The 114,799-nt window shown below is 67.5% G+C and carries 100 protein-coding genes, 1 tRNA gene and 2 pseudogenes (1 of these 103 cut by a window edge); 55 read left to right on the plus strand and 48 right to left on the minus strand.

All coding sequences use genetic code 11. The features are described 5' to 3' along the window. Positions 1–367: pseudogene (locus tag AC5Y3P_RS13515) on the plus strand (hypothetical protein); the annotation flags it as partial. Between the two features lie 115 nt (positions 368–482). Here AC5Y3P_RS13515 and AC5Y3P_RS13520 read toward each other — a convergent pair. Next, complete coding sequence (locus tag AC5Y3P_RS13520) at positions 483–1,646, minus strand: DUF7802 domain-containing protein (RefSeq protein WP_500046416.1); 1,164 nt, start codon at positions 1,644–1,646, stop codon at positions 483–485. Then, positions 1,639–2,571, minus strand: a complete 933-nt coding sequence (locus tag AC5Y3P_RS13525; protein WP_500046417.1) for a metal-dependent hydrolase — start codon at positions 2,569–2,571, stop codon at positions 1,639–1,641. The genes AC5Y3P_RS13520 and AC5Y3P_RS13525 overlap by 8 nt, the downstream gene beginning before the upstream one ends. A 113-nt stretch (positions 2,572–2,684) precedes the next feature. On the opposite strand from AC5Y3P_RS13525, the gene AC5Y3P_RS13530 reads away from it, so the two are divergent. Next, positions 2,685–3,284 carry a TetR/AcrR family transcriptional regulator gene (locus AC5Y3P_RS13530; protein ID WP_500046418.1) on the plus strand — a complete coding sequence of 200 codons (600 nt, stop codon included), beginning with the start codon at positions 2,685–2,687 and terminating at the stop codon, positions 3,282–3,284. Between the two features lie 8 nt (positions 3,285–3,292). Here AC5Y3P_RS13530 and AC5Y3P_RS13535 read toward each other — a convergent pair whose 3' ends face one another. Continuing rightward, entirely contained in the window at positions 3,293–6,169 is a 2,877-nt protein-coding gene (locus AC5Y3P_RS13535) for an MMPL/RND family transporter (RefSeq protein ID WP_500046419.1), read from the minus strand. Between the two features lie 146 nt (positions 6,170–6,315). Beyond that, on the minus strand, positions 6,316–7,530 hold the full coding sequence (gene ligD, locus AC5Y3P_RS13540; RefSeq protein ID WP_500046420.1) for a non-homologous end-joining DNA ligase: 1,215 nt from the start codon (positions 7,528–7,530) through the stop codon (positions 6,316–6,318). A gap of 55 nt (positions 7,531–7,585) precedes the next feature. Here ligD and fadD2 point away from each other — a divergent pair, with 55 nt between their 5' ends. Further along, positions 7,586–9,274, plus strand: coding sequence for a long-chain-fatty-acid--CoA ligase FadD2 (gene fadD2 / locus AC5Y3P_RS13545; RefSeq protein ID WP_500046421.1), 1,689 nt, complete (start codon positions 7,586–7,588; stop codon positions 9,272–9,274). A 17-nt stretch (positions 9,275–9,291) separates the two neighbouring features. Here fadD2 and AC5Y3P_RS13550 read toward each other — a convergent pair whose 3' ends face one another. From AC5Y3P_RS13550 to AC5Y3P_RS13565, 4 genes are read right to left on the minus strand one after another with little or no spacing between them, the layout of a single operon-like run. Next, positions 9,292–11,475 (minus strand): acyl-CoA dehydrogenase family protein, encoded by a 2,184-nt coding sequence (locus AC5Y3P_RS13550; protein WP_500046422.1) that lies wholly within the window; start codon positions 11,473–11,475, stop codon positions 9,292–9,294. Between the two features lie 25 nt (positions 11,476–11,500). Continuing rightward, positions 11,501–12,457 carry a 2-hydroxyacid dehydrogenase gene (locus AC5Y3P_RS13555; RefSeq protein ID WP_500046528.1) on the minus strand — a complete coding sequence of 319 codons (957 nt, stop codon included), beginning with the start codon at positions 12,455–12,457 and terminating at the stop codon, positions 11,501–11,503. Continuing rightward, entirely contained in the window at positions 12,436–13,524 is a 1,089-nt protein-coding gene (locus AC5Y3P_RS13560; RefSeq protein WP_500046423.1) for an alpha/beta hydrolase family protein, read from the minus strand. The genes AC5Y3P_RS13555 and AC5Y3P_RS13560 overlap by 22 nt, the downstream gene beginning before the upstream one ends. After that, positions 13,525–14,127 (minus strand): TetR/AcrR family transcriptional regulator, encoded by a 603-nt coding sequence (locus tag AC5Y3P_RS13565; protein ID WP_500046424.1) that lies wholly within the window; start codon positions 14,125–14,127, stop codon positions 13,525–13,527. A gap of 47 nt (positions 14,128–14,174) precedes the next feature. On the opposite strand from AC5Y3P_RS13565, the gene AC5Y3P_RS13570 reads away from it, so the two are divergent. Then, on the plus strand, positions 14,175–14,759 hold the full coding sequence (locus AC5Y3P_RS13570; RefSeq protein WP_500046425.1) for a VOC family protein: 585 nt from the start codon (positions 14,175–14,177) through the stop codon (positions 14,757–14,759). On the opposite strand, the pseudogene AC5Y3P_RS13575 reads toward AC5Y3P_RS13570, so the two are convergent. Then, positions 14,642–15,325: pseudogene (locus tag AC5Y3P_RS13575) on the minus strand (TetR/AcrR family transcriptional regulator); the annotation flags it as partial. The gene AC5Y3P_RS13570 and the pseudogene AC5Y3P_RS13575 sit on opposite strands and share 118 nt — an antisense overlap. An 86-nt stretch (positions 15,326–15,411) precedes the next feature. On the opposite strand from AC5Y3P_RS13575, the gene AC5Y3P_RS13580 reads away from it, so the two are divergent. The 12 genes from AC5Y3P_RS13580 to eccE all read left to right on the plus strand — a co-directional run bounded on the left by AC5Y3P_RS13580 (position 15,412) and on the right by eccE (position 31,082). Beyond that, positions 15,412–16,281, plus strand: a complete 870-nt coding sequence (locus tag AC5Y3P_RS13580; protein WP_500046426.1) for an oxygenase MpaB family protein — start codon at positions 15,412–15,414, stop codon at positions 16,279–16,281. A 333-nt stretch (positions 16,282–16,614) separates the two neighbouring features. Beyond that, positions 16,615–18,468, plus strand: coding sequence for a type VII secretion AAA-ATPase EccA (gene eccA, locus AC5Y3P_RS13585; protein ID WP_500046427.1), 1,854 nt, complete (start codon positions 16,615–16,617; stop codon positions 18,466–18,468). Beyond that, positions 18,465–20,012, plus strand: coding sequence for a type VII secretion protein EccB (gene eccB, locus AC5Y3P_RS13590; protein ID WP_500046428.1), 1,548 nt, complete (start codon positions 18,465–18,467; stop codon positions 20,010–20,012). Before eccA ends, eccB begins: the two co-directional genes overlap by 4 nt. Then, complete coding sequence (gene eccCa, locus AC5Y3P_RS13595) at positions 20,009–23,959, plus strand: type VII secretion protein EccCa (RefSeq protein WP_500046429.1); 3,951 nt, start codon at positions 20,009–20,011, stop codon at positions 23,957–23,959. Before eccB ends, eccCa begins: the two co-directional genes overlap by 4 nt. Next, the gene (locus AC5Y3P_RS13600; protein ID WP_500046430.1) at positions 23,956–24,270 is read left to right on the plus strand and encodes a PE family protein; all 315 of its coding nucleotides are present in this window, start codon (positions 23,956–23,958) and stop codon (positions 24,268–24,270) included. The genes eccCa and AC5Y3P_RS13600 overlap by 4 nt, the downstream gene beginning before the upstream one ends. Continuing rightward, positions 24,270–25,853, plus strand: a complete 1,584-nt coding sequence (locus AC5Y3P_RS13605; RefSeq protein WP_500046431.1) for a PPE family protein — start codon at positions 24,270–24,272, stop codon at positions 25,851–25,853. The genes AC5Y3P_RS13600 and AC5Y3P_RS13605 overlap by 1 nt, the downstream gene beginning before the upstream one ends. Positions 25,854–25,898: 45 nt before the next feature. Beyond that, on the plus strand, positions 25,899–26,192 hold the full coding sequence (locus AC5Y3P_RS13610) for a type VII secretion protein EsxS (RefSeq protein ID WP_500046432.1): 294 nt from the start codon (positions 25,899–25,901) through the stop codon (positions 26,190–26,192). Beyond that, a complete protein-coding gene (locus tag AC5Y3P_RS13615) occupies positions 26,192–26,479 on the plus strand; it encodes a WXG100 family type VII secretion target (protein ID WP_500046433.1) in 288 nt (95 codons plus the stop codon). The genes AC5Y3P_RS13610 and AC5Y3P_RS13615 overlap by 1 nt, the downstream gene beginning before the upstream one ends. Positions 26,480–26,495: 16 nt before the next feature. Then, a complete protein-coding gene (locus AC5Y3P_RS13620) occupies positions 26,496–27,341 on the plus strand; it encodes an ESX secretion-associated protein EspG (protein ID WP_500046434.1) in 846 nt (281 codons plus the stop codon). Between the two features lie 14 nt (positions 27,342–27,355). Next, a complete protein-coding gene (eccD, locus tag AC5Y3P_RS13625; protein WP_500046435.1) occupies positions 27,356–28,771 on the plus strand; it encodes a type VII secretion integral membrane protein EccD in 1,416 nt (471 codons plus the stop codon). Beyond that, the gene (mycP, locus tag AC5Y3P_RS13630; protein WP_500046436.1) at positions 28,768–30,144 is read left to right on the plus strand and encodes a type VII secretion-associated serine protease mycosin; all 1,377 of its coding nucleotides are present in this window, start codon (positions 28,768–28,770) and stop codon (positions 30,142–30,144) included. Before eccD ends, mycP begins: the two co-directional genes overlap by 4 nt. Further along, a complete protein-coding gene (gene eccE, locus AC5Y3P_RS13635; protein WP_500046437.1) occupies positions 30,141–31,082 on the plus strand; it encodes a type VII secretion protein EccE in 942 nt (313 codons plus the stop codon). Before mycP ends, eccE begins: the two co-directional genes overlap by 4 nt. On the opposite strand, the gene AC5Y3P_RS13640 is transcribed toward eccE, so the two are convergent. Together AC5Y3P_RS13640 and AC5Y3P_RS13645 are read right to left on the minus strand one after the other, a co-directional pair. After that, positions 31,072–32,280 (minus strand): alpha/beta hydrolase family protein, encoded by a 1,209-nt coding sequence (locus AC5Y3P_RS13640; protein ID WP_500046438.1) that lies wholly within the window; start codon positions 32,278–32,280, stop codon positions 31,072–31,074. The two genes, eccE and AC5Y3P_RS13640, sit on opposite strands and share 11 nt — an antisense overlap. A gap of 11 nt (positions 32,281–32,291) precedes the next feature. After that, positions 32,292–33,173, minus strand: coding sequence for an amidohydrolase family protein (locus tag AC5Y3P_RS13645; protein ID WP_500046439.1), 882 nt, complete (start codon positions 33,171–33,173; stop codon positions 32,292–32,294). A 27-nt stretch (positions 33,174–33,200) separates the two neighbouring features. On the opposite strand from AC5Y3P_RS13645, the gene AC5Y3P_RS13650 reads away from it, so the two are divergent. The 3 genes from AC5Y3P_RS13650 to AC5Y3P_RS13660 all read left to right on the plus strand — a co-directional run bounded on the left by AC5Y3P_RS13650 (position 33,201) and on the right by AC5Y3P_RS13660 (position 35,996). Then, positions 33,201–33,968, plus strand: a complete 768-nt coding sequence (locus AC5Y3P_RS13650; protein ID WP_500046440.1) for a trans-aconitate 2-methyltransferase — start codon at positions 33,201–33,203, stop codon at positions 33,966–33,968. Positions 33,969–34,046: 78 nt separating this feature from the next. Continuing rightward, positions 34,047–34,691: a phosphatase PAP2 family protein gene (locus tag AC5Y3P_RS13655; protein WP_500046441.1), complete on the plus strand. Its 645-nt coding sequence runs from the start codon at positions 34,047–34,049 to the stop codon at positions 34,689–34,691. A gap of 27 nt (positions 34,692–34,718) precedes the next feature. Continuing rightward, the gene (locus tag AC5Y3P_RS13660; RefSeq protein WP_500046442.1) at positions 34,719–35,996 is read left to right on the plus strand and encodes an exo-beta-N-acetylmuramidase NamZ family protein; all 1,278 of its coding nucleotides are present in this window, start codon (positions 34,719–34,721) and stop codon (positions 35,994–35,996) included. A gap of 12 nt (positions 35,997–36,008) precedes the next feature. Here AC5Y3P_RS13660 and AC5Y3P_RS13665 read toward each other — a convergent pair whose 3' ends face one another. The 4 genes from AC5Y3P_RS13665 to AC5Y3P_RS13680 all read right to left on the minus strand — a co-directional run bounded on the left by AC5Y3P_RS13665 (position 36,009) and on the right by AC5Y3P_RS13680 (position 41,214). After that, positions 36,009–37,499 carry a bifunctional phosphatase PAP2/diacylglycerol kinase family protein gene (locus tag AC5Y3P_RS13665; protein ID WP_500046443.1) on the minus strand — a complete coding sequence of 497 codons (1,491 nt, stop codon included), beginning with the start codon at positions 37,497–37,499 and terminating at the stop codon, positions 36,009–36,011. A gap of 10 nt (positions 37,500–37,509) precedes the next feature. Next, a complete protein-coding gene (locus AC5Y3P_RS13670; protein ID WP_500046444.1) occupies positions 37,510–38,478 on the minus strand; it encodes a hypothetical protein in 969 nt (322 codons plus the stop codon). Between the two features lies 1 nt (position 38,479). Next, positions 38,480–40,579: a DUF5631 domain-containing protein gene (locus AC5Y3P_RS13675; protein WP_500046445.1), complete on the minus strand. Its 2,100-nt coding sequence runs from the start codon at positions 40,577–40,579 to the stop codon at positions 38,480–38,482. Positions 40,580–40,770: 191 nt separating this feature from the next. Next, complete coding sequence (locus AC5Y3P_RS13680; protein ID WP_500046446.1) at positions 40,771–41,214, minus strand: hypothetical protein; 444 nt, start codon at positions 41,212–41,214, stop codon at positions 40,771–40,773. A 252-nt stretch (positions 41,215–41,466) separates the two neighbouring features. On the opposite strand from AC5Y3P_RS13680, the gene AC5Y3P_RS13685 reads away from it, so the two are divergent. Continuing rightward, positions 41,467–42,132 carry a L,D-transpeptidase family protein gene (locus tag AC5Y3P_RS13685; protein WP_500046447.1) on the plus strand — a complete coding sequence of 222 codons (666 nt, stop codon included), beginning with the start codon at positions 41,467–41,469 and terminating at the stop codon, positions 42,130–42,132. 3 nt (positions 42,133–42,135) lie between these two features. Here AC5Y3P_RS13685 and AC5Y3P_RS13690 read toward each other — a convergent pair whose 3' ends face one another. Further along, complete coding sequence (locus tag AC5Y3P_RS13690; RefSeq protein WP_500046448.1) at positions 42,136–42,591, minus strand: nuclear transport factor 2 family protein; 456 nt, start codon at positions 42,589–42,591, stop codon at positions 42,136–42,138. A gap of 8 nt (positions 42,592–42,599) precedes the next feature. Between AC5Y3P_RS13690 and AC5Y3P_RS13695 the strand changes: the two genes are divergently transcribed. Next, positions 42,600–42,734, plus strand: coding sequence for a hypothetical protein (locus AC5Y3P_RS13695; RefSeq protein ID WP_500046449.1), 135 nt, complete (start codon positions 42,600–42,602; stop codon positions 42,732–42,734). A 188-nt stretch (positions 42,735–42,922) separates the two neighbouring features. Here the strand turns inward: AC5Y3P_RS13695 and AC5Y3P_RS13700 are convergent, their stop codons facing one another. Beyond that, positions 42,923–43,546, minus strand: coding sequence for a TetR/AcrR family transcriptional regulator (locus AC5Y3P_RS13700; protein WP_500046450.1), 624 nt, complete (start codon positions 43,544–43,546; stop codon positions 42,923–42,925). A 38-nt stretch (positions 43,547–43,584) separates the two neighbouring features. On the opposite strand from AC5Y3P_RS13700, the gene AC5Y3P_RS13705 reads away from it, so the two are divergent. The 7 genes from AC5Y3P_RS13705 (at position 43,585) to AC5Y3P_RS13735 (ending at position 50,425) form a co-directional block, all read left to right on the plus strand. Next, positions 43,585–44,817: a hypothetical protein gene (locus AC5Y3P_RS13705; protein WP_500046451.1), complete on the plus strand. Its 1,233-nt coding sequence runs from the start codon at positions 43,585–43,587 to the stop codon at positions 44,815–44,817. A 205-nt stretch (positions 44,818–45,022) separates the two neighbouring features. Beyond that, the gene (locus AC5Y3P_RS13710; RefSeq protein WP_500046452.1) at positions 45,023–46,819 is read left to right on the plus strand and encodes an Hsp70 family protein; all 1,797 of its coding nucleotides are present in this window, start codon (positions 45,023–45,025) and stop codon (positions 46,817–46,819) included. Between the two features lie 92 nt (positions 46,820–46,911). Then, a complete protein-coding gene (locus AC5Y3P_RS13715; RefSeq protein WP_500046453.1) occupies positions 46,912–47,292 on the plus strand; it encodes an Rv0313 family protein in 381 nt (126 codons plus the stop codon). Continuing rightward, positions 47,289–47,732, plus strand: coding sequence for a cupin domain-containing protein (locus AC5Y3P_RS13720; protein WP_500046454.1), 444 nt, complete (start codon positions 47,289–47,291; stop codon positions 47,730–47,732). Before AC5Y3P_RS13715 ends, AC5Y3P_RS13720 begins: the two co-directional genes overlap by 4 nt. A 40-nt stretch (positions 47,733–47,772) precedes the next feature. Beyond that, entirely contained in the window at positions 47,773–48,411 is a 639-nt protein-coding gene (locus tag AC5Y3P_RS13725) for a response regulator (RefSeq protein WP_500046455.1), read from the plus strand. Further along, entirely contained in the window at positions 48,408–49,628 is a 1,221-nt protein-coding gene (locus AC5Y3P_RS13730; protein WP_500046456.1) for a sensor histidine kinase, read from the plus strand. Before AC5Y3P_RS13725 ends, AC5Y3P_RS13730 begins: the two co-directional genes overlap by 4 nt. 56 nt (positions 49,629–49,684) lie before the next feature. After that, on the plus strand, positions 49,685–50,425 hold the full coding sequence (locus AC5Y3P_RS13735; protein ID WP_500046457.1) for a GAF and ANTAR domain-containing protein: 741 nt from the start codon (positions 49,685–49,687) through the stop codon (positions 50,423–50,425). Here AC5Y3P_RS13735 and AC5Y3P_RS13740 read toward each other — a convergent pair. Continuing rightward, positions 50,422–50,853 carry an STAS domain-containing protein gene (locus AC5Y3P_RS13740; protein WP_500046458.1) on the minus strand — a complete coding sequence of 144 codons (432 nt, stop codon included), beginning with the start codon at positions 50,851–50,853 and terminating at the stop codon, positions 50,422–50,424. The two genes, AC5Y3P_RS13735 and AC5Y3P_RS13740, sit on opposite strands and share 4 nt — an antisense overlap. Positions 50,854–51,104: 251 nt before the next feature. On the opposite strand from AC5Y3P_RS13740, the gene AC5Y3P_RS13745 reads away from it, so the two are divergent. Next, positions 51,105–51,968: a glycoside hydrolase family 16 protein gene (locus AC5Y3P_RS13745; protein WP_500046529.1), complete on the plus strand. Its 864-nt coding sequence runs from the start codon at positions 51,105–51,107 to the stop codon at positions 51,966–51,968. A gap of 15 nt (positions 51,969–51,983) precedes the next feature. Here AC5Y3P_RS13745 and AC5Y3P_RS13750 read toward each other — a convergent pair whose 3' ends face one another. The 4 genes from AC5Y3P_RS13750 to AC5Y3P_RS13765 form a co-directional block, all read right to left on the minus strand. Further along, complete coding sequence (locus AC5Y3P_RS13750) at positions 51,984–52,664, minus strand: VldE C-terminal domain-containing protein (protein WP_500046459.1); 681 nt, start codon at positions 52,662–52,664, stop codon at positions 51,984–51,986. Positions 52,665–52,778: 114 nt separating this feature from the next. Next, on the minus strand, positions 52,779–53,960 hold the full coding sequence (locus tag AC5Y3P_RS13755) for a zinc-dependent alcohol dehydrogenase (protein WP_500046460.1): 1,182 nt from the start codon (positions 53,958–53,960) through the stop codon (positions 52,779–52,781). Beyond that, positions 53,957–55,048, minus strand: coding sequence for a M42 family metallopeptidase (locus tag AC5Y3P_RS13760; RefSeq protein WP_500046461.1), 1,092 nt, complete (start codon positions 55,046–55,048; stop codon positions 53,957–53,959). Before AC5Y3P_RS13760 ends, AC5Y3P_RS13755 begins: the two co-directional genes overlap by 4 nt. Positions 55,049–55,087: 39 nt before the next feature. Beyond that, on the minus strand, positions 55,088–57,163 hold the full coding sequence (locus tag AC5Y3P_RS13765) for an alkyl/aryl-sulfatase (protein WP_500046462.1): 2,076 nt from the start codon (positions 57,161–57,163) through the stop codon (positions 55,088–55,090). 164 nt (positions 57,164–57,327) lie between these two features. On the opposite strand from AC5Y3P_RS13765, the gene AC5Y3P_RS13770 reads away from it, so the two are divergent. The 4 genes from AC5Y3P_RS13770 to AC5Y3P_RS13785 all read left to right on the plus strand — a co-directional run bounded on the left by AC5Y3P_RS13770 (position 57,328) and on the right by AC5Y3P_RS13785 (position 61,625). Further along, positions 57,328–57,879 (plus strand): YceI family protein, encoded by a 552-nt coding sequence (locus AC5Y3P_RS13770; protein WP_500046463.1) that lies wholly within the window; start codon positions 57,328–57,330, stop codon positions 57,877–57,879. A gap of 130 nt (positions 57,880–58,009) precedes the next feature. Beyond that, complete coding sequence (locus AC5Y3P_RS13775; RefSeq protein ID WP_500046464.1) at positions 58,010–59,038, plus strand: iron ABC transporter substrate-binding protein; 1,029 nt, start codon at positions 58,010–58,012, stop codon at positions 59,036–59,038. 11 nt (positions 59,039–59,049) lie between these two features. Next, positions 59,050–60,591, plus strand: a complete 1,542-nt coding sequence (locus AC5Y3P_RS13780) for an ABC transporter permease (protein ID WP_500046465.1) — start codon at positions 59,050–59,052, stop codon at positions 60,589–60,591. Further along, positions 60,588–61,625 carry an ABC transporter ATP-binding protein gene (locus tag AC5Y3P_RS13785; RefSeq protein WP_500046466.1) on the plus strand — a complete coding sequence of 346 codons (1,038 nt, stop codon included), beginning with the start codon at positions 60,588–60,590 and terminating at the stop codon, positions 61,623–61,625. The genes AC5Y3P_RS13780 and AC5Y3P_RS13785 overlap by 4 nt, the downstream gene beginning before the upstream one ends. Positions 61,626–61,643: 18 nt before the next feature. On the opposite strand, the gene urtE is transcribed toward AC5Y3P_RS13785, so the two are convergent. The 7 genes from urtE to AC5Y3P_RS13820 all read right to left on the minus strand — a co-directional run bounded on the left by urtE (position 61,644) and on the right by AC5Y3P_RS13820 (position 68,452). After that, positions 61,644–62,336, minus strand: coding sequence for an urea ABC transporter ATP-binding subunit UrtE (gene urtE / locus AC5Y3P_RS13790; RefSeq protein WP_500046467.1), 693 nt, complete (start codon positions 62,334–62,336; stop codon positions 61,644–61,646). Then, positions 62,336–63,091 carry an urea ABC transporter ATP-binding protein UrtD gene (gene urtD, locus AC5Y3P_RS13795; protein ID WP_500046530.1) on the minus strand — a complete coding sequence of 252 codons (756 nt, stop codon included), beginning with the start codon at positions 63,089–63,091 and terminating at the stop codon, positions 62,336–62,338. The genes urtE and urtD overlap by 1 nt, the downstream gene beginning before the upstream one ends. A 47-nt stretch (positions 63,092–63,138) precedes the next feature. Further along, positions 63,139–64,326: an urea ABC transporter permease subunit UrtC gene (urtC, locus tag AC5Y3P_RS13800; RefSeq protein ID WP_500046468.1), complete on the minus strand. Its 1,188-nt coding sequence runs from the start codon at positions 64,324–64,326 to the stop codon at positions 63,139–63,141. Then, positions 64,323–65,207, minus strand: coding sequence for an urea ABC transporter permease subunit UrtB (urtB, locus tag AC5Y3P_RS13805; RefSeq protein ID WP_500046469.1), 885 nt, complete (start codon positions 65,205–65,207; stop codon positions 64,323–64,325). The genes urtC and urtB overlap by 4 nt, the downstream gene beginning before the upstream one ends. A 32-nt stretch (positions 65,208–65,239) precedes the next feature. Further along, a complete protein-coding gene (gene urtA, locus AC5Y3P_RS13810) occupies positions 65,240–66,505 on the minus strand; it encodes an urea ABC transporter substrate-binding protein (protein ID WP_500046470.1) in 1,266 nt (421 codons plus the stop codon). A gap of 380 nt (positions 66,506–66,885) precedes the next feature. Beyond that, positions 66,886–67,140, minus strand: coding sequence for a hypothetical protein (locus AC5Y3P_RS13815; protein WP_500046471.1), 255 nt, complete (start codon positions 67,138–67,140; stop codon positions 66,886–66,888). Positions 67,141–67,177: 37 nt separating this feature from the next. Next, positions 67,178–68,452: a phosphotransferase family protein gene (locus AC5Y3P_RS13820; protein ID WP_500046472.1), complete on the minus strand. Its 1,275-nt coding sequence runs from the start codon at positions 68,450–68,452 to the stop codon at positions 67,178–67,180. Between the two features lie 134 nt (positions 68,453–68,586). Here AC5Y3P_RS13820 and AC5Y3P_RS13825 point away from each other — a divergent pair, with 134 nt between their 5' ends. After that, complete coding sequence (locus AC5Y3P_RS13825) at positions 68,587–69,366, plus strand: hypothetical protein (protein WP_500046473.1); 780 nt, start codon at positions 68,587–68,589, stop codon at positions 69,364–69,366. Between the two features lie 98 nt (positions 69,367–69,464). Here the strand turns inward: AC5Y3P_RS13825 and AC5Y3P_RS13830 are convergent, their stop codons facing one another. The 3 genes from AC5Y3P_RS13830 to AC5Y3P_RS13840 all read right to left on the minus strand — a co-directional run bounded on the left by AC5Y3P_RS13830 (position 69,465) and on the right by AC5Y3P_RS13840 (position 70,973). Next, the gene (locus tag AC5Y3P_RS13830) at positions 69,465–70,475 is read right to left on the minus strand and encodes an adenylate/guanylate cyclase domain-containing protein (protein ID WP_500046474.1); all 1,011 of its coding nucleotides are present in this window, start codon (positions 70,473–70,475) and stop codon (positions 69,465–69,467) included. Further along, positions 70,472–70,807 carry an alpha/beta fold hydrolase gene (locus AC5Y3P_RS13835; protein WP_500046475.1) on the minus strand — a complete coding sequence of 112 codons (336 nt, stop codon included), beginning with the start codon at positions 70,805–70,807 and terminating at the stop codon, positions 70,472–70,474. Before AC5Y3P_RS13835 ends, AC5Y3P_RS13830 begins: the two co-directional genes overlap by 4 nt. Positions 70,808–70,899: 92 nt before the next feature. Then, a tRNA-Gly gene (locus AC5Y3P_RS13840) sits at positions 70,900–70,973 on the minus strand. 255 nt (positions 70,974–71,228) lie between these two features. Between AC5Y3P_RS13840 and AC5Y3P_RS13845 the strand changes: the two genes are divergently transcribed. The 8 genes from AC5Y3P_RS13845 (at position 71,229) to AC5Y3P_RS13880 (ending at position 80,778) form a co-directional block, all read left to right on the plus strand. Next, complete coding sequence (locus tag AC5Y3P_RS13845; RefSeq protein WP_500046476.1) at positions 71,229–74,615, plus strand: FHA domain-containing protein; 3,387 nt, start codon at positions 71,229–71,231, stop codon at positions 74,613–74,615. Positions 74,616–74,705: 90 nt separating this feature from the next. Continuing rightward, positions 74,706–75,404 carry an LppX_LprAFG lipoprotein gene (locus tag AC5Y3P_RS13850; RefSeq protein ID WP_500046477.1) on the plus strand — a complete coding sequence of 233 codons (699 nt, stop codon included), beginning with the start codon at positions 74,706–74,708 and terminating at the stop codon, positions 75,402–75,404. A 27-nt stretch (positions 75,405–75,431) separates the two neighbouring features. Next, positions 75,432–75,800: a DUF4189 domain-containing protein gene (locus AC5Y3P_RS13855; protein WP_500046478.1), complete on the plus strand. Its 369-nt coding sequence runs from the start codon at positions 75,432–75,434 to the stop codon at positions 75,798–75,800. A gap of 80 nt (positions 75,801–75,880) precedes the next feature. Continuing rightward, the gene (gene dcd / locus AC5Y3P_RS13860) at positions 75,881–76,453 is read left to right on the plus strand and encodes a dCTP deaminase (RefSeq protein WP_500046479.1); all 573 of its coding nucleotides are present in this window, start codon (positions 75,881–75,883) and stop codon (positions 76,451–76,453) included. Between the two features lie 215 nt (positions 76,454–76,668). Then, positions 76,669–78,282 (plus strand): DUF7159 family protein, encoded by a 1,614-nt coding sequence (locus tag AC5Y3P_RS13865; RefSeq protein ID WP_500046480.1) that lies wholly within the window; start codon positions 76,669–76,671, stop codon positions 78,280–78,282. 83 nt (positions 78,283–78,365) lie between these two features. Beyond that, entirely contained in the window at positions 78,366–79,691 is a 1,326-nt protein-coding gene (locus AC5Y3P_RS13870; RefSeq protein WP_500046481.1) for a UDP-glucose dehydrogenase family protein, read from the plus strand. 4 nt (positions 79,692–79,695) lie between these two features. Then, positions 79,696–80,406 carry a maleylpyruvate isomerase family mycothiol-dependent enzyme gene (locus tag AC5Y3P_RS13875; RefSeq protein ID WP_500046482.1) on the plus strand — a complete coding sequence of 237 codons (711 nt, stop codon included), beginning with the start codon at positions 79,696–79,698 and terminating at the stop codon, positions 80,404–80,406. An 18-nt stretch (positions 80,407–80,424) separates the two neighbouring features. Beyond that, the gene (locus AC5Y3P_RS13880; protein ID WP_500046483.1) at positions 80,425–80,778 is read left to right on the plus strand and encodes a nuclear transport factor 2-like protein; all 354 of its coding nucleotides are present in this window, start codon (positions 80,425–80,427) and stop codon (positions 80,776–80,778) included. On the opposite strand, the gene AC5Y3P_RS13885 is transcribed toward AC5Y3P_RS13880, so the two are convergent. Further along, positions 80,775–81,446: a DUF4190 domain-containing protein gene (locus AC5Y3P_RS13885; protein ID WP_500046484.1), complete on the minus strand. Its 672-nt coding sequence runs from the start codon at positions 81,444–81,446 to the stop codon at positions 80,775–80,777. The two genes, AC5Y3P_RS13880 and AC5Y3P_RS13885, sit on opposite strands and share 4 nt — an antisense overlap. 277 nt (positions 81,447–81,723) lie before the next feature. Between AC5Y3P_RS13885 and rfbA the strand changes: the two genes are divergently transcribed. Next, positions 81,724–82,587 carry a glucose-1-phosphate thymidylyltransferase RfbA gene (gene rfbA, locus AC5Y3P_RS13890; protein ID WP_500046485.1) on the plus strand — a complete coding sequence of 288 codons (864 nt, stop codon included), beginning with the start codon at positions 81,724–81,726 and terminating at the stop codon, positions 82,585–82,587. Positions 82,588–82,676: 89 nt separating this feature from the next. On the opposite strand, the gene AC5Y3P_RS13895 is transcribed toward rfbA, so the two are convergent. Together AC5Y3P_RS13895 and AC5Y3P_RS13900 are read right to left on the minus strand one after the other, a co-directional pair. Continuing rightward, on the minus strand, positions 82,677–83,534 hold the full coding sequence (locus AC5Y3P_RS13895) for an endonuclease domain-containing protein (RefSeq protein WP_500046486.1): 858 nt from the start codon (positions 83,532–83,534) through the stop codon (positions 82,677–82,679). A 98-nt stretch (positions 83,535–83,632) separates the two neighbouring features. Then, on the minus strand, positions 83,633–84,880 hold the full coding sequence (locus tag AC5Y3P_RS13900) for a YibE/F family protein (protein ID WP_500046487.1): 1,248 nt from the start codon (positions 84,878–84,880) through the stop codon (positions 83,633–83,635). Here AC5Y3P_RS13900 and AC5Y3P_RS13905 point away from each other — a divergent pair. Beyond that, positions 84,866–85,465 carry a hypothetical protein gene (locus tag AC5Y3P_RS13905; protein WP_500046488.1) on the plus strand — a complete coding sequence of 200 codons (600 nt, stop codon included), beginning with the start codon at positions 84,866–84,868 and terminating at the stop codon, positions 85,463–85,465. The genes AC5Y3P_RS13900 and AC5Y3P_RS13905 overlap by 15 nt on opposite strands. A gap of 4 nt (positions 85,466–85,469) precedes the next feature. Here AC5Y3P_RS13905 and AC5Y3P_RS13910 read toward each other — a convergent pair whose 3' ends face one another. Further along, positions 85,470–86,735: a pyridoxal phosphate-dependent aminotransferase gene (locus AC5Y3P_RS13910; protein WP_500046489.1), complete on the minus strand. Its 1,266-nt coding sequence runs from the start codon at positions 86,733–86,735 to the stop codon at positions 85,470–85,472. 194 nt (positions 86,736–86,929) lie between these two features. Between AC5Y3P_RS13910 and AC5Y3P_RS13915 the strand changes: the two genes are divergently transcribed. Beyond that, positions 86,930–87,346, plus strand: a complete 417-nt coding sequence (locus AC5Y3P_RS13915; RefSeq protein WP_500046490.1) for a hypothetical protein — start codon at positions 86,930–86,932, stop codon at positions 87,344–87,346. Positions 87,347–87,434: 88 nt separating this feature from the next. Here AC5Y3P_RS13915 and AC5Y3P_RS13920 read toward each other — a convergent pair whose 3' ends face one another. The 3 genes from AC5Y3P_RS13920 to AC5Y3P_RS13930 all read right to left on the minus strand — a co-directional run bounded on the left by AC5Y3P_RS13920 (position 87,435) and on the right by AC5Y3P_RS13930 (position 94,871). Next, the gene (locus AC5Y3P_RS13920; RefSeq protein WP_500046491.1) at positions 87,435–90,365 is read right to left on the minus strand and encodes a (Fe-S)-binding protein; all 2,931 of its coding nucleotides are present in this window, start codon (positions 90,363–90,365) and stop codon (positions 87,435–87,437) included. Between the two features lie 265 nt (positions 90,366–90,630). Then, positions 90,631–93,066 (minus strand): isoniazid response ATPase/transcriptional regulator IniR, encoded by a 2,436-nt coding sequence (gene iniR / locus AC5Y3P_RS13925; RefSeq protein ID WP_500046492.1) that lies wholly within the window; start codon positions 93,064–93,066, stop codon positions 90,631–90,633. Continuing rightward, positions 93,063–94,871, minus strand: coding sequence for an Hsp70 family protein (locus tag AC5Y3P_RS13930; protein WP_500046493.1), 1,809 nt, complete (start codon positions 94,869–94,871; stop codon positions 93,063–93,065). Before AC5Y3P_RS13930 ends, iniR begins: the two co-directional genes overlap by 4 nt. A gap of 285 nt (positions 94,872–95,156) precedes the next feature. Here AC5Y3P_RS13930 and AC5Y3P_RS13935 point away from each other — a divergent pair, with 285 nt between their 5' ends. The 3 genes from AC5Y3P_RS13935 to AC5Y3P_RS13945 all read left to right on the plus strand — a co-directional run bounded on the left by AC5Y3P_RS13935 (position 95,157) and on the right by AC5Y3P_RS13945 (position 98,985). Next, positions 95,157–95,651, plus strand: coding sequence for an Rv0340 family IniB-related protein (locus AC5Y3P_RS13935; RefSeq protein ID WP_500046494.1), 495 nt, complete (start codon positions 95,157–95,159; stop codon positions 95,649–95,651). 295 nt (positions 95,652–95,946) lie between these two features. Beyond that, a complete protein-coding gene (locus tag AC5Y3P_RS13940; RefSeq protein WP_500046495.1) occupies positions 95,947–97,056 on the plus strand; it encodes an IniB N-terminal domain-containing protein in 1,110 nt (369 codons plus the stop codon). Positions 97,057–97,134: 78 nt separating this feature from the next. Next, the gene (locus AC5Y3P_RS13945; RefSeq protein WP_500046496.1) at positions 97,135–98,985 is read left to right on the plus strand and encodes a dynamin family protein; all 1,851 of its coding nucleotides are present in this window, start codon (positions 97,135–97,137) and stop codon (positions 98,983–98,985) included. On the opposite strand, the gene AC5Y3P_RS13950 is transcribed toward AC5Y3P_RS13945, so the two are convergent. After that, positions 98,970–99,416, minus strand: a complete 447-nt coding sequence (locus AC5Y3P_RS13950) for a hypothetical protein (RefSeq protein ID WP_500046497.1) — start codon at positions 99,414–99,416, stop codon at positions 98,970–98,972. The two genes, AC5Y3P_RS13945 and AC5Y3P_RS13950, sit on opposite strands and share 16 nt — an antisense overlap. Positions 99,417–99,475: 59 nt before the next feature. Between AC5Y3P_RS13950 and AC5Y3P_RS13955 the strand changes: the two genes are divergently transcribed. Beyond that, positions 99,476–100,969 carry a dynamin family protein gene (locus AC5Y3P_RS13955; RefSeq protein ID WP_500046498.1) on the plus strand — a complete coding sequence of 498 codons (1,494 nt, stop codon included), beginning with the start codon at positions 99,476–99,478 and terminating at the stop codon, positions 100,967–100,969. Positions 100,970–101,002: 33 nt separating this feature from the next. Here the strand turns inward: AC5Y3P_RS13955 and AC5Y3P_RS13960 are convergent, their stop codons facing one another. After that, the gene (locus tag AC5Y3P_RS13960; protein ID WP_500046499.1) at positions 101,003–101,635 is read right to left on the minus strand and encodes a hypothetical protein; all 633 of its coding nucleotides are present in this window, start codon (positions 101,633–101,635) and stop codon (positions 101,003–101,005) included. 111 nt (positions 101,636–101,746) lie between these two features. Between AC5Y3P_RS13960 and AC5Y3P_RS13965 the strand changes: the two genes are divergently transcribed. Then, on the plus strand, positions 101,747–104,518 hold the full coding sequence (locus tag AC5Y3P_RS13965) for a cation-transporting P-type ATPase (RefSeq protein WP_500046500.1): 2,772 nt from the start codon (positions 101,747–101,749) through the stop codon (positions 104,516–104,518). Here AC5Y3P_RS13965 and AC5Y3P_RS13970 read toward each other — a convergent pair. The 3 genes from AC5Y3P_RS13970 to AC5Y3P_RS13980 all read right to left on the minus strand — a co-directional run bounded on the left by AC5Y3P_RS13970 (position 104,505) and on the right by AC5Y3P_RS13980 (position 106,382). Continuing rightward, on the minus strand, positions 104,505–105,434 hold the full coding sequence (locus AC5Y3P_RS13970; protein WP_500046501.1) for an LLM class F420-dependent oxidoreductase: 930 nt from the start codon (positions 105,432–105,434) through the stop codon (positions 104,505–104,507). The genes AC5Y3P_RS13965 and AC5Y3P_RS13970 overlap by 14 nt on opposite strands. 20 nt (positions 105,435–105,454) lie before the next feature. Continuing rightward, complete coding sequence (locus AC5Y3P_RS13975; RefSeq protein WP_500046502.1) at positions 105,455–106,021, minus strand: hypothetical protein; 567 nt, start codon at positions 106,019–106,021, stop codon at positions 105,455–105,457. A gap of 70 nt (positions 106,022–106,091) precedes the next feature. Next, positions 106,092–106,382 (minus strand): hypothetical protein, encoded by a 291-nt coding sequence (locus tag AC5Y3P_RS13980; RefSeq protein ID WP_500046503.1) that lies wholly within the window; start codon positions 106,380–106,382, stop codon positions 106,092–106,094. Between the two features lie 345 nt (positions 106,383–106,727). Here AC5Y3P_RS13980 and dnaK point away from each other — a divergent pair, with 345 nt between their 5' ends. The 4 genes from dnaK (at position 106,728) to AC5Y3P_RS14000 (ending at position 110,927) form a co-directional block, all read left to right on the plus strand. Continuing rightward, positions 106,728–108,581 carry a molecular chaperone DnaK gene (gene dnaK, locus AC5Y3P_RS13985; protein ID WP_500046504.1) on the plus strand — a complete coding sequence of 618 codons (1,854 nt, stop codon included), beginning with the start codon at positions 106,728–106,730 and terminating at the stop codon, positions 108,579–108,581. Then, positions 108,581–109,216, plus strand: coding sequence for a nucleotide exchange factor GrpE (gene grpE, locus AC5Y3P_RS13990; protein ID WP_500046505.1), 636 nt, complete (start codon positions 108,581–108,583; stop codon positions 109,214–109,216). The genes dnaK and grpE overlap by 1 nt, the downstream gene beginning before the upstream one ends. Before the next feature lie 116 nt (positions 109,217–109,332). Continuing rightward, positions 109,333–110,523, plus strand: a complete 1,191-nt coding sequence (gene dnaJ / locus AC5Y3P_RS13995) for a molecular chaperone DnaJ (protein ID WP_500046506.1) — start codon at positions 109,333–109,335, stop codon at positions 110,521–110,523. A gap of 20 nt (positions 110,524–110,543) precedes the next feature. Further along, positions 110,544–110,927 carry a heat shock protein transcriptional repressor HspR gene (locus AC5Y3P_RS14000; RefSeq protein ID WP_500046507.1) on the plus strand — a complete coding sequence of 128 codons (384 nt, stop codon included), beginning with the start codon at positions 110,544–110,546 and terminating at the stop codon, positions 110,925–110,927. A gap of 86 nt (positions 110,928–111,013) precedes the next feature. Here AC5Y3P_RS14000 and AC5Y3P_RS14005 read toward each other — a convergent pair whose 3' ends face one another. Together AC5Y3P_RS14005 and AC5Y3P_RS14010 are read right to left on the minus strand one after the other, a co-directional pair. After that, positions 111,014–112,177 (minus strand): FAD-binding oxidoreductase, encoded by a 1,164-nt coding sequence (locus tag AC5Y3P_RS14005; RefSeq protein ID WP_500046508.1) that lies wholly within the window; start codon positions 112,175–112,177, stop codon positions 111,014–111,016. Between the two features lie 11 nt (positions 112,178–112,188). Beyond that, a complete protein-coding gene (locus tag AC5Y3P_RS14010; RefSeq protein ID WP_500046509.1) occupies positions 112,189–113,193 on the minus strand; it encodes an ABC transporter permease in 1,005 nt (334 codons plus the stop codon). Between the two features lie 92 nt (positions 113,194–113,285). Here AC5Y3P_RS14010 and AC5Y3P_RS14015 point away from each other — a divergent pair, with 92 nt between their 5' ends. Beyond that, a complete protein-coding gene (locus AC5Y3P_RS14015; protein ID WP_500046510.1) occupies positions 113,286–113,927 on the plus strand; it encodes a TetR/AcrR family transcriptional regulator in 642 nt (213 codons plus the stop codon). Here AC5Y3P_RS14015 and AC5Y3P_RS14020 read toward each other — a convergent pair. Both AC5Y3P_RS14020 and AC5Y3P_RS14025 read right to left on the minus strand, forming a co-directional pair. Continuing rightward, on the minus strand, positions 113,915–114,568 hold the full coding sequence (locus AC5Y3P_RS14020) for a GAP family protein (protein ID WP_500046511.1): 654 nt from the start codon (positions 114,566–114,568) through the stop codon (positions 113,915–113,917). The genes AC5Y3P_RS14015 and AC5Y3P_RS14020 overlap by 13 nt on opposite strands. 17 nt (positions 114,569–114,585) lie before the next feature. Then, positions 114,586–114,799, minus strand: the 3' portion of a protein-coding gene (locus AC5Y3P_RS14025; protein WP_500046512.1) for a hypothetical protein. Its footprint extends 89 nt past the window's final position; 214 of the gene's 303 nt are visible here — the last part of the coding sequence; the start codon falls outside the window, past its right edge; its stop codon occupies positions 114,586–114,588.

Consider the following 114,799-nt stretch of genomic DNA (forward strand, 5'->3'; position numbering starts at 1 on the left):
CTTGCGCACCTTCTGGACCGACTGGACCGATCGCCAACTACCCGACGGCACCATCATCTGGACCACCCCCACCGGCCACCAATACCGAACAATTCCGGGCTGCCGTCTGCCGCTGCCGGACTTCGACACCACCACCCCGGCGCCGACCAACTACCAGGCTCCGCCGACCACCCCCAGCCACGGCGACCGCGGCCTCAGGATGCCCACGCGTCGACGCACCCGCGCCGCCGAAGCCGCCCAACGCCGCAAAACCGAACGCGCCCACAACAACGCCACCCGCAAGAAACGCCAATCACCACCAGCGCCACCGGCACCGCCGCCACCACCGGACTTCACACCCACCAACCCCGAAGACCCACCCTTCTAACCACCCCCAAGGAGGTATCCGAATGGATGCAACGCAGTTCTTGGGCGAGGCTGACACGACCCAACTCGGTGCAGGAAGCGGACGCGGCGTCGCTTTCCTTGCCTTCGGAACAGCGTCAGCTGGCGGGCGCCGCGCTGCGGTCCGGTTCGACAGCAGCCACCGTCGGGCGCGTGGTGTATACCGCAGCCACCGACAGGCCGGCCACCAGGAAGCAGCCGATGGTGTAGATGAGACTGCCGATCGGATCCCCGTTGGCGGTGAACCCGTCGGTGGCAGCGAAGTACGCCGGCAGTGCGGTGAGCCAGAGCACGGCCATCACCACCAAATAGGCTGTGGCGTAACCGAACATCAACGGGTTGGTGTGGTGCGGCTGCTCGGCGGTGGTGTCGGCGTTCGGATTACGCAACCGCCGCCACTGGAGCACCAGGACGGGGATCGCCACCACGGTGAGCAGCAGCAACTCCAGGGCGTAGACCACGCCGCCGACCGTCGTGCTACCGGTAAGTCCGGCTGCCAGCGTGGCAGGCATCGGCAGCACTGCGGTACCGATCGAGGCCAGCACACCGACCACGATGGTGCGCCAGACGATTTGGCCGGCGCTGAACTTCCGACCGGCATCCACATGGCGGCCGATGAAGAACTGCACGCACAGCGCCAACGACATCGGCCACAGCGCGGCGAACACCACGATGCTCGACAGCGGTACCGAGGCGACGAACGGCTGCGCCATCGGGTGGTCCAAAGTCCACTCCCACCACCGCAATTGCGGACCCAGGTGGTCGAAGATCTCGTAGAAGGCGTGGTTGACGAAGCCCACGGCGACCGCGCCCACCAAGGTGCCGTAGCGGCGGAACACACCCAGGCTGCGCACGATCTCGAACGCCACCGTGGCCATCATCGGGTAGATCGCGACGATGTAGAGCGGCAGCCGGCCCCACAGGAACTCCACGGTGAACAGGTTGTGCGCGAACATGGTGTCGACGTGTTCTTCGATGCCGAACGCGGCCGGGAAGTACAGCGGTGGCTCGATGATCAACAGGTAGGCGATCGCGCCGAACCACAGCACCAGGTTGGTCGGATCACCGTGGCGGCGTTGCCGATTGATCGCGTAGATCAGCGCCAGGATCGCGCCGATCACCACGGTCAACTCCAGCACCGGGAGCGTCCAGTTCTCCAATGCGAACGGGCTGCGCACCGAGACCACCCCGCCGATGTCGGCGCAGGTGAACCCCATCCGTTCGGCCAACCCCTCAAAGGTGGAGGCACACAGATCAGACATGGCTCACCGCCGTCGCCTTGGTGTACCAGAGGGTGACGTCGTCGCCGGCGTCGTAGCGATCGAACCATTCACCGGCCAGTGCGGGCAGATTCTCGTGGGTCGGATCGTGGCCGGGGATCTGACTGCGCACCACGCCCGCCAAGGCGGTCAGCATCTCGCGCTTGCTGATGTGTGCGAACGCATTGCTGATCGGGCCGTCGTACGGCGCGTTGGTGAACGGAAGTCGTTGCAGCAGAGCCTTCTTCCGGGCCTGCATGCCGAACATGGCCATGGCGTCGATCTTGCGGTCCTCGAGCGGGACGTGCTTGTTGAAACCTTCGCAGGTGCGGCGCAGCACCTCCCACACGTGAGCGAACACCGACGGCGTCTGCCGCATCCGGTACCACGGGTCGTCGACCACGGCGTCGTAGATGATCAGCGCCGAGCTGCGGTGTTCGACCTCTTCGACGAAGTGCCACAGGAACAACGAGGCCACCCGGTCATCGCCCGGCGCGAACAGGGTGTCGTCGTTGTCGAGCATGAGCTTGAAGACCGGGGTGAAGGTGGCCTCGAGGTCGGCGGTGTAGGCCAGCCGGTACTTCAGCGGCTGGTTGGCGGTCATCTCGTCGAACGCCCCGATCACCTCGTCGAGGGTTTCCTTGAGACCCGGATAGGCCTTGACCAAGCCCTTGGCGTGCTGCCGGTGCGCCATCGAGTGCTGGCCCTCCTGGCGGGTGAAGGCGTGCGCTTCCTCGCGGGCGGCCGGATCGGTGATCAGCGGCAGTGCCTCGGAGATCATCGCGCCGATCATCTTCTCGAACCCGATGGCCAGGAACGACACCGCGTTCGCCATCGAGGAGAACGCCGGGTTGGCCTCATTCCAGAGGAACGGAACCGGGTAGTCGGCGAACGCAAACCGCATCTTGCGGACCTGCAGATCGGTCATCACCAGGCCTTTCGATCAGTAATCATACAAAACTGCTGCAATGTGTATGACCGTATGATGGCAGTGCACAGCCGGGATCGTCAATGCTGCCGGCCCCCACACGGAGGATGCGGATGGCACGGAGGCGTGGGTGGGGTGGGAATCCGCCCGCCAGCGACCAGGAGGCGCGCGAGCGCATCGTGGCGGCAGCCGTCGAGTTGCTCGCCCGAACCGGCACCGAGATCAGCATCGCCGACGTCGCCGCCTCGCTCGGGGTGATCCGCCAGACCGTGTACCGCTACTTCCCGACCGCCGACGAACTGATGCGCGCCGCGGCGATGGCTTCGGTAGACGACTTCCTGGACGGTATGGCGGCGCGGGTCCGCGGCATCGCCGATCCGGCCGACGCGATGACCGAGGCCGTCCTGTACTCGCTGCAAGCCGTCGCTGCTACCCCGCATCTGGGCATCCTGCTGACCGGTCAGCATGCCAGTGCCTCCGAGGTGGCCTCGCTGCAGGCGCAGGACATCGGGATGCGGATGATGTCGCGGTTCGACGTCGACTGGGCCGGCTGCGGCTACGACGACGCCGCCCTGCATGAGTTGGTCGAGTTCACGCTGCGAATCCTGTTGTCGTTCTTCGCCGTTCCCGACGAGCCGCCGCGCACCCCGGATCAGTTGCGCCAGTTCATCCGGCGCTGGCTGGGCAGTGCGATCCTGGCCCAGCCGCGCTAGCCCGGGGGCTACACCTCGGCGGGAGCCGGCGGCTTGGGCCAGGGCTCCGGGACCGGTCGCTGGCGCACCAGTTGCGGCCACCAGAACCACTTGCCCATCAGGGCCGCGATCGACGGCGTCATGAACGAGCGGATCACCAGGGTGTCGAACAGCAGGCCCAGACCGATCGTGGTGCCGACCTGAGCGATCACGATCATCTCGCTGATCGCCATCGACATCATGGTGAACGCGAACACCAGACCCGCTGCGGTGACCACTGATCCGGTGCCGCCCATGGCGCGGATGATGCCGGTGTTCAGCCCGGCGTGGATCTCCTCCTTGAACCTGGCCACCAACAACAGGTTGTAGTCGGCGCCGACGGCAAGCAGGATGATCACCGCCATCGCCATCACCATGAAGTGCAACTCGATGCCGATCAGGTGCTGCCAGATCAACACCGACAAGCCAAATGATGTCCCCAGCGACATCGCGACCGTGCCGACGATCACCGCGGCGGCCATCAGACTCCGGGTGATCAACAGCATGATGATGAAGATCAGCGCGAGCGCCGAGATGCCGGCGATCAGCAGGTCGTAGTTGTTGCCTTCCTGCATGTCCTTGAAGGTCGCCGCGGTTCCGGTCAGATAGATCCTCGACCCTTCCAACGGGGTGCCCTTCATGGCTTCGCTGGCTGCGCGCTTGATCCCGTCGATCTTGGCGATGCCTTCCGGCGTCAGGGGATCACCCTCGTGCGAGATGATGAACCGCACTGCCCGGCCGTCCGGCGAGATGAAGCCCTCCATGCCGCGTTTGAAGTCCTCGTTGTCGAAGATCTCCGGTGGTACGTAGAAGGTGTCGTCGTTCTGCGCCTCGTTGAAGGCTTCGCCCATCGCGGTCTGCCCCTCGGAGGCCGCATTCATCTGATCCTGCAGACCCTTCTGGGTCTGATACATGGTCAGCATCATGGTCTTCATCGTGCGCATGGTCTCGATGGTGGTCGGCATGAGCTTGAGCATCTGCGGCAGCAGCGCGCTGAGCCGATCCATGTCCGGCAGCAGGTCCTGGATCGCGTGGGTCATGGTGTCGACGCCGTCCAGGCCGTCGAAGATGGACCGGATCGCCTGGCACGACGGGATGTTGAAGCAGTGCTTTTCCCAGTACAGGTAATTGCGCAGGGGGCGCATGAAGTCATCGAAATCGGATATGTGATCCCGCAATTCGGCGACTTCGTCGGCCATGTCGTGGGTTTTGGCGACCATCGACTGCATGGTGGTGTTCATCTCGGCCATGAGTTTGAGCATCTTCGTCATGGTCTCGACGTTCTTTTCCATCTCTGCGGCCTGCAGCACCATGTCGTCCATGCGGTCTTCGAGGTACTTGCGGTTCATGTCCTGCATGACGCCTTGCCGGGACAGCATGTAGGGGATGGTGGTGTTCTCCAGCGCGGTGCCCTGCGGACGGGTGATGGATTGCACCCGGCCGACGCCGGGCACCTGGAAGATCTCCTTGGCGATCTTGTTGATCACCAGGAAGTCCGCCGAGTTGCGCAGATCCCGGTCGGTTTCGATCATCAGCAGCTCGGGGTTCATCCGGGCCACGCCGAAATGTTCTTCGGCGACCGCATATCCGGCGTTGGCCGGTAGATCATCGGGCAGGTAGTTGCGGTCGTTGTAGTTGGTGCGGTAGCCGGGCAGGGTCAGCAGCCCGACCAGCGACAGCGCGACGGTGGCCAGCAGCACCGGCGCCGGCCAGCGGACGACCAGCGCGCCGATCTTGCGCCAGAGCCGAATCCGCATGGCGCGTTTGGGTTCCAGGATGTTGCGGAATCGGGTGACCAAACTGACCACTGCCGGGCCCAACGTCAGCGCGGTGAGCACGGCGACCACCATGCCGACCGCCAGCGGTACGCCCAGCGTCTGGAAGTAGGGCAGTCGGGTGAAGCTCAGGCAGAATGTCGCGCCGGCGATGGTCAGACCCGAACCGAGGATCACGTGCACCGTGCCGGCGAACATGTCGTAATAGGCGGTCTCCCGGTCCATGCCTCTGGTTCGGGCTTCCTGATATCGCCCGATCAGGAAGATCGCATAGTCGGTTGACACCGCTATACACAGTGTGACCAGCAACTGGGTGGCGAACGTGGACAGGCCGATGATCTCGTAGTGGCCCAGGAAGGCCACCGCGCCGCGGGCGGCCGAGAGCTCGAGCACCACCATGACCAGCACCACGAGCACCGTGACGATCGAGCGGTAGGTCAGCAGCAGCATGGTGATGATGACGGTGAACGTCGCCATCTCGATCACCTTGGCGCTCCGGTCGCCGGCGATCTGTTGGTCGGCGGCCAGTGCCGAGCCGCCGGTGACGTAGACGTTCAGCCCGTCCGGCGGTTGCAGCCCCTCGATGATCGCTTGGGCGGCTTCCACCGATTCATTGGCCAGCGCTTCGCCCATGTTGCCGGCCAGATACACCTGCACATAGGCGGCGTGCCCGTCGGCGCTCTGGGCGCCCGCGGTGGTCAACGGGTCGCCCCAGAAATCCTGGATGTGCTCGACGTGGTCCTTGTCGGCGCGCAACTGCCTGAGCATCTCGTCGTAGAACAGGTGGTCCTGTTCACCGAGCAGGCGGTCCTCGGTCTCCAGCACGACCATGATCGAGCTGTTCGATTGGAACTCTTCGAAGACGTGCCCGATCCGCGTCATCGCGATCACCGACGGCGCGTAGTCGGGACTCATCGACACCGAGCGGGCTTGGCCGACGGCCTCCAGGGTCGGAATCGCGGTATTGAGGAAGCCGATCAGCAGGACCCACCCGACGATGACCGGGATGGCGAGTCGGCGGATCCAACGGGCCAGTGGCGAGCGCGGGACTTCGGCGGCGGCATCTTCTGCGCGCGCTGCACTGCTGGTCATGGTCATAGGGAATTCACCGCGCCGGACACGAGCACGTCAACGGCGCTTCCTCCTCGGGTGTATTGGCCTGAGCTTAGTCTTACCAAAGTTCGGCGCCGATGTCCGTCCCCGAGTCGGATGCCGGTCCTGAAGTGATCATGCCTGATTCAGCGTCGTCCCTGCCGACCGGAGTATCCCTCCCACGGGGAATAGTCGGCCAGCAACTCCTCCTGTTCGGGACGCAGCTTCGCCGGCACGTGCTGCAGGTTGATCCGGATCCGGTACCAGATCGACGACGGCCCGCGCATCCCGTCGACCAGCACATCGACCGGTTCCAGATGCGCGGCGGCGGCCGGATGCCGACGCTTCCAGGTGTCCAGCGCAGCCATCGCTTCGTCCCGGGTTTCGGTGCGCGCCACTTCGATCAGCGGTGGTCGGTCCCGCTTGGGTGCCTTGGCCGGCGGACCGAGCTCCTCGGCCAATTCGAGCAGCGGGTCCAGCGTGCCGACCGCGTCGTCCATGCCCGCCCACGGATCCCCGACCTCGGCGAACCGGGCCGGCACCGTCGTCGCGGTGAATTCCTCTGGTCGACAATCCGGCACCTCGGCCCAGTGCAGCGGGGTGGACACCCGGGCATCGGGTTTGGCGCGCACCGAATAGGCCGAGGCCACCGTGCGGTCCTTGGCGTTCTGGTTGAAGTCGACGAACACGCCGTGCCGTTCTTCCTTCCACCACCGGCTGGTCGCCAGATCCGGTGCGCGGCGCTCGACTTCGCGCGCCACCGTCTCGGCGGCCAACCGCACCTGCCGGTAATCCCAGTGCGGGGCGATCCGGGAGTAGATGTGGAAGCCGCGTGAACCGGAGGTCTTGGGCCAGGCCGTCAGCCCGTGGTCGGCCAAAACGTCACCGACCACCTGCGCCACTTCGACGATCTGCGGCCAGCCCACGCCGGGCATCGGATCCAGGTCGATGCGCAGTTCATCCGGGTGATCGAGGTCCCCGGAGCGCACCGGGTGCGGGTTGAGATCGATGCAGCCCAGGTTGATCGCCCACACCAGCCCGGCCGCGTCCCGGCACACCGCTTCCTTGGCCGACGTGCCGGAGCGGTACTTCAGTTCGGCGACGTCGACGTAGTCCGGCCGCTTCTCCGGTGCGCGCTTCTGGAAGATCGCCTCGGCGTCGATGCCCTTGACGAACCGCTTCAGGATCATCGGCCGGTCGGTGATGCCGCGCACCGCGCCGTCGGCGACAGCCAGGTAGTACTCGATCAGATCCAGCTTGGTCAGCCCGGGCTCGGGGAACACCACCTTGTCCGGGTTGGTGACGACGACGTCGTGTCCGGCGACTTCCAGCGTCACGGACTTCCGTGCGGAGCTGGCCATACCGTCATCGTAGGTTCTCGGCGTGGGTGAGACCCATCTCACATAGGGTGAGGTCATGTCGAAGCTCACGGATTTGCCTTTGCAGGCGGTGGCCAAGCTCCAGCAGTCCGCCGAAACCTACGCTGCGCGTGGATCGGCCGAACTGCACTACGCCCGCAAGATGTTCGAGGCCGGCGCACTCAAGCTGGACCCCCAGCTTTTCGTCGGGATGCTCGCCGACATCCGCAAATGGGGTGAGGTGGGGATGATCGCCTCGCTCAACGCGCGGCGCACCCCGGACCGCACCGCAATCGTCGACGACGACGGCGAGATCACCTTCGCTGAACTCAACGACGCCGCACACGCGGTCGCCAACGGTTTGCTGGCGATGGGGGTGCGCGGCGGTGACGGGGTGGCGCTGCTGATCCGCAACCACCGCTGGTTTCTGATCGCGCTGTACGGGGCGGCCCGCACCGGGGCCCGGCTGATCCTGCTCAACAGTGAGTTCTCCGGGCCGCAGATCAAGGAGGTCGCCGAGCGCGAAGGCGCCAAGGTGATCATCTACGACGACGAGTACACCGCAGCGGTGTCCGCCGCCGAGCCGCCGCTCGGCAAGCTGCGGGCGCTGGAGACCAACCCGGACAAGCCCGAGCCGTCCGGGTCGACCGACGAGACGTTGGCCGAGCTGATCGCGCGCAGTCGCAAGGATCCGGCGCCCAAGGCCACCAAGCATTCCAAGATCATCATCTTGACCAGTGGCACCACCGGCACACCCAAGGGCGCCAACCGTTCCACGCCGCCGTCGCTGGCGCCGGTCGGCGGGGTGCTCTCGCACGTTCCGTTCAAAGCCGGCGAGGTCACCTCGCTGCCGGCGCCGATGTTCCATGCGCTGGGCTTCCTGCACGCCACCATCGCGATGATGCTCGGCTCCACGCTGGTGCTGCGGCGCCGGTTCAAGCCGGCGACCGTGCTCGAGGACCTGGAGAAGCACAAGGTGACCGCGATCGTGGTGGTGCCGGTGATGCTGTCCCGCATCCTCGATGAGCTGGAGAAGACCGAACCCAAGCCGGACCTGTCCAGTCTGCGGATCGTGTTCGTGTCCGGCTCGCAGCTGGGCGCCGAGCTGGCCAGCCGCGCGATGAACGACCTCGGCCCGGTGATCTACAACCTGTACGGCTCGACCGAGATCGCCTTCGCTTCGATCGCGCGGCCGCAGGACCTGAAGAAGAACCCGGCCACCGTGGGTCCGGTGGTCAAGGGGGTACGGGTCAAGCTGTTCGACGAGAACGGCAAGGAAGTGCCCAAGGGTGAGGTGGGCCGGATCTTCGTCGGCAACACCTTTCCGTTCGAGGGCTACACCGGCGGCGGTGGCAAGCAGATCATCGACGGCCTGATGTCCTCAGGCGACGTCGGCTACTTCGACGAGCACGGTCTGCTCTACGTCAGTGGGCGCGACGACGAGATGATCGTCTGCGGCGGTGAGAACGTCTTCCCGGCCGAGGTCGAAGACCTGATCAGCGGCCATCCCGACGTCGTCGAAGCCACCGCGCTGGGCGTCGAGGACAAGGAATGGGGACACCGACTGCGGGCGTTCGTGGTCAAGGCCGACGGCGCTGACGTCGACGAGGACACCATCAAGACCTACGTCAAGGAGAACCTGGCGCGCTACAAGGTGCCGCGCGAAGTGATCTTCCTCGACGAACTGCCGCGCAACCCCACCGGCAAGGTGCTCAAGCGCGAGCTGCGGGAGAAATTCGGCGACTGAGCCTGGCGGGCAACGGGTTAGGGATCCCGCGGCAGGCCCAGCAGACGCTCGGCGATGATGTTCAACTGCACCTCCGAGGTGCCGCCGTAGATCGTGGTGGCGCGACTGGCCAGCAGGTACTGCGCCCAGGTGCCCTCCGGGGTGGACTCGTCGCCGATCACCGCGTCGGTGCCGAACGAGGAGACCGCGAACTCGGCGTAGCCCTGCCCGGTCTTCATCGACAGCAGCTTGGAGATCGCCGCCGACGGCATCGCATCTCCGCCGGCCAACGTCAGCAGCGTGGAGCGCAGGTTCATCAGCTTGGCGGCATGGCCTTCGGCGATCAGCACACCGGCGTGGTTCTGCTCGATCTGGTCGAACTGCCCGGCGCCCACGAACTCGACGAACTTGTCCAGGCTGGGCAAGAACGGCGGCTCGCTGCTCCCGATCGAAACCCGTTCGGCGGTCAGGGTGTTGCGGCTGACCTCCCAGCCCCGGTCCACCTCGCCGAGCACCAGGTCGTCGGGCACGAAGACGTCGTCGATGAACACGGTGTTGAACATCGCGTTGCCGGTCAGTTCACGCAGCGGTTTGACCTCGACACCGGGCGCCGACATGTCCAGCAGGAAGTAGCTGATGCCATTGTGCTTGGGTGCATCCGGATTGGTGCGGGCCAACAGCGCACCCCACTGCGAGTACTGCGCACCGGTGGTCCAGATCTTCTGGCCGGTGATCCGCCAACCGCCGTCGACCTTGATCGCCTTGGTGGTCAGGCTGGCCAGGTCCGAACCGGCACCCGGTTCGGAGAACAGCTGACACCAGATCAGCTCGCCGCGGAACGTCGGTGGCAGGAACCGCTGCTTCTGCTCGTCGGTGCCGAACGCCACGATCGACGGAATGATCCAGGCCGCAATGCCCATCGCCGGACGCCGCACCCGCCCGGTGCTGAACTCCTGGGCGATCAGGATCTGCTCGATCGGCGTGGCCGCCCGCCCCCACGGCTTGGGCAGATGCGGTTGCACCCAGCCGCCCTCGACGATCGCGGTGATCCGTTCATCGCCGGAAAGCGCCTTCAGCGCAGCCACTTCGGAGCGGATCTCGGCCCGCAGCGCCTCGGTGTCGGGATCCAGGTCGATGTCGATGCTGCGCATCCCGGTCGAGGTGGCGGTGTCCACGACGTGCTGCGGATAGTCGTCTGCGCGCCCGAAACCGGCCGCCACCACCAACGCCCGCCGGTAGTACACGTTGGTGTCGTGCTCCCAGGTGAAGCCGATCCCGCCGTGCACCTGGATGCAGTCCTGCACGCAGTCTTGGGCCGCAACCGGCGCCAGTGTGGCTGCCACCGCCGCGGCGAACTCGGCCTGCGCGGCCTGGTCCGGTCCCTCGTCGATGGCGCGGGCCGCGTCCCAAACCGCCGCGGTGGCGCGTTCGGTGACCGCAATCATGTTGGCGCACTTGTGTTTGACGGCCTGGAACTGCCCGATCGGACGGCCGAACTGCTCGCGGATCTTGGCGTACGCCGCGGCGGTGTCGGTGGCCCACCGCGACACACCCACGGCCTCGGCCGACAGCAGCGTGGACACCAGGGCGCGGGCCCGGCCGCGGCTGAGGTTGGACAGCAGCTGTTCGCTGGAGATCTCCACTGCGTTGGCCCGGACATGCGCCACCGGGCGCAGCGGGTCAACGCTGGGCACCGGCTCGATCTCGAGCTGGTCGGCGGCCAGCACCACCCATTCCTCACCGGATTCGATGGCCACCGGCAACACCAGCACCGAAGCCTGCGCAGCGGCCGGCACCGCGCGTGCCTCCCCGCGGATCACCAGCACCTCGCCCTGCTCGGTGGCGGTCAGCCCGGAATCGATCGCGTAGGCCGCGATGGTCTCCCCGGAAGCCAGGCCGGTCAGTGCCGCGGCGTCCGGGTCGTGCGCGGCGATCAACGCACTGGCGATCGCCGACGGCACGAACGGCCCGGGCACCGCGCCGTAGCCGAATTCGGCCAGCACGATCGCCAATTCGACGATGCCGAAGCCCTGCCCGCCGACTGCCTCGGACAGGTGCACACCGGTCAGTCCCTGTTCGGCGGCGGCCCGCCAGTACGGCGGCGGGTTGGGGATCGGGTTCTCCAGCGCATCGTGCAGCACCTCCGACGGTGCCACCCGGGCCACCAGGGAACGCACCGAGTCGGCCAGGTCGACGTGTTCGGGATTGATCGCGATCGGCATCGTTGCCTGCTCTCAGGTCGAAGGATTAGTTCACGACGAAGTACGGGGGCTGGCCGTCGCGCAGCCGGCGGCAGTTCTGCAGCGCCATGTCCAGATAGCGCTCCAGGGTGTCGACGGTGTACCAGCTGACGTGCGGGGAGAGCAGGACGTTGTCCAGTTTCAGCAACGGATTGTCGGCGGCGACGGGTTCTTCGGCGAACACGTCCAGCCCGGCGGCCGCCAGCTGACCGGACTGCAGCGCGGCCACCAGTGCGTCCTGGTCGACGATGCCGCCCCGGGCGGTGTTGACCAGGATCGCGCCCGGCTTGCACAGCGCGAGCTTGTCGGCGTCGATCAAACCCTCGGTCTCCGCGGTCAGCGGCGCATGGATCGAGATGATGTCGCTGGTCTTGAGCAGGTCGTTGAGCGGCAGCCAGCTGACGCTGTGCTCGTCGCGGCGGGTGGTGGTGTGCACCACCTGGGCGCCGGTGGCCCGCACGATCTGCTCGACCCGCTTGCCGACCGCACCGAACCCGATCAGACCGACCCGGCAGCTGCCCAGATCCCGCACCCGGTCACCCAGGCTGGGATCGGTCGGCCAGCCGTTACCGGCCCGCGTCGCGCGGTCCAGCTCCGGGGCCCGGCGCAACGCGGCCAGCATCAGCATCACCGCTGCCTCGGCCACCGATGCGGCATTGGCGCCCGGGGTGTTGGCCACCGTGATGCCGCGCTTGGCGGCGGTCTCGACGTCGATGGTGTTGACCCCCGAGCCGAGCTTGTGCACCAGCTTGAGCTTGGCGCCGCGCTCGAGGTCTTCCCCGGACAACGGACGCAGCACGTGCCACAGCACATCGGCCTCGGGCAGTTCGCGATAGAACGCCTCGTCGTTGTCTTCCGGGACCCATCGCACGTCCAACCACTCGGATTCGCCGGCGACGATCTCGCGGGCGCGCTCTCCGGGTCGAAAATGGGCCAGGACTCTCAGTGCCGGTGCTCCGGCCATCTCGCCGCTATCCACGCCGCGATGGTATCCGCCTGCTCATCGCGGGCGCCCGGAGTAGTGAAGTAATGGTCGGTGTCGATGCTGACCTGTGTCCGGTCGGGGCTGGCCAGCGCGTCGTGGATGCGTTGCGCATCGGACGGGTAGACGCCGGTGTCGGCCGAGGCGTTGATCACCAGCGCCGGAACTTCGATGCGGGCCAGGTAGGGCTCGGCGCGGGTCTTGGCGGTTCGCAGACTCCACATGCCCAGCCAGTTGCGCAGTGTGGTGGCCGCCGCGATGCCGCGGGTCGAGCGGTTGGCCGCCACCGGTTCTCCGGCGTAGCACAGGTTGGGAATCCGGTTGGTGGGCTCGATCGACGGGTCCACCATGCGCGGGTCGGCCCAGGTGCGCATCACGGTGAACGGGCGATCGGAGAAACCCGCCGCGCGCACCCGGGCCAATTCGGCCTCGGCCCAGTCGGTGATCGCCTCGTTGCGGGCCACCTGCGCGGCGCGGTAGGCCGCGACGAACTCGGCCGAGAACGGCGGTCCGTTGCGCTTGTCGAACAGGTCGAGGTCCGGGTTGGATGCCACCGGGTCGTTCTCGTCGATGACGGCGGCGTCCATCCAGGCGGTCAACACGTCGGGTCGGCCCGGGTGCGCCGCCGAGGCGATGTAGCCGTCGGCGACGGGCAGGCCGGAGTCCGGTTCGGCGGCCTGCGCCTGATAGGCCGCCATCAGCGAGCCGCCGCCGGAGTTACCGAGCAGCACAACGACTTCCGCGCCGGCCACCTCGCGCAGCCAGCGCACCCCGACGCCGATGTCGAGCAGCGCGTGGCGCAGCACGAAGCTGCTCTCGAAGCCGCGGAACCGGGTGTTCCAGCCCAGGAAGCCGATCCCGCGGGCGGCCAGGTACTCGGCGATGTAGTGCTCGGAGAAGTCGATCTGATAGTGCGTGGCGATCATCGCCACGCTCGGTCGCCGGTCGGCGCGCCGGTGGTAGAGCCCCTGGCATGGGTGCCCCCCGGCGCCGGCCCGACCGGCGGTGGGGGAGTCCAATCCGACGAACTCGCGCAGCACTTCAACCATTTAGGGCGCCTCCTTGCTGAAGATGGCTCGGTAGAAGATGTTCGACAGCGTCGCGATGCAGGCCTGGTCGTCGGGATCGGCGTCCGGGCCGGACAGCTGCAGGTAGCAGAATCCGTTGAGCATCGAGACGATCGCCTCGGCCAGCAGGGGCGGATCGTCATCGACGCAGTGGCCGTCGTGTTGGGCCCGGCGCACCATCTCGGTGATGAACCTGATCGGGACGGCGCACAGCTGCGACCAGTGCTGCGCGAAGTCCGCGTTGATCATCGCCAACTGCGAGACGCTGATCATCTCGGCCAGGTTGTGCCGGTAGGCGTACCAGTGCGCGGTGGCCGCCTGGTGGATTCGCTCGCGGTCGGAGAGCCCGTGCTGGACGACGGCTTTGGCGCGTTCGGTGGCCTCGTCGCGGAAGCGCAGCGCCCACTCGCGGACCATCGCTTCTTTGGAGTCGTAGTAGTTGTAGAACGACGCCGGCGACCGGCCGGCTTCGGCGGCGATGTCGGCCACCGTGGCGGCCAAGATGCCCTTGCGGGCGATCACCGCGCGGGCCGCGGCGTCGATCGCGGCCTGGGTGGCCCGGCCCCGTCTGGTCGGTTGCGTCACCGGGCGCCCTCCTTCAACAAACCTGAATCTGATGTTACATTCAGATTATGATCAAGCCGCACAACCCCAACCCCGAGTTCGACCTGGGCGGCATCAACCACGTCGCCCTGGTCTGCGCTGACATGCAGCGCACCGTCGACTTCTATTCCGGTGTGCTGGGCATGCCGCTGATCAAGTCGCTGGATCTGCCCGGCGGCATGGGTCAGCACTTCTTCTTCGACGCCGGCGGCGGGTCGTGCGTGGCGTTCTTCTGGTTCACCGATGCGCCCGACGGCGTACCGGGCATCTCGGCGCCGCAGCACCTGCCCGGGATCGGCGAGATCACCAGCGCCGTGTCGACCATGAACCACCTGGCGTTTCACGTGCCGCAGGAAAAGTTCGACGAGTACCGGCAGAAGCTCAAGGACAAGGGGGTGCGGGTCGGCCCGGTGCTCAATCACGACGACAGCCCCATGCAGGCCAGCCGTGAACTACATCCCGGTGTCTACGTGCGCTCGTTCTACTTCTGCGACCCGGACGGCATCACGCTCGAATTCGCTTGCTGGACCAAGGATTTCGACGACGCGGATACCGCTTCGGTGGCGCCGCGCACAGCCGCGGACCGGAACATGTCCAAGATCGTGGTGAGCTGATCGATCAATCGGTCGGCGGCCGGGACCATGCCGGCCGCCAGCCACGCCGCCAGGGTCTGCCGCACACCGCCGACCACGAACTGCGCGGTGGCGGCGATCTGCTCGGCGTCGTGTTCGCCGGCGTGTAGCACCTCGCGGATGTGTTGGCCGGACAACAGTGCGAACAGCGCGGTCTGCTCGGTGCGCTTGCGCAGCACCGTCGCATTGGACAGTTGATCGCTGAACAGCAGCCGCCCGATTCGGGGATCCGCGGCGATGGTGGTCACCAGGTTGGTGATCCCGGCCCGGTTCTGGGCCTCGGGTGCGGCGGCCGCGACCGCGGCCGCGGTGGTGCCGGCAAGTCGTTCGGTCACCGCGTCGAACACCGCGTCGACCAGGTCGTCTTTGTCCTTGAAGAGCTGGTAGAAGTAGCGGACGGTCAGGCCGGACTTCGCGCAGATGGCGCGCACCGTCAGCTCTTGGGGGTCAATCTGCCCCCCGAGCAACTCGAGTCCTGCGTCCAGGAGACGTCGGCGACGCTGCGCGTGTCGTTCCGACGCGTCCACCCCGCGATACGGGCGAGCCATATCGCTATCTTGTCATCTTGACACCTGTCGAGTGGCTGCGGCAGAATTTAGACAACAATTGTTCTCACTTTACGACAGGTAGATCAATGACGATCAGCGATGTCCGCCCAGCTCCGGCCCGTCGGCGCATCCAGCGCGCGCATTCGGTGCACGACGGCATGATGGGGGTCGTGCTGCTGGCCGCCGCGGCCAACGTGATCATGCAGCTCGGCCTGCCCGGCGTGGGCTACGGCGTGATGGAGAGCCGAGTCGAGAGCGGCCGGGTGGACCGCCACCCGATCAAGCGGGCCCGCACCACGCTGACCTACCTCGCGGTGGCCACCCAGGGCTCCGAAGCGCAGAAGGCCGCCTACCGGCGCGCGGTGAACAAGGCGCACGCCCAGGTGTATTCGACCGAGGACAGCCCGGTGTCCTACAACGCCTTCGACAAGGACCTGCAGCTGTGGGTGGGCGCCTGCCTGTACAAGGGCAGCGTCGACATCCACCGGATCTTCATCGGCGAGATGGACGACGAGACCGCCGACGAGCACTACATCGCGCAGGGCCTGACCAAGGCCACCATGCTGCAGGTGCCCGAGGAGATGTGGCCGGCTGACCGCGCTGCTTTCGAGAAGTACTGGCAGGAGAACCTGGACAAGATCCACATCGATGATGCGGTGCGCGAGTACCTGTATCCGATTGCGGTCAACCGGTTCGGCAAGTTCCGGCTGCCCGGGCCGCTGCAGCGCCGGCACGAGGACTTCTGGCTGCTGGTCACCACCGGTTTCCTGCCGCAGCAGTTCCGCGACGAGATGCGGCTGCCCTGGGACCCGCAGCGCCAGCAGCGCTTCGATCGGCTGATGTCCGCGCTGCGGACTGTCAACAACCTGTTGCCCGGCTTCATCCGGAAGTTCCCGTTCAACGTTCTGCTCAAGGACTTGGACTGGCGACTGCGCACCGGCCGTCCGCTGGTCTGAGCAAACAATCTGAGCATCCGCGGCGGGGGTCGACCGGCGCCCGCGGCGGGGCGAGTTTGGCTGCCCTGCCTACAATTTGCGACGCAGGTCACAGCGGTCAAATTCACAGCTTTCGGTCACCGCGGCCGCCCAGACCGGGTATGACGGGCTGATGAGGCGCAGATCCGCTGGTCAAAAGGGTGACCGAAGCGTTTTCGGGCAGCTGCGGCCCAGCTTCGTAGACCTCGACAGTTAGCTAATGCAATGCTAACTTTCCAGCAGTTAGCTTAGCGAAAACAGGTCGAGGATCAGACAAGGTGGGCGAGCAGTTCTGCTCCGCCTGCGAGGAAGCAGATGAGAAGCGCAGAAAACGGTAGTGAACTCGTCATGCCGCGCACGGGCGTTCGGGGCGTCCGCGTCGATGGCGACGTCGTGAGCCGATTCGCCACGTGCTGTAAGGCACTGGGTCTTTCGGTGTACGACCGGCGCCGCCCCGCAGACCGGGATGCCGCACTGTCCGGGTTCAGCGCCCTGACCCGCGTCGCCCACGAGCAATGCGACGCCTGGATCGGCCTGGCGGCCGCGGGCGACACCTCGCCGCGGGTGCTGGCCGCCGCCGCGGCCACGGTGGACACCCTCGGGGTTCTGCAGCGGGCGATCGAACTCGAAGCGGGCACGCTCGGCTTCAGCTATGACACCGGGCTGTACTTGCAGTTCCGCGCCACCGGACCGGACGACATCCGGCTCGCGAACGCCGCCGCGCTGGCCGCGCAGGGCGAGTTCGCCGAGGCCGACGCCGTCGTCGCCGAGGTGCTGGCGCGGCGTCCGGACTTCAGGGACGCCCGCTGGGTGAGCGCGGCGCTGCACTACCGGGCCCAGCGCTGGTCCGACGTGGTCAAGCTGCTCACCCCGATCGTCAACGACGAGAAGCTCGACGACGTCTTCGCGCACGCCGCGAAGATCGCGCTCGGTACCGCGCTGGCCCGGCTGGGGATGTTCGCGCCCGCGCTGTCCTACCTGGAAGAGCCCGACGGTCCGGTCGCGGTGGCCGTCGTGGACGGCGCGCTGGCCAAGGGCCTGGCGCTGCGCGCGCACGGCAACGACGAGGAAGCTGCCGAGACGCTGCAGGACCTCTATGCCGCCAACCCGGAGAACGCCGAGGTCGAAGAGGCGCTCACCGACCCGACGTTCGGCATCGTGACCACCACCGCGGCGCGCATCGACGCCCGCACCGACCCGTGGGACCCGGAGACCGAACCCAGCGAAGCCGACTTCGTCGACCCGGGCGCGCACGACCGCAAGGCCGCGCTGCTGGCCGAGGCCGAGGTGGAGCTGAGCCAGTTCATCGGTCTCGAAGAGGTCAAGGACCAGGTGGCACGCCTGAAGAGTTCGGTGGCCATGGCGCTGTTGCGTCAGGAACGCGGCCTGGCGGTCGCGCAGCGTTCGCACCACCTGGTGTTCGCCGGGCCACCCGGAACCGGTAAGACCACGATCGCGCGGGTGGTCGCCAAGATCTACTGCGGTCTGGGACTGCTGAAGAAGGAGAACGTCCGCGAGGTGCACCGCGCCGACCTGATCGGCCAGCACATCGGCGAGACCGAAGCCAAGACCAACGCGATCATCGACAGCGCGCTGGACGGCGTGCTGTTCCTGGACGAGGCCTACGCACTGGTGGCCACCGGCGCCAAGAACGACTTCGGTCTGGTGGCCATCGACACGCTGCTGGCCCGGATGGAAAACGACCGCGACCGGCTGGTCGTGATCATCGCCGGCTACCGCGCCGACCTGGACCGCTTCCTGGACACCAACGAAGGTCTGCGTTCGCGGTTCACCCGCAGCATCGACTTCCCGTCCTACACCCCGGGCGAGCTGGTCGAGATCGCCAACACGATGGCCAAGCAGCGCGACAGCATCTTCGAGCAGCAGGCGCTCGACGACCTGAACACGCTGTTCACCCACCTGGCCGCGTCGACGTCTCCGGACGCCAACGGTGTCGACCGCCGCAGCCTGGACATCGCCGGTAACGGTCGTTTCGTGCGTAACACCGTGGAGCGCTCGGAAGAGGAGCGCGAGTACCGCCTGGACCACTCCGAAGCCGCCGGCACCAGTTCGTTCACCGATGAGGAGCTAATGACCATCACGGCCGCAGACGTCAACTACGCGGTGACGCCGCTGCTCAAGGGCCTCGGGTTGACGGTGCCCGCATGAGCCGGAACAGCTACGACGACGATGAGTACGTCGACGACGACCGGCGTTCCTTCGCGTCGCGCACCCCGGTGAACAACAACCCGGACAAGGTCACCTACCGCCGCGCCTTCGTGACCCGGCACCAGGTCACCGGCTGGCGGTTCCTGAACCGCCGGATCGCCTCCGGTGTGGCCATGCACGACACCCGGATGCTGGTCGATCCGCTGCGCAGTCAGTCGCGCGCCGTGGTGGTCGGCGGCTTGATCGTGGTCACCGGATTGCTGGGCTGTCTGATCTTCTCGTTCATCCGCCCCAACGGCAATGTGGGTAACTCCACGGTGCTCGCCGATCGGGACAGCTCCGCGCTGTACGTGCGGGTCAACGACCAACTGCACCCGGTTGCGAACCTGACCTCGGCCCGCCTGATCACCGGCAAGGCCGACAACCCGACCCAGGTGCGCGCCAGCGCGCTCGACGAGTTCCCGCGCGGCAGCCAGGTCGGCATCCCGGGCGCGCCCGAACGGATGGTGCAAAACCCGTCCCGCGACGCGCACTGGACGGTATGTGAAGGCGCCGGACCGACCGCCGGTATCACGGTGGTCGGCGGTCCGATCGCCACCGGTGGTGAGAAGGCGGCCCCGCTGGCCGACGACCAGGCCGTGCTGGTGTCGCTGGGTGCCGGTGAGACGGCTTCGACCTGGCTGCTGTGGAACGGCAAGCGCAGCCCGATCGACCTGGCCGATCAGGCCGTCACCAGTGCGTTGGGCGTGGTCGCCAACACCGCTTCGCCGCGGCCCATCGCGACCGGTTTGTTCAACGCCATCCCGGAGGGTGCGCCGCTGCGTGCCCCGGCGATCCCGAACGAGGGCGCCCCGACGCCGTACCCGCTGTCGGTGGCCGCTCCGATTGGCGCCGTGGCGGTTTCCTACGCATCGGACAACACCTTGCTGCACTACGCCGTGCTCGAGGACGGCCTGCAGCCGATCTCCCCGGTGTTTGCCACGCTGCTGCGCAACACCAATTCGCACGGCTTCGCTCAGCCCCCGCGGCTCGGTGCCGACGAGATCGCCAAGCTGCCGGTGTCCCGCTTCTTGGACACCTCGGCGTTCCCGGATACCCAGATCGAGCTGGCCGACGCCACCTCCGATCCGGTGACCTGCGTGAACTGGACCAAACCGGCCGACGCGGCGGCCAGTTCCTCGCAGCTGCTGTCCGGTTCGGCGCTGCCGATCGCCGAGGACGTCCGCCCGGTCACGCTGGTGGGCGCCGGTCCGGAAAGCGCCACCCGGGTCGCCCTACCGGTCGGCACCGGCTACTTCGCGCAGACGGTCGGTCAGGAGCCGGCGTCGCCGACGGCTGGATCGCTGTTCTGGATCGCCGACACCGGGGTGCGCAACGGCATCGAAGCCGCCAACGCCGACGAACTGGCCAAGACCGTGTCGGCGCTCGGCCTCACCGCGCCCGCGACACCCGTCCCGTGGTCGGTACTGACCTTGTTCACCCCGGGTCCCGCGCTGTCCAAGGCTGACGCGCTGACCGCATACTCCGGGACGGAGAACCGATGAGCCGGTTGATCTTCGAGGCGCGCAAACGGCTGCCTCGACCAGAGGTCCGCAAGGGCACGATCAGCATCGAACCGCCCCCGGAATTGCAGCGGGTGGTCCCGCAGTCGCTGTTGAAGCGCACCCTGCCGTACCTGATCGTGATCCTGATCGTGGGCATCGTGGCGGCGTTGTTCGCTACCGGGATGCGGTTGATCTCACCGCAGATCCTGTTCTTCCCGTTCGTGCTGCTGCTGGCGGCCACCGCGCTCTACCGCGGCAACCCCAACAAGCTGCGCACCGAGGAGATCGACGCCGAACGCGCCGACTACCTGCGCTACCTGTCGGTGGTGCGGGACAACGTCCGCGCGCAGGCCAACGACCAGCGGGCCGCGCTGGAGTGGTCGCACCCGGAGCCGGCGCAGCTGGCCGCGGTGCCCGGCTCCCGCCGGCAGTGGGAGCGCGATCCGCACGATTCGGACTTCCTGGTGCTGCGCGCGGGTATGGACGACGTGCCGTTGGACATTCAACTGCGGGTCAAGGACACCGCCGACGAAGTCGACCTCGAGCCGGTTGCGCACAGCGCGCTGCGCGGTCTGCTGGACGCCCAGCGCACCGTGCGTCAAGCGCCGGTCGGCATCGACTTGGCCAAGGTGGCCCGGCTGACCGTCACCGGTGACGCCGAGCAGGTGCGCGGTGCCGTGCGGGCCTGGATCGCCCAGGCCGTGACGTGGCATGACCCGAGCGTGCTCGGTATCGCGCTGGCCAGCCCGGAACTGGAGTCGCCGGACTGGTCCTGGCTGAAGTGGTTGCCGCACACCGACATCCCGGGCTCCGTTGATGGTGTCGGGCCGGCCCGCTACCTGACCGCCAACGCCGACGAGCTGATCGCCCGGATCGGTCCGGTGCTCGCCGACCGCCCGTTGTTCGACGGGTCCGGTACGGCTGTGCACGGTCAGCGGCATCTGCTGATCGTCGTCGATGACCCGACCTTCGACCTGTCGTCGTCGGTGCTGTCGGAGGGCCTGGCTGGGGTCACGGTGCTGCAGATCACCAGCGCCGCACCGCACCGCGAGCAATATGCGGATCCGGAGCGTCCCGTGCTGCAGGTCGCCGACGGCGCGATCCAGCGTTGGGCCGGAAAGGGTTTCACGCCCTACATCGCCAAGGCAGACACGCTGTCTGCCGACGAGTCCACGCACCTGGCGCGTCAGCTGTCCCGGTGGGATTCCAATCCGACCCACACCGGGCTGCGTTCGGTGGCCACCGGCGGCGCGTCGTTCACCACGCTGCTGGACATCCCCGACGCCACCCAACTCGACGTACCCACGCTGTGGGCTCCGCGCAACCGCGCCGAGGAGCTGCGGGTGCCGATCGGTGTCACCGCCACCGGTGAACCTCTGATCTTCGACCTCAAGGACGAGGCCGAGGGCGGAATGGGTCCGCACGGTCTGATGATCGGCATGACCGGCTCAGGTAAGTCGCAGATGCTGATGTCGATCCTGTTGTCGCTGTTGACGACCCACTCCGCGGACCGGTTGATCGTGATCTACGCCGACTTCAAGGGCGAGGCGGGTGCGGACATCTTCCGCAACTTCCCGCAGGTGGTCGCGGTGATCTCGAACATGGCCGAGAAGAAGTCGATCGCCGAACGCTTCGCCGACACCCTGCGCGGTGAGGTGGCCCGGCGCGAGACGATGCTGCGCGACGCCGGCCGCAAGATCCAGGGCAGCGCGTTCAACTCGGTCACCGAGTACGAGGCCGCGATCGATGCCGGTCACGACCTGCCGCCGATGCCCACCCTGTTCGTGGTGGCCGACGAGTTCACGCTGATGCTCGCCGACCATCCCGAGTACGCCGAACTGTTCGATTACGTTGCCCGCAAGGGGCGTTCGTTCCGGATCCACATCCTGTTCGCATCGCAGACCCTGGACGTCGGCAAGATCAAGGACATCGACAAGAACACCTCTTACCGGATCGGTTTGAAGGTCGCCAGCCCGTCGGTGTCGCGGCAGATCATCGGGGTCGAGGACGCCTATCACATCGAATCCGGCAAGGAGCACAAGGGCGTTGGCTTCCTGGTGCCCGCGCCGGGCGCCGACCCGATCAAGTTCCGCAGCACCTACGTCGACGGGATCTACGATCCGCCGCGCCGTCCGCGCTCGTTCGTGGTGCCGGCCGACCCGCGGCCGCGGCTGTTCACCGCCACCGCGGTGGACGCCGACCAGAACGTGGTGGTGCTCGCCGATGACGACGACACCCCGATCGGTCCGCCGAAGAAGCTGATCGCCACCATTGGGGATCAGCTGGGCAGCTACGGCCCGCGCGCTCCGCAGCTGTGGCTGCCGCCGCTGGACGAGCCGATCCCGCTGGACGACGTGTTGGTCAACACGGGAATCGACGAGGGACAGGGACGTTGGCCGCTCGGTGAGATCGACCGGCCGTTCGAGATGCGCCGCGACACCCTGGTCTTCGATGCCCGCTCGTCGGCAGCCAACGTGCTGATCCACGGTGGCCCCAAGTCCGGTAAGTCCTCTGCGCTGCAGACCTTCGTCCTGTCGGCGGCCGCGCTGCACTCGCCGACCGAGGTGACCTTCTACGGTCTGGACTACGGTGGCGGCAAGCTGGCCGATCTGCAGAATCTGGCGCACGTCGGCAGCGTGGCCACGCCGCTGGAGCCAGAGCGGATCCGGCGCACCTTCAGCGAGCTCGAACAGCTGTTGCTGCGTCGGCAGCAGGCGGGTCGCCAGGAGGGTGGCTACACCGACGGCTACGGCGAGGTGTTCCTGGTCATCGACAACCTGTATGCGTTCAGTCGCGACAACGTCGATGCGTTCAACACCCGAAACCCGTTGCTGAGCAAGGTCACCGAGCTGGCCAACAACGGCCTGTCCTACGGCATCCACGTGGTCATCAGCACGCCGAACTGGCTGGAGGTGCCGCTGGCCATGCGCGACGGGCTCGGCCTGCGGCTCGAGCTGCGGTTGCCGGACGCCCGGGACTCCAACGTGCGACTGGTCGGCGCGCTGCGCCGACCGGCCGAGTCGGTGCCGGTCGATCAGCCGGGTCGCGGCCTGACCATGGCCGCCGAGCACTTCCTGTTCGCGGCGCCGCAGTTGGACCGGATCCCGGAGATCAACGCCAAGTACCCGGGCCAGTCCGCACCACCGGTGCGGTTGCTGCCCACGCAACTGGCGCCAGCCGCGGTTGCCCCGCTGTACTGGGGTGCCGAGCAGGTGGTGATCGGTCAGCGCGAAGAAGACCTGGCGCCGGTGGCGATCGACTTCGCCAACCATCCGCTGCTGATGGCCTTCGGCGACACCAAGGCCGGCAAGACCACGCTGCTGCGGCACATCATCCGCACCGTGCGGGAGAACTCCACACCCGATCAGGTGGCCTTCACGGTGATCGACCGCCGCCTGCATCTGGTGGAGGAACCGTTGTTCCCGGACAACGAGTACACCCCGAACATCGACCGGATCATCCCGGCGATGCTGGGCCTGGCGGCGATCATCGAAGGTCGCCGTCCGCCGAACGGCCTGTCACCGGCCGAGTTGGCATCCTGGAGCTACTCCGGTCACACCCACTACCTGATCATCGACGACGTCGACCAGATCTCGGAGGCCCCGGCCATGTCGGGACCCTATGTGGGACAGCGGCCTTGGACGCCGCTGATCGGATTGCTGTCCCAGGCGGCCGATCTGGGACTGCGGGTCATCGTGACCGGCCGGGCCACCGGTTCCGGCCACAACCTGATGACCAGCCCGTTGCTGCGCAGAATGTCGGATCTGCAGGCGACCTTGCTGATGTTGTCCGGTAACCCTCAGGACGGCGGCAAGATCCGCGGTCATCGCTTCACTCGGCTGCCCGCCGGCCGAGCGGTGTTGCTCGACGACACCGACACCCCGAGTCACATTCAGTTGGTCAATCCGCTGGTCGATTCACAGATCGAAGGAAGGAAACTGCCATGACGCTTCGTGTGCTTCCCGAGGGCCTGGCCGCCACCAGTGCGGCGGTCGAAGCGCTGACCGCGCGGCTGGCCGCTGCGCACGCCAGTGCGGCACCGGCCATCACCGCGGTGGTGCCGCCGGCGGCCGACCCGGTGTCGCTGCAGACCGCGCTGGGCTTCTCGGCGCAAGGTGCCGAGCATTCCGCGATCGCCGCGCAGGGTGTCCAGGAACTCGGCCGCGCCGGGATGGGCGTCGCCGAGTCCGGCACCAGTTACGCCAGCGGTGATGCGCAGGCGGCATCTTCGTACATGATTGCGCGCGGCGGGCGCTGATGACCGCGCCAGTCTGGTTCGCCGCACCGCCCGAGGTGCATTCGGCGCTGCTGTCCGCCGGTCCGGGGCCCGGGTCGCTGTTGGCGGCCGCGGGTGCCTGGAGTGGGCTGAGTGCTGAATACGCTGCGGCCGCAGCCGAACTGACTGCGCTGCAGGGTGAGGTCCAGGCCGGATCCTGGCAGGGGCCGAGCGCCGAGCAGTACGCCGCGGCACATCTGCCCTATCTGGCCTGGCTGATGCAGGCCAGCGCGAACAGCGCGGCCGTCGCGGTCCAGCACGAAGCGGCGGCAGCGGCCTACACCGCGGCGCTCGCGGCCATGCCCACGTTGGCCGAGCTGGCGCTGAACCACACCATCCACGGCGTGCTGCTGGCCACGAACTTCTTTGGCATCAACACCATCCCGATCGCGCTGAACGAAGCCGACTACGTGCGGATGTGGATTCAGGCGGCCACCACGATGGCCACCTACCAGGCGGTCTCGGGTACCGCGCTGGCCGCCACGCCACGCACTTCGCCGGCGCCGTTCGTGCTCACCCCCGGTGTCGGTGAGGCCGGCACCATGGCCGCCAACCTGATGCAGACCAGCGCTCAGGCCCAAGCCGCCGAAACCGGTTCGGCCCTGCAGACGCCGGACTGGTGGAGCGACAACGAACTGGTCAAGGCGCTGGCCGACTACTTCGATCAGGACTCGATGATCGGCGGCGAGCAAGTCGCGCAGCTGATTCGGGATCCGCTCGGCACCATTTCCAACATGCTCACCGGCCCGGAGGGACTGTTCACCAATCCGGGTGCTTTCCTGGGCACTTGGGGCCCCTTCCTGCTCGGCGTCGGCTATCAGGCGTTCTTCCAGCCGGTCGGCTGGGGCACCTGGGGCGCATTGCTCAGTTCGCCGCTGTGGCTGCCGTTGCTGGCTGGTGCGGCGCTGGGCGCGCTCGGGTTCTTGACGCTGCTCCCGCAGGACGCGCCGGCCGACGCTCCTGGCGACGAGGCCGTCCCGGAGCCCGCTCCGGGGATTCGGGCCGACCAGCAGTTCTACGCCCCGCCCGGCGGCGTGCCGGCCGGCACGCCGGTCGGTCCTGGTGCCACTGCCGCCGGCGGTGCGGCCGGCGGTGGCGCGGCAGCCACCGCACCGGCGGCGCCGGCGGCCCCGGTGCTGGCGTACGCCGTGGCCGCGCACGACCCGCCGGAAGGTGTTGGTCCGATCCTGCGCGACACCACCCAGGCGCAGGCGCCGGCCTCGGGCGCCTCGGCGTCGGTGGCCGCGGCCGCGCTGGCCTCGGCCCGGGAGAAGCGTCGGGCTCGGCGCAAGCGCGGCGCCCCGGTGACCGAACGCGCCTACGCCAACGAGTACCTGGACTACGACCCCGAGCGCACCGAGCCGCCGCAGGATGCGCCGCAGCCGTCCACCCTGGCTTCCGGACAAGGCGCCGGGCCGATCGGGTTCTCCGGCACCGCACACAAGGACATCCTGCGCGAAGCAGCGGGTCTGACCACGCTCGACGGGGACGCCTACGGTAACGGGCCGACCACGCCGATGATGCCCTCCGGCTGGGAGGAGGGTGAACCTACTGACCGTGACTAACTCTCGAAATATCGGTCCATCACTACTGATTGGAGAAACAAGAGCATGAGTCTTCTCGACGCTCACATCCCACAGATCGTCGCCTCGGAGTCGGCGTTCGCGGCCAAGACCGGTCTGATGCGCAGCACCATGGCGCAGGCCGAGCAGGCCGCGGTGTCCGCTCAGGCGTTCCACGTCGGTGAGTCCTCGGCAGCGTTCCAGGCGGCCCACCGCCGGTTCGTCGAGGTCGCCGCCAAGGTCAACATGCTGCTGGACATCGCACAGGTGAACCTGGGCGAGGCCGGTGCCACCTACGTCGCGCAGGATGCTGCCGCGGCCGGAACCTACGGAGGTATGTGATGTCTCAGATCATGTACAACTACCCGGCCATGCTGGGTCACTCGGCCGAGATGGCCGGGTACGCCGGTGCGCTGCAGGCCATCGGCACCGACCTCGCCGCCGAGCAGGCCGCGCTGCGGGCCGGCTGGCAGGGTGACTCGGGTATGACCTACCAGGCCTGGCAGAGCCAGTGGAACATCGCCATGGAAGAGCTGGTGCGCGCCTACCGGGCGATGTCGACCACGCACGAGACCAACACCATGTCGATGATGGCTCGGGACCAGGCCGAAGGGGCCAAGTGGGGCTGACCGGCCGGGAGGGTCAGTGGCACCCAACGCGGTAGAGCTGACTGCTGAAGCCGCCTGGTACATCGCGGACTCGGTGGGCGCCGGCACCTTTCCCTGGGTGCTGGCGATCACCCCGCCGTACCGGGACGGCTCGCAGCGGGCGGCGTTCGAGTCGCGGCAGGTCGCCGAACTCACCCGGTTGCAGGTGATGACCGACGGTCGGATCAATCCTGCCGTGCAGAAATGGATTTCGGTCGTCTGCTACCCGGACCGGTGGTTCGATCTCCGCTACGTCGGACCGAACGCGACCAACGGTGACCTGCTGCGCGGCGTGATCGCCAAGCGCGGGGAGAGCACCGTGGTCGCGCTCCGCAACGCGCAACTGATCACCTTCACCGAGATGGACATCGCTGATCCGCACGCCCTGGTTCCCGCGGTCACCGCGGGGTTGTCCGGGCGTGCGCCGGCCCGGTTCGACGAATTCGAACTCCCGGCCAATGTCGGGGCCCGGGCCGACGAACAACTGCGCGCCGGGGCCGACCTGGCCGCGGTGATCGACTACCTCGGTATTCCGGACACTGCACACGCCGTGGTGCATTCGGTCTTCACAGGGCCGCGTACCTACGTCGAGGTAGTCGCGGGCAACCGCGTCAACGGCCGGCCGCAGACCACCGAGGTGGGTGTGGCGGTCATCGATACCACCGAGGGGCGAGTGGTCGTCAGTCCCTCACGTGCCTACGACGGCGAGTGGGTCTCCACCTTCGCGCCGGGCACGCCGTTTGCGATCGCGATCGCAATCGACCACTTGACCGACACGTTGCCGGACGGCCGATGGTTCCCATCGTCCCGGCTGGTTCGTGACTTCACCACCCAAAGAAGCTGAAAGAGAACGAATAGATGACTGAGACCTCCGGGGCGACCGCGGCGACCCCGGTGATGCCGATCGTGCGTGTGGCCATCGTGGCCGACACTCGGCTCACCGAAGTTGCACTGCCGGCCGAGCTGCCACTGCGGGAGATCCTGCCCGCCGTGCAGCGGCTGCTGCCCGTCGACGACAGTGAGTTGGACCCGGCTACCAACCGCCGGCTCAGCCTGGCGCCGGTCGGCGGCGCTCCGTTCTCCCTGGAGGCCAGCCTCAACACCGTCGGCGTGGTCGACGGGGATCTGCTTGCCCTGCAGCCCATCCCGGCGGGGCCCGCTGCGCCCGGCATCGTCGAGGACGTCGCCGACGCCGCCGTACTGTTCTCCGAGGCGCGTAAGCACCCGTGGGGCATCCCGCACATCGAGCGGGGAGCTCGGGCCGCCGCCGCGATCGCGCTGCTGGCCGGTACCGGCTTTGCCGTCGCGCATCGGTTGGCCACCGGTGACCCCGCCGGCCTGTACGCGGTCAGCGCGCTGGCCGCCATCGCCGTGGTCGCCGCGCTGCTGCTGCGGGCGCGGGCCAAGAACTCGGCCACCGAACTCGCGATCGTCGCGCTGGCGCCGATCGCGGCCGCATTCGCGCTGGCCGTGCCGGGTGAACCCGGTGCAGCACAATTGATCCTGGCGGCCGCAGGCGTGACCGCCTGGGGCGCGATCAACATGATCTTGAGCGACCGCGCGCTCGGCTTCTTCACCGCGACCACGGTGGTCGGCGGTGCGCTGCTGACCGCCGGCGCGGTGGCCGCGATCTGGCAGCTGCCGCTGCTGACCTTGGGCTGCGGTCTGATCGTGGCAGCACTGCTGGTCACCGTGCAGGCCCCGCAGCTGTCCGCACTGTGGGCGCGGTTCCCGCTGCCCTCCATCCCCGCGCCGGGTGACCCCACTCCGTCCGCCGCGCCGCTGAGCGTGCTGGAGGATCTGCCGCGTCGGGTCCGGATCAGCGATGCGCACCAAACCGGTTTCGTCGCAGGCGCCGTGGTGTTGTCGGTGCTCGGCTCGCTGGCCATCGTCGGCCCGGATCAGCCGGTCAGCGCGTGGGCCTGGTTCGTCGTGATCGGCACCGCGCTCTCAGCCGTGCTGCGGGCCCGGGTGTGGGACACCGCGGCCTGCAAGGCGTGGCTGTTGGCGCAACCGTTCCTGGTCGCGGTGACCTTGCTGGTGACCTTCGGTGTGCAGGGCCGCTACTGGCTGGCCCTGGGCGCGGTGATCGCGCTGGCGGTGCTGGCCCTGGCCTGGATCATCGTGGCGGCCAACCCGAAGGTGGCCGACCCGGACACCTATTCGCTGCCGATGCGTCGGCTGACCGGATTCTTGGCGCTGGCGGTGGACGCCTCGCTGATCCCGGTGATGGCCTACCTGGTCGGACTGTTCGCCTGGGTCCTCAATCGATGATCCGAACTGGTCTGCGCTCGGCGGTGCTCGCTTCGGCGGCGCTGCTGGCCCTGAGTCCGGCGGCCTGGGCGGTCAACCCGCCTGAGGTCGAGCCCGGCGCCCCGGTCCCGTCCGGCAGCACCGGCGCCGCAGTCCCGATGATGCAGCAGGGCGAATGCACCTTGGCCGGAGTGCTCGAGGGCACCGATCCCGGTGCCGGATCACCCAATCAGCAGATGCTCAATCTGGCTGAGGCATGGCGGTTCTCGCGTGGCGAGGGGCAGACGGTCGCGGTGATCGACACCGGCGTCAAACCTGGACCGAGACTGCCCGAGGTGCAGGCCGGCGGCGACTACGTGGCCGACACGGATGGGCTGACCGACTGCGACGGGCACGGCACACTGGTGGCCGGGATCATCGCCGGACAACCTGGGCCGGACCAGTTCTCCGGTGTGGCCCCGGATGCCCGGCTGCTGTCCATCCGGCAGGTCTCGGCCAAGTTCTCGCCCCGGGTCAGCGGTCAGGACCAAGCCCAGGCCCGCGCGGCCATCGACATCGAGTCGCTGGCCCGCGCGGTGGTGCACGCCGCCGACCTGGGTGCCCGGGTGATCAACATCTCGGTGGTGACCTGTCTGCCCGCAGGCAATGCGGTGGATCAGTCTGCGCTGGGTGCGGCACTGCGTTACGCCGCGGTAGACAAGGACGCGGTGATCATCGCGGCATCCGGAAACGCCGGCCCGGCCGGGCTTTCGGCCGGAACTGTCTGTGAGAACAACCCGATCAACCCGGCTCCCGGTGGGGACGACCCGCGGAATTGGTCGGGTGTGACATCGGTGTCGACGCCGTCGTGGTGGCAGCCCTATGTGCTCTCGGTCGGTTCGTTGACCTCGGCCGGGCAGCCCTCGGAATTCACCATGACCGGCCCGTGGGTGGGTATTGCAGCCCCCGGCGAGAACGTGGTGTCGGTCAGCAACTCCGGTGACGGCGGGCTGGCCAACGGCATTCCCGATGACAAGGGCAAGTGGGCGCGGCTGGACGGCACCAGCTATGCCACCGCCTACGTGTCCGGGGTGGCCGCGCTGGTGCGCAGCCGGTTCCCGGAGCTGACTTCGGCGCAGGTGATCGAGCGGTTGACCGCCACCGCGCACAACGGAGCCCGCGAACCGTCGAACCTGGTCGGCGCCGGCACCGTCGACCCGGTGGCCGCCTTGACCTGGCAGCTGCCGTCGTCGCCGGAGTCGGACACGCCGGCGTCGAGCCAGATCGACCCGCCGGTGGCCGCGTCGCCGCCCGACCACACTCCCCGCAACATCGCGTTCGCCGGTACCGGCGCCTTGGCCTTGGCCGTGGCTGCCGTCGCGTACGCAGTGCATCGTCGAAAGGAACACCAGTGAGGATCGTCTGGCCGGGCACCGGTCGAATCACGTTGGCGGCGTTGGCCATCGTGCCGGCCGCCATGGCCTATCCGTGGCAGACCGTCACCGAGCGGTGGGTGCTGGGCGTCGCCGTCGCAGTGGTGCTGCTGCTGTTCACCTGGTGGAAGGGTCTGCACCTGACCACGATCCTGGGCCGACGACTGGGCCTGTTGAGTAAGGGCCCGCGGCGCAGCAAGCATCAGCTGGTCGAGCATTCGTCGGCCGATGCGCGCACCACGGTGGTGCTGCGCGTGCTGCCCGATTGTGACGGCGACGTACCGCTGCCGCTGCTGGCGTCCCACCTGGATCGCTATGGGCTGCGCGCGGATGCGGTGCGGGTGACCAGTCGAGACACCGCCGCCGGCCGCACCACCTGGCTGGGGCTGACGATCTCGGCGGCCGACAACCTGGCGGCCTTGCAGGCTCGGTCGGCGCGCATCCCGCTGCGCGAGACCGCAGAGGTTGCGCTTCGCCGGCTGGCGGATCATCTGCGCGAAGAGGGTTGGCTGGTCAGCACCGACGCCGATGTGCCGGATCTGCTGGGCCCGGAGGCCAAACAGCGCTGGCGCGCCGTGGCGGACGGATCCTCCGGTCACCTGGCCGCCTACGAGGTGAGTGCCGGGAGCGAGCTGCAGGACACGTTGTCGCAGTTGTGGGCCAACCCAGGCTCGGAGGTGTGGACCGCGTTCGAGATCACCGAGGGTCCCCAGGTCGCGGTGGCCTGCGCCATCCGTACCGACGAGGCGCCGGGCAGTGCCGTGCCGGTCGACGGTTTGGTCTCGCGACGGGGCGTACAGGCTGCCGCGTTGAACGCGTTGCATCCCGCGTCATCGGAACGCCTTGGTGTCACCCCGGTTTCGGGCGTGGATCTGGAATCGGTGCGCTGGCCCTCGATCCGGGTGCCGGTCAGAACATAACCGGCGCCAGGAACTTCGTCATCCGGCGGAGGTACTCGGGCTGACTGACGTGCAGCACGTGGTTGCCCGGGAACCAGTGCAGCGCACAACGATCCCAGTGCTCCCACAGCAGCTCCGCTTGCTGTGGTGGCGCAAGTCGATCACCGAGGCCGGTGATGATCAACCGACGGTCCTTGGCCACCTTGGGTGCGTAGTTCAGCGGGCAGTGGTACGCCGAGGCCTGGCCGGCTGCGTTGCGGTCCACACCGGTCACCGCCCGGCCGAGCTTGACCAGTTCGTTGGCCGGCCACCACTCGTCGAACATGGTTTCCGGGGTGACCACCGGAACGTTGGGGATCACCGCCTGCAAGCGGTCGTCGGCGCAGGCGATCAGCGATGAGGTATAGCCGCCCAACGACATTCCGGTGAGCGCGAACTTCTCCACCCCGGTGGACTCCAGATAGTCCAGGACGGACCGGAAGTCGTGCACGGCCTGGGCCATCGCCTCGGCCATGCCGGCGGCGCCGTTGGCGAAGAACCCGTAGCCGCTGAACGGTGAGAACCGTTCGGCGCGCCGACCGTGGAACGGCAACGTGTAGAGCAGCACGTCGTAGCCGGACTTGTAGAACCAGGGCAGCGAGAAGAACAGCCCGTTCATCAGATACGGCGAACCCAGGAAACCGTGGATCACGCACAGGGTGGGGTGCGGACCGTCGTCGTGCCGCCAATGTTGGGCGTGCACCACGTTGTTGCGGTTCAGGCCGCGCCACAGATTGCGCATCGACGGGTTGACCGCCTCGAAGCTGCTTTGGAACTGGATGTGCTGGGCGTCGCCGTGGGCAACGTAGCGGGCCACCGGATTAGCCGGTTTGGTCGAGACCCGCGGCGGCGCGGTGGGCGCGGGGAACGACTTCGCGGCGTCCTGTTCGACGGCGAGTTCGGTGTAGAAGGCCGCGTTGTCGTGTTCGCGGCGCAATTCCGATCCGCGCAGCAGACCGGTCAGCATGGTGGGCAGCATCGTGGCTCCGACCAATGAGGCGATACCGGTACGTAAGCCGATGTCGGCGATCGCGGAGGTGTCCACGATGGCCCGCTGACGCCAACTCAGCTCGGAACGGTCCGGTAGACCGCGGGCGCCGGCGTCGGCCCCGGGTACGTCCGGCATCGGTAGCGGCGGCTCGATCGGATCGTCGACGGCGATTTCAGGAGTTGGCCCCATGTTTGCCGATGTTAGTGAATCAAGTTGAACAGCCGCGCCGCATTGCGGTAGAAGACGTTGCCCAACCATTGGTCATCAACGCCGTCCAAGTCCGTGACAGCCTGCATGGCCTCGGCATACGAGTACGGGATGTTGGGGAAATCGCTGCCGAACAGGATGCGCTCACCCAGACCGAGGAGTCGATGTTGGTAGTCCCGCGGGAACGGCATGGTGTCCTCGGCGAACTTGGTGAAGGCCATCGTGGTGTCCAGCAGCAGCTGTGGATGCGCATCGCACAGATCCAGGAATTCGACGTATTCCGGCATGCCCATGTGGGCCACCACCAACCGCAACTCCGGATGCCGCTGCAGCAGCGTCGCGATGTGCTCGGGGCCGGTGTAGCGGCCCGGGACCGGACCGGAGCCGCAGTGGATCACCACCGGCGTGCCGGCCCGGGCGATCTGAGCCCAGACACCGTCGAGCAGCGGATGGTTGGGATCGTATTGGCCAACCTGGATGTGCGCCTTGAACACCCGGGTACCGCCCGCGATCGCCGTGGCGACGTAGTCGGGTGCGCTGGGTTCGGGGTAGAACGTTGCGGTGCTCAGGCAGTCCGGCACGTAGCGGGCGAATTGCGCTGCCCATTGGTTGAGCCAGGCGGCCATGTCGGGTTTGTGCGGATAGACCAGTGAGGTGAAGGCGCGTACCCCGAAGCGACGCAGTGTGGTCACCCGCTGTTGTTCATCGGCCCGGTACCGGATCGGCCACTCCCGGCCGATCATCGGGCCCTGATCGTCGAAGTAGCGCCACACCTTGTCCATCACCGACTTCGGCATGAAGTGGGTGTGGACGTCGATGATCCCGGGCAGCTCGAGCTGACGCCAGATCGCCTGGACCCTCTGATATTCATCCATCGGGTCCAAGGATGACAGCATTGCGGCATGTGGAATGCGGATCGGTACCTTGAATTCGCCGACCATCGCGGCCGGCCATTCTTTGACCTGTTGGCGCGGGTGGGTGCTCGGTCGCCGCGCCGGGTCGTCGATCTGGGCTGCGGGCCCGGCAATCTGACCGCCACCTTGGCCCAACGCTGGCCGGACGCCGTGATCGAGGCCATCGACAGTTCGGCGGAGATGGTTGAGGCCGCTCGCGCCCGCGGGGTGGCCGCCGTAGTCGGCGACGTCACCGATTGGACGCCGTCGGCCGACGTCGACGTGCTGGTGTCCAACGCGGTGCTGCAATGGGTTCCGCAGCACCGCGACCTGTTGGTGCGCTGGGCTGAACAGCTGAAGCCGGGGTCCTGGTTGGCATTTCAGGTGCCGGGCAACTTCGATGCGCCGTCGCACCGCGCGATCCGTGCCATCGCGGCTCGGACCGCGTTCGCGGAGGCGTTGCAGGACATCACATTCGGGTCTGCCGAGGTGGTGGATACGCCGGCGCAGTATGCCGAACTGCTGACCATCGCCGGCTGCGAGGTTGACGCCTGGGAAACCACCTATGTGCACGAGCTCAGCGGGGAGCGCCCAGTGCTGAACTGGGTCTTGGGTACTGCGCTTACCGAGGTGCGTGCGCGCCTCGACGAGCCTGACTGGCAGCGGTTCTGCGACGAGTTGGCGCCGCTGCTGGACCAGGCCTATCCGGTGCGCTCAGACGGGCGCACCTTCTTTCCGTTCCGGCGCATCTTCGTGGTCGCCAGGGTGCGGTCCTAACTCATTCGCCCGGTATGCCGGCCGATCGGGTCGGGGTCATCGGCTCGAAGCGGGACGTCGTTGTGATACCTGTGTTGGGTGTCGCGGAGGTCGATCGGGTTGGCGGTGTTGGCGCTGCTCGGCTACGCCGGGTTGTGGCTGGCTTACCTGCAGCAGGCGTCGTGGCTGGTGGCGTTCGACGACTGGTTCCTGCAGCCGTTGGCGCAGTTCGGGCAGGTCCACCCGGGCTGGGTGGCAGGGTGGAACTGGTTTTGCACCATCCTGAGCCCGGGCACGTTCCGGATCGTGGTGTTCGTGGTGATCATCTGGCTGCTCTACCGACGACGACGGCGCATCGCCTGGTTCCTTCTGCTGACCGTGGAACTCAGCGGCGTGCTGACCGAGGTGGCCAAGCTGGCGGCGGATCGACCCCGGCCGGTCACGGCGTTGGTCTACGTGCACGGGTTGTCGTTCCCGTCCGGGCATGCGCTGGGGATCATGGTCTGCGTGTTGGCCGTGCTCACCGTGGTGTTGCCGGTGGTGGCCCGGCGTTGGCATGCGGTGTTGATCGTGCTCGGGGCCGTCGTGGTGCTGGCGATCGGTGTCGGTCGGGTGGTGCTCAACGTGCACCATCCCTCCGACGTCATCGCCGGCTGGGCCCTCGGATACGCGTACTACCTGGTCTGCCTGCCGGTGCTCGGGGTCCGGACCGAAAGACCGGAAGTGCTCGATACAGCCAAGTGAAACTGTCGAGACCGTTAAGGTGCGCGGATGCTGCCTGTTCGTTCCCGATTCACGCCACTGGTTCTCGGCGCGCTCGCAGCGATCACCTTGCTCGCGGCATGTGCGCAGCCGTCAGCGCCCGCTTCGCCGTCCGACACCGTGCCGACCGTGACATCCACCGAGGACGCCGTACGTCCAGGCATCGAGACCTTCCTGGCTGATCTGCCGCCGGCGCTGCGGGGCAAGCGAGTCGGTCTGATCACCAATCACACGGGAATCGACCGGTCAGGCACATCGGACATCGATCTGATCGCGCAGCACGACGAGCTGCAACTTGTGGCACTGCTGGCGCCAGAGCACGGTATTCGAGGCAACCTCGAGGCGGGTGTCCATGTCGACGATGAGGTCGATGAAAAGACCGGCGTGCCGATCTACTCCCTGTACGCCACCGAGGATCGCGCACCGACTCCCGAGATGCTCAACGATGTGGATGTCTTGGTTTACGACCTCCAGGAAGTCGGTGGCCGCACCTGGACGTACGTGTCGACCATGGCGCTGTCCATGCAGGCCGCGGCGCGGAAAGGGATCCCGTTCGTCGTGCTCGACCGGCCGAATCCGATCGGCGGCGAAATAGTCGAGGGCGCCCTACTCGACCCGGCGTTTGCGTCATTTGTCGGTATGTACCCGATCCCGGCACGGCACGGGATGACAGTCGGCGAACTGGCCACCCTGTTCAACCAGCAGTACGGCATCGGGGTGGACCTGATCGTGGCCCGGGCCGAGGGCTGGCATCGTGCGCAGTGGTTCGACGACACTGGTCTGCCCTGGGTGAACCCGTCGCCCAACCTGCGGTCGCTGGCGGCGGTGACGAGCTACCCGGGAACCGTCTACTTCGAGGGCACCAACATCGCGGAGGGTAGGGGCACCGACCGTCCGTTCGAACAGGTCGGCGCGTCGTGGCTGGATGCGCCGCGGGTGGTCGAGGTGATGAACGCCCGGCAACTCCCGGGTGTTCGTTTCGAGGCCACCACCATGTCCGTCGCCGACACCGCCGCCAAGTTTGCTGGACAGACCATCCCCGCTATCGGGTTCGTAGTCACCGACCGGCAACTCTACCGGCCGGTCCGCACGGCGCTGCTGCTCATCGACGCGATCCGCAAGCAGCATCCAGACGACTTCGCCTGGGGTCCGTCGATCGATCTGCTGACCGGATCGGACAAGGTGCGCCTCGCGATCGATGCCGATCGGCTCGGGCCGCTGCTGGCGGAATGGGACCGTGCTGCCGCTGCATTTCGCGAGAGCCGAACAGCCTATTTGCTGTATTAGCCGGTTCGGTGCTCAGCGTCCGGGCCGAAACACCGGAAGTGCTCGATACAGCGACGTGAAACTGACCTTCTCGTACTCGTCGCCGACCTCCCCGTCGCGAGCGATCACGGTCGGCCCGTCGAGGGCGGCGAAGCTGAATTCGGGCACCTGCATCTCGTGGTAAAGCGGGCTGCGTTCGAGCCGACCAAGTGCCAGCGCAGCCAGGATGCGCACCCGGGACAGCCGCCGGCCGGTCTCGAGGATCCGGACGTCGATCAGGCCGTCGTCCATCCTGGTGCGCCGCGACGGGGCGAAACCCGTTGGCAGGTATACCGAATTGCCCAGGAAGAACAGTGACGTCTGCAACGTCTTGTTGTCGTAGCGGATCCGGACCGGGTCGTGGTTACGCAGGGTGTACAGCATCGCGTAGAGGCTGGCGATCGGTTTGCCGAACCGATGTTCCAACTTTTCGCGGCGCTGCACGAACTGCGGGTAGGCACCGATGCTGGCGGTGTTGAGCACCATGTGCGCCTCGTTGAGGCGCACCAAGTCCACCTTGGCGACGCTGCCGCTGCGGATCGCGTCGACGGTGTCGGCGACGGTGGGACAGCCGATGTCCTTGGCGAAGTGGTTGAACGTGCCGGCCGGAAACACTGCCAGCGGCAGACCGGCTTCCAGTGCCACATTGGCGGCCGTGGCGACCGTGCCGTCGCCGCCGCCGACCGCCAGAACCTCGGCGCGCGAGGCGGCTTCGGCCAGCACCGTCTGGGGATCGTCGTCTTCGCCGAGTTCGACGATCTCGGCTCGGGGCAGCGCTGTGCGGACCTCGTCGGCCACGCGCGCACCGGTGCCGCTACCGGAGGCCGGGTTGATCACCAAGACCACACCTGCCCCGTCGGGACGCGCCGGCGTGTCGACCCACAGCGGTTCGGTGCTCGGCAGCGTCGCTTCGGCGATCGGCGGCACCAGCTTGCCGCCAACCACGGCGACCGCCGCGCCGAGGCCCAGGCCGGCGAGCACGTCACCGGGGTAGTGCGCACCGGTGGCCACCCGGGACAGACCCACCAGACCGGCCAACAGTGCCAGCCCGAAACCGAGTGGCGGGCTTTCCAGCCCGACGGCGACGGCGAATGCGGCCGCGCTCGCCGAATGTCCCGACGGCAGCGAACTGGACTTAGGGAACCGGGTGATTTGACGCGGCAGCGGCACCGCCGTGCGGCTGGGGCGCTCCCGCTTCCAGAGGCGCTTGGCCACTTGGTTCGTGATCAGGCTGGAAACGCCCAGCGTCACCACGCCGCGTACCGCGCCGCGTTGCGCTGCGGGGGTGCCGGTGGCCGCCAGTGCTCCCGCGATGGCGAACCAGAGCTTGGAGTGGTCGGCGGCCCGGGTCAGCGGCGGCATTGCGGAGTCGAGCAGAGGTGTCTGCGAGCTGGCGATCGCGTCGAAGATATCGCGATCCAGCGTGCCCAGCCCGCGGGTGATCTGACGCAGTCCGGAGGGGCTCTTCCATGGCGGCTCGAACATGCGCACCACCCTACGTGCGGCGCTCGGGTCCCTGCCCGCCCTCCGGCAGGTCCATCCGCTCGGCCAGCTTGTCGTTGGGTACCACGATCCGCTTGGTCACCACGGATTTGCCGTCGACCTGCTTGGAGACGGTGGGGCCAGCCGGCGGGGTGATGATGCGGCCCTGCACCGGCGCGCCGTTCTTGACCGTGGGCGGCGACACCCGTTTGGTGTCGACCTTCTCGTCCTTGCCGCCGGCTGCGGCACCGCCCATCGCTCCCGGCGGCATCATCGGGTAGCCGCCCATGCCGCCGGTGTATCCGGTGGGCTGGGCCGTCGTCACCGGGGGCGTCGGCACTGATACTCGTCCGGACGTCGGCGTGGTGGAACCGGTCGGGGTGGCGGCCGGGCTCAGCATCGACATCGGTGTCGTGCCGCCCAGGCCTTCGGGTCCGCCACCGCCGCCGACGTCGTCCAGGCCACCCCCGAGTTCGTCGAGGTCGGATCCGAATTCGTCGGCCGCCCAGTCCTCGGGCGCGAATTCCTCTGTCGCGGCGGCAGATTCCATCATGCCCATCCCGGTCTGCATGGCACCCATGCCGGCCTGCATGAGCTGCTGGGGGACCTGGGCGAGCGGCTGGATGACTCCGCCGACAGCGCCGGCGATCGCGCCCGCCAGGCTGCCCGCCATCTGTGGCAGTGATTGGGCCAGTTGCATCATCTGGTCTTGTCCGCCGGCCTCGTTGGCCGTGAACTTCTGCGCGGCGTCAGCGGTCTTGAGTTGGCGTTCGGCGTGCTGACGCAGGACCTCCTTGATGTCTTCGGGGTCACCGGAGTTGGCCGCCGCGATCAGTGCGCTGACCAGTGCATCGGTCGGAGACAGGCCGGCGGTCAGGGCTGGGTCGGGCGTCGGCACCGGCGGCGGTGGGGCTCCTGTTGCGGCCTGGTAGCCGGGAATGTTGACATCGATCGTCCCGCCGTCGCCCTCGACCGGGGGCATGTCAGCGGCCTCCTGTCATGCTCATGTTCAAGGCCTGGAACCACGAGAAGTGATAGTGGAGTTCGGTGCGGCGACCGTTGACCAAAGCCGAAATGGCAGCCAGCAGTTGCCAATTGACCAGAGCGTCAGTCGGTATGGCGTCCGGGTAGCAGGCGAGCACCTCGGTGGCGATCGAGTCGAGGTGCTCATGCAACAGTTCGATCTCGGAATCCAGCACTCCGGTGCCCGCGATCGCGGCCCGAGCCAGGGTGTGCGCGAGCCGGGGCAGACCGTCGCGCCAATTGGTGGCCTGGGTCAATTCCCAGTGGATCTCATCGATGTCGTCGACGCAGCGCGCGCGCAACGACATCCGCACCGGATCGGCGGCGTCGCGCGGGGGCAGGTACTGACCCGGCATCCACGCCGCCGTGCTGACGCAGTCACCGAGCAGGGCTTCCAGGCCGGAGCGACGTCGGGCGGGGCACAAAAGACTGAGTCCGGTGGGGATTTCCACGTGTGGTGGGATCCAGCCCGAGGCCAGGTCCGTGGTCAACAGCGTGATGCCGTCGTCATGCTCGCCGATCACCCAGCGCAGTCGTGGTTCCTGCCGGGCGACGGCGAAGAGCAGGCTCTCCAGGCGGGTGCGAGTTTGCGCCTCTGCGGCCGCAGCTCCGGTCAGCGCTCCGGAAGTTGTTGCCGCAGCACCGGTGTCGACCATGCCGATCGATTGGGGCGCCGGTGTCGACTGACTAGGCGGCGGTTTGATGACCGCTGGCTGGTTGAGTGCCGAACTTGCCGAACCCGCGGATGGGGTCGATGTCGAGGACGCTGCTGAGAGGCTCGGTGCGGCTGCCGCCGGCGCGATCGCTGGTGCTGCCACCGACGTCGCGGGTCGAAGGTCGGCGCCGTAGGCAGGTAGCGGACCGGCCGGTGGTGCCATGGGCGTGGCCATCGATGCGGCCGGAGCCGGTGATGCGGCGAAGTTAGCCGGGGTGCTTTGCATCGGGGTGACCGCGGCGTTAGCGGCCGGTGTGCTGGTGGCGGGTCCTTCGAACAGGTAGCCGCCGGCGGTTGGGACGGTGCTGGCGGACAACGCGCTGGAGGGAACTGGCTGCGGCATTTGGGTGGTGACCGCGTTAAAAGTATTGCCGCTGAAAGTGTTTGCAGTTGCTGACACCGGCCCGCTGGCGTCGAAGCCCGCGTTGAAGCTCTGCGCCAGGTGCTGCGGGCTCAGTGGCGGGGGACCGCCGACCGAGGTGGGCGCGGCCGCGGTGGACTGCGCCACGGCCGAGAGGTTGGGGCTGATCTGTGTGCCGCTCACAGGCGAGAGCGCCGGGGCGGACACGGCCGGGCCTGGTGATGTCGGGATGCCTGGGCCGGATGCGGGGGCGCCGGGGGTGGGGGTGGGTTGAAGGCCAAGAGTCGGCTGCGTCCCGCCGCCAATCAGACTGGTTTTGGCATCCGGCATCCGCATTCCAGGCCCATGCGCGGAATTCGCTGGCGGTTGCGTACTTCCAGCTGGTGCATGCGCAGATGGCATGACGGTTGGATTGGGTGCAACGTCGAGTCCTTCTGGCGGGGACGCCGGGGCCATGTTACCGCCGGCTAGTACATCCCTGCTTTCGACTGCCTCATCAGAACCCAGCGGTCGAACGCTAACTGATCCATCTTGTTTGGCGAGATTGCCACCAAGAAGTGTTGCGACTTGCTCTTGGATCGAATTCCGATCTGGAGCGCTGAATGCACGGTCGAGGTCGACCCCATTGCTTTTCGCGAACTCCCGGGCTGAGTCAGATCGGCCGTCCTCAGTTAGGACGTCTTGAATCGCCTCGAAGATGTTCTCGCAACATTCGGCACCTTTTGCGTTGGCGAGGGTTTGGCATCGCTCCACGACCTCTACGATCTTTGCGATCTTGATGGGTAGTGGCAGCTTCGAATTCTGAGCAATCGAGTCGATCTCAGTGTTTCCCTGATGAGCGATTTCCGTCAGGCTCGAGTAGAGACTGTCGAGGCTGTTTCCAGTCTTCCCATAGGAACGTGATTTCGTCTGGTTCTTGTCCGCTACCGCTTGGGCGTGGGTGATGCCTTCGCGGAAATGAAAGCGTGCGTCGTCTGCGGTCACGCCCTGTTGCGGTGCGAGGGCGCCGGTTACTACGCCTTGCAGCACGCTGCTGAACGTGGTCAGTTTGGTCGAATTCGCCTGGCGGTTGGCGAGTCCGGCGGCGACCGCGGGGCCGGTTGTGGGACTGGGCCACTGCGCACCCACGAGAAGTGCTGAATATTTGCCCGGAGGGAGACTGTTCCCGACGCCGCTCATTCGCAGATCTCAGCGATGCTCTCGGAAGCAGTATCGGCAACGTTGGCGACGCCCTCAAGGTCAGACAATGGGACCTCGCCGAGTTGCCCCAGGGCGATTTCGTTGTACGAGTCTGCGAATGTTTGAACCTCGTCGCCTAGTCGAGGTGACACAGCCGGATGGGCTCGTAGCGTTGCTAGAAGGTGTTCGGCGCCGACGTGCGACGCGAGTCGGATATTGACCGCTACCGCCAATGTGAGCGCTGGGTCACCTTCGCCGCTCCGAGCCGTCGTGGCGACAGCTGCTTTCCGAAACTTCTCGTACGCCTCGCAAACCTTCTTATCCGCATCCGCAGTCTCCTGCGCTGAGAAAGTCACTTCCGCCGGTTCCTCGACCACAGCTTCCGGCATCGGCCGAAACCACGCGGCGACCGCTACGCCGATCGCTGCCACCGCCACCAACAGCGAAAGGTAGGTTGGCCAACGTGCCGGTGGTCGCCTCGGGGCGGGTACCTGCGGCGGCCATGCCTGGGGTGTCGCAGGAGGAATGCCTGGGTAGGGCGAGTCCGACATGGGGTAGATGTTATCGCCGAATCTTGGCACCGCTATTCACCAATGAGCAGACGGTGGAAGCGGCGCGAGGCGAGGCAACCGGTACCCACCGGCAGCCCAACCGTGTCCGAACCTTGACGTCACCACGACACGATGGACCCCGTGCGCCGACTGCTGAGTGCGATGTTTGTTGCTGCCTGCGCGGCGCTGCTGGCGGTGGCTTCGTCCCCGCTCGCCTTCGCCGCGCCGACGCCCTGGTTCGTCAACAACGTCGGCAACGCCACCCAGGTCCTCTCCGTCGTCGGCACCGGCGGCTCCGACGCCAAGATGGACGTCTGGCAGCGCACGACGGCCGGCTGGCAGCCGATCGGTGCGGGAATCCCGGTCAAAATCGGCTCCAAGGGCATGTCGCCAGACCACTTCGACGGCTCGATGATGACGCCGATGGGCGTGTACACCCTGGACTTCGCCTTCGGTACCGAGCCCAACCCGGGCGGCGGGCTGCAGTACGTCCAGGTCACCCCGGACCACTGGTGGGACGGTGACATGAAGAGCCCCACCTACAACACCATGCAAGTATGCAAGAAGGAGCAGTGCCCGTTCAGTACCTCGTTGTCCGACGGCACCGAGAACTTGCACATCCCGCAGTACGCACACGCGGTGGTGATGGGCGTCAACAAGGAACGCATTCCGGGCAAGGGCGGCGCGTTCTTCGTGCACACCACCGACGGTGGGCCGACCGCCGGTTGCGTGGCCCTCGACGACGGCACCCTGGTCAAGATCATGCAGTGGCTACGCCCCGGTGCAGTGATCGCGATCGCCAAGTAGCACTCAGCCCAGTGCGGCGCCCGGGGTCAGGTTGAAGTTCAAGCCCTGCAACGACATCGTCGCCTCGTAGGTGCGTTCGTAGCCCGTCGCGCAGATCTTCCAGCCGTCGGCGGTGCGCCGGTACCGATCCTGATAGAAGGCCGCGCCGATCAACATGAAGTCGAAGTCGGCCACGATCACCCGATCCTGCAGGTACCAGACACCGGTTGCCTCATCTCCGTCGACCGTGATCTCCGGATGGGTCACGCGATGCTCGGAGATGACATTCGCCGGCAACGAGGTACGCATGAACTCCACCAGCGAGTCGCGATCGGTGAAATGGTGCGCCTCGCCGACCGAGGACCCGTAGTCGCCGACGACGTCCTCGGTCAGGGTCGCGGCGAACTCGTCCCACTTCTTGGTGTCCAGTGCCCGCAGGTAGCGGTACTTGACCTGTTCGATGTCGTCTCGATCGCTCATATCTGTCATTGCAACACACGCCACCTGAAGTCACCGCTGCCCGGCATCGCGCCGGACACACCGGTGTTCGTGAAGTCAACTACGACATCTCCGCGGTGGTCGGCAAGCTCGAGCGGTCCAAGGAGCCGACGGACACCGCGTAGCGTTCGTGAACCGTGAATTGTGTACGCATCGCCCGAGTGGCGGCGTACACAATTGACGGTTCACGCGCGGGCTGGGCCCGGCGGGGGCGCGAGCACGTGCGGGCTGGGCCCGAACGGGGGCGCGAGCATGTGCGGCTGGGTCCGACGGGGGCGCAAGCACACAGCCGGCCCGACGGCAACAGCACGGCTCAGCGCTGCGCCCCGGCACGGCTCTGCACGTAATGCGTGGCCATCTCGACCAGTGTGGCCCGCTCCTGCTGCCACGACAGTGAGGTGCCCATGATCATCCCGGCCAACACCATGCCGCGCAGCGCGGCCCAAATCACCTCGGCGACCTGAAGATCGGCGGGATCCTCGGAGATCAGCCGACCCAACGCAGTGATCGCATCGTTCATCTCTAGTAGATGCCGATTCCAGGAATCGCCGAGACTGCCGCGGGTGGCCTGCAAGATTTCGAACGCAGCCATCGAAGTAGGGCTCGAATAGCAGTCCCAGGCGATGTCTACGACGGTCTCGATGCGCCGGCGCAGTGGCAGTTCGCGCACGTCGGCGGCCGACAGGCTGTTCACCAGTCGCGCGACACCGTCGTCGACGACGGCCATCAACAGACCGTTGCGGTCGCCGAAGTGGTACTGGATGACGCCCCAGGTCACGCCGGCGCGTTCGGCGACGTGCTTGGCAGTGGCCGCCGGGAAGCCCTCTTCGATGATGCAGCGCACCGTCTCGTCGATGATCTTGGCGCGGGTGTCATCCCCGCGCTTGCGTGGCGCGGTGGTGCGCCGGGTCGGCGACGCCGGAGTCCCATTTGTCATTGTTGACTTTATAACATTGTCGACTTTATGTTGGAAGTGTGACTCCAGCCCAAAGTCGCTACGCGTCGCTGACCCGCGACCAACTCGCCACGCTGCTACCGGAACTGCTGCTCATCGGTCAGCTCATCGACCGCTCCGGAATGGCTTGGTGCATCAGCAATTTCGGTCGCGAAGAGATGCTGCAGATCGCCATCGAGGAATGGGCCGGCGCCAGCCCGATCTACACCAAACGCATGCAGCGCGCGCTGAAGTTCGAAGGCGACGACGTGCCCACCATCTTCAAGGGCATGCAGCTCGACATCGGCGCCCCGCCGCAGTTCATGGATTTCCGTTACACCGTGCACGATCGCTGGCACGGCGAATTCCACCTGGACCACTGCGGCGCCCTGCTCGACGTCGAACCGATGGGCGAGGACTACGTGCACGGCATGTGCCACGACATCGAGGACCCCACGTTCGACGCCACCGCGGTGGCCACCAATCCGCGCACCCAGATCCGGCCCATCCACCGGCCGCCGCGCAGCCCGGCCGATCGGCATCCGCACTGCGCATGGACGGTGATCATCGACGAGTCCTATCCCGCGGTCAGCGGATTGCCGCCGCTGGCGGTGATCGAGAAGACCATCGCCGCAGGCTGGGAACTCGACCCCATCGACGAATCCGACGAGGGCCAGTCCGACTACAGCGGACCGTTGGTGAGCGACTTCGACTTCCCGGCCTACTCGAAGTCGGCCTTGGTCCGCATGGCCGACGAGATCTGCCTGCAGATGCATCTGCTGTACTTGTCGTTCGCGCTGGCGGTGCGAACCCGCGCCACCGACGAAAGCCAGGCCCGCGACATCTGCACCAAACAGCTGATCGGCCTGGCCGGGATCGCTGCCGAGCGGATCAACAAGGCGCTGCACCTCGGCAGCGGGCCCGAGGGCGTGCTGCGCACCGCTGAGCTGCATCCGCTGTTCAACCCGGCCGGCTACATCGAGGCGGAGTTTGCCGACGGGCGCGTGCACGTGCACCGCGCCCCGGTGCACGACGACGACGCCTGGCTGGCTCTGTGCACTCCCGGATCGACCGCCGCGGTGCAGGCCATCGCCACCGCCGTGGACCCACATGTGCAGGTTCACCTGCACGGAACCGACACCGACTGGACCCTGGAACTGACCACCACCGACACCCCGGTCAAGCAGGCCTCCGAAGTCGAGGTGGTGAAGTTCAGCGGCGGTGCCTCCTTCGAGTTCGAGGCCCGAAAGTCGTTGCCACTGACGGTGGTATGAGGCGCAACCGGCAAAGGCCGCGCACCGCCCGACAACGCGCCAACCCTCGCCGCGTGGATTCTTAAGAAGTCCAAATAGGGCCTGGCAGCACCCGGTTGTGGTCACGATCTGGGCACGCGCATGCGCGTCGGTGGAAAGCCCGACCCGGCCGGGCGGTTAGGGTGGTCGCTGGCCGCAGCCCAGTCGTCGATGCAAGGTGTACTAAGTGACCGACCCGCTGGGGTTGTCGATCGGGACGACCAACCTCGTCGCTGCGCGTGTCGGTACTGCACCGGTGACGCGCCGCTCGGTGTTGACCAAATACCCCCATCGGCCCGCCGAAGTCGGTCTGCCGTCCGAGAACCCCGCCCTGACCGAACCCGGCCTGGTGCTGCGCGGCTTCGTCGAACGGGCCGGCGACCCGGTGCCGCTGGTGGCCCCCGACGGCTCCAGCCACCGAGCCGACGGGCTGATCGCCTCGGCGTTGGCCGCCATGGCCCGCGCGGTGGGCGGTGTCGGCCCGTCCGGTGACGTCGTCGTCGCGGTCCCCGCGCACTGGAAACAGGGCACGGTCCGCGCGCTCTACGCGGCGCTACAGCAAGACCCGGTGCTCTGCCCGTCGGGGCTGGCTCCGCGTCTGGTGCCCGACGCCGTCACCGCGCTCACCGCGCTGCAGGCCAACCCGGGACTGACCGGGCGTGGGATCGTCGCGCTGCTGGACTTCGGCGCCAGCGGTACGTCGCTGACCTTGGCCGACGCCGAGAACGGGTTCGCCCCTATCGGTGACACCGTGCGCCACCACGACTTCTCGGGCGATCAGATCGACCAGGCACTGATGACCCAAGTGCTGGCCGGCCTGAGCTCGAACACCGGCGCGGATCCGGCCGCGACCGCCGCGGTGGGTTCGTTGGCGCGGCTGCGCGAGGATTGCCGCCGCGCCAAGGAGCGGCTGTCGGCCGACACCGCCACCGCGCTGACGGTCGATCTGCCCGGCTTCCGCACCGAGGTGCGGGTGACGCGCGGTGAACTCGAGGCGGTGCTGGCCGGGCAATTCGACGGCGTGCTCAGGGCGCTCGAGGACCTGCTGGAACGGCGTCGCATCGTGTGGTCGCAGATCGGTGCGGTTGCGACGGTCGGTGGCGGCGCGAGCATCCCGTTTGTCGCGCAACGCCTTTCCGAGCGCACCCGCGCGCCGTTGGTGACCGTGCCGCGACCTGAACTGGAGGCCGCCATCGGTGCGGCGATGACGGCTGCGCGCGGTCCGGCCGCCGATGCGCCCACCGGGGTCGGGACCGCACTCGGCGATGCGGCCACCGCGGGCCTTGGCATCGGGGCGGTGGCACCGACCGACGACGGCGGATCGTCCACCTTCCGGGCGTTGGCCTGGTCCGAAGACGACGACTCGGTTCCCGACCCGGTCCCGTACGAAGGGCCAAACCCCTACGCGCACAACGGGACCGACGCCCGACCGGAAATCGAGTACACGCCCTCCACCGGCGAGATGGAGGCCGCGCCGGGGCGCTGGCACCGCATTCCGCAACTGGCGCTGTTCGCGGCCGCCGGCGTCGCGGTGATCGCAGCCGGTGGGGCGGCGTATTCGTTGATGAGCCAGACCACCGAAAGCCCGGCCACCACGACATCGGTCGCGCCGAGCCCCGCGCCGGAAACCTCGATCGAACCGCCACCACCGTCGCCGGAGCCGCCGCCGACGACGGTGGTCGAGTCCCCGCCGCCGCCGGTGACCACCGAGGTGCCGCCTCCGCCGCCGCAGACCACGCAGGAACCGGAGCCGACCACCACGACCACCACCACGACGACCGAGCCGACGACCACCACAACGACAACGACAACGACGACCACCACCACCACCACCACGACGACGACGCCGCCGACCACGACCACCACCCCGCCGACCACGACGCGCACCACGACCACCACCACGCCGCCGATCACCACGACGCACCTCAACATCCCGGGGTTGCCGCCGATCCCGATCCCGGTGCCCGGTCAGCCCCAGCAGTGATCGCCGCCGGGCGCTCGTGGCCAATTCCGGCGGATTCCCGCAGACTGGTGGCACCGCAGTTGGTGCGGGTGTCCTGGACGTGGAGGGCCACGATGAGCAACAACGGACCGTTCGGATTCGATCCGGAGGAGTTCGACCGGATGGTCAGAGAAGCCGGCGAAGGCCTGCGCGACGCCTTCGGCAAGATCTTCGAATCGACCGGAGAACGCGCCGGCTGGGGTGTGCTGTTCGACGAATTCGGCCGCCGCTCGGCCCGTCCGCAGCCGGAGACCACCGGCGACACCGGTGACGGCGTGTGGGCCATCTACCTGGTCGGCGAGGACGGCACGGCCACCGTCGAGCAGGTATTCCCCAACGAACTCGAGGCGCTGCGGGCCAACAAGCACAACACCGATCCGCGCCGCAAGGTCCGCTTCCTGCCGTACGGCATCGCGGTGACCGCGCTCGACGAACTCGACAGCGACCCGCAGTGATCACCCGACGGGTGGCCGGTCTCGGCGTGCTCGTGGCCGCCGTCTGCTGGGCTCCGACCGCGGCCGCCACCCCCGCCGAGGGCGACATCGAACGCACCGACCTGGCGCAGGGCGTCACCAGCGCGCCCGTCGAGATCAACACCGAGGCACCCTCGGAACTGTTGGTGCACGGTCTGGACCTCGGCGCCGGCGCCAGCAGCGGCTGGCACACCCACCCGGGACCCGAGCACTCGGTCATCACCGAAGGCACACTGATGGTGCAGACCGCGGGTGACTGCCGGCCGACGCACTACCAGGGCGGGCAGGCGGTGTTCATCCCGACCGGGGTGGTGCACCGCGTGGTCAACGACTCGGATGCCGAGGCGTCCGCCGTCGTGACCTACACGGTGCCCGTCGGGGTACCGGTTCGCGGCGACGCGGCCGATCCCTGCCTGCCCTGAACGGACTGCTCGGGACCACCGGCTGTGGCACAGTGACCAGGTGACCGCGAAGGTGCGCGTCGTCGTGGGGGACGACCATCCGCTGTTTCGCGACGGGGTGGTGCGGGCGCTGACCTCCAGCGGCGAGATCCAGGTGGTGGCCGAGGCCAACGACGGCACCGCCGCGTTGGCCGCCATCAAGGAACACCAGCCCGCCGTCGCGCTGCTCGACTACCGGATGCCCGGACTGGACGGCGCGCAGGTCGCCGCCGCGGTGCTGCGCGATCAGATGCCCACCCGGGTGCTGCTGATCTCCGCGCACGACGATGCGGCCATCGTCTACCACGCCCTCCAAGAGGGCGCCGCCGGTTTCCTGCCGAAAGAGTCGACCCGCGCGGAAATCGTTGCTGCCGTGCTGAATTGCGCCCGCGGCAAAGACGTCCTGTCACCCGGACTGGCGGCCGGGTTGGCCGGTGAGATCCGCCGTCGGGCCGAGCCGGCCGGCCCGGTGCTCAGCCCGCGGGAACGCGAAGTGCTCGAACTGATCGCCAAGGGCACCAGCATCCCAGCGATCGCCGCCGAACTGTTCTTGGCGCCGTCCACGGTCAAGACCCACGTGCAGCGGCTCTACGAAAAACTCGGCGTGCGCGACCGCGGCGCTGCGGTGGCCGAAGCGATGCGCCGCAAACTGCTGGAATGAGCGCCACCCTGTCGCGGTGGCTGGATCACCTGGCTGCCGAACCGGTTCGGGTCGCTGCGCTGCTGCGACCGTCGATGATCTTGCTGATCGCGCTGATCGTCGAGGTCAGCGATGTGATCAACTGGCTGCCCGCGGTCTACCACAGCGCGATCGCCGGGTATTTCCTGTTGTCGTTGGTGTGGCTGGTCGCGATGCTGCGCAGCGACGTACCCGGCTGGGCCGGTTGGCTTTCCACGCTGGTGGATGTCGCGGCGGTGGTGACCCTGTGCGTGGCGTCCGGCGGAGCGACGGCGTGGCTGCTGCCGGTGTTCTTCCTGCTGCCCATTTCGATCGCCTTCCAGGAGCGGCCCTGGTTGACCGCACTCCTGAGCGTCATCACCGCGGTGGCGTATCTGGGCGTGTGGATCGTGTATTCCAAACGCGATGACACCGTGGGACTGCCCAACATCGTCTACATGGACTTCGCGTTCCTGCTCTGGCTGGCGCTGGCCACCACCGCGTTGTGTTTCGTGTTGGCGCGCCGACGCGCCCGGGTGCGGGCGCTGCTCGAGATGCGACGGCAACTGATCGCCGAATCCATGCGGGCCGAGGAACGCAACAGCCGCGAGCTGGCCGAGACCCTGCACGACGGGCCGCTCCAAGAGTTGCTCGCGGTGCGCATGACGCTCGACGAACTCGCCGAACAGCTCGAACATCCCACCCTCAGCCAAGCCCGTGACACATTGGCGGGGACGGCAACTCAACTTCGCTCCACCCTGCGCACGCTGCACCCCGCGGTGCTGTCCGAGCTGGGACTCTCGGCAGCGGTGACCGAACTGCTGCGCCAGCAGCGGCACCGCGGTCAGCTCACGGTCACCGGCGAGATCGACGAGGTGGGCAAGCCGGCGGCCCAGGAATTGTTGTACCGCGCCGCCCGCGAGCTGCTGGCCAATACGGTCAAGCACGCCCGGGCCGACGCTGTCGACGTGCGACTGACGAAGTCCGACCGGCTGATCACTCTCACCGTCGCCGACGACGGTGCCGGATTCGATCCGACGGTGTTGGCCCGGCGGGTCAGCGACGGCCACATCGGGTTGGTGTCGCTGCTGACCCGGGTGGAAGCGATGGGCGGGACCATGACGATCGACAGCGCACCGGGTCGAGGCACCCGTACCACGGTCACGGTCCCGGCAGGCGCACCCGACTCCGGGCCTGAGATTCGCACCGCGAATGGTTGACCGGGTACCTGCGGGCTAGTAAATAAAATCGAGTAGGCCTCGGATGGAGGTGAAGCATGACTGAGGCGAACTGCAAGGACGCCGGGTCGGATTGTGACCGCTACTCCGACCGTGACCTGGTCACCCGCATCGAGACGATGGTGCGCGACCTGGGGACCAAACGCAGTACCGATACCGATGACGCGCTGCGCGAACTCGTCGACGGGGCGCTGACGTCGCTGACGGTGGCCCAGCACTGCGGCATCACGATCGCCAACGGCCCGCACGAGGTCCGCACCGCCGCGGCCACCAGCAAGCTACCCGCGGTGCTCGACGAGATTCAGGCCCGCTGCGGCGAAGGACCGTGCTTGTCGGCGGCCTGGCAAGACCAGGTGATCCGGATTCAGGACATCGCCGCCGAGAAACGCTGGCCGCAGTACTGCCGGGAAGCCCTCGCGGTCACCCCGGTGAAATCGATTCTGTCCTTCCGGTTGTTTGCCGACGGCAAGACCACCGGTGCGCTGAACTTCTACAGCGAGGACGCCCAGGTGTTCGACGATGAATGCGTCGAACTTGGATTGGTGCTCGCCACCCACACCGCGCTGGCCTGGAACCTGCTCCGCCGCGAGGATCAGTTCCGCAGCGCTCTGGCCAGCCGCGACGTCATCGGCCAAGCCAAGGGGCTGCTCATGGAGCGGTTCTCGGTGAGCGCGGTGGCGGCATTCGATCTGTTGAAGGCGCTGTCGCAGGAATCCAACACACCGCTGGTGGAGATCGCCCGCCGACTCATCGTGGCCCACGACGCGGCACTGGATTAGGTCGGCGTCGCCTGAGCTTCGGTGTCCGGTGTCCTCGGCTTGTACTGCGGGACGGTGTTGAGGTCGGCGACCGCGAATCGGGGAGCGCGATCGTGGCACAGCCTGCCGAGCTGACGGTGCAGCTGCGGTCCGGCCAGCAAGGCCCACGGCCGCTGCGACTGCTCGCACCGGTCATCGAATTGCAGTAGTTCCCAGATGCCTTGAGCACCAAGGAATCTCAGAGCCCGGACATCGACCACCAGCGGCAGTCGCCGAGTGGCGAATCGGAGCAGCGCGGCGGAAAAACACTCTGCGTTCGCCGCGTCGACATCGCCGGTGACAGCCAAGATCATGACCTGACCCTCACGGCGGGCATTGATGGATGCGCCGTGGCAATCCACGACGTTGTGAATGATCTCGAAACCCGAGATGCCGTTTGGAGTGGACACTCCGACCCCTTACCGGATGGGACTAAAGCCGACACGCGGAGGGCAAGCCAATTCCGCAGTGCGCTAAGGCGGGCTGCGGACTCAACCATCTCAACCGTACCCGTGTGCAGGTGAGGTAGTCGAATGCTGGACCGAACGAGACCCACAGGGCCCTCGGCGATCAGTTCGCTGGACTGCGGCGCTGACACGGCGGGGCTGACCGGCTTCCTGTGCACGGGCGGCCATTCGGTTATGGTTCTGCTGTGCCAGAGATGGATCGTCGCAGCGCCGTGCTCATGATGGGACTGGGAATGGCAGCGGCCACGCTGCCCGCCGGGATCGCCAATGCGGATCCCATCGCCGGGGATGCCGGACCAGAACCCGGGCCGGGGGCACCGGCCGACGCCGGCCCGGCGTTCATCTTCCAGGACGAGTTCAACGGCCCGGCCGGCTCGCCGCCGGACCCCTCGCGCTGGCACATCGTGCCGGCCCGGGAGACCATCAAGAACCCGCATGAGTGGGACAAGCCGTTCAACATGGGCCGCTACGTCACCGATCAGGAGCACGTCTTCCACGACGGCAACGGCAATCTGGTGATCCGCGCGACCCGCGGGCCGGGCGAGACCATTCAAGAGAAGTACGCCAGCGCGAAGATCGTCGGTCTGTGGCGCGGCGGCATCGGGACCACCTGGGAAGCCCGGGTCAAGCTGAACTGCCTGACCGACGGCGCCTGGCCGGCGGTCTGGGTGCTCAACGACGACCCGGTCCGGGGCGGCGAGGTCGACCTGGTGGAGTGGTACGGCAACCGGGACTGGCCGTCGGGCACCACCGTGCACGCGCGCCTGGACGGCTATTCCTTCGCCACCCACCCGCATCCCATCGACAGTGCCTGGCACCGGTGGCGGATGACCTGGACCCCGGCCGGCATGTACTTCTGGAAGGACTACGAGCCGGGCATGGAACCGTTCTTCGAGGTTCCGGCGCACTCCCTGGAGGACTGGCCGTTCAACGATCCGGGCTACACCATGGTGCCGGTGTTCAACATCGCGGTGGGCGGATCCGGTGGGCGTGAACCGGCCGGTGGCAGCTACCCGGCCGAGATGCTGATCGACTGGATTCGGGTCTTCCAGGGCTGAGCCCGCAGGCGCCGCTCAGCGGAAGTACAGTTCGGACCCGCTGGGGTAGCCACCACCCTTGGTGGTGACGTGCACGTGGTCGTAATGGCCGTAGCCGCCGCTCTGCGCACCCCCGCCGGGCGTGTAGTAGACGCCGCGCCAGATGGCGTCCTGGATCGCGAACCGCTCGGCGTTCTGCATCACGTAGTTGACGATCTGATTGCCCAGCGCGATGCCCTCGGCGCTGGAGTAATTCGGGATCATCACGTCCAACGCCAGCCCGTTGGGATGCCAGCGCAGCGCGTCCGGCCGGACCCCGCCGATGCTTTGGATCTCGGGGAACACCGCGCTGATGCTGCGCGCGGCCAGGATGGTCTTGACCTGCAGGCCGGTCTCGGGGGCGACGCCGGCCGACAACAGTTGTTGGTTGTGCACCACCCGCAGCGCACGCGAGGCCGAGAGTTCTTGGAAGGCCGGGGAATTGGGTCCGTCGAGGACGACGGTGCGGACCGGCTGCAGCTGCTGGGGCGAGGCGACCACTTCGGCGCAGCAGCTGTCGACGACCGGAGCGGCCGCGGCAGCGACGTCGACGGGTTTGCTGGAGGCCGTGGGGTGCATGTCGGCGCCCAGCGCGAACAGCAGTGCGGCCGGGGCGACGAGCACGGTCAGGGCCGGTGATGGCAGCCTCCGCTGCCGAACGAGCCGATGTCTTCCCACGTCGCGCACCCTACGATTCGTACCGGGGTGCGCGCCGCATTCCGCAGGGCTACACCACCTGACCCACCGTTACACGACCGTGATATTAGCTGGACTTGTCCGGACCGCCAAGTCTCAAGGCTTCAGGACCATCTTGAATGCGCCGTCGCGCTTCTGTTGGAACAGTTCGTAGGCACGCGGGGCATCGTCCAGCGGCAACTCGTGGCTGGCGAAGTCGTCGACCCCCAGCGGGTCGTCGTCGGTCAGCAGCGGCATGATGTCGTCGACCCATTTCTTGACGTTGGCCTGGCCCATCCGCAGGGAAATCTGCTTGTCGAACAGGGTGAGCATGGGCAGTGGATCGGCGGTGCCGCCGTACACGCCGATCAGCGAGATGGTGCCGCCGCGGCGCACGATGTCGATCGCCGAGCGCAACGCGTCGAGCCGGTCGATGCCGGCTTTTTGCATCATCGGTTTGGCCACCGCGTCGGGGAGCAGGCCGGTGGCCTGCTGCACCGCCTTGGCCACCGGGGAACCGTGCGCCTCCATCCCGACGGCGTCGATCACCGAATCGGTGCCGCGACCGTCGGTCAGGGCCCGGATGACGTCGCCGACCGGTGCCTGCAGCAGATTCAGGTCGAGGACTTCGATGCCCCGGGCCGCCACGCGGTTCAACCGGTCGGGCACCAGGTCCACGCCGATCACCCGATAGCCCAGGTGCGCGGCGATCCGGGCGGCCATGCTGCCGATCGGTCCCAACCCCAACACGGTGACCGAGCCACCGTCGGGAATATCGGCGTAGGCGACGGCCTGCCAGGCCGTGGGCAGCACGTCGGACAGATAGCAGAAGCGCGCGTCGGGTGGGCCGTCGGGCACCTTGATCGGCGTGAAGTTCGCGTGCGGGACCCGCAGGTATTCGGCCTGCCCGCCCGGGACCGACCCGTAGAGCTCCGAGTAGCCGAACAGCGCGGCTCCCATGCCCTGGTCACGGACCTGGGTGGTTTCGCATTGGGTGTACAGCTGGCGGTCGCACATGAAGCAACTGCCGCACGAGATCTGAAACGGAATGACCACCCGGTCACCGGGGGCCAGGTTGGGCACCTCGGCACCGACTTCACGCACCACGCCCATCGGTTCGTGGCCCAGGATGTCGCCCGGATTCATGAACGCTCCCAGTACTTCGTAGAGATGCAGATCCGAACCGCACACATTGGTCGAGGTGACCTCGATGATCGCGTCGGTGGGTGCCTCGATTCTGGGGTCGGGCACCGTCTCGACACGGACGTCGCGTTTGCCTTGCCAGGTCACGGCTCTCATGGGTGCTCTCTCGACTCGGTGGTGGGGTGGCGCAGGAATGTGCTGAGCACGTTCGCCATGGCCGGGATGGCGTCGTTGGCGATCACTTCGTAGCCGTGCGTGCTCAGCGTCGGTAGGCACAGCAGGCCGGCCCGCGGGGTCAACCCGTTGGCCTTGGCGTGCGAGGCGTCGGATTCGAACGCGCCCAGCGCAGCGGCTTGCGGCTGGTAGCCCAGTTCGGTGCCGACCTCCATCAGCCGGTCGGCGACGTCCTTGTCGTAGACGCAGATGGCGTCGCTGTAGCCGACGATCGGGCCGCCGCTGACCGTGGTGTGGTACTCGGCTTCGGTGGGACCCACCTCGACGGCGATGGCCAGATCCAACGGCAGGGTCCGGCTGGCGTAGGCGCTGCCCACCCCGCCGATCTCCTCGCTGGCGGTGAAGACGAAGTACACGTCGCCGGCCGGTGGGGTGCCGTCGCGCCGTAGTTCGCGCGCGGCCTGCAACACGGCCGTGATGGGCGCGCGGTCATCCATGAAGTAACTGCCCAGGTAGTTGCCGACTGCCACCAGGTCGCGTTTGCTGGCGTCGATGCAGATCCGGGTCCCCGGTCGTACTCCGGCGGCCTTCAGCTCATCCGGGGTGCGTCCGGTGAAGACGTAGACGTCGGGCCAGTCCAGTGCCTTGTCGCCCTGGTCGGGTTTGGTGGCCCAGATCCGCGGGCTTTCCTGAGTGCTGTGCTCTGAGCCCAAAGCCAGCACGCCGCAAAAGGTTTCGTGGTTCCCCAGCACGGCGACCGGGCCCAACCCGAAGTTGCCCGGATACATGGTGCCCAGCGGTGTGACGTGCAGGGTGCCGTCAGACTCGATCCGCTTGACCATCATCGACAACTCATCCAGGTGGGCCATCACGGCGGTGACCGGGCCGTCGCCGCCGTCGAGCACACCGATCAGGTTGCCAGCCGCGTCGACCCAGGTCCGATCCGCCACGCCTTCGATCTCCCGGCGGCAGATCTCGCGCACGGCGTCCTCTTGCCCGGCGGGGCCGTAGACGGCCAGCAGTTCTTGCAGCAGCTTGTGATCGCTGCCGTCCAATTGCTGTTCGGCCATGTCCGGCGGTTACCCCGAAGGCCGAGACTCAAACGACGGCTATGGCGTGACGATGTTGAACCAGAACGGGAACTCGTCCAGCAGGCCGATGAAGTCGTTGAAGGATTGCTCCTGCCCGTCGATGGTCATCTTGTTCTGGTTGCGGGCGTCGTCCAAGGTGAGATTGCCCAGCTGAATGTCGTCCAGCGTTGCCTTGCTCAGGGTGATGCTGGCGTCGGCGTCCGGAATGGTTTGCGGCGAGTAATGCAGCACAGCATTCTCGACGGTCAATCCGTATTCCTTGTCCAGGTCGGTGAACTTGACGTTGAGATTGATGTTCTTGCCGGCGGCTTTCGGGCCGTTGAGTCGCACGCCGAGGTAGTCGAACAGCATCTCCGGCGGCATGGCCCTGATGGTGTCGGGACTTGCCGTGTCGGTGCCGCCTGCCGTGGGCACACCATTGCGCAGTTCGTAGGCACCTTGCAGGTACACCGAGCGCCACGGCCCGGACTCGGCCTGATACCCCATCTGTTCGTAGCTGTCGGCAAGGAGGTTCTTACCGTCGACACTGTCCGGGTTGGCGAATACCACGTGCTTGAGCACCATGGCAGCCCAGCGGTAATCGCCGTTGTCGAAGTCGCTCTTGGCCTTTTTCAGGATGGCTTCCTCGCCACCCATGTAGTCGACGTATTTCTTGGCCGCCGCCTCGGGCGGAAGGTCGTCGAGATCTGACGGATTGCCGTCGTACCAGCCCATGTAGCGCTGATACACGGCGCGCGAATTGTGTTTGAGCGTCCCGTAGTAACCGCGGTCCGGCCAGAAACCGTTGAGTTCCGGCGGTAGTTGGATCTCCTCGGCGATCTCTGAGCCGATCATGCCGTTGTTCATCATCCGCACTGACTGGTCGTGCATGTACTTGTACATGTCACGCTGTTTCTTCCAGTAATCGATGATCTTCGTGGTGCCCCACATCGGCCAGTGGTGGCTCTGGAACTTGACTTCGGTATTCGGTCCATAAACACGGATCGTCTCGTCCAGAAACTGCGCCCACTTGAGGGCGTCACGCACCTGCGCGCCGCGAAGTGTGAGCAGGTTGTGCATCGTATTGGTGGTGTTCTCGGCCATCCACATTGCTTTGAACTGCGGAAAGTACGTGTTCATCTCGGTAGGAGCTTCGGTACCCGGCGTGAACTGGAACTCCATGTCTACGCCGTCGATGGTCATCTTCTGGCCGGTCGCGGTCACCAGGTCGGTCGGGATGATCAGCGTCGGCAGTCCCGTCGACACCGTCATCCCCAGGCCACCATTCACACCGCCCTGGGGGTTCCGTGGCAGCAGCGCTCCGTACATGTAGACCGCGCGCCGCCCCATCGCGTTGCCGGCGATGACATTCTCACTCACTGAGTCTTCGACGAAAGCGTGCGGTGCTACGACTTTGACTTTGCCGGAGTCCACGTCCTGCTGGTTGATGATGCCGCGGACGCCGCCGTAATGGTCGACGTGGGAGTGGCTGTGCAAGACCGCGACGATGGGTCTGGGTCCGAGTTTCTCATTCGCCAGATCCAATGCGGCCCGTGCGGTTTCCGGCGAGATCAGGGTGTCGTAGACGATCCACCCGGTGTCGCCCTTGATGAAGGTGATGTTCGACAGGTCATAGCCACGCACCTGGTAGACCTTGTCGGGGACAACCTCGAACAGGCCGTATTCCATACACAGCTGGGCGTTGCGCCACAGGCTCGGATTGACGGTATCGGGTGCAGATTTACCGTCGGCGATGTAGGTCTTGTATTCCTCGAGATCCCAGACGACGTTGCCGTTGGCGTCCCTGATCGTCAATGTGGCCGGGCGCGCCAACAATCCGCGCTTCGCGTCGTCGAAGTCGCTTCGATCGTTGAACGGCAACGAATCGAGCACCTTCTGGTTGGCGGCTTTCGTCGCGTCGGTGGCCGGCTTTGTCTTGTTGTCTGTCGTCAGTGCGCCGCCATTCGACGAACTGCCGCTCTCGTTGTTGGTACAAGCTGCCAATCCCAATGTGCCGACGCCCAGCGCGGCCAACCCGCCCAGCGCCATTCGTCTGGGGAAGAACCCGGTGGGTAGCGCTGGGTGCTCGGTCTCCGAATCTCTCGAGAAGGTCATGCAGACGAGTTTCGCGTTTGTGCCGTGTCCACACGGGCGAACGGCCGGTTTAGAAGCCTGCTCACCGCATAGTGTCGTCGACTCGGAATAAACCGGACTGTGGTCCGGTTGGTCCTTGGTGAGGCCGCGGAAAGCCCGTTGCCCATGACTTCGAGGAGACAACTATGACTGCTGCAGTGACCACCACCCCGTTGAGTACCGGCACCTGGGCCATCGATGAAGCCCACTCGTCGGTCCACTTTTCGGTCCGGCACATGATGGTCAGCAAGGTCCGCGGCAGCTTCGGCAACTTCTCCGGTGCCATCACCGTTGCCGTCGACGGCACCCCGTCGGTGGCCGCTGACATCGACGTCACCTCCATCGACACCCGCAACCAGCAGCGCGACGAACACCTGCGCTCGGCCGACTTCTTCGACGCAGCCCAGTACCCGACCGCGTCCTTCCGCTCCACCGGTCTGGAGACCAAGGGCGAGGACTACCTGTTGCACGGTGAGTTCACGCTGCGCGGCATCACCAAGCCGGTCAACCTGAATCTGGAGTTCAACGGGATCAACCCCGGCAACGGCCAAGGTGAGATCGCCGGCTTTGAAGCCACTACGGTGTTGAACCGCAAGGACTTTGGCATCGACATGCACATGCCGCTGGAAACCGGCGGTGCCGTGATCGGCGACAAGGTGACGATCACGCTCGAAATCGAAGCGGTCAAACAGGGATAGTTCACCGCCGCCCGCCGCCACCAAGCGCCGCCGCCAAGCTCCGAAAAGCTAGTAAGGCTAACCTCATTCGGTGATAGGGTGACGCGCAATCATCAAATCGTGCAGGGTAGGGGAGCGTATGCGGTCATCGATGTCGAAATTGCTTGCGGCGGTGGGCGGCTTGTCGCTGGCTCTGACGCTCACATCGTGCGGATCGGACTCCGATACCGAACCCGGAGCGCAGGCCGAGGACAAGGTGGTGGTCTACGCCGGCCGTTCCGAGGAACTGGTGGCCCCGCTGTTCGAGCAGTTCACCGCCGACACCGGTATCGCGGTCGAGGCGCGGTACGCCGGATCCGGGGAGCTGGCTGCTCAGCTGATCACCGAGGGGGACAAGTCCCCGGCCGATGTCTTCCTGTCCCAGGACGCCGGTGCCCTGGGTGCGGTGTCGCAGGAGGGTTTGTTCGCGCCGATCGATGCGCAGACCCTGGCCGCTGTGCCCGCGCAGTACTCGGCGGCCGACGGCACCTGGGTGGGGGTATCGGGTCGGGCTCGGGTGGTGGTCTACAACCCGGAACTGGCGCCCAACCCGCCCAACACCATCGACGGGCTGTTGGCTCCGGAATGGAAGGGCAAGATCGGGTTCGCGCCGAGCAATGCGTCCTGGCAGTCCTTCGTCACCGGATTGCGGGTGAACCGAGGCGATCAGGCCGCCGAAGAGTGGCTGCGCGCATTCAAGGCGCAGGACCCCGTCCCGTATGAGGGCAACGGTGCGGTGCGAGACGCGGTGAACTCCGGGCAGATCGCGCTCGGGCTGGTCAACCACTACTACTTGTACGAATTGATCTCGAGCAAGGGCCCGGACGCCGTGGTGGCCCGCAACCAGTTCATGGCGCCGGGTGACCCGGGCGGTTTGGTGAACGTGGCGGGTGTCGGTGTGCTTGCATCGGCGCCGCACCCGGAAGCCGCTCAACGCCTGGCCGCTTATCTGGTCAGTGAATCCGCACAGAAGTACTTCGCCGCCGAAACCTCGGAATACCCGTTGATCGAAGGGGTGCAGCCGGGCAGTGAGATGCCGCCGCTGACCGAGCTCGAACCACCGGCGGTCGACCTGTCGGCGCTGGCCGACCTGGAGGCCACCCAGCAGTTGCTCGTCGACACTGGCTTGCTGACCAACTGAGCGCGACCCCGGTGCTCACCGCCACCGCCACGGGTGCGCGCCCACCGCGGCTGCTGCTGACGGCAGCCGGTGCAGTGGTGCTGGTGACCCTGGTCCCGTTGATCTACCTGGCGGAGCGGGCTTTTCAGCGCGGCGCCGGCTTCGTCATCGACGAACTGTTGCAGCCGCGCACGGCCACCTTGATCGGCAGATCACTGCTGCTGGTCGTCGTCGTCACCGCGGCCTGCGTGCTGCTCGGGGTGGGGTTCGCGGTCCTGGTGACCCGCACGGACCTGCGCGGCCGCCGGGCGTTGGCGGTGCTGCTCACCTTGCCGTTGGCGATGCCGAGTTATCTGTTGGCGTTCCTGTGGATTTCGGTGTTCCCGCGGATCGACGGTCTGCTCGGTTCGGCCCTGGTGCTGACCTTGGTGAGTTACCCGTTGGTGATGCTGACGACCATGGCTGCGCTGACGCGGGCGGACCCGGCCCAGGAGGAGGTGGCGCGCAGCCTCGGTCATGGTGGGTTCTCGGTGCTGTTCCGGGTCACGTTGCGCCAAGCCCGGGCCGCGATCGCCGCCGGCGCCCTGCTGGTGGCGCTGTATACGCTCAGCGATTTCGGCGCGGTCGCCGCCATGCGCTACGAGGCCTTCACGTTCGTCATCTACGGCGCCTACCGGTCCGGTTTCAACCCGTCCCGCGCCGCGGTACTGGCGCTGCTGTTGTTGGTCTTCGCCGTGGTCTTAGTGGTCGCCGAACGCTGGGCGCGCGGCCACGCCGCAGCCCGGGTCGGAGCGGGAACCCCGCGGCCGGCGCCGACGATCGGGCTGGGGCGCCGGCCGGTGCTCGCTGCGGCACCGGCCGTCGCGGTACTGGTGGCCGCGCTGGTCCTGCCGCTGTACGCCCTCGGTGACTGGCTGAGTGCCGGTGGGCTGCGCTGGGACGTTCAGGAATGGTGGCGCGCCTTGGGGTTTACCGTGTGGCTCTCGATCGCGGCGGCGCTGGTCAGCACGGTGGCGGCGCTGCCCCTCGGGGTGCTGGCCGCCCGTTACCGATCGCTGACCACCCGCGCGTTGGAAAGCGCGAGCTACATCGCTCACGGCCTGCCGTCGATCGTGGTGGCCATCGCCATGGTGTCGGTCGGGGTGCTGCTGCTGCGCCCGATCTATCAGCATGAGGCGCTGTTGATCCTGGCCTATGCGGTGCTGTTCATCCCGCTGGCGGTGGGCTCGGTGCGGTCAGCGGTGGAGAGCACGCCGGTGCGCGCCGAGGAGGTCGCGCGTAGCCTGGGCCGTCCACCGCTGCGCGCGTTCGTCACCATCACCGCGCGCGCCGCCGGTCCCGGGATCGCGGCGGCTGCTGCACTGGTCTTGTTGACCTGCATGAAGGAACTGCCGGTCACCCTGCTGCTGCATCCCACCGGCACCTCGACGCTGGCCACCCGGCTGTGGGGGCACAGCTTCGTCAGCGACTACGCGGCCGCCGCCCCGTACGCGGTTGCGCTCTTGCTGTTCGCGGCCATCCCGACGGCATTGTTGGGTTGGTGGACCACCCGCGACGTGCGAGGTGCCCGATGACCGGAGCCGTCGACATCCTGTTGGCCGGTATCGTCAAATCCTTTGCCGGACAGCCGGTCCTGCGCGGTGTGGACCTGGCGGTCCCGGCCGGGACGCTGACCACGGTGCTGGGGCCGTCGGGTTGCGGCAAGACCACCCTGCTGCGCATCCTGGCCGGCTTCGAGGACCCGGATGCCGGCGTGGTGCGGATAGCGCAGCAATCGATGTTCGAGGCGCGCAACTCGGTGCCCGCACACCGGCGCCGGGTGGGCTTGATGCCCCAGGAAGGTGCGCTGTTTGCGCATCTGAGCGTGGCCGGCAACGTCGGCTTCGGGTTGTCTCGGGCCGGCCGGTCCAATAGCCGAGCGGTGATCGATGAATGGTTGGAGATCGTCGGCCTGTCCGGATTGGCCGATGCCCGGCCCCACGAATTGTCTGGCGGCCAGCAGCAGCGTGTCGCGCTGGCCCGGGCCCTGGCGGCCCGGCCGCGAGTGCTGCTGTTGGATGAACCGTTCGCCGCGCTGGATGCCGGTCTACGGGTCCGGGTGCGCGAAGACATCACCGCCATCTTGCGGCAGACCGGAACGACAGCGATCCTGGTCACGCACGATCAGTCCGAGGCGCTCTCGCTGTCGGACTCGGTGGCGGTGCTGCTGGCCGGCAGCGTCGCGCAGAACAGTCCGCCGGACCAGCTCTATGACCGACCGGAAACACTGCAGGTCGCCCGATTCATCGGCGAGACAGTCGAATTGACCGGCACCGTGCATGACGGCGTCGGGCACACCGTGCTGGGTTCGCACCCGTTGCGCAACCTAGCGCCCGACGGGCCGGCCATCCTGGTCGCCCGGCCCGAGCAGCTGCGCATCGGCGCCTCGGCAGATCCGGCCGGAACCGTACGGCACCGCCGGTTCTACGGTGCCCATGCGGTGCTGCACGTGGTGCTCGGCGACGGCACCGAGATCGCGTTACACGGTGCGCCAGAACAGCTTCCAGCGGCCGGCGAGCGGGTCGGGGTGGGAATCAGCGGGTCACTGCTGGCCTACCCGGCCGGCTAGGTACAGCTAGGACCGGACTCAGATCGCCATCGCGGCGTGCACGTCGGCTGCCGAGTTGGCACCGCCGGTGCCGGTGGATGTGATCCGACCGGCGGCCAAGATGTAGTACCGCTGGGCGGCCTGCAACGCGAACCCGATGTGTTGTTCGACCAGCAGCACGCCCAGGTCGCCGCGGGCGGTCAAGGCGGTGATCGCGGCTTCGATCTCGGCGACCACCGACGGTTGGATGCCTTCGGTGGGTTCGTCCAGGATCAGCATCTTGGGGGTGGTGATCAATGCCCGCGCGATCGCCAACTGTTGGCGCTGACCGCCGGAAAGCAAACCGGCGCGCCGGCTCAGCAGTTCCCGCAACGCCGGGAACAAGTCGAGTTGTTCATCGATCAGCGCCTTGCCGTTGCGTCGACCGTCGGCAACCACCTGGAGGTTCTCGGCCGTGGTGAGCTGACCAAAAGACTGCTGGCCCTGCGGCACGTAGGCCAGCCCGCGGGCCACCCGGGCGCTGGGCCGCAACTTGGTGATGTCCTCGCCGTCGAAACGCACCGTCCCGGAACTGCATTTGAGCAACCCGACGGCAGCCCGCAGCAGCGTGGTCTTGCCGGCGCCATTGTGGCCGAGCACCGCAGCGACGCCGGTGGTCGGCACCTCGATGCTGGCGCCGTGGATCACTTGGGAGCGGCCGTAACCGGTACGGACGTCGAGCAGTTCGAGCATCAGGCGATTCCTTCCATGCCGGCCGCGGCGGTACCCAGATAGACCTCTTGGACCTTCGGGTTGGCCTGTACCTCAGCCACCGAACCCTCGGCGATCACCTGGCCGCGGGCCAGCACCGTCACCGAGGTGGCGAACGACCGCATGAAGTCCATGTCATGCTCGACCACCACCACCGTGCGGGCAGCACCGATGCGGCGCAACAGATTACCGGTCTCCTCACGTTCCTCGTGGCTCATCCCGGCCACCGGCTCGTCGAGCAGCAGCACGTCGGCGTTCTGCACCAGCAGCATGCCGATCTCGAGCCACTGCTTCTGCCCGTGGGCCAGTACGCCGGCCGGCTGATCGGCCAGGTCCGCCAGCCCGGTGATCTCGAGTGCTTCTTCGATCTCCGGAAGGATTCCGCGCCGCCGCCGCAACAGCGACCACGCCGATCGTCCGGCGCCCGCGGCGATGTCGAGGTTCTGCAGCACGGTCAGCTGCTCGAACACGCTCGCGGTCTGAAAGGTGCGTCCCACGCCGAGTCGGGCGATCTGGTGCACCTTCTTGCCCAACAGTTCGACACCGGACTTGCTCACCGAACCGGTGGCGGGCACCAGACCAGTGATGGCGTCGATCACCGTGGTCTTACCGGCGCCGTTGGGTCCGATCAGGAACCGCAGATCACCCTGGAACAGCGTCAGGTCGACGCCGTTGACTGCCTTGAACCCGTCGAAGTCGACCGTGAGCCCCTGAATCTCCAGGTACTGCGCACTCATTCCGGCGTTGCCGCCGGCCACCGGTTCCAGCGTCTGTTCGGTTTCGGTCACGACACTGCGCCCACTTTCTCGACGTCGGAATCGGTTTCGGTGTCTGCGGCGGTGTCCGCCGGTGTCGTCGGCGTCGCCCGGGGCGCGCGACGGCGTCGTCGCACGAACAGGGCGCCGAGGCCGGCGAGACCGGCCGGGAAGAATCCGACCACCAGAATGAACAACAAGCCTTGGGCGTAGATCCACTCCGAGGGAAACCGTTCGGAAAACAGGGTTTGCGCCCACGCCACCCCGATCGCGCCGAGCACCGGTCCCAGCAGCGTGGTGCGGCCACCGATCGCCACACCGATCAGGAACGCGATCGACGGCAGGATGCCTACCTGCGACGGCGCGATGAACCCGACGATCGGAACGAACAGGGCACCGGCGATGCTGGCGAACAGCGCGGCCAGGGTGTAGGCCACCACCTTGACGTTGGCGGGGTCGTAGCCCAGGAACCGCACCCGCTCCTCTCCGTCGCGCACCGCGATCAGCAGTTCGCCGTAGCGGCTTACCATGAGCTGGCGCACGATCGCCACCACGACCAGAAGCGTTGCGGCGGCGATGAAATACACCATCCGCTTGTTGACCGGATCGCTGAGAGTGAAGCCGAAGAAGGTGCGGAAGTGGGTCAACCCGTTGCTGCCGCCCAGCGTGGTCTGCCCGACCAGCAGGATGGCCATCGCCGCGGCCAGCGCCTGGGACAGGATCGCGAAGTAGGCGCCTTTGACCCGGCGTTTGAACACGCCGAACCCGAGTAGCGCGGCCAGGCCGGCGGGGAGCACCAGGATGGCCAGCAGCGTGAACGCCGGTGAGGCGAACGGTTGCCAATAGCCGGGTAGTTCTCGCACCCCGGCGATCTCCATGAAGTCCGGTACCGACCGGCCGCGCAGCTCGGCGTCGGCGACCTTCAGGTGCATGCCCATCAGGTAGGCGCCGAGACCGAAGAACACACCTTGGCCGAGCACCAGCATTCCGCCTCGGCCCCAGGCCAATCCGATGCCGACCGCGACGATCGCGAAGCAGAGGAACTTGCCCAGCAGGCTGAGCCGGAAGTCGGACAACACCAGCGGTGCGATGCCGAACAAGAGCACCGCGGCCGCGGCGAATCCGGCGATCACCCGCCACCGCTCCCGCAGCCAGGGCCAGATCCGGGACGGCGCCCAACGGCCGGGGGTGATCGGGGACGTCGGGGTCAGCGTCATACCAAACTCCTTGTCCGCACCGTGAACAGGCCCTGCGGACGCATCTGCAGGAAGATCACGATGATCACGAAGACGATCACCTTGGCCAGCGACGCCGTGCTGCTGTACTCGATGAACGAGTTCAGGAAGCCCAATGCGAACGCCGCGATCACGGTGCCCTTGATCTGGCCCAGGCCGCCGACCACGACCACCAGGAACGCGTCGATCAGATAGCTCTGTCCGATGGTCGGACTTGTCGAACCGATCAAGGTCAACGCCACACCGGCCACCGCGGCCAGCCCGGACCCGATGAAGAACGTAGTGATGTCGGTTTTGCGTGATGAGATGCCGCTGGTTTCGGCCAGGTCGCGGTTGGCCACCACGGCGCGGATCCGCCGGCCCATCGGGCTGGCCTTGAGCGCGGCGGCCAGCACCGCCACACACGCCAACGCCAGCACCAGGATGAAGATGCGGGTCTTGGGCACCACCGCGCCGAAGATCTCGACGCCGCCGGAAAGCCACACCGGGGCAACGACGTTGACCGCCGGTGCGCCGAAGATGTCGCGGGCCACCTGCTGCAGGATCAGACCGACACCGAAGGTGACCAACAAGGTGTCCAGCGGTCGGTGATACATCCTTTGGATCAGCGTGACCTCCAGCAGTGCGCCCATTGCGCCGCCGACCAGAAATCCGACCAGCAGCGAAACGAACAGTGCGGCACCGGTGTTGGAGACCAGCTGTTGCACCACGTAGGCGGTGTAGCAGCCGACCATGATGAACTCGCCGTGCGCCATGTTGATGACGCCCATCTGGCCGAAGGTCAGCGCGAGTCCCAGTGCGGCCAGCAACAGGATCGAGCCGAGGCTCAATCCCGTTGCCAGCTGGCTGATGAAGATGTCCATGGGTTATCGGGAGTCGTGGCCGGCGCCCGGGCTCAGCCGGACAGTCCGGCCGCCCACGGGTAGGACTTCAGGTAGGGATCCGGGTCGATCGGGCCGTCGGATTCCCACACGGTGTAGATCAAGCCGTCCTCCCGGATCTCACCGATGCGAGCGGTCTTGGTGATGTGGTGGTTGTCGCCGTCGATGGTGACGGTGCCTTCGGGAGCCTCGAAGCTGACGCCGTCGGCGTTCTCCTGGATGGCCGAGACGTCGAAGGACTGGGCCTTCTCCACGGTGTTCTTCCACAGGTACACCGAGGTGTAGGCGGCCTCCATCGGATCCGATGTCGGCTTGTCGGCTCCGTAGGCCTTCTTGTAGGCCGCGACGAATTTGTCGTTCACCGGGGTGTCGACGGTCTGGTAGTAGTTCCACGCGGTCAGCTGCCCGTCGATGTTCTGCACACCGATGCCGCCGATCTCCTCCTCGGCGATCGAGACCGACACCACCGGCATGTCCTGCGGGGTCAGCCCGGCGTTCTTGTACTCGCGGAAGAAGGCGACGTTGGAGTCACCGTTGAGGGTGTTGAACACGGCGTCGGCGTCGGCGCTGCGTACCTTGTTGACGATCGTCGAGAAGTCGGTGGAGCCCAACGGCGTGAGGTCCTGACCCTTGATCTCGATGCCGTTGGCTTCGGCGTAGGCCTCGATGATCCGGTTGGCGGTCTGCGGGAACACGTAGTCGCTGCCCACCAGGTACAGCGACGTGATGCCCTTCTCCTTGAGGTAATCCAGCGCCGGCACGATCTGCTGATTGGTGGTGGCGCCGGTGTAGAAGATGTTCTTGCTGGACTCCAGACCCTCGTACTGCACCGGGTAGTACAGCAGCGAGTTCTTGCTCTCGAAGACCGGCAGCATGGCCTTGCGGCTCGATGAGGTCCAGCCGCCGAAGACCGCGGCCACGCAGTCACTGCTGATCAGCTTTTCGGCCTTCTCGGCGAACACCGTCGGTTCGGAGGCGCCGTCCTCGCCGATCAGGGTGAGTTGCTTGCCCAGCACGCCGCCGTCGGCGTTGATCTCGTTGACCGCGAGTTCGATCGCGTCCCGCACGGTGATCTCGGAGATCGCCATGGTGCCCGACAGCGAGTTCAGCGAACCCACCTTGACCGTGGAACCGGAGGTATCCACGCAAGATTCGGCGCTTGCCGTCTCGGTGTCACCGGCCCGCGAACCGCAGCCGGCGAGCAGCAGGCTGGCCGCGGTGACCAGGGTGGTGGCGGCCAACGCCGATCTGCCGAATGCGGAACGTTCTGTTTCTGCCATGAACTCAACTTCCCCTTTTCTTCGCAGCGGTCATCGGCCGATCACCATCGGTGGCGGCGGAAGAATCGAACACTTTGTGCTGGTGTCGAATCGGGACGTTAGAGCGCCGGTGTTACTTGGGAATGTCTGTATGTGACGAACAAATTAACGTCTGATCCGGGCGCGGAGGGTGTTCGTCGCAGCTGGAAAGGCGATGTCCGTAGGAGAACAAGGGGGACAACGGAATTGGCAGAATGCGCGCCGGAACCATGCCCGAGAGGACGAAGTTCGTCGTCACGGGCAAGGCCCGGCTGCTGGGCCCGGCCGAGCAGGGCGCGCAGGTACCGTGCGGGCGCTGGACGAGCGACCCCGGATCACCGCACGGCGGTAGCCGGGACGGGTCAGTCGTCCCAGTAGGTGTCGGTCCAGTCATCGGACTGATGGCTGGCGTCGTCGTCCCAGTAGGTGTCGTCCCAGTCATCGTCCATCGCGATGAAGCTGGCCTCGGGGAGCTCGGCTTGCACTGCGGTGTACGCGGATTCGCTGCTCATCGGCGCGGCATCCGGTGCGGACGCGGCGGCACCCGCGCCGACGACCCCGAGACCGGTCAGGGCCACACCCAGGGTGACGACTTTCCAAGTGGACGGACGTTCCATGATGCTCTCCTTGTTGTTGAAGCTTTGTGGTCACTTATCACTTTCGGTGCTCGAGGTGAGCGGTCCAGGAGTCGTAGATGAGCGAATTCTCATCTCGGACAGCCAGTGCCGGGCCAGGTCCAGGCGTTGCGCGGTGCGTTGCTGCCAGTCGTCCCGCTGGGCGCGGAACGGGCCGGTGGCCAAGCCCAGCACTACTGCCCGCGCGCACCCGCAACCCGCGCGGGTCGGCGTGCTGCTCGGCGTGCGAGAGGATCTCGGCACAGTAGGCGTGCGCGCGGGGGCTGCGCAGACCGAGAACCGACAGGTGTCCGAGCAGGTTGGCCCAGTCGTCGGCGCGCTCTCCGGGGCCGGCGGAGTCCACGTCGATGACCCCGCTGATCCGGCCGTCCTCGATCAGCACCTGTGCTTCGTAGAAGTCCCCATGAACCGGAACCACCGGTTCGGCCGGTGGTGTTGGCGCCGAGCGGATTTCGTCGACGACCGCGGCGGCCGTGGAAGCCAACGCAGGGTCGCCGGCCCATCGGGTGATCAGCTCCAATACTCGTGCCGAGTCGTCGATCCGCTGCAGATTCCCGCGGCCGGGCGGTAACTCGGTCAGTTCGGCCGGCAGCGCGTCCAACACCTGTTGCAGCTGGGCCGGCGACGGGGTGGCTGTGTGGTCGGGAGCGTCGGGCGCTACCAACTGTCGCAACACCGTGCCGCGCGCCACCGGCAACACGAGCACACCTGCGTCGTGCGCAGCCACGATCGGTGGCACCGGCAGCCGCTCGCCCAGCAGGGCGTGGCGCTGCGTGAGCCCGGTGATTAGTTTGGGAGCAACGACTTTGACGAACCAGTGCGGCTCGGATGTGTCGGCTTCGGATGCGATCTCCAACACTGCCCGGTGGCCGGGACGGTAGGAGCGCACCCGCACCTGCGGTGCAGTGGGGGCGTCCAGGCCGGCGGCGGTCAGCACCTCGCTGAGCCGGCCGGGATGGCTGGCGATCGCCAAACCGGGCAGCGCCGGATCCTGCGGCCAGCGCCACACCCCGACGTCGACGACCTGACCGTCCACTTCGCCGCTGAGTACTGCCGCGCCCATCGCGATGCGATCGCCAGAGGCGGCGACCAGCACCTCGCTGCGCTGGCTGCCGTCGGCGCGGCGGACCTGCCCGACGTAGCGGACCCGGACCCCGCCGGTCGGCGCCACGTGCGCATCCGCCACCTGCAGGCCGGTCAGCTCCGCGCCGTACGCGGCCAACGCGGCGGTCAGGATTTCGGCAGCCTGCGGCCCCAGCAGCAGATCAAGCGCAGGAACCGAGGCAGCCGACATGGTCGCCAGCCTGCCGTGACCGCGAGTGCCGGAGCTGAAACGGCGATGAGAGTTCTCTCATCCGGCCAGGTCGGGGGCCGAGATATCCGCGCTTTGCCGGCATCATCCGCGCCAAAAGTGGGCATACTTGCCGCGTGAGTTTGCTGCCCAACGCGGATTTGTCCGACGACGACGTCGCCACCGCGCTCACCCGCGTGGTCGCCGTCATCGATCCATTGTTGGACCTGCTCGCCAAGGCCGACCCGATCGGGCTGCGCGCCCGAACGCACCGCCTCGGCGATGACGACGGCGCCCTGGACTGGACGCTGGATGCCGCGGCCAAGGCGATCAACACCGCCGACCTGCCCGGCACCGCCTCGTGGGAGTCGATGGACCTGGACGCCCGGGTGCGCTGGTGGACCCGGCGCATCGGCGCGCTGAACACCCTCCCGGTGGCTGCGCCCGGAGTGTTCGGGGCGCTGCTCAACCGGTTGCCGTTGCGGGATCTGCTGGGTTTCGCCAATCAGGCCGTCGTGCTGTGTGCGATCGCCCGGGAGTACGGCGTCGACGACGACGCGGCCCGGGTGCGGATGCTGTCTGAGGTGCTGTGCCGGCGACCGTTCGAGCAGACCCCGAGCCCGGAGCCCGTGCCAGCTCCGCAGCAACCCGCGTCCCGGTGGCGGCCGGTGGCGGTGGCCAAGACGCTGTGGCAGGTGGCCGGAATCCTGCGGGCGACCGGAACCGAGGTGGCCAAACGGCCACAGCCGCGGCGCATCTTCCGGATCCTGGGGATGCTGCCGCTGATCGGCGCCGTCGCGACGTACTTCGGTGAAGTCGGGGCGTTGTCCCGGGCGGCCAAGGCCGGGCGAAGCTGGCTCGATGCTCATCGCGAGCCCGATACGGGGGCTGATCACGAGATTGGCTCAGCGGGCTGATTCCGCGGGTGCGTGGTGGCGGTACGTGGAGCCGATGACGAAAAGATAGCGGCGGCTGCGCCGAAGTGCCACGGGGACAACGTGATCCAGCTGCATGGTTAGACCTTTGGTGGACAGACCCGATAGACATCGATCTCTTCGAGTAGGCCCTTGAGCTGTTGTGGACCAAGGCTTTCGTACGTCAGGCCCGATCCGGCGGAGAGGTCGCGGACCGTGCGGCTGGCCAACACCTCGCCTGCGCCGGCCAATGCACCGATGCGCGCGCCGGTGTGCACGGCCATCCCGCTCCATTCATCGCCACGCCGCTCGCATTCGCCGACATGGATGCCGGCCCGGATCGTGACGCCGCGTGCCGCGAGGGCCGGGACCATATCCAAAGCGCAGCGAGCCGCTTTGGTCGGCCCGTCGAAGAGCGCGAACACGCCATCGCCCGTGTGCTTCGCTTGGTGGCCACCGTATTTCTCCACCAGCCAGTCAACGATCTTGTCGTGGGCGTCGAGCTGGTGACGCCAGTGCGCGTCGCCGCTGGCGCTGAGTCGTTCGGTGGAGCCGACGATATCGGTGAACAGCACGGTCTTCAGGATCCGCTCGTCGGAGCCTTCGCTCGGCTTCTCGCAGACGAACTCGATGATCGCCGGTTGCAGGTCGTCGATGATGTCGAAGGGGCTGTGTGGTCCGGGTCGCAATGGCTGGAATTGAGCCTCCGGGATGGCTGCGGCCAGGGCGGCGGCTGCCTCGAACGGCACCATCCGATCGCCGTGACGTGCCAGGACCAAGGTCGGCGCCTGCACCGAGGCCGCTACGGCGCGGACGTCGATCTCCATGAACGCCCTCCACCACAGCTTGGCCATTGTCGGGCTCGCCATGGCCCGTTGAAGCCTGCCGAACATTTCCTTGACGCCGGGAGTGTCGGCCGTCTCGCCGTAGAAAAGATCGGCCAGCGCACCTTCTCCCCAACAGCGGTCGATCTCGTCGAGCTGCGATTCGATTTCGGCAGGCGTGAACCCCCACGGGAAGTCGGGCGGGTCTCGTGAGTACCGCGCGGCGGTGCCGTACAGGACCAGCGACTGAACCCGCTCGGGGTGGGTGGCGGCGAATAACACGCTCACCGATCCGCCCTCGCTGGTGCCGAAGAATGCCGCGCGGTCTGCTCCGACGGCATCCAGAACGCCCGCACATCGTCGAGCCGCTCGTCTAGTGACGGCAACTGTGTCGACGGGTCCGACAGGCCTGTCCCGCGTCGGTCCCAGACTATGTACCGGGTGGATTGGGAAGCGACGTCGATGGCGTCGGCATATGGGCTTCCGGGTTGGTCGATCGTGTCGACGTTGCTCAGCGTCCACCCGGGCACCCAAATAACGAATGGGCCGGCATCGCCGAACACCCGGTAGGCCAAGCGCACTTCGCCGTTGCGGGCGTAGCGCAGCTGTCGATCGGTCACGTCAATATCGTGGCATCACCGAGGTCAGCTGGTCCTCAGATTTCGCGCAGCCGCTCCTGCACGCCACAACTCGGGTAAAGCCCTGGTCAAACTGGAGCCGATGACGGGAATCGAACCCGCGTATTCAGCTTGGGAAGCTGATGTTCTGCCATTGAACTACATCGGCATGAGACGGTTGTCTCGGACTGAGAGCATACAGGGCAGCCGCAGATCAGGGTCGGCAGCAGTGCCGGGTCTGCGGTAGCACCGCACTTAGGTAGCTGCGACGGCTCGTCGCCGTGTCATCGGAGCTGGGCCTCCGGCCGACGGCGAGGCCCCAACGCGGGAAATCGACCCCAACGGCCCAACAAGTGACCGGAGAGTCCCGAATAGCTGACAGGATGAGACCCGTGGCGTCGTCGAGCGTGGGGGTTTTCATTTCATGAGTGGTCCGGTAACTGCGTCACCGCTGACCGTGCACGTAGGCACGGCCATGTACACCTTCCCGGGCGGCCGGGATGTCACCGTGGGCCGCAACGTGGACTGCGATATCAGTGTTGCCGACGCGCCGCAGTGGGAACTGATCTCCCGCGTCCATGCGGTGTTGCAGTACGACGGCACCCAGTGGTTTGCCATCGACAAGAGCCGCAACGGCATCTTCGTCAACGGCTCCCGCGTGACCAAGGTGCCGCTGCACGACGACGTCAGCGTCGCTCTGGGCGCACCGGATGGCCCGAAACTGACCTTCCAGCTGAGCACCGCGGTGATCCGACAGCTCGCAGCCGGGACCCCGCCGTCGGCCGCGCGGCCGGCGGCGGAACCGTCGCCCGCGCCGTCAGCTGAGTCGTCACCGGAGTCCGCCGAACCGCCGGAACAGCGCACCTCGGTGTTCCGGGTCGCGCCACCGCCCCCGCGGCCGGCGCAGCCCAGCGGGCCGCCCTCGCGACCCAATCCGATTCCGCAGCAACGACATAGCGGACCGCAACGTCCGACGCCACCGCGCCCGATGCCGCCGCAACGGCAGGGGCCGCCGCCGCGGCCGATGACGCCGTCGCGTCCGCCTACCGCGCCCCCGCCCGGGGTGGGCGACACCACCGGGCGGGTCAGCGGCGCGGTCAAGCGGGTGCTGCCGCAACGTGCCCCGAACCAACCGACCGGCGCAATCACCATCGGTCGCGCCGAGGACAGCGGAATCGTCGTCAGCGATGCGCTGGTGTCCCGGGTGCACGCCTTCCTGGTCCCCACACCGTCGGGGACCGAGATCCGGGACAACCGCTCCAGCAACGGCACCTTCGTCAACGGCCACCGCGTCACGGTCGCGCCGCTGCGCCGCGGCGACGCCGTCACGGTGGGCAACACCGACCTGACCTTCAACGGCACCACGTTGGTTCCGCGCGAGGCCGAACCGCACGTCGGCGGTGTGGCCGCGCACCGCGTCGGCCTGGTGATCGACGAGAAGGAGTTGCTCAGCGACGTCTCGTTCACCGCCAAGCCGGGCACCCTGACCGCGGTGATCGGGCCGTCCGGAGCAGGTAAGTCCACGCTGATCAACGTGGTGGGCGGCGGCAACACCCCGAGCGCCGGCTGGGTCAGTTTCGACGGGCACGACGTGCACGCGGCCTACGCCTCGCTGCGGTCCCGGATCGGGGTGGTACCGCAGGAAGACGTGGTGCACCGCCAGCTCACCGTCGAGCGGGCCCTGGGCTACGCCGCCGAACTGCGACTGCCGCCGGATACCAGCAAGACCGACCGGGAACAGATCGTGGCGCGTGTGCTCGACGAACTCGAGCTGACCCAGCACCGCGACAAGCGGATCGACAAGCTCTCCGGCGGTCAGCGCAAACGGGTCTCGGTGGCCATGGAACTGCTCACCGGCCCGTCGCTGCTGATCCTCGACGAACCCACCTCCGGGCTGGACCCGGCGTTGGACCGGCAGGTGATGGGCATGCTGCGTCGGCTGGCCGATGCCGGCCGGGTGGTGCTGGTGGTCACCCACTCGCTGACCTACCTCAACATGTGTGACCAAGTGCTGCTGCTGGCCCCGGGCGGCAAGACCGCGTACTCCGGACCGCCCAGCGCGATCGCGGCCGAGATCGGCACCGAGGACTGGGCCGACATCTTCGCCTGGGTATCGACCAACCCGGACGGCGCGCATCAGGCGTATCTGGCTCGGGCCGGATTCGGTTCTCCGCCACCAGAACCCGCGGTCTCGGATGCCCCGGCGGGCGAGCCGGCGCACACCAGCCTGTGGCGCCAGGTCGCCACCATCGCCCGCCGTCAAGTCCGGCTGATCGTCTCCGACCGGGCCTACTTCATCTTCCTGGCGGTGCTGCCGTTCGTGCTCGGTGCGCTGTCGTTGGTGGTCCCCGGCACAGCCGGGCTGGGGCAGGCCGACGCGCGGGGCAGCGCCCCCAACGAGCCGGTGCAGTTGCTGATCCTGCTCAACATCGCCGCGGTGTTCATGGGGACCGCGCTGACCATCCGCGACCTGGTTGGGGAACGTTCCATCTTCCGCCGCGAACAGGCCGTCGGGCTGTCGGCGTCGGCGTATCTGGCCGCCAAGATCCTGGTGTACAGCGTGGCCGCGGCCGTGCAGACCGCGGTGCTGGTCGCGATCGTGGTGATCGGCAAGGGCCGCCCGGTCGCGGGTCTGCTGGGGTCGGCGATCGGCGAGCTCTACCTCGGGTTGGCGCTGACCGCGATCGCCTCGGCCGTGCTGGGCCTGCTGCTGTCCTCGATCGCCAAGTCGACCGAGCAGATCCTGCCCATGCTGGTGGTGACGATCATGCTCTCGATCGTCTTCGCCGGCGGCATGATCCCGGTAACCGGGCGTCCGGTCCTCGATCAACTGTCCTGGTTCTTGCCGGCCCGCTGGGGCTATGCCGCCTCGGCATCGACCATCGACCTGTTGAAGATGGCGCCGCTCGAGCCCAACGACGATGTGCTGTGGCGACACTCGCTGGGTTGGTGGGCGCTGGACCTCGCGATGCTGCTGCTGTTGACGGTGGTGTTCGCCGCGGTGCTGCGCTGGCGGTTGCGGCTGCCCGGCTCCGATCAGCCGGCCGCGCGGCACGCGCCGGCCGCCGCCGGCGCCAAGGCCGACGCCAGCGGCAAAGACCTTGGCGGACTTCGCCGCTGGGGGTTCGCCACGGTCGCGCTGCTGGTCGTGGTGGGCTTCGTCGGCTCGCTCAGCTTCGCCACCAAGGACAGCACCACGCGCACGACCCAGGCCTTCCCGCAGCTGCCGGGCCAAGGCCCGGCCGAGGAACAGGACCCGGTGGAGCCGTCGGCGCTGTCCGGTCTGCTGCTCAGCACCAGTGTGTTGTCGTCGGTGATGCAGGCCCCCGCGCTGGTCGACGCCCAACCGGTGACCGCCGACCGGCCGCACCCCGGTGTGGTCGACCCGGCCAAGTGCACCGGCGCCGTCGACCCCGGCAACGAGGCGGTCTACACCGCCGACACCGGCTTCACCCACATGGCCAGCTCGACGGTCACCGACCCGACCGAGCCGGCCCGGACCGTCGTCCAGTACGTCACGTTGTTCCCCAGCGCCGACGACGCCGCGGTGTTCCAGGACCACGAAGCCGCTGCGTGGATGGGCTGCGCGAACAGCACGGTCACCGTCGGCACCGAACCGGCCGAGCCGGCCCAGATGGGTGCCGCCGGCAGCGAGGACGGCCGCTCCACGGTGTGGTTGAATTTGCCCGGCCGGGCATGTCAGCGGGCGTTGACTGCCACGTCCAACGTGGTGATCGACGTGCGCACCTGCGCGCCGGCGCCCGGCCCGCAGGCCGAGGACATCGTGGAGCAGATCGCAGACAAAATCTGACCCGCTACGTTTTAACGCTTGAAACCGTAGCGCGCATCGGTTACTGTCATCCCAGTGCCGCGGAAGGGCGGCGAAGCAAAGGAGAAAGCTATGAAATTCGGGCTTCGTGCCGCAATAGCCGTAGCAGCCGCATCGGCTTTCGCGCTCACCGCGTGCACGCCAGATTCGGATACCTCGCAGTCCGGCGACGCCGCAGCAGTGGTGCAGCAGTCCGCCGAAGCGATGGGCAAGGTCACCGGCGCGCATTTGCTGCTGACCGCCGAGGGCAAGGTGCCGAACCTGAAGGTCACCAAGGTCGAAGGCGACATCTCGACCGAACCGCAGACCGTGGCCGAGGGCACTGCCGACATCAGCCTGGGCCAGGAGACCGTGACCGCGAAGTTCGTCTTTGTCGACGGCCACCTGTACTCCGACGTCGCCGAACCCGGCAAGTTCACCGATTACGGCGAAGGAACGTCGATCTACAACGTCTCGGTGCTCCTCGACCCGGAAAAGGGCCTGGCCAACGTGCTGGCCAACCTGCAGGACCCCAAGAGTGAAGGCACCGAGGACGTCAACGGCGTCAAGGCCACCAAGGTCACCGGCACCTCGTCGTCCAACGACATCCTGGTGCTCACCGGTTCCAAGATGGCGCCCGAAGAAGAGACCGAGCTGCCCACCACCGTCTGGATCGCCGACGACGGCAGCCACCACCTGCTCAAGGCCCAGCTCACCCCGGCCCCCGACGCCACCGTCACCCTGACCCTGTCCGAATTCAACAAGCAAGTCACCGCGACCAAGCCGGTCTGATCCAGCGGTCGAAGAAAGGAACATGAAATGACCACGATTTCTCTTCGGCAGCGCGCGGGGATCGCGTTGGCCGGTGCCATTGCCGCGACGGCGGCCTCGATCGTCGGCGCACCGGATGCCGATGCCCGGCTGTACTACGGTGCGATCGCCTACGCGCCGAACGGTGCCTGGGGTTCGTCCTGGAACTACCCGACCCGTGGCGACGCCGAGCAGACCGCGCTGAACTACTGCGGCTACGGCAGCTGCAAGGTGTTGAGCACGTTCACCGGATGCGGTGCGGTCGCCTACGACGGCAGCTACTACCACGGCGGCACCGGGCCCACCCTGGCCGCAGCACAAAACGATGCGATCGCCAACCTCGGCGGCGGTTACATCGACAGCTGGGCCTGCAACTGACGGCTCACCGCTGACCGGAATGCCGGGCGTCGACTCCAGTCGGCGCCCGGCATTCGTCGTCGGGCCGATACGCTCGTCGGGTGCTGCTCTCCGATCGCGATCTGCGGGCCGAAATCGAGGCCGGGCGTCTGGGTATCGACCCGTTCGACGCGTCCCTGGTCCAGCCGTCGAGCATCGACGTCCGGCTGGACAACCTGTTCCGGGTGTTCAACAACACGCGCTACACCCACATCGACCCGGCGCAGCGCCAGGACGACCTCACCACCTTGGTCGAACCCAAGGAAGGTGAGCCGTTCGTGCTGCACCCGGGCGAGTTCGTGCTGGGCGCCACGCTGGAACGCTGCACCCTGCCCGACGATCTGGCTGGCCGGCTCGAAGGCAAGTCCTCACTGGGCCGGCTGGGGTTGTTGACGCATTCCACGGCGGGTTTCATCGACCCCGGCTTCTCCGGGCACATCACGCTGGAACTGTCGAATGTGGCCAACCTGCCGATCACGCTGTGGCCGGGCATGAAGATCGGTCAGCTCTGCCTGCTGCGGTTGACCAGCCCCGCCGAACATCCTTACGGCACCGACAAGGTGGGCTCCAAGTACCAGGGCCAGCGCGGCCCGACGCCGTCGAAGTCCTACCAGAACTTCGTCCGGATGAGCTGAGGCCGCCGTCGTCGGTCCCGATCCCGGGCCGCACGCGTAGGGTGGTTTCAGCGGGCCGGCCAGCCGCGCGGGTGCGTTCACAACTGCATCGTGGTGGTCGCCGAAATGCGGTAACACTGCAGGTGGCGGCAGCGATGAAGTTCTTAGTGAACTCGTGACCGGTGTGGCTTCCCGAACCGAAACTTGACGACGTGGCGAACTGATTTGGAGGGGTTGTGGACATCGTACTTGGTGTGTCCCTGACACCAGAGACGGTCCGCATGGTGCTGGTCGAAGGCGAAAAGGGCGACGGCCCCACCGTCGACCACGACGCCTTCGAAGTAGCGCAGCAGCAGCCGTCAGCAACAGCTTCCGAACAAGTGGTCGCGGCCATCCTGGGCACCCGCGAGAGTGCGGCCGAAAGCGGTCACCGATTGGTGACCACCGGGGTCACCTGGCGAGACCACGACGAAGCGGCCGCGCTGCGCGACGAACTGGCCGCCCGCGACATCGACGACGTGCTGCTGGTCTCGGAGTTGCACGCCGCCGGCGCGCTGGCCCAAGCCGTCGGCCGGGCGGTGGGCTATGACCGCACCGCGTTGATGTTCCTGGAGCGCGACACCGCGACGCTGTCGGTGGTCGACACCGCCGACGGCTCGGTGGTCAAGGTGCAGACCCGCGATCTGCACACCGCGGACGCGGTGGCCGAGCTCGGCGCGATGGTGACCGGTTTGGAGCAACTCGACGCCCCGCCGCAGGGCGTGTTCGTGGTCGGGTCCGGGATCAGCGTCGCGGCGATCAAGCTGGAGCTCGACTCGGCGACGTCACTGCCGGTGCATGCGCCCGAGGAGGCCGAGTTGGCGTTGGCGCGCGGCGCCGCACTGGCCGCGGCCGGCGCCCCGCCGTTTGAGGCGTCCACCGTGGGTCTGGCGTTCGCCAAGGCCGACGACGCCGCGGCGACTGGTTCGGGCGGCTTGGCCTACAGCGAGGTGGACGCCGACGAACCCGACCTGCTGCTCAGTGGACTCGACGCCGACCTGCCGGCTGCCGCCGCCGACGGCGTGCCTGCACAGTCCGGACGCAAACCGTTCCTGCTGGTCGGCAGCGCCATGACGTCGATCTTCGTGATCGGGGTGTCGGCGCTGGTGGTCTCATTGGCGGTGACGATCCGGCCCACCGTGGATCAGCGTCCGGCGCCCGGTGAGAGCGTGGTGGTCCCGACCGAGACCGCCCCGCCGGCCGAGACCGTGTTCCCCGCACCGACGCCGGAGGCCGCCCCGCCGTCGGCCCCGCAAGCGCCGGCCATCGAAACCATCCCGGCGCCCAAGCCGGTGGTGCAGGAAGCTCCGCAGCAGGCACCGCGCACGGTGTTCGTCGACAACGCGCCGGCCGCACCAGCCCCGGCTGCACCAGCACCCGCCGCTCCGGCTCCCGCCGCTCCGGCGCCGGCGGCCCCGGTGGTGGAGCCGCCCGCCGCAGTCCCGGCTCCCGAGCCGGCCGCGCCGGTGGTCGAAGCGCCGGTGATCGCACCGCCGGTCGTCATCCCGGCGCCGGTGATCCGGCTGCCCCGGATTTCCGATGTGTTCAAACCGCCGTGGGAGCCGTCGAGCCGGATCGATGACGACTGGGATCCGCCGAACAGCTGGCCCGATGTGGACTGGCCGGATCGCTCGCAGCAACAGCCCGAACGCCAGCAACCGCAATGGCCGGTGCAGAGCGAGCGTCCGCGGCAAAGCGAGCCGCAGTGGCCGCAGTCCGGTAAGGACTCGGATTCCCCACGGCGCGGATCGGATTCACCGCGACGCGGCAGCGACAACCCGCTGTGGCCGTTCCCGTCGTTCGGGCGCTGAGGCTGCCGAGTCGTCACCTGGCGTTAGCACGCCGCTCAACTGGTTGATGCGGCCCGCTCATCCAGGACCGAAACACTCGTGGCATGCGCTGCACAGTGTTCGGTCTGGGTTACCTGGGTGCGACCCACGCCGTCGGAATGGCTGAACTGGGCCACGACGTCGTCGGTGTCGATATCGATCCGGGCAAGGTGGCCAAGCTGGCCTCCGGTGACATCCCGTTCTACGAACCTGGCCTGCGAAAGCTGTTGGCCGAGAATCTTTCTGCCGGACGGCTGCGGTTCACCACCGAATACGACGAGGCGGCGGAGTTTGCCGACGTGCACTTCCTCGGGGTCGGGACGCCGCAGAAGAAGGGCGAGTTGGCCGCCGACCTGCGTCACGTGCACGCCGTCATCGACGAACTGGTGCCCCGGCTGACCCGGGACGCGGTGATCATCGGCAAGTCCACGGTTCCGGTGGGTACTGCCGCCGAATTGGCTTGCCGGGCAGCGAAATTAGCGCCCGTCGGGGTGAACGTGGACGTCGCGTGGAACCCGGAGTTCCTGCGGGAGGGATTCGCCGTCGAAGACACCCTGCGGCCGGACCGGATCGTGCTGGGGGTGGGCCGGGATTCCACCCAGGCCGAGGCCGCGGTGCGCGAAGTCTATGCCCCGCTACTGGCGCGGGAGGTGCCCTTCCTGCTGACCGATCTGCAGACCGCCGAGTTGGTCAAGGTGTCGGCGAACGCCTTCTTGGCCACCAAGATTTCCTTCATCAATGCCATCTCGGAAGTGTGCGAGGCGGCAGACGCAGACGTGACTGTGCTGGCCGATGCGCTGGGCTATGACCCGCGCATCGGCCGGCGATTTCTCAACGCCGGCTTGGGTTTTGGTGGCGGCTGCCTGCCTAAGGACATTCGCGCCTTCATGGCCCGCGCCGGCGAACTCGGCGCCAGCCACGCGTTGACCTTCCTGCGGGAAGTGGACGGCATCAACATGCGCCGGCGCACCCGGATGGTGGAGTTGGCCACGGCCGCGTGCGGCGGTTCGCTGCTGGGTGCCAACATCGCGGTGCTCGGCGCGGCATTCAAACCGGAATCCGACGATGTGCGAGATTCCCCGGCGCTCAACGTCGCCGGCATGCTGCAGCTCAACGGAGCGACGGTCAACGTGTACGACCCGAAGGCGCTGGAGAATTCCCGCCGGGTCTTTCCCACCCTGAACTACTCCACCTCGGCGCTGGAGGCGTGCGAACGTGCTGACGCGGTGCTGGTGCTCACCGAATGGCGGGAGTTCATCGACCTCAATCCAGACGAGCTGGCCGAGGTGGTGCGGGCCAAGGTGATCGTGGACGGGCGCAACTGTTTGGACGTTTCGCGCTGGCAGTCCGCCGATTGGCGGGTGCATTGTCTGGGTCGGCTCGTACGCTGACCGAGTGGATTTCGCTGCTGAGTTCGTCGCCCAGAATCGTGCTTTCGGGGAAGTGGTCGCCGGCGCCGACCCGGATGTCGCGGTGCCGAGTTGCCCGGGCTGGAACCTGGGTCAGCTGTTCCGGCACGTCGGCCGAGGCAACCGCTGGGCGGCCCAGATCATCGCCGACCGGGTGACCGACGGGCTGGACCCGCGGGCGGTGCGGGACGGCAAACCGGCCGAGGGCGCCGAAGCCGCATGGTTGCACGACGGTGCCCAACTGCTGCTCGACGCGGTAGCCGCTGACCCCGAAGCGCAGGTGTGGACCTTTGTGGGTCCGCAACCAGCCGGCTGGTGGCTGCGTCGGCGGTTACACGAGGTGCTGGTGCACCGGCTGGATGCCGAACTCGCGGTCGGCGCCGATGTGCAGGTGCGTCCCGACCTGGCCGCCGACGCGATCAGCGAATGGCTGAGCCTGACCACCGCCTTGGGACCCGGTGTGGACGCGGCGGTGCACCTGCACGCCACCGATGACGGACTGGGTGTCGACGGGGAGTGGATGATCCAGGGCAAGTCCTGGTCGCATGAGCACGGCAAGGGCGACCTAGCGCTGCGCGGACCGGTGACCGATCTGCTGCTGATCACCACGCACCGGCGCGCGGCGGCCGACACTGCCGTGCAGGTGTTCGGTGACCAGGAGCTGCTCGACACCTGGCTGGTCGGTACCAAAATCTGACCGGATAGGTTGCTTGGTATGAGTACTTCCGAGGTGGCCACCGTGTTGGCCTGGCACGACGCCTTGAACGCCAAGGACGTCGACACGCTGCTGAAGCTGTCGACCGACGCCATCGAGATCTCCTACGCGCACGGCGCGGCGCAGGGGTTGGATGCGTTGCAGGAGTTCGCGCAGGAAATCAACGAGACGATCACGGTCGGCCGGCTCTTCGTGCACCACGGCGTCGTGGTGGCCGAACAGACGCTGGACGACGGCCGTACCCAGGCGTCAGCCTTCCGGGTGGTGCACGATCAGGTCGCGTCGGTGTTCCGGCACGACGACCTGGCTTCTGCACTGGCCGCGACCGACCTGACTGAAGCCGACCTCGTCTAGATCGTGAGCGCGCCGTTGAGGATCGCGATCCAGACGACGATGCCGGCGATCCAGCCGGCCAGGCCCAGGTAGCCCAAGACCAGCCCGGCGATGCCGAAGCCGCGGCCGTCCTCGCCGGTGCGTTTGATCTGGGACAGCGCGATGTGGCCGAAGACGATGCCGAGCGGCGCCACAGTCAGACCGGTGATCAGTGCGACGATTGCCATCGAATTGGTGCCACGCACCCCGGCGGGTGCCTGCAGGCCGACGGCGCGGTCGGCGGTTACCGGTCTGCCGTCAGGGGTATAGCCGACCACGGGATAGATCGGTTGGCCGTCGGTGGTGTAGCCGATCGGCGCGGGTGGCAGGTTGCCCGCAGATGCGCCCCCGGCGACACGACGGTTGGTCTTGCTGCGCAGCACCAGGCCGGTGATCGCGCCGATCAGAATGATCAGAGCGATCGGGCCGGTCCAAAGGACAGTCACGACTGCGAACACAAGCGTGGCGACGTACGGCCACAGCGGGCGTGCCGCCGCGTCGGTGCCCGCCTTGGCGTTCATTCGCTCAGCAACCACCAGGCCGACGACGCAGATGAGGGTGACCAGGGTGGTGAGGCCGAAGAAGACCCAAAACGGTGTGTAGTCACGGAAAACTCGGGTGAAAAGGTAAACCCGGGTCAAGAAGAACAACACCGTGGCACCGATCATCACGGCCAGGAAAGGCCATGTTGGAATCGCTTTGATGGGCGGTGCGGACGGGTGCGGACCGGGTGGCAGTGTCGGCGCGGCTCCGTAACTAGGCGGTGGTGTCGTCATCTACTGGTCCCTCCCGATAGCTGACTGCGCAGACTATCAGCGGGCGGTGGGTTCGACGTGCGGCGACCACGCCGGCCAATGACAGCCTGGAACTGGTCCGAAAGGGGGCGACTGCGCCGGCTTTCGCTGGTTGCCCTCTAGGCTGCCAGTCATGCGCGGGATCATCCTGGCCGGCGGATCGGGCACCCGGCTGTACCCGATCACGATGGGCGTCAGCAAGCAGTTGCTGCCGGTCTACGACAAGCCGCTGATCTACTACCCGCTCTCCACGTTGATGATGGCGGGCATCCGGGACATCCTGGTGATCACCACCGCTGCCGATGCCCCGGCGTTTCATCGACTGCTCGGCGACGGATCGCAGTTCGGCATCTCGCTCAGTTACGCCGTCCAGGATCAGCCCGACGGATTGGCGCAGGCGTTCCTCATCGGCGCTGAGCACATCGGTGCCGGGCCGGTGGCATTGGCGTTGGGCGACAACATCTTCTACGGGCCCGACCTGGGCACCAGCCTGAGTCGATTCCGCGAGGTCCGCGGCGGGGCGATCTTCGCCTACTGGGTGGCCGAACCCGAGGCCTACGGCGTGGTGGAATTCGATGACACCGGCACCGCGGTCTCGCTGGAGGAGAAACCGAAGACCCCCAAGTCCAACTATGCGGTGCCGGGTCTGTACTTCTACGACAACGACGTGGTCGAGATCGCCCGCTCGCTGAAGCCGTCCGCGCGCGGCGAACTCGAAATCACCGATGTCAACCTGACGTATCTGAATCGCGGCACCTTGACCGTCGAGGTGCTGGCCCGCGGCACGGCCTGGCTGGACACCGGGACCTTCGATTCGCTGGCTGATGCCAGTGACTTCATCCGCACCATCGAGCGCCGCCAAGGTCTGAAGATCGGTGTGCCCGAGGAAGTGGCCTGGCGGATGGGCTTCATCGACGATGCACAGTTGGCGGCCCGCGCCGAGGGCCTGCTGAAATCCCGGTACGGGGACTACCTGCTGCAGCTGTTGAACCACTGAGACCGTGCACCAGTGTCACCGCTCAGCGCCGGCATTTGCAATGTGCACATGCCGACGCTGAGCGGTGACACTGGTGCACGGATTGGCGGCTATCGAAGGCGCCGCGGCGCCCGGTGATGGCCATCGCGTATCGCCGCGAGGATTCCGCGCTCGGTTTCCGGCCATTCATAGACCACGTTCTCGTAGGTCAGGCGCATCCGCAGCAATCCCAGTCGCGCCGCCACCTGATCGCGTCTACGGTCCTCGCGATAGTGCTCGATTCCGGTGTGGTGTGCGAGGCTGTCGACCTCGATCAGCAGCCGTTCTCCCACAATGAGGTCCACATGGCCCAAGCCAGGAATGGACTCCTGCACCGACACTTTGATGTTCTTGCTGCGCAGTCGAAGCCGGGCCATGGTCTCGGTTCCGGACGCGGCGCGGTCATCGCAGCGGTGCAGGCACTCGACGATTTGGGCCGGCGCGCCGTCGAAGGCGGAGGTGACCTCGGTCGGGGTCAGGATCTGCGTGACCGGTTCGCCGGCTGCAGCCCGCCGCGCGGTGTTCAGCAACGAATCGCAGACCACGGTGATGCCCTCGGCATCCAGACAACGCAAGGCGTGCCGTAATGCGGTCAACGGGTCGTCGAGGACCGAGCGCACTGGCTGAGGTCTGCCGAACTGCGTGCAGTAGCGGCCCGGGTGAGCGCGATGTGCCGGCGCATTGCCGCGCAGATGCAGCCTCGCAGGCTGCGGCGGAATCCAGACGCGGCGGTGACGTAGCGCCGAGATGCAGCTGATGGCACCACCTTTGGTGACTGCCTCGACCGCCTCCGGGACGGCCGTGCTGGACGCATACCAGCCGTTTCTGATCTGGGTGAAAGCGCCGGTCCGCAGGCCCCGCAGCAGTTCGGCCCGGGTCACCCCGGCTCGCCGCCATTCCGCGCAGGTGCCGACCCCGAGAGCGACCATGGGCCGAGTATCGATCAGGTCCGGGTCAGCGGCTTTCCGTCATCCACAGGTTGCGGTTTTGCGGGTTGCGCAGTGCGGCGGGGTTTGGGCCAACGCGGTCAAGCACGGTGCTGGTCGGCTGTGCGTGCCGGGGTCGCCAATACCGCCGCGATCCCGGTGGTCAACGGCACCGACAGCGCCAAGGCGATGCCGCCGACCGCCGAGCGGGCGATTTCGATGGCCACGCTCTCACTGGTCAACACGTCCCCCAGCGAACGGTTGGCCACGCTGAACAACAGCAGCAGCGGCAGCGAGCTGCCGGCGTAGGCCAGCACCAGGGTGTACACCGTGCTGGCGATGTGGTCCCGGCCCACCCGCATGGCACCGGTGAAAATGCTCCGCCGCGAGGTGTTTTCACCGACGTTGGCCAACTCGAACACGGTTGAGGCCTGTGTCACGGTGACGTCGTTGAGCACACCGAGCGAACCGATGATGAAGCCCGCCAACAGCAGGCCGGTGATCGACACGTGCCCCAGATACGCCGCGACTTCGTTGTTCTGTTCCTCGGACAGGCCGGTCAACTGCGCCAATTCGATTGCTGCCCAGGACAACCCGGCGGCCAGCAGCAAGGACATCAACGTCCCCAGCAGTGCCGCGCTGGTGCGCAGGCTCACCCCGTGCGCCAGGTAGATCACTGCGTACAGGATCGCCGCGGAGGCAACCAACGCAACCGGGACCGCGGGTGCCCCGTCCCGTAGCGCAGGGAGCAGAAACAACACCAACACCACGAAGGCGACCAGGATGCCGATCAGTGCGCGCAGCCCGCGCCAACGCGCCACCACCACGATCACCAGCGCGAAGGCGGCGGCCAGCAGCGCCAACGGCCAGCCGCGTTCGTAGTCGTAGAACGCGTAACTGGTGGTGCCCTGCGGATCGACCTGGCGGGTGATCCGGATGTCGTCACCGACCACGAAGGTGGGCTGACCGGGTCCCGGGCTGAACTCGATCAGAGTCCGCGCGCCACTGTTGGGGCCGGACTCGATGGCGACCACGGTCTGCACGCATTGCCCGGCACCGGCCACGCCCGGGGCTGGTGTACTGGTCAGCACCTGTCCGGCCGACGGACTGCCGCAGTCGCCCAGTCCGGTCGCCGTCACGCGCCCTGCCTCGGTGCTCACCGCGCCCCCGGTGGCATCCTGATACGGCAGTGGAATGTCGACCTTCTGCTGAGTGGGCCACAGCAGCGCGGCACCACCGAGCACGGCGACACCGATGGCCACCAACAGGCCGACCACGATCCGGGCGGCCAGCGGTCCCAGCGGCGCCGGACCGCTCAGCGAATGGGAGTGCGAATGCGAATGGGCCACCCCGACAGGGTAGAGGCGCAGCCGGCTCCGGGTCGGCGACGGTTGCTCTGGGTCGGGTTGGGGTGCTGGCTGGTCGGCTTCGGCTGGCATTGGTTCCGGCCGTCGCTGTGGTTGCTCGACGTGCTGCTGGTGCCGCTGCTGGCAGCGTTGTACGTCGCCGGCCTGATCATGGTTGCGGCCGCGTTGATCCGGTCCCGTCGCTGGTGGCTGGTCGCGACGCTGCTACCCGCTTTGCTGGGAATCACCGTGCTGGTCAACTCGTTGTGGATGATCGCGCCGCGCACCTGGTTCGCGCTGCACCAGCCGTTGTTGAACAGCGCCCTGACCGCCGACCCCGGCTCGGGATATTACGGCAGTCAATTGCCCTGGCAGTTGCGCTTTCTCAGCGCCGATGGTCGATCGTCTGATCGGGACGGTAGCCGCTTCTTCCCGCAGTGGATCGGTGTGCCCGACGACGCCGGCGGCTACCTGTACCAGCCGCAGGGGTCCCCGGCCGGCGCTGACCTCTACGGCTGGATCTGCTCTGACCCGGTGGATCTCGGTGACGGCTGGTGGATGTGCGGTTTGCGGGACACCGGCTGGTGATCGGCTACTGCCGGTAGCTGACCAGGAAGTTGCCCAGCCGCTCGATGGCCTGTGACAGGTCACGCGCCCACGGCAGGGTCACGATGCGTAGGTGATCCGGTGCGGGCCAGTTGAATCCAGTGCCCTGGGTGACCAGGATCTTCTCCTGCAACAGCAGGTCGAGGACCAACTGCTCATCGTTGACGATGTCGTAGACTTCGGGATCCAGACGCGGGAACGCATACAGCGCGCCGCGCGGCTTGACGCAGGAAACCCCCGGGATCTCGTTGAGCTTCTCCCACGCCACGTCGCGCTGCTCGAGCAGTCGACCGCCGGGCAGCACCAGGTCTTCGATGCTCTGAATGCCGCCGAGCGCCACCTGAATCGCGTGCTGGGCAGGAACATTCGGGCACAGCCGCATGTTGGCCAGCAGGCTGATGCCTTCGATGAAGCTGGACGCGTTCTCCTTGGGTCCGGTGATGACCAGCCAGCCGGACCGATAGCCGGCCACTCGGTAGGCCTTCGACAACCCGTTGAAGGTGATGGTCAAGACGTCCGGCGCCAGGGTGGCGATGCTGATGTGTTCGGCGTCGTCGTAGAGGATCTTGTCGTAGATCTCGTCGGCCAACAGCAGCAATTGATGCTTGCGGGCCAGTTCGACGATCTGCTGCAACACTTCTCGGCTGTACACCGCGCCGGTCGGGTTGTTCGGGTTGATCACCACCAGCGCTTTGGTGCGTTCGGTGATCTTGGACTCCAGGTCGGCGATGTCAGGCTGCCAGCCCTGGGTTTCATCGCACAGATAGTGCACCGGGGTGCCACCGGCCAGTGCGGTCGAAGCCGTCCACAACGGATAGTCCGGCGCCGGGATCAGCACCTGGTCACCGTTGTCCAACAGCGCCTGCAGCGTCATGGTGATCAGCTCGGAGACACCGTTGCCGAGGAACACGTCTTCGATGTCGAAGCGGGGGAAGTCCTCGACGAGTTCGTAACGGGTGAACACCGCGCGGCGGGCGCTGATGATGCCCTTGGAGTCGGAGTAACCCTGCGCGTACGGCAGGGCGGCGATCATGTCACGCATGATGACGTCGGGCGCCTCGAAACCGAATGGTGCCGGGTTGCCGATGTTGAGCTTGAGGATCCGGTGGCCTTCTGCCTCGAGCCGCGACGCATGGTCGTGGATCGGTCCGCGGATCTCGTAAAGGACGTCCTGCAGCTTGGTCGACTGCGTGAAGATGCGCTGCCGAGATTGGTGACCCGTGGTCTGCCAGGGCAGCTGCTGCGTACTCATGTTTGCGATTCTCCCACGGTCGTCCACGGGTTTTTTCGACGAAGACCGGATTTGGGCGTGAGTCCGGGCACAGGTTGCGATTCGCCTTCAATTGGCATTCGGGCTGGACACGATTGTCGGATTGCGGCACTGACCTGCCGGTTCCGCAGTGTTGCAGCTGTTAACTTGCGGCATCAGAACCGGGTGGAGGCGGGATGAAAGTGACAGTTGTAGGCAAGTTGGCGGCATCGCTGGCGGTGACCGGGATCGCGGCGACGGCATTAGCCGCGATGGCTTTCGCCGATCCGCCGTTGCTCAACGGCGTCTACGCCGGCGGCGACGCCGAGAACACCTGGACCATCAGCTCGAACTGCGCACAGGAAGGTTGCACGGCCACGGTGGCCAGCAATCAGGGCTGGACCAGTGTCGCCACCCTCAATGCTGGGCTCTGGAACTTCACCGTGACCAAGCCCGACGGCGTGATCTGCGCCGACGGCCGCTATGAGCCTGCGACCATTGCCATCTCGATCGACTCGGCGACGTTGGACGGGGTGATCTCGGCCGATTCGAACTACGGCTGCCCGGGCGGCATCATCAGCCGGACACCGTTCCGGCTGCAGAAGATCGCCTGACCGAATTTCTTTGCCGGCCCGGTGATTTCGCCGGTCTGAACCAAAGATGGCCCGGTAGCTGAGTGCTACCGGGCCACCTTGTGGATACTTACCGCTTGCCGGGCGGGCGTGCGCCGCGGGCGATGCCGAGTCCCTTCACCGGCGGCTGTTCGACCGGTTCAGGCTTGGCCTGCGCCGGCTCGGCCTGGGCTTCGGCTTCGGCTTGCGCGGGCGCGGCCTCGGTGGCCTCGGCAGCTGCGGGAGCGGCAGCAGCCGGGGCGGCCTTCTTGGCGCCAGGACGACGGGCCCCGGCGGCGATGCCCAGACCCTTCACCGGTGCCTCGGGCTTGGCCGGTTCGGCAGCGGGCGCAGCCTTGGCCGGCTCCGCGGCAGCAGCCGGGGCCTCGCCAGCCGGGGCGGCAGCCGGCGCAGCGGCCTTCTTGGCCCCGGGCCGGCGGGCGCCGGCAGCCATGCCCAGACCCTTCGCTGGAGCGGGCGCGGCGGGCTCGGCAGCAGGTGCGGCCTCGGCGGCCGGTGCGGCGGCAGCAGGTGCAGCGGCAGCCTTCTTCGCGCCGGGACGCTTGGCCCCGCCTGCAATACCCAGGCCCTTGACCGGTGCCGCCGGGGCGGCGGCCTCAGCAGCCGGAGCGGCCTCGGCAGCAGGCGCGGCGGCCTTCTTGGCGCCGGGACGCTTGGCCCCGCCGGCCATGCCCAGGCCCTTGACCGGGGCCGCGGCCGCCGGAGCGGCCGCCGCCGGGGCAGCGGGTGCGGCTTCGGCAGCCGGAGCCTCGGCTTCGGGCTCGGCCACCACGGTGGCGGCTTCGGCCTCGGCCCGCGCGGCCGCGCGCTTCTCCGACTCGGCAGCCGCGGTGCCCTTCTCCGGCAGCTTGACGCCGGACAGCTCCAACGAGCCGAGCAGCAGCTGGGCCACGTCGAGCACCTCGACCTTGTCCTCGGTCTCGCGGGCCGCGGACACCTCGTCGACGCCGTCGGTGATCATCACGCGGCAGAACGGGCAGCCGGTGGCGATCTTGCTGGCGCCGGTGTCGATGGCCTCTTCGGTGCGCTCGGTGTTGACGCGCTTGCCGATGTGCTCTTCCATCCACATCCGGGCGCCGCCGGCACCGCAGCACAGGCCACGTTCGGCGTGCCGCGGCATCTCGGTCAGCGTCGCGCCGGAGTCGCCGATCAGTTCACGCGGTGCGTCGTAGACCTTGTTGTGCCGGCCTAGGTAGCACGGGTCGTGGTAGGTGATGTTCTGTTCGAGCGAGTGCACCGGCACCAGCTTCTTGTCCCGCACCAGGCGGTTCAGCAGCTGGGTGTGGTGCAGCACGGTGTAGTTGGCACCGATCTGGCTGTACTCGCGACCGATGGTGTTGAAGCAGTGCGGGCAGGTGACCACGATCTTGCGGTCGACGGTCTCGACACCTTCGAACAGGTCGTTGATGGTCTCGATGTTCTGCGCAGCCAGCTGCTGGAACAGGAACTCGTTGCCGGCGCGGCGAGCCGAGTCGCCGGTGCAGGTCTCGCCGTCGCCGAGCACCAGGTACTTCACCCCGGCCACCGACAGCAACTCGGCGACGGCCTTGGTGGTCTTCTTGGCCCGGTCCTCGTAGGCACCGGCGCAGCCGACCCAGAACAGGTATTCGTAGCCGTCGAACGAATCGACGTCCTTGCCGTACACCGGGACGTCGAACTCGACCTCGTCGATCCAGGTGAGCCGGTCCTTGGCGTTCTGGCCCCAGGGGTTGCCCTTGTTCTCCAGGTTGCGGAACAGCACGCCCAGCTCGGACGGGAACTCCGATTCCATCAGCACCTGGTAGCGGCGCATGTCGACGATGTGGTCGATGTGCTCGATGTCCACCGGGCACTGCTCCACGCAGGCGCCGCAGGTGGTGCAGGACCACAGCACGTCGGGATCGATCACGCCGCCCTGTTCAGCGGTGCCGACCAGCGGACGCACTGCCTGCTCCGGGCCCGAACCGGGCACCCGGCCAAAGCCGGACTCCGGAACGTGATGCCCCTCCTGCTTGACGGTCTCCATGTCGAGACCCTCCAGCGGCTGCGGCTTCTCGCCGAGCAGATACGGCGACTTGGCCATCCAGTGGTCGCGCAGGTCCATGATCAGCAGCTTCGGGCTCAGCGGCTTGCCGGTGTTCCAGGCCGGGCACTGCGACTGGCAGCGACCGCACTCGGTACAGGTGGCGAAGTCGAGCATGCCCTTCCAGGTGAAGTCCTCGATCTTGCCGCGACCCAGCACCGCGTCTTCGGCCGGATCCTCGAAGTCGATCGGCTCACCGTTGTACTCCAGCGGCAGCAGTGGGCCCAGGCCGTTGGGCAGCCGCTTGAAGGTGACGTTGATCGGGGCCAGGAAGATGTGCAGGTGCTTGGAGTGCAGCACGATCAGCAGGAACGCCAGCATGATCGCGATGTGCGCGAGCAGGAAGACGGTCTCGATCCACTCGTTGGTGTGATCGCTGAAACCGGACATCCAGTTGCCGAACAGGTGCGACAGGAAGGCGGCGTTGCCGTAGGGCAGGTTGCCCAGCGCTGCCGCCGCGCCACGCAGCGGCAGGTAGGTCAGCACCACCAGGCCGATCATGAACAGGATCAGCCAGGCGCCACCGTTGTGCGAGCCGTAGAACCGCGACGACCGGCCGTGCTCGCGGGGGTTGCGGATGATCCGGATGATCGCGAACACCACGATGCCGGTGGTCACCGCGACGATGAAGAAGTCCTGCAGGAAGCCCAACACACCCCACTTGCCGATGATCGGGATGTGGAAGTCGTGGTCGAACAGCAGGCCGTAGGCCTCGATGTAGACCGTGAGCAGGACGAAGAACGCCCACATGGTGAAGAAGTGCGCGAGACCGGGGATCGACCACTTGAGCAGCTTGCGCTGACCGGCCACCTCGGAGACCTGCGCCCAGACCCGCTGGTCGACGTCGTCGGTGCGACCACTGGCCGGCGCTCCGGTACGGATCAGCGAGAACAACCACCAGATGCGTTTGCCGGACAGCGCGACGACCGCGGCCGTCATGCCAAGTCCGACGAGGATTCTGATCAGTGTGTGCGTGTCCACCGGGGTGCGTCCTCCCACATATTAAGTTACCCGCAGGTAACTTAGGCTTTATTACCCATCGGTAACTTAAGCTCGATCCTGCTCATAGTGACACTTTGGTAATCCCGGCCGCTACCGAGGCTTACCTAACTTCGCAGCTACTGTGGTATAGGTCTCACCTGGAACAGAGCCAGTGCGGCCGACCTGGGCGGCGTGAAACGGGTTGTGTGGAAACTGGTCCGAATCACGGCTGCAGGGCCAGTAAGGCGCGCAGCATCGACAACAATTCCGAGCGGGATTCGGCTCCGAGCCGACGACGGATGCGCGCGACGTGATGCTCCACGGTCTTTGCTGAGATGAACAGCTGCGCACCGATGTCGCGGTAGGGCATGCCCAGCAGCAGCAGTTCGGCCACCTCGCGTTCCCGCTCGGAGAGCCCGCCGCCGGCGGTCTGCGGCCGGGTGGGTGCGGCCGGTTCGGCGCTGCCACCGACACCCCCGTCGTCGGCGGCATCCAGACCGGCGGCCAGTTTGAGATCGCGGGCCACCTGCAGCATGGTCGCCGAGACCTTGGCGTCCGAGGTTTGCAGCGCGGCTTGGCCGGCCAGTCGGGTGGCGTCCCAGGTCAGACCGAACTGCGCCAGCCCGCGGGCGGCGGCGGCAACCTCGTCGGCCGCCGATCCGGTGTCGACCTGCTGGGCCAGGACGCGCAGCCAGGCCCGCCCGCCCGCCGCGAGCGCCCGCGCGAACGGACTGTCGGCGGCGGTCAGCACCTGGCCGTGCGGAGCCATCGCCTCCGGGGAGTTGGTCAGGATCGCGGCGTGCAGCCCGGCCCAGTGCAGCGGCAGCGACCACGACGTCGACCGGCCCAGCCGAGCCAGCAGCGCGAACACCTGCTCGAGCGGGTGCGCCAGCCGTTCCGGTTGCCGCATCCGAGCGGCGGCCACCCACAGCTCGCCCAGCGGCAGCAGGTTGAACAGGTCCACCGTTGATTCGGCGAGGACATCCATGGCGGCCAGCCAGTGTTGCTGCATGGCGCCGCTGTCGCCGGAACGCCGCGCGATCGCGGTGTGCAGGGCGCTGAACCAGAGCGCGTCGCGTTGATGCAGTGCGGTGCTGTCCAGCCCGGACAGTTCGGCCGTCGCTGCCGCGAGCTGACCGTCCTGCATCCTGACCCAGCCGGCCAGCAACCGGTGCCGCGGCGCGTACAGCGGCTCATCGGCCTCGTGGCCGGCGCGGGCCAGCACGCTGCGCGCACGCCCGTGGTCCCCGGCGTGCAGCGCGGCCAGCGTGACCACGGCCGCCGCGCTGTCCGGGTGTACCTCGCGGGCCGGCGGCGCGCCGAGTGCCTGACTCAGTCGGGTCATCGCCACCGAATAGCTGCCGTCCAACGTCAGGATCAGTCCGTCGGCCAGCCCGCGCGCGGCCCGCACCGACGACGTCGGCGCGCTGGTGGCCGGCGCGGCCAGCGCCGCGCGGGCGGCGTCGGCGTCGCCGATCGCCAGCAGGGCCACCGCGGCCGCCGACGCGACCGCGGGCTCGGGTCCCAACCAGCCGAAGAGTTCGGCGGCCTGAGCGGACTTGCCGTCGTGCATGGCCACCGATGCTGCGATCCGCACTGCGGCTGCGCGGGTGGCGGGATCGGCCGCAGTCAACAGTTCGTCGGTCAATGCGACGGCCTCGGCACAGTCACCGGCCAGTGCCAGCGCGTCGGCCAGCGTGACCCGCAGGGTTTCGGCGCCCGCGGACACCGCTGCCCGATACAGCCGCACGCTCTGTATCGGCGGCGTCTCCAGCCGTGCCGCGGCCGCCGCCAAGGTTTGTGCCAGGCCCGGGTCCCGGGTTCCGTGCTCGGCCAGGGTGAGCGCCAGATCGGTCGGCAGCGTGCCGAGTTCGAGTTGCGAATGCAGCAGCGCGGCTTCGACCTCGTGGTGCCGGGCAGCGCCCAGCAGCTGAGCTGTCGCGCGGTGCAGCGCGACCCGGAACTGATCACCGAGGCCGGGTTCGAGCAGACCGGTGGCATGTGCGCGGTCCATCAGCTCATGCGGATCGGGCATGTCCAGTGCCGCGGCCAAGTCGGCCGGCCCCAGGTTGGGGCTCAGCGAGGCGATCAGCAGCGTGTCCAGCAGCCGATCGTCGCAGCGACGCAGCCGCGTCACCAGGGCGTCGTGCGCGCCCGCCGCCGCACGCGGTCCCAGCGCCGCGGTTACCAGAAACGGCAACCCGGCCGAGGCGGTGAGCACCGTCGTCAGCGCGTGGGCGTCGTGTCCGTCGGGCAGTTGTCGGCTGACCTCGGCGCGGGAGAACGGACCCAGCGCCACCCCTGCGTGGTCGCGCTCCAGAACGTCGACCAGCGCCTGCAGCGCTGGTCGACGCAGCACCGGTTCAGTGGCCACCACCAACGGCCCGACCGGGTCCCGGGCCAGCCGGGTCAGCGTGTCGAGTTCGTCGTCTGCGAGCAGGTGCGCGTCATCGACCAACACCGCGACCCCATCGGCCGGCGGCCCGGACGGGCGGGAGAGCACCTGGAAGCCCTTGGCCCGCAGGGTGTCTCGGATAGCGGCCAGGGTGGTGGTCTTGCCGGTGCCCAGTCCGCCGGTGATCAGCGCGCGCACCGGCGCGTCGGGCGTCTCGGTCAGCGATTTGACGAACGCCCGTGCGCCCGGCGGGACTTCGGTCACGGCTCGTCCGCGGGATCCTCAGGAATGGTGATCGTGGTGGGTGGCGGAGCCTGGGTGGTGGTCGGCGGCGGGGCCTGCGTGGTGGTGGGTGGCGCTTGCGTGGTGGTGGGCGGCGCCTGCGTCGTTGTCGGCTGCGTGGTGGTCGGCGGCTGCGTGGTGGTGGTCGGTGCCGTCGTCGTGGTCGGTTGGGTGGTGGTCGTGGTGGGTTCGGTGGTGGTGGTCGTGGTGGTCGGCGGCGGCAGCACCGAAGAGGTGACCACGCCGTTGGTGTCGGTGTAGGTCATGGTCGCGCTGGTCGGCTCGTCGAAGACCGTCGTGCTGACCTCGCCGTTGGGCAGCGTGACGGTGGTCGTGAAGGGCTCGGAGTTGGCGGTGTTCTTGGTGGTCAGGCTGTAGGCGACACCGCTGACGGCGAGCAGCGCGGCGGCAGCCGCACCGAACAGCACGACCGGCCGGCGATACCAGGGCAGTGGCGGCGGCTCGGCGTCGTAGTGTTCGGTTGGCGGCTCGAAGTCCACCGGCGGGCGGGCGGCACCGGTGCCGTAGCCGGCTCCGGCGGTGTCGAAGGTGTAGTCCTCGCCGGCGTACGGCACTGGCTCGGCCGCGCCGCTGCCGTCGTCGTCCTGCGACCAGGCCAGCGCGGCGGCCGATTCGGTGGCCGCGCCCGCGCCGGCGGCTCCGGCGACCCCGGCCGCCCATGCGGCCGGCGCCAGCCCGGTGGGCAGGTCGGCGTCGCTGGTTACTTCGGCCATACCGGTAGGGGCGTCCGGCGACGGGCCCTGCTCGGCGACCACGGCTGCGCCAGCGGCTGCGGCCAGGCCCGGGTCCGGCAGGGTCACCACCGGCACCCGCAACAGCTCCGACAGTCGCTGGGTGACCACCGGAATGGCCGCACCGCCGCCGACGGTGGCCACCGCGGTCAGCTGTGCCACTGGAATCCGGTTGCGCTCCAAGGTATCTCCGAGCGCGGTCAGGAAATCTCGCAACGCCGGGTCGATCAGGCTTTCCAGCTCGGCGCGGGTGACCCGGACGTCGGAGGTCGAGCCGGGCAACGCCACGTTGACCACCGCGGTGGTCTGCGACGACAGCTGCTCCTTGGCGGCCCGGCACTGGCTGCGCAGCTGCTGCAGCGACCCCACCGCAGCGGTGCCGGCCGGGTCGCTGCGACCGGCGTCGGACAATCCGTCCAGCACGTGGCTCAGTACCGCCTGGTCGATCTGATCGCCGGAGAAGTCCGGGAACCGCACCACCTCGCCGATCGGTGACAGTCCCTGACCGGCGTCGGCCAACGCGATGCTGCTGCCGCTGCCGCCGAAGTCGCACAGCACCACCACCCCGGTGCCGGGCAGACCGGGGCCGCGTTGCAGCGCCGCCAGCGCGGCTGCGGCATCCGAGATCAACTGCGGCGGCGTGCCGCCGGGGGAGAGGCCGGGCACGGTGCGCAGCGCCCCGCGCAGTGCACCGACCGCTGCGGCTCCCCAGTGCGCGGGGTGGGCCACCACGGTCTGCGCGGGCCCGCCACCGGTGGCACGCGCCACCGAGTCCAGCGCAGCCGCGGTCAGCGCCTCACCGCGATGCGGTGAACCGTCGGTGGCCACCAGCGGGACCGGGTCCCCGACCCGCTCGACGAAGCCCCACATCACCAAACCGTGCTCGGTCAGGTTCGGGTTCTCGCTCGGCAGACCTGCTTCGGCGGGCCGGTGCTCGAACAGCGTGACCACCGAGCGCCGACGGACCGGCGGGCGGCCTCCTCGGGTGGCGACCAGGTTGGTCGTACCGATGGACAGGCCCAGTACCTCGCTCATGCATTCCGCCTTCGTCGTTGACCGTCACGTCGTCCGTCGCGTGCGTGCACCAGTCGCGTCGTGATCTACCCACGATAACGACCGGCACCTGCCGGGCCGGGGACGTCGACGGGCGATTCCCCTAATATTGAGAACCCCCTAGTGGGCGACCCCCTAATGGGTTCGGGTGAGAGGTGGGGTTGGCACCGATCTCGCTGCGCTGGAACTTCACTAGCATTTGACTCGAACTCAGGCCATTGGAGTGGTTCCTGAACGATATGTCGACGATTCGAAGGAAGGCGTTTCATGGCGAACGAACTGCTGGACTTCGTGCTGGCGGTGGTCCGCGATCCCGAGGTGGCGGCCCGCTACACCGCCAACCCGGATCAGGCCATCGCCGACGCGCAGCTGGCCGGGGTCAGTAGCGCCGACGTCGACAACCTGATCCCGATGGTGTCCGACTCGCTGTCGATGGCAGCGCCGGACAACGTCTGGACCAGTGGCGCGGCCACCGCAGCCTTCGACGCATTCATCCCGCAGGTCAGCGAGGCTGCTGCCGGGGTGATCCAGGATCCCGCGGACAGTGTGATCGACGCGGCCGGGTACCACGACGTCGAGCCGGGACAGTTCACCGCGGCCGCCGACGGCTTGGTCGCCGCGGTGCAGGACCCGGCCCCGGTCGGGTTCGACGATCCGGTGACACCGCCGGCGACCGAGTTCGGGCACGGCCTGCCCGACGGCTTCGACGACCTGGACGACATCCCCGAGTCCCCGAACCACGGTCTCGGCTTCTTCGGCTGAGCCACCACCCTCGGACCGCAGTTCGGCTCCGTGGACCGCCGGCAGCGCACGCGCTGCCGGCGCTTCTTTTTGCGCTCTGAACTGCGCGAATACTGCACCCCGTGGGGGTTCAACTGGGGGATTCGTCCAAAACCCCGCACCAACCCCTAATCCCCTAACGATTAGGGGTTGTCAACCCCCGGCCGAAGGTCGGCGAGCACGGGATCGGTCCCCGTTTTCGAGGGTCCGGCGGGGTCCATAACGTGGTGTTCAGATCGCCGGACGGACCGGCGAAGTCCCGAACGAAGGAACTCCCATGACGAACATCATCGATTGGATCCTGGACCTGTTCCGCAACGAGGACGCCGCCCGCGCGTTCGTCGCAGCACCCGAACAGACCATGCGTGACGCCGGACTGGCGGGCGTCTCGGCGGCCCAGCTGTCGACCGTGGCCGCGACCGCGGTGCCCGGCCTGGTGCTCGGTGGCGGCGACCCGGTGGTCGGCCTGCAGCGCGCGGTGGCCAACAACTACGGCTTCTCGCCGGCGTCGTACGGCCCGAACTACGACTACTCGCCGTCGAGCAGCGTGCTGAGCCCGAACCTGCTCTCGCCAACCTACGCGCCGTCGCCGACGTTCGCGCCGGACACCGATCTGGCCAGCCACAACAACACCGACCTGGCCAGCCACAACAACACCCCGATCATGAGCCCGGATCAGCACTCCGGCGCCAACAGCCAGCAGGGCGGGTTCAACCTCGGGTTCGGTGACATCACCCTGGGTGACAAGACCTCCAACACCGCCAGCAACGGCGGCGTGGTGGTCGGCGGCGCCAACGACGGCGACATCGTCAGCGGTGACGGCGCCGTGCTGGGCAACAACAACGACGTCAACAACGGCGACGTGTGGGCCGGCACCGGATCCAATGTCGCGGTGGGCAACGGTGAGATCCACGACGAAGGCACCACCAACACCGGCAGCGGCTCGGTGATCAAGGACAACGACGGCCCGGTCTTCCAGGACGTCGATGCCAGCGGTGGCCACGGCGGGCACGCCGGCGGCAACGACGGCGGCCTGATCGACATCGGGCTGGGCGGCGACGACACCGTCGGCGGCAACGGCGGTCATGGCGGCATCGTGATCAACCAGCCAAGCACCAGCTACGTCGGCGGCGATCAGACCCAGATCGACGGGGACTACGGCAGCGGCAACGAGTCGAGCACCTCGACCTACACCCAGACCGAAACCCAGGCCACCACCACGGTCTCGGACTACTCGGATCACTCCGCGACCGTGGTCGAGGACCATTCGTCGCAGCATTCCGCGTCGCTGTTCGACAACAGCCACGACACGTCGCTGACCAACAGCGCGCTGGACGACAGCAACTCCGCGGCGCTGGGCTCGGGCAACAGCGTGCTCGGGTTCTGACCGGCGGCGAAACGGCGGGGACCACGGTCCCCGCCGTTTCCTGCGCTTACCGTGTTGACAGGACCCAGGGGAGTGGAAGTGCAAAAGGATCAAGGCAGCACCGCGGGCGACCCGCGTCGGGTGAAGGTGATCGTCGAGCTGATCGAGCACACCGCCCGGATCGCCGAGCTCAACGAGCGCGCCGACCTGGCGGCGCGGCTGCAGACCGCCCGTGCCCGGATCAGTGACCCGCGGATCCGGGTGGTGATCGCCGGTCAGCTCAAACAGGGCAAGAGTCAACTGCTCAACTCACTGCTCAATCTGCCGGTGGCCCGGGTCGGTGACGACGAGACCACCGCGGTGATCACGATGGTCGGCCACGGGGACCCGGCGGCGGCGCGCCTGGTGCTCGCACCGATGTCCGGGCAGCCCGAACCCGACGTGGTCGACATCCCGATCGAGGCCATCCGCCAGGATGTGCGCCGCTCGCCCCAGGCCGCCGGCCGCGAGGTGCTGCGGGTCGAGGTCGACGCCCCCAGCCCGCTGCTGGCCGGTGGGTTGACCTTCGTCGACACCCCGGGCGTCGGCGGGCACGGGCAACCGCACCTGTCCTCGACGCTGGGTCTGCTGCCCGACGCCGACGCCATGCTGATGGTCAGCGACGCCAGCCAGGAGTTCACCGAACCGGAGTTGCGCTTCGTCCGTCAGGCCCATGAGATCTGCCCGGTCAGTGCCATCGTGGTGACCAAGACCGACCTGTACCCGTACTGGCGCCAGATCGTCGACGCCGACGCCGCGCACCTGCGGCGGGCCGGCCTGACGATGCCGCTGATTCCGGCGTCGTCGCTGCTGCGCAGCCACGCCGTGCAGACCGGGGACAAGGAGCTCAACGAGGAATCCAACTTTCCGGCCATCGTCAAGTTCCTGTCCGAAAAGGTGTTGTCCCGCGAGAACGACCGGATCCGTGACCAGGTGATCGGTGAAATCGCTTCGGCAGCAGAGCATCTGACCATGTCGGTGCAGTCGGAGCTGGCCGCCATCAACGATCCCGACGACGTCCGGCGGCTCACCGAGGACCTGGAGCGGCGCAAGGAAGAAGCCCAAGAAGCCTTGCAGCACACCGCGTTGTGGCAACAGGTGCTCAACGACGGCATCGCCGATCTGACCGCCGATGTCGACCACGACCTGCGGGCCCGGTTCCGGGCCATCACGGCGCACACCGAGTCGGTGATCGACGGCTGTGATCCCACCCAGCATTGGGCCGAGATCGGCACCGAGGTGGAGAACGCGGTCGCGACCGCGGTCGGCGACAACTTCGTGTGGGCCTATCAGCGTGCCGAGGCGTTGGCCAACGAGGTAGCCCGCACCTTCGTCGAAGCCGGGCTGGATGCAGTCAAGATGCCCGAGGTCAGCGCGCGCGAAATGGGCGAGGGCTTCTCCGGGCTGAAGTCGTTGTCCCGGCTGGAGGCCAAACCAATCGGGTTCGGGCACAAGGCGATTACCAGCATGCGCGGCTCCTACGGCGGGGTGTTGATGTTCGGCATGCTCACCTCGGTGGCCGGCCTGGGCATGTTCAACCCGATCTCGTTGGGCGCCGGCTTGCTGTTGGGCCGCAAGTCCTACCGGGAGGATCTGGACAACCGGCTGCTGCGGGTGCGCAACGAGGCCAAGACCAATCTGCGCCGCTTCGTCGACGACGTGTCGTTCGTGGTGGGCAAGGAGTCCCGGGACCGCCTCAAGGGCATCCAGCGCCAACTGCGCGACCACTACCGCGAAATCGCCAACCAGACCACGCGTTCGCTCAACGAGTCACTGCAGGCCACCATCGCCGCGGCCCGGCTGGAAGAGACCGAACGCAACACCCGGGTGCGTGAACTCGAACGTCAGCTCAACATCTTGGGGCAGGTCGTCGACAACGTCGCCAAGTTGCGGGGTCACGGCGCCGGGTAGAGCGTCCGGGTTTCGTTGTAGACCGCCCGCCGACGGGTGGTCGTGGTGGTGGTGGTGGTGTCGTCGAACTCTTCGGCGTCTTCGGCCGTGGTTTCGGTGGTGGTCTCCGACGTCGTGGTGTCGGCCGTGGTCTCGGTGGTGTCCGTGGTGTCCGTGGTCTCCGAGGTGGTCTCGGTCGTGGTCGTGGTCGTGGTCGTCGTCGTAGTGGTGGTTGTGGTCGTCGTGGTCGTCGGCGCCGGTGCGCTGCGGGTGGGCACGGTGGTGTACACCGTGTTCACCGGCTGACTCCAGTCGTCGGCGTAGCGCACCACCGCGAAGATCAAACCCAGCACCAGAATTGCAGCCAGCCCACCAGCCACCCAGATCGCTTCCTGGCTGTTGTGCCAGGGCTGCTCAGGCGGATCCTGATCCGGATCGTTGTCTGCGGCCACGGGCGCCGATCCTATCGTCCAAAGCGCCGATCGGAGCTGCCCGTAGACTCATCCGGGCAATGAGCACTACCGATCAGGTACGCGCCATCCTCGGCGGGACCATCCGCGCCTACCAGGGCGAGCCCGGCTATCGCGGCCGCCAGGAGGTGTTTCACGAGCTGAACCGGATCGGCTGGCAGTTGCAGCAACCGATCCGGATCGCGCTGGCCGGCACCCTCAAGGCGGGTAAATCGACCCTGGTCAACGCGCTGGTGGGGGAGAACATCGCACCCACCGATGCGACCGAGGCGACCCGGATCGTGACCTGGTTCCGGCATGGTCCCACCCCCAAGGTGACCGCCAACCACGTCGGCGGACGTCGGTCCCACGTCCCGATCGCACGGGACGCCGACGAAGGCGGTCTGACCTTCGACTTCGCCTCGGTGGACCCGGCCGACGTCATCGACCTGGACGTGGAATGGCCGGCCGCCGAACTCATCGACACCACGATCATCGACACCCCGGGCACGTCGTCGCTGTCGCGCGACGTATCCGAACGCACGCTGCGGCTGCTGGTGCCCGGCGACGGGGTGCCGCGGGTGGACGCGGTGGTGTTCCTGCTGCGCACCCTGAACGCGGCCGACATCGCCCTGCTCAAACAGATCGGCGAGTTGGTCGGCGGTTCGTCGGGCGCACTCGGTGTGATCGGCGTGGCCTCCCGCGCCGACGAGATCGGCGCCGGCCGGTTGGACGCTATGCTCTCGGCGCGCGACGTCGCGGCGCGATTCACCGCCGAGATGGACAAGACCGGGATCTGTCAGGCCGTGGTGCCGGTGTCCGGGTTGCTCGCGCTGACCGCGCGCACCCTGCGGCAGAGCGAATTCGTGGCCCTGGAAAAGCTGTCCGGCGTCGACCCGGCCGAACTCAATAAGGCCATGCTGAGCGCCGACCGGTTCGTCCGGGAGGACAGCAGCCTGCCGGTCGATGCCGCCACCCGCGCTGCGCTGCTGGACCGGTTCGGCATGTTCGGCATCCGAATCTCGTTGGCAGTACTGGCTTCCGGGGTGAAGGATTCGGTGGCGCTGGCCGACGAACTGCTGGAGCGCAGCGGCCTGGTGGCATTGCGCGACGTGATCGATCAGCAGTTCGCGCAGCGCTCCGAGCTGCTCAAGGCGCACACCGCGTTGTTGGCGCTGCGCCGGTTCGTCGAGGTGCACCCGATCCGCGCGACGCCCTACATCATCGCCGACATCGACCCGCTGCTGGCCGACACGCACGCCTTCGAGGAACTGCGGTTACTGAGCCTGCTGCGGTCACGGGAAACCACCCTCAATGACGACGAGATCGCCTCGCTGCGCCGCATCATCGGCGGCGCGGGCACCGACGCCGCGAGCCGCCTCGGATTGACCGCGCAAGAGCCCTACGACGGGCCGCGCGCGGCGTTCGCGGCCGCGCAACGCTGGCGGCGGCGCGCCGAGCATCCGCTCAACGATCCGTTCACCACCCGGGCCTGTCGCGCTGCGGTGCGCAGCGCCGAGGCGATGGTCGCGCAGTTCGCGGCCCGCGGCTACTGACCGACGACGCCGCTGCGGGGTCGTCGGCCGGCCTCATTCGCCGTCGCCGGGGCGTGGGAACAGCGTCGGCAGCGTCGGGAACGTCCGCGTCGGGGTCACCGTCTCGGTCACCGTTTCGGTTGCCGTCGGCGCCTGGGTCGTCGGCTCCTCCTCGGTGGTGGTCGGCTCCTCGACCGTGGTGGGTTCCTCGGTCGTGGTGGTCGGTTCCTCGGTGGTCGTCGCCTCGGTCGGGGTTTCGGTGACGGTCTCGGTCTCCAACGTGGTCTCGGCCGGGACCTGGGTTTGCGTGGTCGGTTCGGTCTGGCCGGGGGCGGGTGCTGCCGTGGTCGGCGCGGTGGTCGTGGTCGCCGGGGTCACCGGGGACTCCTCGGATTCGGTGCTCAGCAGCTGCATGATCGCGTAGAGGGCCACCGCCAGCACCACCGCGGCGATCGCGCCGATCAGCATCAGCGCAGCGGGTTTGCGGTGCCAGGGCAGCTCTGGCTCGGGCTCCGCCGCCGGCGCTTCCGGGTAGCCGCTCGGGTACTCCTGTTGGTAGCCGTATTGGGTTGCTGGGGACTGCTCGGGCGGAAGTTCGCTGTAGGCCTGCCCGCCGGTGCCGCCGCCGTAATTGGCCTGCTGGGTGGGCTCGCCGTAGATGTCGTCCGGTTCTCCGTTTCGGGCCATGGGTTCCGATAGTAACCACGCTGGCCGGTTGGTCCGGTGAGCTCATAGGGTGGGATCCACCCCCTCACGCCCGGCCCACGGTCAGCAGCCAGGAAACGAAGGAAGGTCCGGATGCCAACGCGGTCCGCCAACGCCAGCAGAAGCCGAGCCGCCCTCGACCAGTCCGCCGAAGAGGTCTGGCATGCGTTGTCGGCCGGGGAGGTGTCCGACCGGCTCGGCGTCGACCGCAACGGCCTGACCGACGAGCAGGTGGCGGGGCGCCGCGAGCGCTACGGAGCCAACCAACTCGCGGCGGCCAAACGGGAGAACCCGCTGCTGCGGTTCATCCGGCAATTCCACAACGTGCTGCTCTACGTGATGATGGGCGCCGCGGTGATCACCGCGGTACTGGGCAAGTGGGTGGACACGTCGGTACTGCTCGGCGCCGTCGTCGTCAACGCGATCATCGCCTTCCTGCAGGAGGGCAAGGCCGAATCCGCGATGGACGCGATCCGCAAGATGCTCTCGCCGCACGCCATGGTGGTGCGCAACGGCCGGATACAGGACGTCGACGCCACCGACCTGGTTCCCGGCGATCTGGTGCGGCTGGCCTCCGGTGACCGGGTGCCCGCCGACGTGCGCCTGCTCGACACCGACAACCTGCGGATCGACGAATCCACCCTGACCGGCGAATCGGTCCCGGTGGACAAGGACCCGGCCGCGGTGCCCGTCGAAGCACCGATCGGCGACCGGGTCGGGATGGGTTTCTCCGGCACGCTGGTGGTGCACGGCCAAGGCACCGGTGTGGTGGTGGGTACCGGTACGTCCACCGAACTCGGCCGGATCAACCAGATGCTGGCCGGCATCTCGATGTCCAGCACCCCGTTGCTGCGCCAGATCGACAAGTTCGGCAAATTCCTCGCGGCGGTGATCTTGCTGCTGGCCGCCGGCACCTTCGTGCTCGGCGTGCTGGCCCGCGGCCACCCGGCCTCGGAGATGTTCATGATGGTCGTCGCGCTGGCGGCTTCGGCCATCCCGGAGGGTCTGCCCGCCATCATGACCGTGACGCTGGCCATCGGCGTGCAGAAGATGTCGCGACGACGGGCGATCGTGCGCCGGCTGCCGGCCGTCGAGGCGCTCGGATCGGTCACCGTGATCTGCTCGGACAAGACCGGCACGTTGACCAGCAACGAGATGACCGTGCAACGGGTGATGTGCGCCGGTCACCAATTCGATGTCGGCGGTGTGGGTTACGCCCCGGTCGGCGACATCTCGGTGGACGGCCACATCATCGAGGTGGGCCGCTACCCGGCGCTGGCAGCGGCGGTGCGGGCCGGGGTGCTGTGCAACGATGCCACGCTGGGCTTGACCGAAGAGACCTGGAGCATCACCGGAGACCCGACCGAAGCTGCCCTGCTGGTACTCGGCGAGAAGGTCGGGATGACCTACGCCGGCACCGAATCCCGTTTTCCGCGAATCGATTCGGTGCCCTTCGAGTCCGAGATCCGGATGATGGGCACGCTGCACGCCGACGGTGAGGACGAGCCGCTGGTGCTGATCAAGGGCGCCCCCGAGCGGGTGATCGGGCTGTGCACAAGACAATTGGATGCGCACGGCGAACATCCGATCGATGCCGAGCGCTGGCAACAGATGGCTGCCGAGACCGCCGCCCAGGGTCTGCGGGTGCTGGCGTTGGCGCAGCGGCGCGGCGCGCCCGCGACGCCCGGGGTGCTGACCCTGGCCGATCTCGACGGCGGGTTCACCCTGCTCGGTTTGGTCGGCATCATCGACCCACTGCGCCCGGAAGCCATCACCGCGGTGCGGGAATGCCACCGCGCCGGCATCCGGGTCAAGATGATCACTGGCGACCACGCCGGCACCGCACGCGAGATCGGTGCCCAGTTGGGCATCGGGCTGGACCGGCCGGCGCTCACCGGACCTGAGATTGCCGAACTGGACGACACCGAATTACGCACCGTGGCAAGTGAATGCGACGTCTTTGCGCGCGCCAGTCCGGAGCACAAACTGCGATTGGTGCGGGCGCTGCAAGCCGACGGCGAAGTGGTCGCGATGACCGGCGACGGCGTCAACGACGCGCCGGCGCTCAAGCGCGCCGACATCGGCATCTCGATGGGTAACCGGGGCACCGAAGCGGCCAAGGAAGCGTCGGACATCGTGCTGGCCGACGACAACTTCGCCACCATCGCCGCCGCGGTGTCCGAAGGTCGCACGGTCTACGACAACATCCGCAAGTTCATCATGTTCATGCTGCCGACCAACGGTGGTGAAGCGCTGGTGGTGATCGCGGCCATCCTGTTCCAACTCACGCTGCCGCTGACCCCGGCGCAGGTGCTGTGGATCAACCTGGTCACCTCGGCGACGCTGGGATTGGCGCTGGCGTTCGAACCGGCCGAACACAACGTGATGGGTCGGCGACCGCGGCCCCCGGGGGAGAGCCTGCTGTCGAAGTACTTCGTGTGGCGCGTGGTGCTGGTGTCGGTGCTGATGGGCGCCGGCGCATTGACCATGTTCCTGTGGGAGCTGGAACTGGGCACCAGCCTGGAGACCGCACGCACCATGGCGGTCAACGCGATCGTCGCCGCCGAGATGTTCTACCTGCTCAACAACCGTTATCTGCTCGACCCGGTGCTCAACCGGGCCGGGTTGTTCGGCAACCGGATCGCGCTGCTGACCGTGCTGGCCAGCGCGCTGCTGACCGCGCTGTTCACCTATGCCCCAGCCATGAACGCGGTGTTCGGCTCGGCGCCGCTGGGCTGGCTGGACTGGCTCAAGGTGGCCGGCGTGGGCGCGGGGGTGTTCGCGGTGGTGGAGATCGAGAAGACCGTCGTGCGCCGCTACCGGGCCCGCCGTGGCCGGCGCGCGGCCGCGGTCACAGCTGGCTGACCAGCTGGTCGGCGACCAGCTCGATGTGGTCCAGATCGGCGAGGTCGAGCACCTGCAGATAGATCCGCTGCACGCCGGCGGCCAGGAACGGCTGCAGCCGTTCCACGATCTCGTTCGGTGTGCCGATCAGCGGCGTGTTGGTGCGCAGCTCGTCCTGCTCGCGGCCGATGGCCTCGGCGCGCCGGGCCACCTCGGCGTCGGTGCGGCCGGCGCACAGCACGAAACAGGCCGAGTACGTCATCGACGCGGCGTCCCGGCCGCTGTTGCGTACCGCGTCGGCGACCCGGCCGAACTGGGCTTCGACGACGTCGGCGGTGGCGAACGGCACGTTGAACTCGGCGGCGAACGCGGCCGCCAGGGCCGGGGTGCGGGTGGGCCCCAGACCGCCGACGATGATCGGCGGGTGCGGATCCTGCACTGGTTTGGGCAGCCCCGGCGAGTCGGCGACGGTGTAATGCGTTCCGGTGTAATCGAAGCGTTCACCGGTCGGGGTGCGCCACAGCCCGGTGAGGATGTCGAGTTGTTCGGACAGCCGGTCGAACCGCTCGCCCAGCGGCGGGAACGGGATCGCGTAGGCCGCGTGCTCGGGCTCGTACCAGCCCGCCCCGATCCCCAATTCGACGCGGCCGCCGCTCATTTCGTCGACCTGGGCCACCGAGATGGCCAGCGGGCCGGGCAGCCGGAAGGTCGCCGAGGTGACCATGGTGCCCAGCCGGATGGTGCGGGTCTCGCGGGCCAGCCCGGCGAGCGTGACCCAGGAGTCGGTGGGCCCGGGGGCGCCGTCGCCGCTCATCGCCAGGTAGTGGTCCGAGCGGAAGAACCCGGAGTAGCCCAGTGCTTCGGCGGCTTGCGCCAACTGCAGTTGATCGGAGTAACTGGCGCCCTGTTGAGGTTCGATGAAGACCCGGAAATCCATGCCCGCCACAGTAGTTGGGGTCAGAACGACTGAGCGCCCTGGACGGCCACGAACATGCCGTGACCGGTGCCGTTGTTGGTGAAGCGGGTGCCGCTGGCATCGGCGGCGATGGTCCAGCCCTGCGCCGCGTAGGTGCGGTAATCCAGCGTGACGGCGGGGATGGCGCCCAGGTTGCCGAGCGTCCACTGCATGTCGCCGGCGGCGGTGACGTAGACGCCGTTGGCCGCGGTGCCGTCGACGTCCGGTGGGCTTTCGAACTGCGACTCGCACGCCACCGATTCGGTGTTGAGCTGGCAGCGGGTCTTGCCGGACTTGGTCTGGATGAACACATAGCCCGAGGCATCGGGCTGCAGCGTCTCGGCCCCGGACGGCGGCGCTGCGGTGGGCGACGGCCCAGGGGCCGGGCTCGGGCTGGGGGGTGCTGCGGTCGCGGTGCTCGGCGGTGCCGGCCGCGGGGTGGCGACGGTGGGCTCGTCGTAGCTGCCGCAGCCCGGGCAGGTTGCGGTGCCCTCGACGGTGTTCGAGCAGCTGACCAGGGCGCCGACGGTCAGGAGCGCGGCACCCGCCAGCCCCAGCTTGGTGGCCATGATCCGACCGTACCCAGGTTGTTGCGGGAGTGAAACTTGGGACTGGTGATGGTTATGAAGCTGTGAGCTTCTACAACAGCGGCTCGCGGCACACATTGGCCACCGGATCCCACCACCAGCCGTTGTCGCAGCCCAGCGGGGTGGTTGAGACGGGCGCGCGGCAGGTGTTGGCGACCGGGTCCCACCAGCCGTTCTCGCAGTTGGGCACCAGCGGGGCCTGGCAGCTGTTGGAGACCGGATCCCACCACTGGCCAGGATCGCAGCTGGCGTTGCTGACTGCGGGTGTCACCGCGGCGGTGAACATCATCGGCGCAAAGGCGGCGGCGGTGACGATCGCGGCGCGCTGCAAGGACTTTCGCACGGCTTCCTCTCCCTGAATTGGCTACTGCCTCGGCAATCGGCTACTGCATCGGCATACCCTACTGGGCCTGCGGGTATGCGTGGCCGCGCTCCGGTTCTCTGTTCGCTCTTCCGCCTCCTACCCGCTCTGCGGGCCCGCAGAGCGGGTAGGAGGCGGAAGAGCGAGGGTGGCGAGGTTCCGGCGATCGGGAGTGGCCGGGGAACAAATCGCGCAAAAGCGCCGTTGGCACTATCGACAACTTGAGTGAACTAGACTCAACTCTGGCTTGACAGCCGCTGCCCAGCGGGGGCAGTCTTGAGCGAGGTTCACTCAGATCCTATTGAAGCTACACAGGAGGCAGTAACTATGGCTCGTGCGGTCGGAATCGACCTCGGGACCACCAACTCCGTCGTCGCAGTGCTCGAGGGTGGCGACCCCGTCGTCGTCGCCAACTCCGAGGGTTCCCGGACCACCCCGTCGGTCGTCGCGTTCGCGCGCAACGGCGAGGTGCTGGTCGGTCAGCCCGCCAAGAACCAAGCGGTGACCAACGTGGACCGGACCATCCGTTCGGTCAAGCGGCACATGGGCACCGACTGGAACGTCGAGATCGATGACAAGAAGTACACGCCGCAGGAGATCAGCGCGCGCACCTTGATGAAGCTCAAGCGTGACGCCGAGGCCTACCTGGGCGAGGACATCACCAACGCGGTCATCACCGTGCCGGCGTACTTCAACGACGCGCAGCGTCAGGCCACCAAGGAAGCCGGTCAGATCGCCGGCCTGCAGGTGGACCGCATCGTCAACGAGCCGACCGCAGCCGCGTTGGCCTACGGCCTGGACAAGGGCAGCAAGGAACAGACCATCCTGGTCTTCGACCTCGGTGGCGGCACGTTCGACGTCTCGCTGCTCGAGATCGGCGACGGCGTGGTCGAGGTGCGGGCCACCTCCGGTGACAACCACCTCGGCGGCGACGACTGGGATGACCGGATTGTGGAATGGCTGGTCGACAAGTTCAAGGCCACCAGCGGCATCGACCTGACCAAGGACAAGATGGCCATGCAGCGGCTGCGGGAAGCCGCCGAGAAGGCCAAGATCGAGCTGAGCTCGAGCCAGAGCACCTCGATCAACCTGCCCTACATCACCGTCGACGCCGACAAGAACCCGCTGTTCCTCGACGAGCAGCTGACCCGCTCGGAGTTCCAGAAGATCACCCAGGATCTGCTGGACCGCACCCGCAAGCCGTTCCAGCAGGTGGTCAAGGATGCCGGCATCGCGGTCGGCGACATCGATCACGTCGTGCTGGTCGGTGGGTCCACCCGGATGCCCGCGGTCACCGAACTGGTCAAGGAGATGACCGGTGGCAAGGAGCCCAACAAGGGCGTCAACCCCGACGAGGTTGTCGCCGTGGGTGCTGCCCTGCAGGCCGGCGTGCTGGCCGGTGAGGTGAAAGACGTTCTGCTGCTTGACGTTACGCCGCTGTCCCTGGGTATTGAGACCAAGGGCGGCGTGATGACCAAGCTGATCGAGCGCAACACCACCATCCCGACCAAGCGCAGCGAGACCTTCACCACGGCCGACGACAACCAGCCGTCGGTGCAGATCCAGGTCTACCAGGGCGAGCGGGAGATGGCCGCGCACAACAAGCTGCTCGGCAGCTTCGAGTTGACCGGTATCCCGCCGGCCCCGCGCGGTGTGCCGCAGATCGAGGTCACCTTCGACATCGACGCCAACGGCATCGTGCACGTGACCGCCAAGGACAAGGGCACCGGCAAGGAGAACACGATCAAGATCCAGGAAGGCTCCGGCCTTTCCAAGGAAGACATTGATCGGATGGTCAAGGATGCCGAGGCGCACGCCGAGGAGGACCGCAAGCGCCGCGAAGAGGCCGACGTGCGCAACCAGGCCGAGTCGCTGGTGTACCAGACCGAGAAGTTCGTCGCCGAACAGCGTGGCGCCGAAGGCGGTTCGAAGGTGCCCGAGGACACCCTGACCAAGGTCGACGGCGCGATCGCCGAAGCCAAGACGGCGCTGGAGGGCACCGACATCGCGGCCATCAAGGCTGCGATGGAGAAGCTCGGCGTGGAAAGCCAGGCCCTGGGTCAGGCGATCTACGAAGCCACCCAGGCCGAGCAGGGCGCCGACGGTGCCGGTAGTGCGACCGCCAACGACGACAACGTGGTGGACGCCGAGGTTGTCGAGGATGACCAGGAGAAGAACTAGTGACCGAGAACGATTCGCACGAGCCGGTGACCGTCACCGACAAACGGCGCATCGATCCCGAGACCGGCGAAGTTCGTGACGCTGCCGCCGGCCCGGCCCCCAGTGGGGCCGAGCCGGCGGCGCCCGCCGACGATGCCGAGGTGGCCGACTTGAAGGCCACCTTGCAGCGGGTCAAGGCCGAATACGACAACTACCGCAAGCGTTCGTTGCGTCAGGAGCAGGCCGCAGCCGACCGCGCCAAGGCCGGCGTGGTCACCCAGCTGCTGCCGATCCTGGACGACTTGGATCGCGCGCGCAGTCACGGCGACTTGGAGTCGGGGCCGCTCAAGGCGTTGGCCGACAAGCTGACCGACACCCTGACCGGCCTCGGGCTGGCGCCGTTCGGCGTCGAGGGCGACGAGTTCGACCCGGCCCTGCATGAGGCGGTGCAGCATGAGGGCGACGGGTCCAACCCGGTCCTGGGCGCCGTGATGCGACAGGGCTACAAGCTCGGTGAGCAGGTGCTGCGGCACGCCATGGTCGGCGTGGTCGACGCCGAACCGGGCGAGCCGACGTCGTCGGATCCGGACTCGGCCGAGGCCACCGACACCGACGCCGACGAAGCCGATGAGGCGGAAGCTTCGGCTTCCGAATAGCCGATGTGGTGAGGGCAAGGGGGCGCGCCGGGCGGGAATGGACCGCCCGGCGGGTCTTCAGGCCGCAGAATTGGAGACAGAAATCGCGATGAAGACAGGTAAGGAGGTGACGCGCGATGGCCCAGCGTGAATGGGTTGAAAAGGACTTCTACTCCGAACTCGGCGTCTCCTCCGATGCCAGCCAGGAGGAGATCAAGCGGGCCGCCCGCAAGATCCTGGCCGAGAATCATCCGGACCGGAACCCGGGCGACACGGCCGCCGAGGAGCGCTACAAGGCCGCCTCGGAAGCCAAGGAAGTGCTGACCGACCCGGCCAAACGCAAGGAGTACGACGAGACCCGCAGGCTGTTCGCCGGTGGCTTCGGCCGACGGTTCAACGGCGGTGGCGGCGGCGGCGGCTTCGGCGGGTTCGGCGGCGGTGCCGACGGTGCCGAGTTCAACCTCGGTGACCTGTTCGACGCGGCCGGCCAAACCGGCGGTGCCAACATCGGCGATTTGTTCGGCGGATTGTTCGGCCGGGGCGCTGCGCCGCGACCGAACCGGCCGCGTCGCGGTAAGGACCTCGAGACCGAGATCGAACTGGACTTCCTCGAAGCCACCCGCGGTATGGCGGTGATGCCGCTGCAGCTGACCAGCCCGGCGCCGTGCACCAATTGCCATGGCAGCGGGGCACGTCCGGGTACCAGCCCCAAGGTGTGCGCCAGCTGTAACGGCTCCGGGGTGATCAACCGCAACCAGGGCGCGTTCGGATTCTCCGAGCCGTGCACCGAATGTCGGGGCAGCGGCTCGATCATCGAGCATCCGTGCGACGACTGCCGGGGCACCGGCGTCACCACCCGCAGCCGCACCATCAACGTGCGGATCCCGCCGGGCGTCGAGGACGGCCAGCGGATCCGGCTGGCCGGGCAGGGCGAGGCGGGTCTGCGCGGCGCACCGTCGGGCGATCTGTACGTCACCGTGCACGTGCGTCCGGACAAGGTGTTCGGCCGCGACGGCGACGACCTGACCGTCACCGTTCCGGTCAGCTTCCACGAATTGGCGCTGGGGACAACGCTTTCGGTCCCGACACTGGAAGGCAAGGTCGGTGTCCGGGTGCCCAAGGGCACCGCCGACGGTCGCATCCTGCGGGTGCGGGGCCGCGGTGTGCCCAAGCGCAGCGGCGGGCACGGCGACCTGTTGGTCACCGTCAAGGTCGGGGTGCCGCCGAACATCGAGGGTGCGGCACTCGAAGCGCTGGAAGCCTATGCCGCAGCCGAGCGTGCCAGCGGATTCGACCCGCGTGCCAACTGGGCGGGCAACCGGGCCTAGAAGGGAGGTGAACCGGTTCGATGAGTGAGTCTGATCGCAAAGAGTCCCGGACCTTCTTGATCTCGGTGGCCGCCGAGTTGGCCGGTATGCACGCGCAGACCCTGCGCACCTATGACCGACTCGGCCTGGTCACGCCGCAACGCAGTTCTGGTGGGGGCCGGCGCTATTCGCAACGCGATGTGGATCTGCTGCGCGAGGTGCAGCGGCTGTCCCAAGACGAGGGCGTCAACCTGGCCGGTATCAAGCGGATCATCGAGTTGACCAACCAGGTCGAGGCGCTGCAGTCGCGGGTGACGGAGTTGGTCGGCGAAGTCGAGGGACTGCGGGCCAAACAGCGTCGGGAGCCGCAGCAGACCACCAGCACTGCGCTGGTGGTGTGGCAGCCGCGCCAGCGTCGACGCTGAAGAACACGATCGAGTTAGCGTCCTGGTAGGGGCGTACTCGCTCGACGTGTACCTCGGTGCTATCTCAATGGCCTAATGCTGAACAGCTAGCCCGACAACGGGTCGTGCTGAATACGTTCCGGCGGAGCGCCTTTGGCAATCAACGCCGCGCGGGTGGCGGCCACCATGCGGGGGCCGCCGCAGATCAGGATCTGACGATCACCCCAGCCGCCGTAGCGGGTCACCACCTCGGGCAGCAGCCCCTTCTGCCGGACATGCAAACCGCGCGGCGGTTGCACATCCGGGTAGTCGCCGGCCCACGGCGGGTCGGTGTCGTACTCGGACACCGGGGTGACCGACAGCCACGGACTGCTGGCCGCGATCTGCCACAGCGTGCGCAGATCGTAGAGCTCGCAGGGGTAGCGCGCGCCGAAGAACAGGTGCAGCCGCGGATTCACCGCCGATCGGGCCATATCCATGATGATCGCGCGCAGCGGCGCCAAACCGGTGCTGCCGGCGACCATCAGGATGTCGCCGTCGTCGCGGTTGACGTCCATCCCGCCCAACGGGCTGGACAACCGCCACCGGTCACCGACCCGGGTCTCGGCCACCAGCGCGGTACTGACCATGCCGCCGGACACCGAGCGCACATGGAACTCGATCTTGCCGTCGGGCTGCGGCGGGATGGCCGGTGACAAGTACCGCCACCGCCGCGGACACTGCGGAACTTCGACGTTGACGTACTGCCCGGGCAGATACGGCATTGGGTTGTCGAGTTGCAACCGCACCACGGCCAGATCCCGGGATACCCGGTGGTGCTCCAGCACCGTGCCGCCCCACCAGGCCGGTCCCTGCTCGGCCTGCGCGGCTCCGCTCATCACCCCGGCGATGAAGTCGATGGCCTGGCGGGCGGTGTCGTCGACGGCGTCGGTCCACTCGTCTTCGAGGTCGGCGCTGAGCGTCGCGTACAGCGCATGCGCCAGCGATTCGTAGTGCTCGTGGGTGATGCCGTACTTGCGGTGATCGCGGCCGAGCTGGGCCAGGAAGGCCACCGGCTCGTTGGCGCGCTGGTCGATGAACTCGCCGAACACCCAATCCAGCACCTGGCGGAAGACCTTGCGCTGATCGTGCATGTCGGGTGGGAACTTGTCGCGCACCGAATCGTCGATGGCGAACCAGCAGTTGTAGAACCGGCCGATCAGGTCGTCGGAGTCGGGCCGATTGAGTGCGGCGCGCAGCACGCTCAGCGCGTCACGGTCTTCGAGGCCCACAGCCGCCGATCTTATGCCTGTCGACGGCGGTCCCTCAGGACGGCGAGCACAATCAGCGCGGCGCCCGCCAGACTCCAGCCCACCAGCACCGCGACCGCGGTCGAGGCCCCGGCTCCGGAGAAGTAGGCGGTGGACCGCAGCAGGGTGGCGTTGGCGCCTTGCGGCAGCAGTTGGCCCAGCGTGCCCCAGCCGGCCGGCAGCATTTCCGGTGCCGAGGTCAGACCGGACAGCGGGTTGCCCAGCAGCATGACCGCGGCGGCACCCAGACCGAGTCCGGCTCGGCCGAACAACGAGCCCAAGCCCAGCACGGCCAGCCCGGTGGCCAACGCGCCCAGGAACAGCCCGCCGGTGACCCCGATCAGGTTGGTCTGGACCGAGCCCAGCACATAGGCCAGCAGCCCGGCGATCGTGACGGCGGCCAGAGCGGCGAACCCGACGGTGGCCCACAACCGTAGCCACGGCTGGGTCGGGAACAGCAACACGAACGCGATCGCCGGAAGCAGACCGGCCAGCGTGATCGGTAAGGCGGCCGCGGCCAGCCCGACACCACGCGGATCCTCGGTGGGCAGCGGTGCGAGGTCTTCGGTGCGCAGCGGGACCCCGGTTTGTTGTGACATCGCCGTGCCGATCCCACTCAGCACCTGCGCGACGGCCGGGCTGCCGCCGGTGGCGAGCAGCATCGTCGGGCCGGTCGCGCCGACTGCGATGCCGCCGTAGGCCTTTCGGTCGAGAATCGCCTCGCGCAGCGCATCCTCGCCGGGGTAGCTGGTGACGGCGAAGCCGTCGGGAGCCTTCGCGCTCAGCGCCGCTTCGATCTGCGCGACGACGGGTTCGGGTCCGGTGACGCCGATCGGCAGGTCGTGCGGCGCGGATTTCACCGCAGGCAGCGCGAACGCGATGAACAGCACGGCCAGAGCGGCGGTCAAGACGACGGCGACGCCGGTGGCGCGGACCCAGTTGGGTGGTTCGTGGCGCGGGGGTGCGGGTGGGGTGGGTGTCGATGCGGAGGTGGTCATCGGATCTCCGGAGGCTATTCAATGGTTGATGAATTAACGCTAGCGCGCCGACGGGCAGTTTTCAACACCCATTGAAATGGTAGCGTCGATGTATGCCCTCACCTGCGCAGAAGGCCGCACGACGCGGTCGTCGTAGCGGCGAACCGGTGTCCCGCGAGGTGGTGTTGGCCGCTGCCAAGCAGCGCTTCGCAAGCCAGGGCTACGAGAAGACGACGTTGCGCCAGATCGCCGGCGACGCGCACGTCGACGCGTCGATGGTGCATTACCTGTTCGGTTCCAAGGATGCGCTGTTCCGGGAATCGATGACGTTGATCCTGGATCCGGCCAAACTGATCGCGGCGTTCGCCGACGTCGACGGGACCGACCTCGGTACCCGACTGGTGCGGACCTATCTGGGGATCTGGGAAGACCCGCAGACCGGGCCCAGTATGGTCACCATGCTGTCCTCGGCGACGTCGAATTCCGATGCGCACGAGGCGTTTCGGACCTTCATGCAGAGTTACGTGCTGACCGCCGTGGCGGAACAACTCGGCGGTGGACCGGACACCCGACTACGGGCCATGCTGGCCGCCACCAACCTGGTCGGCACCGCGTTGCTGCGTTACGTGATGCGCGTCGGTCCGCTGGCCGAGGTGGCGGTCGAGGACGTGGTGCGGATGTTGGCCCCCAGCGTGCAGCGCTACCTGACCGCCAGCGCCGAGGAGTTGGGCCTGCCCGCCGACTACAGGCCGTGAATTCCCTTGTAGAGCACCATCACACCGATGACCAGCAGGATCGCGGCCACCAGCGCACCGTTGTTGTGCTCCATCCAGGCCTTGAGTTTGGTCAGGGTGGGATCGAGACGCGTACCGGCCACGCCGTAGGCCAGGATCGGTAGTGCGACGGTGGACGCCGAGACCGCGACGAACACCGCGGCCGCCGCCAGGACGCCGTCGTCCAGGCCGGCGGTGCCGATCGCCAAACCGGCTGCCGCGCAGATGAACAGCACTTTCGGGTTGGCCACGGTCAATAGTGCGCCGACGGCGGCGAGCTTGCCGGGTCCGGATTCGGTGAGGTGTCCGGTGCCCGGCATCTGATGCGGTCTGCTATGTCGGGTGAACCAGCGGAACAGGCCCAACACGATCAGCGCGGCGCCGACCACGATGCGCAGCCACGACGCCCAGCCCGGCGGCTTGCCGCCCAACCCGCCGAGCAGCCCGGAGATCCCGATGAACAGTGCGGTCAACGCGGCCAAGCCGACCAGCCAGCCGGCCAGGAAGGCCAGTGCGCCAGCGCGGGGCCGCGGGCTATGCAGTGCGAGGATCGCCGGGATGATCGACAGCGGTGACAACGCGATCACCAAGGCCAACGGAATCAGCTCGCTCAGGTTGATCACCAGGGCAAATTAGCAGTTCAGCACCGCCGCAGCAGCCAACCCGGTACCCAATGGGTCACGGTCCTGCGCTGGGAGCCGTAGCTGATCTGGTAGCTGACCAAACCCCACCAATCGCCCTGTTCGCACAGCCCCCAACAGCTCAGCGTGCCCTCGACCACCTTGTGCATCTGCAAGCCGTTGGGCTGGTAGCGCCCCCTGCGGTGCGGTTGACGCGGAAACAGCGTCGAGAGG

The organism is Mycobacterium sp. NGS45, from assembly GCF_059812645.1.

Excerpts from the sequence above, each read along its gene's own strand:
- AC5Y3P_RS13660 (WP_500046442.1), top strand. The coding sequence starts at position 34,719 with ATGCTGCCTGTTCGTTCCCGATTCACGCCACTGGTTCTCGGCGCGCTC.
- AC5Y3P_RS13970 (WP_500046501.1), bottom strand. The coding sequence starts at position 105,434 with ATGGATTTCCGGGTCTTCATCGAACCTCAACAGGGCGCCAGTTACTCC.
- AC5Y3P_RS13690 (WP_500046448.1), bottom strand. The coding sequence starts at position 42,591 with ATGAGCGATCGAGACGACATCGAACAGGTCAAGTACCGCTACCTGCGG.
- AC5Y3P_RS13745 (WP_500046529.1), top strand. The coding sequence starts at position 51,105 with ATGGATCGTCGCAGCGCCGTGCTCATGATGGGACTGGGAATGGCAGCG.
- AC5Y3P_RS13600 (WP_500046430.1), top strand. The coding sequence starts at position 23,956 with ATGACGCTTCGTGTGCTTCCCGAGGGCCTGGCCGCCACCAGTGCGGCG.
- AC5Y3P_RS13960 (WP_500046499.1), bottom strand. The coding sequence starts at position 101,635 with ATGGCCCGAAACGGAGAACCGGACGACATCTACGGCGAGCCCACCCAG.
- AC5Y3P_RS13610 (WP_500046432.1), top strand. The coding sequence starts at position 25,899 with ATGAGTCTTCTCGACGCTCACATCCCACAGATCGTCGCCTCGGAGTCG.
- dnaJ (WP_500046506.1), top strand. The coding sequence starts at position 109,333 with ATGGCCCAGCGTGAATGGGTTGAAAAGGACTTCTACTCCGAACTCGGC.
- AC5Y3P_RS14010 (WP_500046509.1), bottom strand. The coding sequence starts at position 113,193 with ATGACCACCTCCGCATCGACACCCACCCCACCCGCACCCCCGCGCCAC.
- AC5Y3P_RS14015 (WP_500046510.1), top strand. The coding sequence starts at position 113,286 with ATGCCCTCACCTGCGCAGAAGGCCGCACGACGCGGTCGTCGTAGCGGC.
- ligD (WP_500046420.1), bottom strand. The coding sequence starts at position 7,530 with ATGGCCAGCTCCGCACGGAAGTCCGTGACGCTGGAAGTCGCCGGACAC.
- AC5Y3P_RS13560 (WP_500046423.1), bottom strand. The coding sequence starts at position 13,524 with ATGGTTGAAGTGCTGCGCGAGTTCGTCGGATTGGACTCCCCCACCGCC.
- dnaK (WP_500046504.1), top strand. The coding sequence starts at position 106,728 with ATGGCTCGTGCGGTCGGAATCGACCTCGGGACCACCAACTCCGTCGTC.
- urtC (WP_500046468.1), bottom strand. The coding sequence starts at position 64,326 with ATGACGCTGACCCCGACGTCCCCGATCACCCCCGGCCGTTGGGCGCCG.
- AC5Y3P_RS13930 (WP_500046493.1), bottom strand. The coding sequence starts at position 94,871 with ATGAGCGAGGTACTGGGCCTGTCCATCGGTACGACCAACCTGGTCGCC.
- rfbA (WP_500046485.1), top strand. The coding sequence starts at position 81,724 with ATGCGCGGGATCATCCTGGCCGGCGGATCGGGCACCCGGCTGTACCCG.
- AC5Y3P_RS13645 (WP_500046439.1), bottom strand. The coding sequence starts at position 33,173 with ATGGATGAATATCAGAGGGTCCAGGCGATCTGGCGTCAGCTCGAGCTG.
- AC5Y3P_RS13730 (WP_500046456.1), top strand. The coding sequence starts at position 48,408 with ATGAGCGCCACCCTGTCGCGGTGGCTGGATCACCTGGCTGCCGAACCG.
- urtD (WP_500046530.1), bottom strand. The coding sequence starts at position 63,091 with ATGAGTGCGCAGTACCTGGAGATTCAGGGGCTCACGGTCGACTTCGAC.
- AC5Y3P_RS13760 (WP_500046461.1), bottom strand. The coding sequence starts at position 55,048 with ATGGCCGAACAGCAATTGGACGGCAGCGATCACAAGCTGCTGCAAGAA.
- eccD (WP_500046435.1), top strand. The coding sequence starts at position 27,356 with ATGACTGAGACCTCCGGGGCGACCGCGGCGACCCCGGTGATGCCGATC.
- AC5Y3P_RS13880 (WP_500046483.1), top strand. The coding sequence starts at position 80,425 with ATGAGTACTTCCGAGGTGGCCACCGTGTTGGCCTGGCACGACGCCTTG.
- AC5Y3P_RS13640 (WP_500046438.1), bottom strand. The coding sequence starts at position 32,280 with ATGGGGCCAACTCCTGAAATCGCCGTCGACGATCCGATCGAGCCGCCG.
- AC5Y3P_RS13580 (WP_500046426.1), top strand. The coding sequence starts at position 15,412 with ATGACGATCAGCGATGTCCGCCCAGCTCCGGCCCGTCGGCGCATCCAG.
- AC5Y3P_RS13665 (WP_500046443.1), bottom strand. The coding sequence starts at position 37,499 with ATGTTCGAGCCGCCATGGAAGAGCCCCTCCGGACTGCGTCAGATCACC.
- AC5Y3P_RS13525 (WP_500046417.1), bottom strand. The coding sequence starts at position 2,571 with ATGACCGATCTGCAGGTCCGCAAGATGCGGTTTGCGTTCGCCGACTAC.
- AC5Y3P_RS13905 (WP_500046488.1), top strand. The coding sequence starts at position 84,866 with ATGCGAATGGGCCACCCCGACAGGGTAGAGGCGCAGCCGGCTCCGGGT.
- AC5Y3P_RS13535 (WP_500046419.1), bottom strand. The coding sequence starts at position 6,169 with ATGACCAGCAGTGCAGCGCGCGCAGAAGATGCCGCCGCCGAAGTCCCG.
- AC5Y3P_RS13555 (WP_500046528.1), bottom strand. The coding sequence starts at position 12,457 with ATGGCCGGAGCACCGGCACTGAGAGTCCTGGCCCATTTTCGACCCGGA.
- AC5Y3P_RS13820 (WP_500046472.1), bottom strand. The coding sequence starts at position 68,452 with ATGTCGGCTGCCTCGGTTCCTGCGCTTGATCTGCTGCTGGGGCCGCAG.
- AC5Y3P_RS13570 (WP_500046425.1), top strand. The coding sequence starts at position 14,175 with ATGATCAAGCCGCACAACCCCAACCCCGAGTTCGACCTGGGCGGCATC.
- AC5Y3P_RS13550 (WP_500046422.1), bottom strand. The coding sequence starts at position 11,475 with ATGCCGATCGCGATCAATCCCGAACACGTCGACCTGGCCGACTCGGTG.
- AC5Y3P_RS13855 (WP_500046478.1), top strand. The coding sequence starts at position 75,432 with ATGACCACGATTTCTCTTCGGCAGCGCGCGGGGATCGCGTTGGCCGGT.
- urtE (WP_500046467.1), bottom strand. The coding sequence starts at position 62,336 with ATGCTCGAACTGCTCGACGTCCGTACCGGTTACGGCCGCTCCCAAGTG.
- urtB (WP_500046469.1), bottom strand. The coding sequence starts at position 65,207 with ATGGACATCTTCATCAGCCAGCTGGCAACGGGATTGAGCCTCGGCTCG.
- AC5Y3P_RS13965 (WP_500046500.1), top strand. The coding sequence starts at position 101,747 with ATGCCAACGCGGTCCGCCAACGCCAGCAGAAGCCGAGCCGCCCTCGAC.
- AC5Y3P_RS13715 (WP_500046453.1), top strand. The coding sequence starts at position 46,912 with ATGAGCAACAACGGACCGTTCGGATTCGATCCGGAGGAGTTCGACCGG.
- eccCa (WP_500046429.1), top strand. The coding sequence starts at position 20,009 with ATGAGCCGGTTGATCTTCGAGGCGCGCAAACGGCTGCCTCGACCAGAG.
- AC5Y3P_RS14000 (WP_500046507.1), top strand. The coding sequence starts at position 110,544 with ATGAGTGAGTCTGATCGCAAAGAGTCCCGGACCTTCTTGATCTCGGTG.
- AC5Y3P_RS13815 (WP_500046471.1), bottom strand. The coding sequence starts at position 67,140 with ATGGAACGTCCGTCCACTTGGAAAGTCGTCACCCTGGGTGTGGCCCTG.
- eccB (WP_500046428.1), top strand. The coding sequence starts at position 18,465 with ATGAGCCGGAACAGCTACGACGACGATGAGTACGTCGACGACGACCGG.
- fadD2 (WP_500046421.1), top strand. The coding sequence starts at position 7,586 with ATGTCGAAGCTCACGGATTTGCCTTTGCAGGCGGTGGCCAAGCTCCAG.
- AC5Y3P_RS13605 (WP_500046431.1), top strand. The coding sequence starts at position 24,270 with ATGACCGCGCCAGTCTGGTTCGCCGCACCGCCCGAGGTGCATTCGGCG.
- AC5Y3P_RS13735 (WP_500046457.1), top strand. The coding sequence starts at position 49,685 with ATGACTGAGGCGAACTGCAAGGACGCCGGGTCGGATTGTGACCGCTAC.
- AC5Y3P_RS13650 (WP_500046440.1), top strand. The coding sequence starts at position 33,201 with ATGTGGAATGCGGATCGGTACCTTGAATTCGCCGACCATCGCGGCCGG.
- AC5Y3P_RS13895 (WP_500046486.1), bottom strand. The coding sequence starts at position 83,534 with ATGGTCGCTCTCGGGGTCGGCACCTGCGCGGAATGGCGGCGAGCCGGG.
- AC5Y3P_RS13915 (WP_500046490.1), top strand. The coding sequence starts at position 86,930 with ATGAAAGTGACAGTTGTAGGCAAGTTGGCGGCATCGCTGGCGGTGACC.
- AC5Y3P_RS13955 (WP_500046498.1), top strand. The coding sequence starts at position 99,476 with ATGAGCACTACCGATCAGGTACGCGCCATCCTCGGCGGGACCATCCGC.
- AC5Y3P_RS13530 (WP_500046418.1), top strand. The coding sequence starts at position 2,685 with ATGGCACGGAGGCGTGGGTGGGGTGGGAATCCGCCCGCCAGCGACCAG.
- AC5Y3P_RS13975 (WP_500046502.1), bottom strand. The coding sequence starts at position 106,021 with ATGGCCACCAAGCTGGGGCTGGCGGGTGCCGCGCTCCTGACCGTCGGC.
- AC5Y3P_RS13765 (WP_500046462.1), bottom strand. The coding sequence starts at position 57,163 with ATGACCTTCTCGAGAGATTCGGAGACCGAGCACCCAGCGCTACCCACC.
- mycP (WP_500046436.1), top strand. The coding sequence starts at position 28,768 with ATGATCCGAACTGGTCTGCGCTCGGCGGTGCTCGCTTCGGCGGCGCTG.
- AC5Y3P_RS13850 (WP_500046477.1), top strand. The coding sequence starts at position 74,706 with ATGAAATTCGGGCTTCGTGCCGCAATAGCCGTAGCAGCCGCATCGGCT.
- AC5Y3P_RS13775 (WP_500046464.1), top strand. The coding sequence starts at position 58,010 with ATGTCGAAATTGCTTGCGGCGGTGGGCGGCTTGTCGCTGGCTCTGACG.
- AC5Y3P_RS13670 (WP_500046444.1), bottom strand. The coding sequence starts at position 38,478 with ATGCCCCCGGTCGAGGGCGACGGCGGGACGATCGATGTCAACATTCCC.
- AC5Y3P_RS13910 (WP_500046489.1), bottom strand. The coding sequence starts at position 86,735 with ATGAGTACGCAGCAGCTGCCCTGGCAGACCACGGGTCACCAATCTCGG.
- AC5Y3P_RS13520 (WP_500046416.1), bottom strand. The coding sequence starts at position 1,646 with ATGTCTGATCTGTGTGCCTCCACCTTTGAGGGGTTGGCCGAACGGATG.
- urtA (WP_500046470.1), bottom strand. The coding sequence starts at position 66,505 with ATGGCAGAAACAGAACGTTCCGCATTCGGCAGATCGGCGTTGGCCGCC.
- AC5Y3P_RS13770 (WP_500046463.1), top strand. The coding sequence starts at position 57,328 with ATGACTGCTGCAGTGACCACCACCCCGTTGAGTACCGGCACCTGGGCC.
- eccA (WP_500046427.1), top strand. The coding sequence starts at position 16,615 with ATGAGAAGCGCAGAAAACGGTAGTGAACTCGTCATGCCGCGCACGGGC.
- AC5Y3P_RS13935 (WP_500046494.1), top strand. The coding sequence starts at position 95,157 with ATGGCGAACGAACTGCTGGACTTCGTGCTGGCGGTGGTCCGCGATCCC.
- AC5Y3P_RS13615 (WP_500046433.1), top strand. The coding sequence starts at position 26,192 with ATGTCTCAGATCATGTACAACTACCCGGCCATGCTGGGTCACTCGGCC.
- AC5Y3P_RS13920 (WP_500046491.1), bottom strand. The coding sequence starts at position 90,365 with ATGACGGCCGCGGTCGTCGCGCTGTCCGGCAAACGCATCTGGTGGTTG.
- AC5Y3P_RS13845 (WP_500046476.1), top strand. The coding sequence starts at position 71,229 with ATGAGTGGTCCGGTAACTGCGTCACCGCTGACCGTGCACGTAGGCACG.
- AC5Y3P_RS13870 (WP_500046481.1), top strand. The coding sequence starts at position 78,366 with ATGCGCTGCACAGTGTTCGGTCTGGGTTACCTGGGTGCGACCCACGCC.
- AC5Y3P_RS13785 (WP_500046466.1), top strand. The coding sequence starts at position 60,588 with ATGACCGGAGCCGTCGACATCCTGTTGGCCGGTATCGTCAAATCCTTT.
- AC5Y3P_RS13700 (WP_500046450.1), bottom strand. The coding sequence starts at position 43,546 with ATGACAAATGGGACTCCGGCGTCGCCGACCCGGCGCACCACCGCGCCA.
- AC5Y3P_RS13755 (WP_500046460.1), bottom strand. The coding sequence starts at position 53,960 with ATGAGAGCCGTGACCTGGCAAGGCAAACGCGACGTCCGTGTCGAGACG.
- AC5Y3P_RS13940 (WP_500046495.1), top strand. The coding sequence starts at position 95,947 with ATGACGAACATCATCGATTGGATCCTGGACCTGTTCCGCAACGAGGAC.